Annotated in this window: 104 protein-coding genes, 2 tRNA genes, 1 other RNA gene, 1 riboswitch and 2 other annotated features (1 of these 110 running past the window's edge); of the genes, 93 read left to right on the plus strand and 14 right to left on the minus strand. The window is 29.5% G+C overall.

Going from position 1 to position 115,343, the window contains the following annotated elements:
* The first annotated feature begins 397 nt into the window (after positions 1 to 397).
* The 5 genes from CHL78_RS00010 to CHL78_RS00030 all read left to right on the plus strand — a co-directional run bounded on the left by CHL78_RS00010 (position 398) and on the right by CHL78_RS00030 (position 7,229).
* A complete protein-coding gene (locus CHL78_RS00010; RefSeq protein WP_094367177.1) occupies positions 398 to 1,411 on the plus strand; it encodes a LacI family DNA-binding transcriptional regulator in 1,014 nt (337 codons plus the stop codon).
* A 215-nt stretch (positions 1,412 to 1,626) separates the two neighbouring features.
* A complete protein-coding gene (gene hutH, locus CHL78_RS00015) occupies positions 1,627 to 3,195 on the plus strand; it encodes a histidine ammonia-lyase (protein ID WP_094367178.1) in 1,569 nt (522 codons plus the stop codon).
* An 18-nt stretch (positions 3,196 to 3,213) separates the two neighbouring features.
* Entirely contained in the window at positions 3,214 to 5,256 is a 2,043-nt protein-coding gene (locus CHL78_RS00020) for a urocanate hydratase (RefSeq protein ID WP_094367179.1), read from the plus strand.
* A gap of 27 nt (positions 5,257 to 5,283) precedes the next feature.
* On the plus strand, positions 5,284 to 6,558 hold the full coding sequence (gene hutI / locus CHL78_RS00025; RefSeq protein ID WP_094367180.1) for an imidazolonepropionase: 1,275 nt from the start codon (positions 5,284 to 5,286) through the stop codon (positions 6,556 to 6,558).
* Between the two features lie 26 nt (positions 6,559 to 6,584).
* Entirely contained in the window at positions 6,585 to 7,229 is a 645-nt protein-coding gene (locus tag CHL78_RS00030; RefSeq protein WP_094367181.1) for a cyclodeaminase/cyclohydrolase family protein, read from the plus strand.
* A gap of 40 nt (positions 7,230 to 7,269) precedes the next feature.
* Here the strand turns inward: CHL78_RS00030 and CHL78_RS00035 are convergent, their stop codons facing one another.
* Positions 7,270 to 7,767 carry a hypothetical protein gene (locus CHL78_RS00035; protein ID WP_094367182.1) on the minus strand — a complete coding sequence of 166 codons (498 nt, stop codon included), beginning with the start codon at positions 7,765 to 7,767 and terminating at the stop codon, positions 7,270 to 7,272.
* A gap of 214 nt (positions 7,768 to 7,981) precedes the next feature.
* On the opposite strand from CHL78_RS00035, the gene CHL78_RS00040 reads away from it, so the two are divergent.
* Together CHL78_RS00040 and ssrS are read left to right on the plus strand one after the other, a co-directional pair.
* Positions 7,982 to 8,836 carry a hypothetical protein gene (locus CHL78_RS00040; protein ID WP_243446338.1) on the plus strand — a complete coding sequence of 285 codons (855 nt, stop codon included), beginning with the start codon at positions 7,982 to 7,984 and terminating at the stop codon, positions 8,834 to 8,836.
* A gap of 124 nt (positions 8,837 to 8,960) precedes the next feature.
* A non-coding RNA gene (gene ssrS / locus CHL78_RS00045) (6S RNA) lies at positions 8,961 to 9,147 on the plus strand.
* 45 nt (positions 9,148 to 9,192) lie between these two features.
* Here the strand turns inward: ssrS and CHL78_RS00050 are convergent.
* A complete protein-coding gene (locus CHL78_RS00050; protein ID WP_094367183.1) occupies positions 9,193 to 10,209 on the minus strand; it encodes a hypothetical protein in 1,017 nt (338 codons plus the stop codon).
* A 178-nt stretch (positions 10,210 to 10,387) separates the two neighbouring features.
* Here CHL78_RS00050 and CHL78_RS00055 point away from each other — a divergent pair, with 178 nt between their 5' ends.
* Positions 10,388 to 11,623, plus strand: coding sequence for an exosporium morphogenetic protein CdeC (locus CHL78_RS00055; protein WP_243446339.1), 1,236 nt, complete (start codon positions 10,388 to 10,390; stop codon positions 11,621 to 11,623).
* Positions 11,624 to 11,698: 75 nt separating this feature from the next.
* Here the strand turns inward: CHL78_RS00055 and CHL78_RS00060 are convergent, their stop codons facing one another.
* From CHL78_RS00060 to CHL78_RS00070, 3 genes are read right to left on the minus strand one after another with little or no spacing between them, the layout of a single operon-like run.
* On the minus strand, positions 11,699 to 12,364 hold the full coding sequence (locus CHL78_RS00060; protein ID WP_094367158.1) for a hypothetical protein: 666 nt from the start codon (positions 12,362 to 12,364) through the stop codon (positions 11,699 to 11,701).
* A 10-nt stretch (positions 12,365 to 12,374) separates the two neighbouring features.
* Positions 12,375 to 13,700 (minus strand): polysaccharide biosynthesis protein, encoded by a 1,326-nt coding sequence (locus tag CHL78_RS00065; protein WP_094367157.1) that lies wholly within the window; start codon positions 13,698 to 13,700, stop codon positions 12,375 to 12,377.
* A gap of 50 nt (positions 13,701 to 13,750) precedes the next feature.
* Positions 13,751 to 14,545, minus strand: a complete 795-nt coding sequence (locus tag CHL78_RS00070; RefSeq protein WP_094367156.1) for a histidinol-phosphatase HisJ family protein — start codon at positions 14,543 to 14,545, stop codon at positions 13,751 to 13,753.
* Positions 14,546 to 14,656: 111 nt separating this feature from the next.
* Here CHL78_RS00070 and pdxR point away from each other — a divergent pair, with 111 nt between their 5' ends.
* The 3 genes from pdxR to CHL78_RS00085 are packed head-to-tail and all read left to right on the plus strand — an operon-like array spanning position 14,657 to position 17,744.
* A complete protein-coding gene (gene pdxR / locus CHL78_RS00075) occupies positions 14,657 to 16,078 on the plus strand; it encodes a MocR-like pyridoxine biosynthesis transcription factor PdxR (RefSeq protein ID WP_116041135.1) in 1,422 nt (473 codons plus the stop codon).
* A gap of 34 nt (positions 16,079 to 16,112) precedes the next feature.
* Positions 16,113 to 16,328, plus strand: a complete 216-nt coding sequence (locus CHL78_RS00080) for a DUF896 domain-containing protein (protein ID WP_116041136.1) — start codon at positions 16,113 to 16,115, stop codon at positions 16,326 to 16,328.
* A 21-nt stretch (positions 16,329 to 16,349) separates the two neighbouring features.
* Complete coding sequence (locus tag CHL78_RS00085) at positions 16,350 to 17,744, plus strand: aminopeptidase (RefSeq protein ID WP_116041138.1); 1,395 nt, start codon at positions 16,350 to 16,352, stop codon at positions 17,742 to 17,744.
* Between the two features lie 38 nt (positions 17,745 to 17,782).
* Here CHL78_RS00085 and CHL78_RS00090 read toward each other — a convergent pair whose 3' ends face one another.
* A complete protein-coding gene (locus CHL78_RS00090; RefSeq protein ID WP_094369372.1) occupies positions 17,783 to 18,688 on the minus strand; it encodes a selenium metabolism-associated LysR family transcriptional regulator in 906 nt (301 codons plus the stop codon).
* 278 nt (positions 18,689 to 18,966) lie between these two features.
* Here CHL78_RS00090 and CHL78_RS00095 point away from each other — a divergent pair, with 278 nt between their 5' ends.
* The 9 genes from CHL78_RS00095 (at position 18,967) to CHL78_RS00135 (ending at position 27,916) form a co-directional block, all read left to right on the plus strand.
* The gene (locus tag CHL78_RS00095) at positions 18,967 to 19,707 is read left to right on the plus strand and encodes a hypothetical protein (protein ID WP_094369371.1); all 741 of its coding nucleotides are present in this window, start codon (positions 18,967 to 18,969) and stop codon (positions 19,705 to 19,707) included.
* A 302-nt stretch (positions 19,708 to 20,009) separates the two neighbouring features.
* Positions 20,010 to 20,963 (plus strand): ABC transporter permease, encoded by a 954-nt coding sequence (locus tag CHL78_RS00100; RefSeq protein ID WP_094369370.1) that lies wholly within the window; start codon positions 20,010 to 20,012, stop codon positions 20,961 to 20,963.
* Positions 20,953 to 21,906 carry an iron chelate uptake ABC transporter family permease subunit gene (locus CHL78_RS00105; RefSeq protein WP_094369369.1) on the plus strand — a complete coding sequence of 318 codons (954 nt, stop codon included), beginning with the start codon at positions 20,953 to 20,955 and terminating at the stop codon, positions 21,904 to 21,906. Before CHL78_RS00100 ends, CHL78_RS00105 begins: the two co-directional genes overlap by 11 nt.
* Positions 21,907 to 22,662 (plus strand): iron ABC transporter ATP-binding protein, encoded by a 756-nt coding sequence (locus CHL78_RS00110; RefSeq protein ID WP_094369368.1) that lies wholly within the window; start codon positions 21,907 to 21,909, stop codon positions 22,660 to 22,662.
* Between the two features lie 95 nt (positions 22,663 to 22,757).
* Positions 22,758 to 23,726 (plus strand): siderophore ABC transporter substrate-binding protein, encoded by a 969-nt coding sequence (locus CHL78_RS00115; protein ID WP_094369367.1) that lies wholly within the window; start codon positions 22,758 to 22,760, stop codon positions 23,724 to 23,726.
* A gap of 182 nt (positions 23,727 to 23,908) precedes the next feature.
* Positions 23,909 to 25,609, plus strand: coding sequence for an ABC transporter ATP-binding protein (locus tag CHL78_RS00120; RefSeq protein ID WP_094369366.1), 1,701 nt, complete (start codon positions 23,909 to 23,911; stop codon positions 25,607 to 25,609).
* 135 nt (positions 25,610 to 25,744) lie between these two features.
* The gene (locus CHL78_RS00125; protein ID WP_094369365.1) at positions 25,745 to 25,927 is read left to right on the plus strand and encodes a hypothetical protein; all 183 of its coding nucleotides are present in this window, start codon (positions 25,745 to 25,747) and stop codon (positions 25,925 to 25,927) included.
* A gap of 96 nt (positions 25,928 to 26,023) precedes the next feature.
* A complete protein-coding gene (locus CHL78_RS00130; RefSeq protein WP_243446340.1) occupies positions 26,024 to 26,953 on the plus strand; it encodes a metallophosphoesterase in 930 nt (309 codons plus the stop codon).
* Positions 26,954 to 27,097: 144 nt separating this feature from the next.
* A complete protein-coding gene (locus CHL78_RS00135) occupies positions 27,098 to 27,916 on the plus strand; it encodes a hypothetical protein (protein WP_094369363.1) in 819 nt (272 codons plus the stop codon).
* A 99-nt stretch (positions 27,917 to 28,015) separates the two neighbouring features.
* Here CHL78_RS00135 and CHL78_RS00140 read toward each other — a convergent pair.
* A tRNA-Leu gene (locus CHL78_RS00140) sits at positions 28,016 to 28,101 on the minus strand.
* A 198-nt stretch (positions 28,102 to 28,299) separates the two neighbouring features.
* On the opposite strand from CHL78_RS00140, the gene polA reads away from it, so the two are divergent.
* The 27 genes from polA (at position 28,300) to CHL78_RS00270 (ending at position 53,070) form a co-directional block, all read left to right on the plus strand.
* The gene (gene polA, locus CHL78_RS00145) at positions 28,300 to 30,948 is read left to right on the plus strand and encodes a DNA polymerase I (RefSeq protein WP_116041140.1); all 2,649 of its coding nucleotides are present in this window, start codon (positions 28,300 to 28,302) and stop codon (positions 30,946 to 30,948) included.
* Positions 30,949 to 30,956: 8 nt separating this feature from the next.
* Positions 30,957 to 31,559: a dephospho-CoA kinase gene (coaE, locus tag CHL78_RS00150; protein ID WP_094367818.1), complete on the plus strand. Its 603-nt coding sequence runs from the start codon at positions 30,957 to 30,959 to the stop codon at positions 31,557 to 31,559.
* Positions 31,552 to 32,106, plus strand: a complete 555-nt coding sequence (locus CHL78_RS00155; RefSeq protein ID WP_094367817.1) for a lytic transglycosylase domain-containing protein — start codon at positions 31,552 to 31,554, stop codon at positions 32,104 to 32,106. Before coaE ends, CHL78_RS00155 begins: the two co-directional genes overlap by 8 nt.
* Positions 32,106 to 33,815 carry an ABC transporter substrate-binding protein gene (locus CHL78_RS00160; protein WP_094367816.1) on the plus strand — a complete coding sequence of 570 codons (1,710 nt, stop codon included), beginning with the start codon at positions 32,106 to 32,108 and terminating at the stop codon, positions 33,813 to 33,815. The genes CHL78_RS00155 and CHL78_RS00160 overlap by 1 nt, the downstream gene beginning before the upstream one ends.
* 66 nt (positions 33,816 to 33,881) lie before the next feature.
* Positions 33,882 to 34,094 (plus strand): heavy-metal-associated domain-containing protein, encoded by a 213-nt coding sequence (locus CHL78_RS00165; protein WP_094367815.1) that lies wholly within the window; start codon positions 33,882 to 33,884, stop codon positions 34,092 to 34,094.
* A 112-nt stretch (positions 34,095 to 34,206) separates the two neighbouring features.
* Entirely contained in the window at positions 34,207 to 34,329 is a 123-nt protein-coding gene (locus tag CHL78_RS21255) for a hypothetical protein (RefSeq protein WP_274541828.1), read from the plus strand.
* Between the two features lie 42 nt (positions 34,330 to 34,371).
* Positions 34,372 to 34,980, plus strand: coding sequence for a hypothetical protein (locus CHL78_RS00170; protein ID WP_094367814.1), 609 nt, complete (start codon positions 34,372 to 34,374; stop codon positions 34,978 to 34,980).
* 84 nt (positions 34,981 to 35,064) lie between these two features.
* On the plus strand, positions 35,065 to 35,829 hold the full coding sequence (locus tag CHL78_RS00175; RefSeq protein ID WP_094367813.1) for an endonuclease/exonuclease/phosphatase family protein: 765 nt from the start codon (positions 35,065 to 35,067) through the stop codon (positions 35,827 to 35,829).
* A 49-nt stretch (positions 35,830 to 35,878) separates the two neighbouring features.
* Complete coding sequence (locus tag CHL78_RS00180; protein ID WP_094367812.1) at positions 35,879 to 36,253, plus strand: VOC family protein; 375 nt, start codon at positions 35,879 to 35,881, stop codon at positions 36,251 to 36,253.
* Positions 36,254 to 36,324: 71 nt separating this feature from the next.
* Entirely contained in the window at positions 36,325 to 37,305 is a 981-nt protein-coding gene (locus tag CHL78_RS00185) for a hypothetical protein (protein ID WP_094367811.1), read from the plus strand.
* A 160-nt stretch (positions 37,306 to 37,465) separates the two neighbouring features.
* Complete coding sequence (gene rsxC / locus CHL78_RS00190; protein ID WP_094367810.1) at positions 37,466 to 38,803, plus strand: electron transport complex subunit RsxC; 1,338 nt, start codon at positions 37,466 to 37,468, stop codon at positions 38,801 to 38,803.
* Positions 38,804 to 38,820: 17 nt separating this feature from the next.
* Positions 38,821 to 39,801, plus strand: a complete 981-nt coding sequence (locus tag CHL78_RS00195) for an RnfABCDGE type electron transport complex subunit D (RefSeq protein WP_094367809.1) — start codon at positions 38,821 to 38,823, stop codon at positions 39,799 to 39,801.
* Positions 39,801 to 40,370: an RnfABCDGE type electron transport complex subunit G gene (locus CHL78_RS00200; protein ID WP_094367808.1), complete on the plus strand. Its 570-nt coding sequence runs from the start codon at positions 39,801 to 39,803 to the stop codon at positions 40,368 to 40,370. Before CHL78_RS00195 ends, CHL78_RS00200 begins: the two co-directional genes overlap by 1 nt.
* 11 nt (positions 40,371 to 40,381) lie before the next feature.
* A complete protein-coding gene (locus tag CHL78_RS00205; RefSeq protein ID WP_094367807.1) occupies positions 40,382 to 40,975 on the plus strand; it encodes an RnfABCDGE type electron transport complex subunit E in 594 nt (197 codons plus the stop codon).
* 17 nt (positions 40,976 to 40,992) lie between these two features.
* The gene (gene rsxA, locus CHL78_RS00210) at positions 40,993 to 41,568 is read left to right on the plus strand and encodes an electron transport complex subunit RsxA (protein WP_094367806.1); all 576 of its coding nucleotides are present in this window, start codon (positions 40,993 to 40,995) and stop codon (positions 41,566 to 41,568) included.
* A gap of 19 nt (positions 41,569 to 41,587) precedes the next feature.
* Positions 41,588 to 42,559: an RnfABCDGE type electron transport complex subunit B gene (locus tag CHL78_RS00215; RefSeq protein ID WP_094367805.1), complete on the plus strand. Its 972-nt coding sequence runs from the start codon at positions 41,588 to 41,590 to the stop codon at positions 42,557 to 42,559.
* Positions 42,560 to 42,722: 163 nt separating this feature from the next.
* Positions 42,723 to 43,319 (plus strand): Maf family protein, encoded by a 597-nt coding sequence (locus tag CHL78_RS00220; RefSeq protein WP_094367804.1) that lies wholly within the window; start codon positions 42,723 to 42,725, stop codon positions 43,317 to 43,319.
* Between the two features lie 31 nt (positions 43,320 to 43,350).
* A complete protein-coding gene (radC, locus tag CHL78_RS00225) occupies positions 43,351 to 44,010 on the plus strand; it encodes a RadC family protein (RefSeq protein WP_199533963.1) in 660 nt (219 codons plus the stop codon).
* Positions 44,011 to 44,037: 27 nt separating this feature from the next.
* Positions 44,038 to 45,105: a rod shape-determining protein gene (locus CHL78_RS00230; RefSeq protein WP_094367802.1), complete on the plus strand. Its 1,068-nt coding sequence runs from the start codon at positions 44,038 to 44,040 to the stop codon at positions 45,103 to 45,105.
* Between the two features lie 10 nt (positions 45,106 to 45,115).
* Positions 45,116 to 46,012, plus strand: coding sequence for a rod shape-determining protein MreC (mreC, locus tag CHL78_RS00235; protein ID WP_243446341.1), 897 nt, complete (start codon positions 45,116 to 45,118; stop codon positions 46,010 to 46,012).
* A gap of 15 nt (positions 46,013 to 46,027) precedes the next feature.
* Positions 46,028 to 46,516: a rod shape-determining protein MreD gene (mreD, locus tag CHL78_RS00240; RefSeq protein WP_094367800.1), complete on the plus strand. Its 489-nt coding sequence runs from the start codon at positions 46,028 to 46,030 to the stop codon at positions 46,514 to 46,516.
* Between the two features lie 11 nt (positions 46,517 to 46,527).
* Positions 46,528 to 49,569: a penicillin-binding transpeptidase domain-containing protein gene (locus CHL78_RS00245; RefSeq protein ID WP_094367799.1), complete on the plus strand. Its 3,042-nt coding sequence runs from the start codon at positions 46,528 to 46,530 to the stop codon at positions 49,567 to 49,569.
* 56 nt (positions 49,570 to 49,625) lie between these two features.
* Positions 49,626 to 50,312 carry a septum site-determining protein MinC gene (locus CHL78_RS00250; protein ID WP_094367798.1) on the plus strand — a complete coding sequence of 229 codons (687 nt, stop codon included), beginning with the start codon at positions 49,626 to 49,628 and terminating at the stop codon, positions 50,310 to 50,312.
* A gap of 26 nt (positions 50,313 to 50,338) precedes the next feature.
* Complete coding sequence (gene minD / locus CHL78_RS00255) at positions 50,339 to 51,136, plus strand: septum site-determining protein MinD (RefSeq protein WP_094367797.1); 798 nt, start codon at positions 50,339 to 50,341, stop codon at positions 51,134 to 51,136.
* Positions 51,137 to 51,153: 17 nt separating this feature from the next.
* Complete coding sequence (gene minE / locus CHL78_RS00260; protein ID WP_094367796.1) at positions 51,154 to 51,438, plus strand: cell division topological specificity factor MinE; 285 nt, start codon at positions 51,154 to 51,156, stop codon at positions 51,436 to 51,438.
* An 81-nt stretch (positions 51,439 to 51,519) separates the two neighbouring features.
* A complete protein-coding gene (gene rodA, locus CHL78_RS00265; protein ID WP_094367795.1) occupies positions 51,520 to 52,638 on the plus strand; it encodes a rod shape-determining protein RodA in 1,119 nt (372 codons plus the stop codon).
* Positions 52,639 to 52,656: 18 nt separating this feature from the next.
* Positions 52,657 to 53,070 (plus strand): methylglyoxal synthase, encoded by a 414-nt coding sequence (locus CHL78_RS00270; RefSeq protein WP_094367794.1) that lies wholly within the window; start codon positions 52,657 to 52,659, stop codon positions 53,068 to 53,070.
* A 64-nt stretch (positions 53,071 to 53,134) separates the two neighbouring features.
* On the opposite strand, the gene CHL78_RS00275 is transcribed toward CHL78_RS00270, so the two are convergent.
* Positions 53,135 to 54,328 carry an FprA family A-type flavoprotein gene (locus CHL78_RS00275; protein ID WP_094367793.1) on the minus strand — a complete coding sequence of 398 codons (1,194 nt, stop codon included), beginning with the start codon at positions 54,326 to 54,328 and terminating at the stop codon, positions 53,135 to 53,137.
* A 361-nt stretch (positions 54,329 to 54,689) separates the two neighbouring features.
* Between CHL78_RS00275 and CHL78_RS00280 the strand changes: the two genes are divergently transcribed.
* The 10 genes from CHL78_RS00280 (at position 54,690) to CHL78_RS00325 (ending at position 64,632) form a co-directional block, all read left to right on the plus strand.
* Positions 54,690 to 56,534 (plus strand): TIGR03960 family B12-binding radical SAM protein, encoded by a 1,845-nt coding sequence (locus tag CHL78_RS00280; RefSeq protein WP_094367792.1) that lies wholly within the window; start codon positions 54,690 to 54,692, stop codon positions 56,532 to 56,534.
* Positions 56,535 to 56,536: 2 nt separating this feature from the next.
* On the plus strand, positions 56,537 to 57,235 hold the full coding sequence (locus CHL78_RS00285) for a TIGR03936 family radical SAM-associated protein (RefSeq protein ID WP_094367791.1): 699 nt from the start codon (positions 56,537 to 56,539) through the stop codon (positions 57,233 to 57,235).
* A 146-nt stretch (positions 57,236 to 57,381) separates the two neighbouring features.
* Positions 57,382 to 58,800: an Rne/Rng family ribonuclease gene (locus CHL78_RS00290; RefSeq protein ID WP_094367790.1), complete on the plus strand. Its 1,419-nt coding sequence runs from the start codon at positions 57,382 to 57,384 to the stop codon at positions 58,798 to 58,800.
* Between the two features lie 101 nt (positions 58,801 to 58,901).
* The gene (gene rplU, locus CHL78_RS00295; RefSeq protein WP_094367789.1) at positions 58,902 to 59,213 is read left to right on the plus strand and encodes a 50S ribosomal protein L21; all 312 of its coding nucleotides are present in this window, start codon (positions 58,902 to 58,904) and stop codon (positions 59,211 to 59,213) included.
* A gap of 16 nt (positions 59,214 to 59,229) precedes the next feature.
* The gene (locus CHL78_RS00300) at positions 59,230 to 59,547 is read left to right on the plus strand and encodes a ribosomal-processing cysteine protease Prp (protein ID WP_094367788.1); all 318 of its coding nucleotides are present in this window, start codon (positions 59,230 to 59,232) and stop codon (positions 59,545 to 59,547) included.
* 13 nt (positions 59,548 to 59,560) lie between these two features.
* Positions 59,561 to 59,851 (plus strand): 50S ribosomal protein L27, encoded by a 291-nt coding sequence (gene rpmA / locus CHL78_RS00305; RefSeq protein ID WP_094367787.1) that lies wholly within the window; start codon positions 59,561 to 59,563, stop codon positions 59,849 to 59,851.
* Between the two features lie 119 nt (positions 59,852 to 59,970).
* Positions 59,971 to 61,251 (plus strand): GTPase ObgE, encoded by a 1,281-nt coding sequence (gene obgE, locus CHL78_RS00310; RefSeq protein WP_094367786.1) that lies wholly within the window; start codon positions 59,971 to 59,973, stop codon positions 61,249 to 61,251.
* Positions 61,252 to 61,272: 21 nt separating this feature from the next.
* Entirely contained in the window at positions 61,273 to 61,650 is a 378-nt protein-coding gene (locus CHL78_RS00315) for a YhbY family RNA-binding protein (RefSeq protein WP_094367785.1), read from the plus strand.
* Between the two features lie 58 nt (positions 61,651 to 61,708).
* A riboswitch (SAM riboswitch) is annotated at positions 61,709 to 61,816 on the plus strand.
* A gap of 119 nt (positions 61,817 to 61,935) precedes the next feature.
* Positions 61,936 to 63,141 carry a homoserine dehydrogenase gene (locus CHL78_RS00320; RefSeq protein WP_094367784.1) on the plus strand — a complete coding sequence of 402 codons (1,206 nt, stop codon included), beginning with the start codon at positions 61,936 to 61,938 and terminating at the stop codon, positions 63,139 to 63,141.
* Between the two features lie 156 nt (positions 63,142 to 63,297).
* Positions 63,298 to 64,632, plus strand: coding sequence for a CoA-disulfide reductase (locus CHL78_RS00325; RefSeq protein ID WP_094367783.1), 1,335 nt, complete (start codon positions 63,298 to 63,300; stop codon positions 64,630 to 64,632).
* 74 nt (positions 64,633 to 64,706) lie between these two features.
* Here the strand turns inward: CHL78_RS00325 and CHL78_RS00330 are convergent, their stop codons facing one another.
* On the minus strand, positions 64,707 to 65,630 hold the full coding sequence (locus CHL78_RS00330) for a ribonuclease Z (protein WP_094367782.1): 924 nt from the start codon (positions 65,628 to 65,630) through the stop codon (positions 64,707 to 64,709).
* A gap of 262 nt (positions 65,631 to 65,892) precedes the next feature.
* On the opposite strand from CHL78_RS00330, the gene CHL78_RS00335 reads away from it, so the two are divergent.
* The 6 genes from CHL78_RS00335 to CHL78_RS00360 all read left to right on the plus strand — a co-directional run bounded on the left by CHL78_RS00335 (position 65,893) and on the right by CHL78_RS00360 (position 73,290).
* Positions 65,893 to 66,618: a response regulator transcription factor gene (locus tag CHL78_RS00335; protein ID WP_094367781.1), complete on the plus strand. Its 726-nt coding sequence runs from the start codon at positions 65,893 to 65,895 to the stop codon at positions 66,616 to 66,618.
* On the plus strand, positions 66,612 to 67,886 hold the full coding sequence (locus CHL78_RS00340) for a sensor histidine kinase (RefSeq protein ID WP_243446342.1): 1,275 nt from the start codon (positions 66,612 to 66,614) through the stop codon (positions 67,884 to 67,886). The genes CHL78_RS00335 and CHL78_RS00340 overlap by 7 nt, the downstream gene beginning before the upstream one ends.
* A 91-nt stretch (positions 67,887 to 67,977) precedes the next feature.
* Positions 67,978 to 68,652 carry an ABC transporter ATP-binding protein gene (locus tag CHL78_RS00345; RefSeq protein WP_094367779.1) on the plus strand — a complete coding sequence of 225 codons (675 nt, stop codon included), beginning with the start codon at positions 67,978 to 67,980 and terminating at the stop codon, positions 68,650 to 68,652.
* Position 68,653: 1 nt separating this feature from the next.
* Positions 68,654 to 71,035, plus strand: a complete 2,382-nt coding sequence (locus tag CHL78_RS00350; protein WP_094367778.1) for an ABC transporter permease — start codon at positions 68,654 to 68,656, stop codon at positions 71,033 to 71,035.
* 541 nt (positions 71,036 to 71,576) lie between these two features.
* Entirely contained in the window at positions 71,577 to 72,785 is a 1,209-nt protein-coding gene (locus tag CHL78_RS00355; RefSeq protein WP_334294183.1) for a pyridoxal-phosphate-dependent aminotransferase family protein, read from the plus strand.
* Positions 72,751 to 73,290 carry an ECF transporter S component gene (locus CHL78_RS00360; RefSeq protein WP_094368580.1) on the plus strand — a complete coding sequence of 180 codons (540 nt, stop codon included), beginning with the start codon at positions 72,751 to 72,753 and terminating at the stop codon, positions 73,288 to 73,290. Before CHL78_RS00355 ends, CHL78_RS00360 begins: the two co-directional genes overlap by 35 nt.
* Before the next feature lie 208 nt (positions 73,291 to 73,498).
* On the opposite strand, the gene recX is transcribed toward CHL78_RS00360, so the two are convergent.
* On the minus strand, positions 73,499 to 74,137 hold the full coding sequence (recX, locus tag CHL78_RS00365; protein ID WP_094368581.1) for a recombination regulator RecX: 639 nt from the start codon (positions 74,135 to 74,137) through the stop codon (positions 73,499 to 73,501).
* A 154-nt stretch (positions 74,138 to 74,291) separates the two neighbouring features.
* Between recX and nadD the strand changes: the two genes are divergently transcribed.
* From nadD to CHL78_RS00415, 10 genes are all read left to right on the plus strand, one after another.
* On the plus strand, positions 74,292 to 74,978 hold the full coding sequence (gene nadD, locus CHL78_RS00370; RefSeq protein ID WP_094368582.1) for a nicotinate-nucleotide adenylyltransferase: 687 nt from the start codon (positions 74,292 to 74,294) through the stop codon (positions 74,976 to 74,978).
* A complete protein-coding gene (gene yqeK, locus CHL78_RS00375) occupies positions 74,979 to 75,545 on the plus strand; it encodes a bis(5'-nucleosyl)-tetraphosphatase (symmetrical) YqeK (protein WP_094368583.1) in 567 nt (188 codons plus the stop codon). It begins immediately after the preceding gene.
* 176 nt (positions 75,546 to 75,721) lie between these two features.
* Positions 75,722 to 76,072, plus strand: a complete 351-nt coding sequence (gene rsfS, locus CHL78_RS00380) for a ribosome silencing factor (RefSeq protein ID WP_094368598.1) — start codon at positions 75,722 to 75,724, stop codon at positions 76,070 to 76,072.
* 35 nt (positions 76,073 to 76,107) lie between these two features.
* Positions 76,108 to 76,307, plus strand: a binding site (T-box leader).
* 223 nt (positions 76,308 to 76,530) lie between these two features.
* Positions 76,531 to 78,951, plus strand: coding sequence for a leucine--tRNA ligase (leuS, locus tag CHL78_RS00385; protein ID WP_094368584.1), 2,421 nt, complete (start codon positions 76,531 to 76,533; stop codon positions 78,949 to 78,951).
* A 445-nt stretch (positions 78,952 to 79,396) separates the two neighbouring features.
* Positions 79,397 to 80,614 carry a threonine ammonia-lyase gene (gene ilvA, locus CHL78_RS00390; RefSeq protein WP_094368585.1) on the plus strand — a complete coding sequence of 406 codons (1,218 nt, stop codon included), beginning with the start codon at positions 79,397 to 79,399 and terminating at the stop codon, positions 80,612 to 80,614.
* Between the two features lie 194 nt (positions 80,615 to 80,808).
* Positions 80,809 to 81,189 (plus strand): RidA family protein, encoded by a 381-nt coding sequence (locus CHL78_RS00395; protein ID WP_094368586.1) that lies wholly within the window; start codon positions 80,809 to 80,811, stop codon positions 81,187 to 81,189.
* A 311-nt stretch (positions 81,190 to 81,500) separates the two neighbouring features.
* Entirely contained in the window at positions 81,501 to 82,175 is a 675-nt protein-coding gene (sdaAB, locus tag CHL78_RS00400) for an L-serine ammonia-lyase, iron-sulfur-dependent subunit beta (RefSeq protein ID WP_094368587.1), read from the plus strand.
* A gap of 21 nt (positions 82,176 to 82,196) precedes the next feature.
* Entirely contained in the window at positions 82,197 to 83,075 is an 879-nt protein-coding gene (gene sdaAA, locus CHL78_RS00405; protein WP_094368588.1) for an L-serine ammonia-lyase, iron-sulfur-dependent, subunit alpha, read from the plus strand.
* A gap of 326 nt (positions 83,076 to 83,401) precedes the next feature.
* On the plus strand, positions 83,402 to 86,014 hold the full coding sequence (locus tag CHL78_RS00410; protein ID WP_094368589.1) for a calcium-translocating P-type ATPase, PMCA-type: 2,613 nt from the start codon (positions 83,402 to 83,404) through the stop codon (positions 86,012 to 86,014).
* A gap of 76 nt (positions 86,015 to 86,090) precedes the next feature.
* Entirely contained in the window at positions 86,091 to 86,906 is an 816-nt protein-coding gene (locus CHL78_RS00415; protein WP_094368590.1) for a Cof-type HAD-IIB family hydrolase, read from the plus strand.
* Positions 86,907 to 87,019: 113 nt separating this feature from the next.
* Here CHL78_RS00415 and CHL78_RS00420 read toward each other — a convergent pair whose 3' ends face one another.
* On the minus strand, positions 87,020 to 87,265 hold the full coding sequence (locus tag CHL78_RS00420; protein WP_094368591.1) for a hypothetical protein: 246 nt from the start codon (positions 87,263 to 87,265) through the stop codon (positions 87,020 to 87,022).
* Between the two features lie 195 nt (positions 87,266 to 87,460).
* Positions 87,461 to 87,671, plus strand: a binding site (T-box leader).
* Positions 87,672 to 87,903: 232 nt separating this feature from the next.
* Here CHL78_RS00420 and CHL78_RS00425 point away from each other — a divergent pair.
* From CHL78_RS00425 to CHL78_RS00440, 4 genes are all read left to right on the plus strand, one after another.
* Complete coding sequence (locus CHL78_RS00425; protein WP_094368592.1) at positions 87,904 to 89,400, plus strand: Na+/H+ antiporter NhaC family protein; 1,497 nt, start codon at positions 87,904 to 87,906, stop codon at positions 89,398 to 89,400.
* 58 nt (positions 89,401 to 89,458) lie between these two features.
* On the plus strand, positions 89,459 to 90,775 hold the full coding sequence (argH, locus tag CHL78_RS00430; RefSeq protein ID WP_094368593.1) for an argininosuccinate lyase: 1,317 nt from the start codon (positions 89,459 to 89,461) through the stop codon (positions 90,773 to 90,775).
* A 163-nt stretch (positions 90,776 to 90,938) separates the two neighbouring features.
* The gene (locus CHL78_RS00435; RefSeq protein WP_158540599.1) at positions 90,939 to 91,460 is read left to right on the plus strand and encodes a sigma-70 family RNA polymerase sigma factor; all 522 of its coding nucleotides are present in this window, start codon (positions 90,939 to 90,941) and stop codon (positions 91,458 to 91,460) included.
* Between the two features lie 13 nt (positions 91,461 to 91,473).
* A complete protein-coding gene (locus CHL78_RS00440; RefSeq protein ID WP_094368595.1) occupies positions 91,474 to 92,274 on the plus strand; it encodes a hypothetical protein in 801 nt (266 codons plus the stop codon).
* Between the two features lie 53 nt (positions 92,275 to 92,327).
* On the opposite strand, the gene CHL78_RS00445 is transcribed toward CHL78_RS00440, so the two are convergent.
* Complete coding sequence (locus CHL78_RS00445) at positions 92,328 to 93,641, minus strand: D-alanyl-D-alanine carboxypeptidase family protein (protein ID WP_094368596.1); 1,314 nt, start codon at positions 93,639 to 93,641, stop codon at positions 92,328 to 92,330.
* Positions 93,642 to 93,721: 80 nt separating this feature from the next.
* Here CHL78_RS00445 and CHL78_RS00450 point away from each other — a divergent pair, with 80 nt between their 5' ends.
* The 10 genes from CHL78_RS00450 to CHL78_RS00490 all read left to right on the plus strand — a co-directional run bounded on the left by CHL78_RS00450 (position 93,722) and on the right by CHL78_RS00490 (position 107,569).
* On the plus strand, positions 93,722 to 94,408 hold the full coding sequence (locus CHL78_RS00450) for a helix-hairpin-helix domain-containing protein (protein WP_243446343.1): 687 nt from the start codon (positions 93,722 to 93,724) through the stop codon (positions 94,406 to 94,408).
* Between the two features lie 87 nt (positions 94,409 to 94,495).
* Positions 94,496 to 95,536, plus strand: coding sequence for a selenide, water dikinase SelD (gene selD, locus CHL78_RS00455; protein ID WP_116041142.1), 1,041 nt, complete (start codon positions 94,496 to 94,498; stop codon positions 95,534 to 95,536).
* 50 nt (positions 95,537 to 95,586) lie between these two features.
* Positions 95,587 to 96,966 carry an L-seryl-tRNA(Sec) selenium transferase gene (gene selA / locus CHL78_RS00460; protein WP_243446347.1) on the plus strand — a complete coding sequence of 460 codons (1,380 nt, stop codon included), beginning with the start codon at positions 95,587 to 95,589 and terminating at the stop codon, positions 96,964 to 96,966.
* A 20-nt stretch (positions 96,967 to 96,986) separates the two neighbouring features.
* Positions 96,987 to 98,867: a selenocysteine-specific translation elongation factor gene (gene selB / locus CHL78_RS00465; protein WP_116041144.1), complete on the plus strand. Its 1,881-nt coding sequence runs from the start codon at positions 96,987 to 96,989 to the stop codon at positions 98,865 to 98,867.
* Between the two features lie 139 nt (positions 98,868 to 99,006).
* Complete coding sequence (locus CHL78_RS00470; protein WP_243446344.1) at positions 99,007 to 101,730, plus strand: sensor histidine kinase; 2,724 nt, start codon at positions 99,007 to 99,009, stop codon at positions 101,728 to 101,730.
* A 16-nt stretch (positions 101,731 to 101,746) separates the two neighbouring features.
* Complete coding sequence (locus CHL78_RS00475; protein ID WP_094368754.1) at positions 101,747 to 104,578, plus strand: sensor histidine kinase; 2,832 nt, start codon at positions 101,747 to 101,749, stop codon at positions 104,576 to 104,578.
* Positions 104,579 to 104,688: 110 nt separating this feature from the next.
* Positions 104,689 to 105,363 (plus strand): uracil-DNA glycosylase, encoded by a 675-nt coding sequence (locus CHL78_RS00480; RefSeq protein ID WP_094368753.1) that lies wholly within the window; start codon positions 104,689 to 104,691, stop codon positions 105,361 to 105,363.
* Positions 105,364 to 105,638: 275 nt separating this feature from the next.
* Positions 105,639 to 106,502, plus strand: coding sequence for a 3D domain-containing protein (locus CHL78_RS00485; RefSeq protein ID WP_094368752.1), 864 nt, complete (start codon positions 105,639 to 105,641; stop codon positions 106,500 to 106,502).
* A 159-nt stretch (positions 106,503 to 106,661) separates the two neighbouring features.
* Positions 106,662 to 106,758, plus strand: a tRNA-Sec gene (locus tag CHL78_RS20600).
* A 103-nt stretch (positions 106,759 to 106,861) separates the two neighbouring features.
* Positions 106,862 to 107,569, plus strand: a complete 708-nt coding sequence (locus CHL78_RS00490; protein ID WP_094368751.1) for a tRNA threonylcarbamoyladenosine dehydratase — start codon at positions 106,862 to 106,864, stop codon at positions 107,567 to 107,569.
* 98 nt (positions 107,570 to 107,667) lie between these two features.
* Here the strand turns inward: CHL78_RS00490 and CHL78_RS00495 are convergent, their stop codons facing one another.
* Positions 107,668 to 108,510 carry a ComEC/Rec2 family competence protein gene (locus tag CHL78_RS00495; RefSeq protein ID WP_094368750.1) on the minus strand — a complete coding sequence of 281 codons (843 nt, stop codon included), beginning with the start codon at positions 108,508 to 108,510 and terminating at the stop codon, positions 107,668 to 107,670.
* A 199-nt stretch (positions 108,511 to 108,709) separates the two neighbouring features.
* Here CHL78_RS00495 and CHL78_RS00500 point away from each other — a divergent pair, with 199 nt between their 5' ends.
* The 4 genes from CHL78_RS00500 to holA all read left to right on the plus strand — a co-directional run bounded on the left by CHL78_RS00500 (position 108,710) and on the right by holA (position 113,175).
* The gene (locus CHL78_RS00500; protein ID WP_094368749.1) at positions 108,710 to 109,615 is read left to right on the plus strand and encodes a DUF2156 domain-containing protein; all 906 of its coding nucleotides are present in this window, start codon (positions 108,710 to 108,712) and stop codon (positions 109,613 to 109,615) included.
* Between the two features lies 1 nt (position 109,616).
* Positions 109,617 to 110,783: a GNAT family N-acetyltransferase gene (locus CHL78_RS00505; protein ID WP_094368748.1), complete on the plus strand. Its 1,167-nt coding sequence runs from the start codon at positions 109,617 to 109,619 to the stop codon at positions 110,781 to 110,783.
* A 114-nt stretch (positions 110,784 to 110,897) separates the two neighbouring features.
* The gene (locus tag CHL78_RS00510) at positions 110,898 to 112,169 is read left to right on the plus strand and encodes a ComEC/Rec2 family competence protein (RefSeq protein WP_094368747.1); all 1,272 of its coding nucleotides are present in this window, start codon (positions 110,898 to 110,900) and stop codon (positions 112,167 to 112,169) included.
* Entirely contained in the window at positions 112,132 to 113,175 is a 1,044-nt protein-coding gene (holA, locus tag CHL78_RS00515; protein ID WP_094368746.1) for a DNA polymerase III subunit delta, read from the plus strand. Before CHL78_RS00510 ends, holA begins: the two co-directional genes overlap by 38 nt.
* Before the next feature lie 170 nt (positions 113,176 to 113,345).
* Here the strand turns inward: holA and rpsT are convergent, their stop codons facing one another.
* Positions 113,346 to 113,612 carry a 30S ribosomal protein S20 gene (rpsT, locus tag CHL78_RS00520; protein ID WP_094368745.1) on the minus strand — a complete coding sequence of 89 codons (267 nt, stop codon included), beginning with the start codon at positions 113,610 to 113,612 and terminating at the stop codon, positions 113,346 to 113,348.
* 267 nt (positions 113,613 to 113,879) lie between these two features.
* Between rpsT and gpr the strand changes: the two genes are divergently transcribed.
* Positions 113,880 to 114,836 carry a GPR endopeptidase gene (gene gpr / locus CHL78_RS00525; protein ID WP_094368744.1) on the plus strand — a complete coding sequence of 319 codons (957 nt, stop codon included), beginning with the start codon at positions 113,880 to 113,882 and terminating at the stop codon, positions 114,834 to 114,836.
* 12 nt (positions 114,837 to 114,848) lie between these two features.
* Positions 114,849 to 115,343 carry the 5' portion of a stage II sporulation protein P gene (gene spoIIP / locus CHL78_RS00530; protein WP_094368743.1) on the plus strand. 450 nt of this gene lie beyond the right edge of the window, so the window shows 495 of its 945 coding nt (coding positions 1-495); the start codon lies at positions 114,849 to 114,851; the stop codon falls past the right edge of the window.

Consider the following 115,343-nt stretch of genomic DNA (forward strand, 5'->3'; position numbering starts at 1 on the left):
AATAGTATTATTCTTCTTGTTCTTAGCCTTTGGTGACTGCTGGGTAGATATAGATATAATGGCTTGGATACCTTTCTTAATCTTATTACTAATAACTTGTTCTTGTGCAGGATTCTTTGGTGACGATGATGGATGCGGTTGCTGCTAAGGGGATTAAATTAATTTAGAAATACTGGTGATTTATCACCAGTATTTTTTTTTATTTCTATTTTTAATTTCGAATAGCTAATATTGAATAAAAGTAATGGATAAACTACATACTGAAAATAATAGAATATTTCGAGAAAGAATAAGATATAGCTATTTATATAATACAAATTTTATGGTAAAATATAATTTTAATAAGACGAAGTTCGATTTTGAAATAAATAATAATGAGATGAGGAGGGACTTTGACATGAAAAAGAATATAACTATAAAAGATGTTGCAAAACAAGCAGGAGTTTCAATATCTACTGTATCTAGAGTTATAAATGATTCAAAGCCAGTAACGGATGAAGTTAAGCAAAAGGTTTTAGATGTAATAAAGGAAACAGGATATATTCCAAATCCTCTTGCAAGAAGTCTAGTAACTAAGAAGAGTCAATTAATAGGAGTAATAGTTCCTGAATTATCAGATTCTTTCGTAAATGAAATATTAAATGGTATAGAAGAAGTGGCAAAGATGTACGATTATGATATACTTTTAGCTAATACTTACTCAAGCAAAGAGCAAGAATTAAAAAGTATAAATCTATTAAGAGCAAAGCAAGTAGAAGGTATTGTTATGATATCTTGGTTAGTTGATGAAGATCAAATAAATTATATAGAGAATTGCGGAATACCTGCCACATACATTAGTAAGACGGCTAGAGATTATGATATATACTCAGTTAGTACAAGTAACGAAGAAGCTACTTATGATATGACTAAGTATCTTATAGATCAAGGACATGAAAAAATTGCATTTGTAATGACAAGTAAAGATGATACATGTCTAGAAAGAGAAAGATTCTCTGGATATTCAAATGCATTAAAAGAGCATAATATAGAAATAGATACAAATCTAGTTAAGCGTGGAGGTACAACTTACGAGACAGGGTATACTTGTATGAAAGAGCTTCTAGATGAAGGTGTAGTTCCACATGCAGCATTTGTTACAGGAGATGAGGCTGCAATAGGTGCTATAAATGCTATATGTGATGCTGGGTATAGAGTACCAGAAGATATTTCTGTAGCTGGATTTAATGATGTTAAACTAGCTAAAATATATAGACCTAAATTAACTACAGTATTCCAACCACTATATGATATGGGTGCAGTTGCAATGAGAATGGTAATAAAGATGATAAACAATGAACCACTAGAAAGTAAAAAGATAGAACTTCCATACCAAATAGTTGAAAGAGAAAGTGTAAAGTTAAGAAAATAAATATAAATTCTATTGAGATAAAGCATGTTATCAAGTTAATGATAGCATGCTTATTTTTATATTTAAAAATTTAATATCATTTGACAATATAAGAAGGAAAATTAAAGATATATGTAGAAATATAAATTGTTAAAACTTATAGGATCAAAATATTTATTATCTAGATACACCATATGTTTTTGCAAAGTATGCATAAAAATTGAGGGGGTCAGGTTATGAAAAGAATATTGATTGATGGAAGTAGTTTAACAATTGAGGATGTAATTAATATTACAAGACATAATTACAAGGTAGAATTAACAAAAGGAGCAATAGAAAAAGTTCAAAAGGCAAGAGACTTAGTTGATAAATTTGTAGAAGAAGAAAAAATTTCTTATGGTATAACTACGGGGTTTGGAAAATTTTCAGATGTAGCTATATCTAAAGAAGAAGCTCAAAAGCTACAAAAAAATTTGATAATAAGTCATGCTTGTGGTGTAGGAAATCCTTTTAGCGAAGACATAGTAAGAGGAATTATGGCTCTTAGAGTAAATGCATTATCAAAAGGGCATTCTGGAATAAGAATAAAAACATTACAAACTCTTGTAGATATGCTTAATGAAGGTGTTCATCCAATAATACCTGAAAAAGGTTCATTAGGAGCTTCAGGAGACCTAGCTCCATTATCTCACATGGTATTAACTATGTTAGGAGAAGGTGAGGCTATTTATAAAGGCGACAGATTAAGTTCTAAAGAGGCTATGGAGAGAGCAGGTATAGATATAATAGATGATTTATCATCTAAAGAAGGTCTTGCTTTGATAAATGGAACTCAAGCAATGACTTCTGTTGGATTATTAACTTTATACGATGCAATAAACTTAGTAAAAACTGCTGATATAGCATTTGGTCTTACTATGGAGGGTCTAAATGGAATAACTTGTGCTATGGACAAAAAAGTTCATGGAGTTAGACCTCATATGGGACAAATAAATACGGCTAAAAATATATTAGATATCCTAGAAGGTAGTGATATGACTACTAAACAAGGTGATCTTAGAGTTCAAGATGCTTACTCACTGAGATGTACACCTCAAATACATGGAGCAAGTAAAGATGCTTTAGGATATATAAAAGATAAAATTAATATAGAAATTAACTCAGTAACAGACAACCCAATTATATTCCCTGAACTAGAAGAAGTAATATCTGGAGGAAACTTCCATGGTCAACCAATGGCATTAAGTTTTGATTTCTTAGGAATAGCATTATCAGAGCTTGCTAATATATCAGAAAGAAGACTTGAAAAATTAGTAAATCCAGCTATAAGTCATGGATTACCTGCATTTTTAACTAATAAGGGAGGGCTTAATTCTGGATTTATGATAGTTCAATATAGTGCAGCATCTTTAGTTTCAGAAAATAAGGTGTTAGCACATCCGGCAAGTGTAGACTCAATACCATCATCAGCAAATCAAGAAGACCATGTTTCTATGGGAACAATAGCAGCTAGAAAAGCAAAAGAGATAATGGAAAATGTAAGAAAAGTATTAGCAATGGAGATATTAGGAGCAGTGCAGGCTATAGATTTAAGAGGAAAGAAAACTCTAGGCAAAGGTACAGAGGCTGCTTATAAAATAGTTAGAGAGCATACAAGTTTTATTGATAAAGATAGAGTAATGTACAAAGAGATTAATATTTGTGAAGAAATAGTAAAGAAAAACTTATTAGTTGAAGCAGTAGAAGAGGCATTGGGTAGTGAAATATTAGTTGATGAACAATTATTGGAAGAAAGCTTAATCTAAATTTTTAGGGGGATGCATATGAGTACTTTAGAGAGCACGATAGAAATTTCAAATGAAGATATAAAAGATGCAATGATTGTAAAATTAGATTTTATTCCTGAAAAGACTCCAGAATTTATAGAAGGAATTAGAAGGGCTCCAAAAAGAGAAGCACATCTATCACAATCAGATATTAAACTTGCACTAAAAAATGCATTAAGGTATATACCAGAGGAGTACCATGAAGAGTTAGCACCAGAGTTTTTTAATGAACTTATGACGATGGGGAGAATCTATGGATATAGATTTAGACCAGAAGGAAATCTTAAAGGTAGAAATATAGATACGTACAAAGGAAAATGCACTGAAGGTAAAGCGTTCCAAGTTATGATAGATAATAACTTAGATTTTGATATAGCACTATACCCTTATGAGCTTGTTACTTATGGAGAGACTGGGCAAGTATTCCAAAACTGGATGCAATACAGATTAGTAATGCAATACTTAGAAAGATTAACAATTGATCAAACTTTAGTACTTCAATCAGGTCACCCTGTAGGCGTATTTAAATCAAAGCCTGATTCACCAAGAGTAATATTAACTAATGGCCTAATGATTGGTATGTTTGATAATCAAGAAGAATGGAAAAGAGCAGCTGCAATAGGTGTGTCCAATTATGGTCAAATGACGGCAGGTGGATGGATGTATATAGGTCCACAAGGAATTGTACATGGAACTTACTCTACATTATTAAATGCAGGTAGACTTGTTTTAGGTGTAGATAAAGATTCAGATTTAAGAGGGAAGCTATTTGTAACTTCAGGCTTAGGTGGAATGAGTGGTGCTCAAGGTAAAGCTGTAGAGATAGCTGGAGGAGTCGGAATTATTGCAGAGGTAGACTACTCTAGAATTGAAACTAGATATACTCAAGGATGGGTAAGCGAAGTCGCTAAGTCTTGTAAGGAAGCTTTTGATAAGGCAAAAAAACATATAAATGAAGAGACACCTTGTGCGATTGCTTATCATGGTAATATAGTTGAACTTCTTCAATATGCAGTAGATAATGATATAAATATTGATTTACTATCAGACCAAACCTCTTGTCATGCTGTTTATGATGGAGGATATTGTCCATATGGAATAAGCTTTGAAGAGAGAACTAGATTGTTAGCAGAGGATAAAGATAAATTTACAGAGTTAGTTGATAAAACTTTATTAAAGCACTTTGAATTAATTAAAAAATTACATAACAAGGGAGTTTACTTCTTTGATTATGGAAATAGTTTTATGAAGGCTATTTATGATGCTGGAGGTAAAGACATATCTAAAAACGGAATAGACGAAAAGGATGGATTTATATTCCCATCATACGTTGAAGATATATTAGGACCTCAATTATTTGATTATGGATATGGTCCATTTAGATGGGTTTGTTTAAGTGGTGAAAAAGAAGATTTATTAAAAACTGATAAAGCAGCGATGGATTGTATAGATCCAAATAGAAGATATCAAGATAGGGATAACTGGGCATGGATAAGAGATGCAGATACAAATGGATTAGTTGTAGGAACGCAAGCTAGAATATTATATCAAGATGCTATGGGAAGAACTAATATAGCTCTTAAATTTAATGATATGGTTAGATGTGGAGAAATAGGACCAGTAATGTTAGGAAGAGATCACCATGACGTTTCTGGAACAGATTCTCCATTTAGAGAAACATCAAATATAAAAGATGGAAGTAATATAATGGCTGATATGGCTACTCATTGTTTTGCAGGAAACTGTGCAAGAGGAATGAGCTTAGTAGCTCTTCACAATGGTGGAGGTGTTGGTATAGGTAAGTCTATTAATGGTGGATTTGGAATGGTACTTGATGGATCAGTAAGAGTAGATGATATACTAAGAACTGCTATGCCATGGGATGTTATGAATGGAGTTGCTAGACGTGCTTGGGCAAGAAATGAAAACTCAATAACTACAGTAATGGAATATAACAAAATGTGTGAAGGAAAAGATCATATAACTCTTCCATACTTGGTAGATGAAGATTTAATAAATGAAGTTATAGAAAAGCTATAATATTAATCAGTTAAATGGAGTGAGAATATGGGAGTAGATTTAGTAGTAAAAAATATTGGAAAGCTTGTTACAATGAGAGGTAACTCTTCTCCTAGAGTTGGAGAGGAAATGAATAACTTAGAAATACTAGAAAATGCATATATAGCTATAGAAAATGGTAAGTTTGTTGCAATTGGAATAGGTGAAGGATATGAAGATATAGTAAGTAAATATACAAGAATCGAAAATGCAAATGGACTTTTGGTAACTCCTGGACTTATAGATGCACATACGCATCTAGTTCATGGAGGATCAAGGGAAAATGAATTTTCTAAAAAATTGTCAGGGGTACCTTACATAGAGGTGCTTAAACAAGGTGGTGGAATACTAAGTACTGTAAGAAGTACTAAAGAAGCTACTTTTGATAATTTGTACACAAAAGCTAAGAAAAGTTTAGATAGGATGTTAGAATTTGGGGTTACGACTATAGAATCTAAAAGTGGATATGGGCTTGAGCTAGATACAGAGCTAAAGCAACTTAAAGTTGCGAAGGAATTAGATAAGTATCATCCAGTAGACCTTGTTCATACGTTTTTAGGAGCTCATGCTATTCCAGTTGAGTATAAAGATAATCATAAGCAATTTATAGATATATTAGTCGAAGATATGATGCCTAAGATAAAAGACTTAGATCTTGCAGAGTTCTGTGATGTATTTTGTGAAGATGGAGTATTTACAATAGAAGAAAGTGAATACATACTTAATAAATCAAAAGAATTAGGTTATAAGTTGAAAATTCATGCAGATGAGATAGTATCTTTAGGAGGGGCTGAACTTTCAGCGAAACTAGGATGCACATCATCAGACCACTTGATGGCTGCAAGTGAAGAGGGTATGAAGCAAATGGCACAAAGCGGAGTAATAGCTAATATACTACCGGGGACATCATTTAATCTAAATAAATCTTATGCTGATGCTAGAAAAATGATAGAACTAAAAGTTCCTGTAAGTTTGTCTAGCGACTATAATCCAGGAAGCTGCCCAAGTGAAAATCTACAATTTATAATGCAGCTTGGGTGTTTAGGATTAAAAATGACACCAAATGAAGTGTTAAGTGCAGTAACTATAAATGCAGCTCATGCAATTGATAGACAAGATGAAATAGGTTCGATAGAAGTAGGTAAGAAGGCAGACTTAGCAATTTTTGATGCACCAAATGTAGAGTATTTAATGTATCACTTTGGAATAAATCATATAGATAGAGTTTATAAAGAAGGACAATTAGTAGTAGATAACAAGCAAGTTATCTATGATAATAAATAGATTTAAATAGCTTTGGAGGGGAATATATGAAACTAATAGATATGACTGTTGTAGAATTTGCTAATGAGGTAGATTCAAATTCGCCAGCACCTGGTGGGGGTTCGGTATCAGCTCTAGCAAGTAATATAGGGATAGGCCTTGCTAGAATGATGGCACACCTAAGTTTTGGTAAAAAGAAATACGAAAGCTTAGACGAAAGCATAAGACTTGAGTTTGTTGATAGATTTAACAAGCTAGGTGATATAAGAGAACAATTAATAAATCTTGTAGATGAAGATAGTGAATCATTTAATGAATTTATGAAAGCTATAAAAATGCCAAAGGATACACCTGAGCAAATAGAGGCTAGAAAATTAGAAATGCATAATGCAACGTTATTTTCTATAGAAGTCCCTTTTAAAACAGCTCAACTTTCTTTAGAAGCCTTACAATTAATACCTTACTTAATAGGATATGGAAATCAAAATGCTATAACTGATATTGGTGTAGGTACATTAATGCTTTATACTGGCTTAGAAGGTGCTATATTAAATGTAAAGGTTAATTTATCTGGCATTGAGGATAAGCAAATATGTGCTGTATACTCACAAAAAAGTAAAGAAATACTTTCAAAAGCAAAAGAAATAAAAGATGACATACTACAAAATATACATTCAAAAATAGATAATTAGTAATAAAAAAAGAAATCCAAAGGGATTTCTTTTTTTATTACTAATTATCAGAACTAGATTTATTAGAACTAGATTTTTTCACTTTTTTAACAACCTTCTTAGTTTTTTTATGTGTAGGTGTAGTAGCTTCAGTAGTAGATCCTACGGAAGAGTTTTTGCTAGATTTAGCTTTTTCAGGTCTAACTTTTTTAGAAGAATTTTCAGTTGAATGTGAGACCTTTGATGTATGAGTTTCTGAAGTAGGATGTGTTTTCTTACTTTTAGTTTTCTTGCCTTCGATCTTACTTTGAACTTCTGCATTTGATATTTTATTCATTATTACATCTAGTTTTTTTCTTTGATCTTCATCTAAGAAAGCTTTGAACTTTGAAACAACCTCTTCTTTACCTTCAAGGTTTTTCCCCAACTTAACAAGTTCATCCATTAATTCATTTTCAGACTTACCTTTATAACTATCAGCTATCTTTTCTATTTTGTCCTTATCGATATTTTTACTCTTAGCCATTTTTTCTAGAGAGTCTGTATCTATTTTTTTCATATAAAATGCCCCTTTCTATAATATATATTGGATTACGCTCATATTATTTATATATAGAAACAATCTGGTAATGGTGAAGGATATATGAGATATAAGATAAATAAATTTTCTTATAGATAATGTATATGCATTTAATTAATAAAAAAGTAACACTAACAACAAAGAAAACATACTTTATATATGAGGAGTAGTATATATTAAGGGGTGACTAAGATTGAATAATCTATTGCTGATACTCGGAATAATTGCGTTAAGTAATGGTGATATATCATTATTTGATACTAAAAATAAATCAAAGAAGACAATAGAAGGCAATTTAAATAGTAATCCAGAAAAAAAGAAGAGGTCTAAAAAAACTCAGAAATCTCAAAATACATCTGAAAACACAAGGAGTGTAAAAAAAGTGAAAAAGGTGAGAAAGAAAAGATCGTCTGAGAGAAGTAATGATATTTTTAACTTTAATATTAATGATATAAGCCAGGGCATGAAGCTGATGGAGTTAAGTGATGATGATTTAGAGCGTGGAATGGAAATTATCACTAGAACGAAAAAATATATGTCTAGAGAAGAGCGAAAAATTTTAATAAAAGTAGAAAGTTTATTAGACCTAGTTAGAGGAATAAAAAAGCTTACAGCTATTGATATGGTTGAAAGTGATGGTGAGACAGATTTCTTTAGAAGTATGGATGAAGAAGACAAAAAGAATATGATGATAAAAGAAATAATAGAAGTATTCCCAGAAAAAAGAAAAGAGTCGATTGAAAAAGCAATTGATATCAAGAAAAAAATAGATTTATTTGCAGAGTTATTTTTACCAGATGATTTTGGGGAAGGTGGATTTAGCTTAAGCTCTTTAGCAAATATTAATAATTTGGGAAGTGTTAGTAATCTTAAATTATTAGGAAGTCTATTAAGAGGAGATGAAAGCTCAAATAATAGTTATGAAGATGATGACTATGAGGATGACGATAATGAATACGAAGATGATGAGTATGAATACGAATATGAAGATTATGACGAAGAGGATATTTCATACGAGGAAGAAATTGATTATGATGAAGATGAATAAACTTACAAATAATCTAGATACATAAGTAAACTAAAGAAAAAAATAGAAAATTGTCAAAAATTTATAACAATTACTAAAGAAAACCACTTTTAAAATCTTAACATTTATTATATAATAAGAATATGAAATCCTGAAACATACGACAAGGCTTTTTTAAATTCAACCGACAAATGTTATATGGGAGATCGTGTCTAACAACTAATAACATGCCTGTACATTTTTTATAGGATTTTATGACGTTGGTAGTAGATCACCCACCTGGGAGTATCTCGGGTATGAATTTATTGGGCCACCGGTGTTTTGGGATATTAAAAAAGTGTTGCTATATTATTAGCAACACTTTTTTAATATAAATTTTAAAATTTACCTAAGATAGCAACATTGTCTCTGACTGTAAATATAGAACTTACATTGTAATCAATATCCTCTTTATAGTTTGAGAAAAATTTAGCTCTAACAAAATTATCTTCTACACTAAACTCATCTAAAATAGGTGAACTCCATTGCTTACCCAAATTATTAGATGTTGAAGTATACAACCTACCATATTCAACCCACATTAAATAAAGCACGGATTCTTTTTTTACAAAGCTTGGATACATACATGTGGATGGATCTGTTATATATGTGCAAATATCAACATTTAGCATATCATCATTTAGATATCCGTTCATGTATTTAATTCGATAACCATTGTTATCATACTCACAAAAAGCTATATGATAAAAATTCATACTATCCTTTAAGATAGATAAATATAATTTATGCTTATTAGAGTTAGTAATTTGAACAGGATTAGACCACGTTAAGGTACTTAAATTAAATTTTGAAAAGAATACTTCCTCAAATCCATCAATAGTATTAAAATAAAATACTATTGGGCAATTTTGACTCCATGTAACACAGAAATTATCTAATAGAGTATGGTTAATAAAATCTATTTTATTTTCTGTCCATATGCCATTATTTTTGTAATGATGAAATAGTGCACAAGTATTAGCGGAGCTATTATTATATACATAATATAGAATATGTATAGAATCATTCGCTACCTCTAGATATGGAAATGATATTCCAAATTTCTTATGATTGTATTTTAAGATATCACTTGAAGAAAAGTTATAGGAGTCTGCCTTACATTCAATCATTTTTAAGCCGGATTCATTATAAACCCCATAAATATTATCAGATTTATCTAAAGTAAAATAGCAACAGGTATGATCTAATGATTCGTCGTTAGTCAAAAAAGTAGAGTGAATAAGATTATTATTTTTATCAAAGTAATCGACAGCTATCTTATTATCTAAATGGATATAAAACATATCCTTGTTAGAACGTCTAATTATAGCAGAATTTTTATTTAGAAAACTCATAGATATCCTCCTTTTAAAAAATTTCATACTATATATATATTTATAAAAATAATATTTATTCTACTTTTAATTAAGTATCATGCAAGTAAGTCACAAATATAAATTTAAATGCATATTATTAATTAGGCGACAAAGCCAAGACACTTTCAATATTCATTTAAGGGGAGGACAATGAGTTATGCAAGATATTAAAAGAAATAAAAGAAAAATGATGCAACAAATGCCAATGGTGGCAGCTAAATCTAATAATAAGGACATCGAAGAAGAGGTATTTGTATCTGATGATATAAGTAGAGGATGTAAAAAAACATCAGATTTTTCATGTAAATCAAAACAAGATGATTGCGGATGTCATAACCATAAGAACGATTGTGACTGTGATTTCAACAAGCATCATGATTGTGATTGCGACTGTGACTGCGATTGCGATTGCGATAAAAATCATCATGACTGTAAATGTGAACCATGCGAGATAGAACATAAGAATTGTGTGAAAAATCCATGTGGTCCAAAATGTGTTGAACCTTTTACTCCAGCTAATTTCTCAACTGCAAACAGTGTACCATTTGCAATAGAAACTAATAGAATATTTGATACTATGGCTTTCCAAATATTTGCTGATGGTGTAGCTGAAAATGGATCTCCACTAGCATTCATAATTGATGTAGTTGAAGTATTTGGTCCAGTTCCAAGAGTAGGAGATGTAGAAGTAAAAATAGAAAAAGTTTGTATTAACTTTGATAAGATAAGAATAGATACAGGTGACGTAACATTAGAAGATTTTGATGTAGAACCAATAGGAGATACAGAAGGGGAAAACTGCCAAAGTAATTTTGAATCTGTTGTATGCGGACCAAGAGACGAAGAGTGCTGCAGACAATGCAAAAATAAGAGTGTGGCTTTTAAAGAAAGAGGATTAAGAGTAGAAGTAGATGGATTAGTTTTAGAGCTAAGAGGAAAATGTGGATGTACAGAATTTATAGCATTAGCATTCCCAGCAATCAAGAGAACAGGATGTAAAAAAGAACAAATATGTACAGTAGAATTCCCATTCAACACATTATCAGCACCAATAGGAGTACCAGCAGATGGAAGAAGCTTTATATTAAGACAAGATTTCCAAACTAGCTTAACTGTAGATTGTATAGGAAAAGCTATATTAAGTTACGAATGTTATGAAGGTGAAGGATACTTTGATCTTGATATACCAAATGGAATAGATATAATATGCTGTTTACAAGAAATTGTTAGCACATTAGTAAGTGAACAACTAGTTGTTTTAGGATCTCCAAATGCAGTAAGCCCAAGAGTAGTAGATACATTCTCTAAAGTTTGTGATTTCCCAGATTGTACAAAAAATTGTCCACCTAGAGACAATAAACACAAAGATAAAGGCTGTGGATGTGTTAGATAGATAAAAAAAGACTATAGAGATAGGAGATTCCTATTTCTATAGTCTTTTAATATTTAGATTAAGATTATTAAATATTTATATTTTATAGTCTATGCTATAGCAATACTCAAAAATATCATCTTGTATATTTGACTGTACATGTGAACAATATTCATTTGCTTCAGGTACATAGCTACTTCTAAGAAGAGTATTGTTTGTGGTCCAGATTCTAGAATTACTATTAAATATTAAAGCATTACTAGTGCTATCAAGCCTACTAGAAGTCGGCGACTTGTATTCAAATATAATATTTGATGAATCATCTATGTTTAGTTTATAAATGGATTCCTTGTCTTTTAGTATATTATTTATATGATACTTAGATACCTTGTAGTTACTAGGACTAAAATTAAAATGTGATACTCTATATAGATTATCTGATAGAGGATATTTTTCAACTACAAAAATATTTAAGTAGTTATTTAGTATATAGGTTCTTAGATTCTTAATATTTTTTATATTATTAAATGCTTTACCTATAACATTTTTCTTCCAGTATCCATTAGTATTGGATAAGTGTATTAATTTTCCGCTAGTATCTACACAACATATGTGAATTTTTTTAGAATTATCAATATTAGCAGAGTATGTATGTATATTATTACACAACTTCTCAGTGTGTTCATTAATATTTTTTATATATAGAGAGTTTTTGTCTGTGTAGATATAAAATGGTTTTATATCTTTATTATTAACATTCATTTAAAGCCTCCTAATGTTTAATATTTTTCAAAGCTCTTAAAAGAACTATTGTATGTAATAAACAAGTAAACATAGAAACTATAGTCATAGTATATATGTAGGCATAAATATTTATATTTGGTATAGGTAACAAGAAATATAAAGCAACTAATTGAATAACCATACCAAGTATAGTATTTACACTAGAAGCAAACTCTTTTCTGATTGCATGTAGTATTCCTGACAGTGTTTGATTCAAAGCCATAAATAGTGGAGCTAAGCACATGGATTTTAAGTAAGTTCCAGCTAATTCGTTTTTAAATACTATTAGACAAAGTTCTTGACCAAAGAAATAAAAAAATAAAGAAGATAAAATGCCTACTACTCCAGTAAGTAATATAGAGTACTTGATTTTTTTTATTACACTTGTAACTTTATTTAATGCCATTTCTTGAGAAATACTAGGTATTAGATTTACAACTAATGCAGAACCCACAGTGAATGGAAGAAAAACAAATGGCATAACCATTCCGCTAATTATTCCATACATGCTTAAAGATTTTGTATATGTAATCCCAGATAAGACTAATCTAGATGGAACCATCATAGAACTTACTGATTGAAGTATAACATTAGACATACGATTACACGTAATTGGTACTGACATTTTTAATGTTTCAGTGGATGCATTATAAAAATCCTTTATTGATACAGTATATTTCTTATAGAAACTATTTTCTTTACATAAGTTTATAGTCATGAAAATTATATTGGTTGCCTCACCAATTGATATACCCAATAGAGCTATATAGCAGCTCATCATCTCATTTTTAATATACATTGCCAAGAGAAAAACAAATAATATTTTGCTAAATTGTTCTATTATTTGACCTATTGCAGGTATAGTTACCTTTTTAATACCATAATAGTAGCTTCTGATAACATTTGAGATAGTTATTATTACAATAGCAGGACATATAGATAAAACAAATAAATTTAAATTTGCATTATTGAGAAACTTTAATGAAAAATATTTACTATTAAAAGCTACTAGTAAAGATATAAATAAAGAGATAAAAAATGTAACGTATAATGTAGATATAAAAAGCACATTTGTGTTATGTTTATCATCTAGAGCCTTTCTTTTAGCAACTAAGCAACTAAGGGCTGTAGGTATTCCGGTTGTAGTAAAAGCTAAACATATCATTAAAAAGTTAAAAATCATATGATAAACACCAAGCCCTGTTTCGCCAATAACTCGAGTTAGAAATATTTTGTATAAAAATCCGAATATCCTTACTATAAGATTAGATATAAACAAGATAATAGTTGATAGGACGAGATTAGGTATCCTCAATAAATCACCCCCTTATGCTTAAATATATTCATAAGGGGGTGAAAAAATAATTATATCTTTATAAATTCTGGATTCATATTATTAAAAGTAGTAACATACTTAAATCCAATTTCTCTTAAATAGTCATATATGTAATCAAATTGATAAGCTACTTGTGATGGATGGTGAGAATCTGAACCTGTAGTTATTATCTCTCCTCCAAGTTCTTTATACATTTTTAGTATGTATCTAGAAGGAGTTAAATCAGGCAGGTTATACCTAAAACAAGATGTATTTACTTCAATACCTTTTCCATCATGAATAGCTTGTTTTAATATCGATTCTATAATATCTGAGTATAGTCTATCATCTAATAATTTATCATAGTCTCCATATCTCTTAATTAGATCAAGATGACCTAATACTGAGTAGTGCTTATAGTTTTTGGCTATATTATAAAGCTCGTTATAATAGGTTTCATATGCTTGATGCTGAGAAATACCTTTAAAAAAGCCTCCATTATATAAATCTACTTTATTTATTGCATGAACAGAGCATATTATAAAGTCGAATGGGTATGTATTTGCATCTTTAGAGTAATCTTCTATTACATGACTTTGTAAGCCGAACTCAATACCTTTTTTTATATTTATTTGATTCCTATATTTATTTTTTAGAAAATCAATTTTTTCGAAGTATTTGTTATAATCTATATTAAAGCATATATCAGTGTCAATACCGTAATCAACATGATCTGTAAAACATATTTCATTTAACCCTAAGTCAATAGATTTTAACACCATATCTTCCATTTCGATCTTGCTATCAGCAGAAAAATTTGAGTGCATATGATAATCATAAAACATAAAAAAATCCCCTTTTTTGTACAAAATTTGGTATTATATATACATACTACATAATATCAAGTAGAGTTACAACTATCAAGGTATACTGTAAAATTTTTAAGTGGTGATGAAATGGATAAGTATAAATTTGAACTAAGTTTGGACAAAAATAAATATCTACAAATCTACAATCATATAAAATTACTAATATCAAAAAAAGATATAAAAGAGCAAGAAAAGTTACCTCCTATAAGAAAGCTAGCAAATTACTTAGAGGTAAATACAACTACAATAGTAAAAGCATATGAACTTTTAGAAAATGAAGGATATGTATACAAAGTTATTGGAAGTGGTACATTCGTATTGAGTATGAATAAATCCAAAAGAACGGATTTTGGTAAAAAATCAGGTATTATTCACTTTGATAGCGGTAATCCATCTATGGATATGTTTCCAATAGATAATTTTAAAAAAGCTGTAAACATGGCACTAACAGAAGATGGTGCATCAATATTTGAATATGATGAAGGTCTGGGATCTGAAGAACTTAGAAATAACATTGTAAGTTATTTAGAGGAGAGATGCATAAAGTCTGATAAAGATAACATACAGATAATATCAGGAGCTCAGCAGGGAATTGATATTGTATGTAAAGGACTTATAAACTATTCAGATGTAGTCTTTGTAGAAGAACCAACTTATAATGGTGCAATGGAGGTTTTTAGAAGTAGAGGGGCGAAAATAATAAGTATACCAATGTTAGATGATGGCATTGATATTGGTATATTAAAGCTAAAGCTCGAAAAGATAAAGCCAAAGTTATTATATGCTATGCCGAATTTTCAAAACCCAACAGGCATATCTTATTCAACCTACAAAAAGAAAAAACTCATAGAATTAGCAGAAAAATATGATTTCTACATATTAGAGGATGATTTTATCAGTGACTTTACTTTTAATTCTACAGATAATAAGCCTCTGAGAAGTTATGATGATAAAAATAGAGTTATTTACATAAAAAGTTTCTCAAAAATACTTATGCCAGGTCTTAGAATTGGTATTGTTGAGATGCCAAGCGAGTTACTAAAGAGAATACTGTGGGCAAAGTATTCATCAGATATATCTACACCAGGTCTTATACAAAAATCTATGTATTATTATATGAAAAATTTTGACTGGAATAATTACTTAAATTATATAGAAAAGATGTACACAGATAAATTCAACTTAGCTAAAGTCTTAATCAATGAAAAGTTGAGTGATAAATTAAAAGTAAGACCATCAGATGGAGGTATAAACTTTTTTTTAGAGTTAAAAAGAGGCTATTCATCTGTAGATTTTTCTAATTTTATGCTAGAAAAGGGAGTATCAGTTCTTCCGGGAACTTATTTTTTTGATAATATTTTAGATGATAGATTTTTTAGAATAAACATAGCAAATGTGAGTATACAAGATTTAGAAAAGGGAATATCTATAATAAGCGATAATTTGGATGAATTTTTTCAAATATATAAAGATAAAGTAAAAATAAACAGCAATAAACTATTTTACTAAAATAAAATTAGTAGTATTAATTTAGGAGGACATAATGTTTGATCAAAAAAAACTAGATAGAATAAATGAATTAGCTAAAAAGAATAAAGAGGGGGGACTTACAGAAGCAGAACTTCAAGAAAGAGATGTTTTAAGAAAAGAGTACTTAGAAAACTTTAGAGCTCATTTTAGATCAAGACTAGATAGCGTTAAAGTTGTTTCACCAGAAGAATATGATCAGTATATGAAAGAAAACAAGGATAAAAACTAATATTCATTAGGAGGGGTAAATATGAAATTAAAGCATGAATTCAAAAATGCATGGGGAGTAATTAGAGAAAACAATGCTATGGAACAAGTTAACAATTATTCTAAAGAGTATATGAACTTTTTAGATGTTGGAAAAACTGAAAGAACTTCAGCTAAAGAAATAATAAGATTAGCAAAAGAACATGGATACATATCAATCGAAGAAGCTATTAATAATAAGAGTGTAAAGCCTGGTGATAAGATATATGCTAATAATAAAGATAAAGGAGTAGCTTTATTTTTAATTGGTGAAAAAAACTTAGAATCGGGTATGAAAATTGTAGGTGGGCATATTGATGCACCTAGAATAGATTTAAAGGCAAATCCGCTATATGAAGATGCAAACTTAGGTTTCTTTAAGACTCACTATTATGGTGGAATAAAGAAATATCAATGGACAGCATTGCCACTTGCTATGCATGGAGTAGTAATTTTACAAGATGGTAAAAAAGTAGATATTAGTATTGGTGAAGATCATTCTGACCCAGTGTTCTGTATAACTGATTTACTTCCACATTTAGCTGCAGATCAAAGCCAGAAGAAACTTGCAGAAGGTATCACTGGTGAAGGGTTAAATATATTAATTGGAAGTCAACCATCAGAAGGGGTAGATAAAGATCCAGTAGCATACCATGTACTTAAAATATTAAATGAAAAGTATGGTATGGTAGAAGAAGATTTCTTAAGTGCAGAAATAGAAATAGTTCCGGCAGGATGTTCAAGAGAATTGGGTCTTGATAGATCTATGATTCTAGGATATGGGCAAGATGATAGATCATGTTCTTATGCAGCTGTAAAAGCAATCCTACAAACAGAAAGCCCAAAATACACAGCAGTTGCATTATGTGTGGATAAGGAAGAAATAGGTTCAAATGGTAATACAGGAATGAAGTCAAGATTCTTTGAAAATACTGTAGCTGAATTAATAGCTTTAGAAGGCAACTACAATGATTTAAAAGTAAGAAGAGCTATGGCGAATTCTAAAGTTTTATCAGCAGATGTAGCTGTGGGATATGATCCAAACTTCCCAGAGGTATATGATAAACGAAATTCTGCATTTATAGGCAATGGATTAGTTTTATGTAAATATACTGGTTCTAGAGGTAAAGGTGGATGTAATGATGCGAATGCTGAATTTAATGCAGAAGTAAGAAGAATATTCAATGAAGCAAATGTAGTATGGCAAACAGCCGAACTTGGCAAAGTAGACCAAGGAGGCGGTGGAACTATTGCCTACATATTAGCTGAGTTAGGAGCAGAGGTTATAGACTGTGGAGTTGCAGTACTTAGTATGCATGCACCATATGAAGTAGTTTCTAAAGCTGATGTATATGAGATGTATAAAGGATATAAAGCATTCTTTAATATAAACAAATAAAAAATACGGATTGTCTTATATAAGACAATCCGTATTTTTTATTTTTGTAAACAGAAGTAATCGCACAATTTATTTAAAAACTTATCCTCTAAGGGTGTGAATGTTTTTTTCTTAGAGTATATAAAGTAAAACTTCCTAGAAAAATCGACATTCTTAATTTTATAGTAGCTCAACTTATCTAAATTTAAGTAATCTATCGCAGAAATATATGATATAAAAGATACGCCTAAACCAATTCTAACCATTTCTTTTATAGCCTCATTAGACTCTACATGTGAAAGTATATCTAATTTATCAGTGTCAAAGTCATGTTTTTTTAAAGTATTGATTATTAAGTCTCTAGTACCAGATCCTTCTTTTCTCATAATAAATTTCATATTATATAAATCATTTATATCTATATATCCATCTTTGCTTTTTATCTTAAAATCCTTTGGTGTTATAAGTACTAGCTCATCATCAATTAAATCTATATATTCTATCTGAGGATGATAAAATTTGGAGCCAACTAGACCAAAGTTAATTCTTTCGTTTAAAATTTCTGATATAGCATATTGAGAATCATAATGACTAACACTAAACTTTACATCAGGATACTCTAAAGAGAAGTTTTTTAAAAAGTCGGGTAGTATGTACGTTTCAGGAATGGAACTACATGCCATATCTATTACACCCTCTATTTTCCCAGAATATTCTTTAATATCATAAATTGCTTTTTTACAATTGTTTAGTATATAGATTGCATGTTTATAGAGGATTTCCCCAGATCTGGTAAGAGTAATTATTTTGTTACTTCTATTTACAAGAACAGTATCAAGTTCTTTTTCTAAATTTTGAATATGAGAACTTACTGTAGGTTGAGTTAAAAAAAGTTCCCTGGCCGCCTTTGAAAAACTTTGATGCTTCATAACCGCAACAAAAACCTCAAGTTGTTTAAAATCCATTAATATATCCCCCTTAAATTATCTAGATATATTATAACATATTAAATATTTTAATAACAAAAAGTTTAAAACTAAGATGGGCTAGTAAATTTGACTATAAGGAATAATATGGTATAATTTTCTTGGAGATTTGATTAAGATTCAAAATTCTTCTGAAACAGATACACGTTACAAAAATATTACAGATTGTGCTTATTTATTATAAATTATTAACAAATACTATATAATTATTTTAAGATAAGTATAAGTTAAAAGATTTAAGGGAGGAGGATTAGCCTATGAATTTAAAGAAAAAAATAATATGGATAGTTATGTTAAGTATGCTTATTACTGGATGTAGCAATAAAGAGACACAAGAATCTACCACTGCAGATAGAGCTACTCAGCAAAGGACTATGACAAAAGTTCAAAATGATGTTAATGAAATTATGAACAAAGATTATAACTATGTTCTTGAAAATATGGGAACTCCTTACTGTACAACTTATTATATAGATACCCAAAAAGCTAAATTAGATTATATAAATAATTTAAGAGATCTTAATGAGCTAACAAATAATATGAGGTTAGTATACCCTAAAGAGGAAACAAATGATTCATTGGAAAGAAGTGCTCTGTATATAAGTATAAATAATAGTAAAGTAACAGAAGTGCAAACTTTTGAATTTACAGAGTATGATATAAAAAGAGACGATGTCAATAATAACTCCGATATTATTCTTGATACTTATGATGATAAAGCAATTTTATCAGTAGCTTCTGCTGAGTCTATAGATGTTACAAAATATATAGGAAAAGAATTAACCCAGTTAAGTGAAGTAATCGATTTGAATGAGGCAAACTTTGAAGCTTATGATAGGGATAGAAAAGAAATGATTATGGGATATTTTTTATCTGAAGATGGTAACGCATCAAATAAGATATTAAATATAATTGAATCAGAAGGTAGTATCAGTGAAATAAATATAATAGAACGCAATGATATTTTAAGAACAGTAAAAGACTATCTAATTAAATAATAGTAATAAATAGGCTATAGATAATAAGTAATTATCTATAGCCTATTTATTATTTGAAAGTTTAAGTATAAATTATATATGATAAAAATACCTAATAGAATATAAAAATTATTATTTATTGAATGTAATTTTCAATTAGATGCTTTGATTGTAAAATATGGGGTATAAAGAGTAGTATATCTAATTAACATATGAAAATAAAAATAGATATTGACAATGATAATTGTTATTGATACACTGATAACTATGATAATAATTATCATTTAAAAAATGAGTAGAAAAGTAGTTTTGTGGGAGGAATAATGAAAAAGAGGTATTTAATTTTAGCATTAATAGTTTTATCTTATATATCCTTATTTATAGGAGCTCAAGATATTACTTTAATAGATATATTTACTAATAACCAAGAAAAACTCATGATATTTGTTATGAGTAGAATACCAAGATTAATAAGTATATTAATTGCGGGTGTAGGTATGAGTATAGCAGGGATTATAATGCAACAGATAAGTAAAAATAAATTTGTATCTCCTACAACTGGAGCTACAATAGATGCGGCACAATTAGGTATAGTGATCTGTATGTTAACAATACCGGGAGCATCAATATTTACGAAAACGATAGTAGCGTTTATATTTTCTCTTATAGGAACATTTTTATTTATGAGAATAATAGGAAAACTACAATTTAAAAATATAATATTTGTACCTTTAGTAGGTATAATGTTTGGTAATATAATAGGGGCCATGACAGACTTTATAGCATATAAGTACGAGATGAGTCAAAATGTTACTGCTTGGATGCAAGGGGACTTCTCTATGATACTTAAAGGAAACTATGAAATATTATACATAACAATACCCCTTATAATATTAGCTTATGTTTATGCAAATAGATTTACAGTTGCTGGGATGGGTGAAGATTTTGCCACAAACTTAGGTTTGAATTATAAAAAAGTAGTTAATGTAGGATTGATAATAGTAGCACTTGTAACTGTATGTGTTGTTGTTACTGCTGGTAGTATACCTTTTATAGGTCTTATAGTTCCCAATATTGTATCACTATATATGGGTGATAATATAAGAGAAAGTATATGGCATACAGGATTATTTGGAGCAATATTCGTACTGATATGTGATATATTTGGAAGAATTATTATTTATCCATATGAAATATCTATAGGACTTACTGTTGGAGTTATAGGAAGTATAACATTCCTTTATTTAATAATGAGGAGGAATGCAAATGAAGCTTAATCTTAACAAGAAAATTTATATTATGGGGTTACTACTTTTAGTATTTACTATATTATTTTTAAGTTATGGAATAGACATGAGCAACTTAGAGTATGCTTTATCCCAAAGAATACCTAAAATTTTTGCTATGGCTTTAGGAGGAGGGTGTATAGCCTTTACTACTATAGTGTTTCAAACGATTACAAATAATCAAATACTAACACCAAGTGTGTTAGGGCTGGATTCTCTATATGTATTAATTCAGACTGTAATAGTATTTTTATTTGGAGCAACAAGTAAATTAATAATAAATGAAAATTACAACTTCGTTATTAATGTAGCTGTTATGGTTGTAGCGTCAATATTACTGTATAAGGTATTATTTGAAAAAGGTAAAAATGATATATTCTTTTTACTTCTAGTAGGTATGATATTTGGAACATTATTTAAAAGTGCTACAACTTTTATTCAAATAATGATAGACCCAAATGAGTTTTTAGCACTTCAAACTAGTACAATGGCTAGTTTAAATAATATAAACACAGAAGTTCTTCTAATCGCATTTATAATGATTATAGCAGTTATACCTTTTATATATGATGATATAAAGTATTTAGATGTATTATCACTAGGTAGAGAACAGGCAATCAACTTAGGTGTAAACTATGATAAAGTAGTAAAAAAAATGATAATAGTAATAGCAATTTTAGTTTCAATATCAACAGCACTTATTGGTCCTATGACGTTTTTGGGATTAATATTAGCGAATATTGCAAGAGAAGGACTTAAAACGTATAAACATACTTATCTAATATTAGGGGCAACTTTAATTGGTATGATTACATTAATAGGTGGCCAGTTCTTTGTACAACATATATTCAGATTTGATACAACATTAAGTGTAGTTATAAACTTTATAGGTGGAATCTACTTTATACAATTATTACTAAAGGGGAACAGATAAATGATAGAAATAAAAAATATATTTAAAAAATATAGAAATAAAAATGTTGTAGATGATGTTTCCTTTAATATAGAAAAAGGAAAAATAACATCTTTTATAGGACCAAATGGAGCAGGGAAAAGTACTGTATTATCAATAGTGACTAGGCTTATATCTGGAGATGGTGGAGAAGTTTTAATAGAGGGCAAGAGTTTAAATGGTTATGAGAGTAAAGAATTAGCTCAAAAAATTGCCATACTTAAGCAATCTAATAATATAACTTTAAAGCTTACAATAAGAGAGTTAGTTGGATTTGGAAGGTTTCCATATAGTGAAGGTAATTTAACTAAAGAAGATAAAAAATACATAGATGAAGCAATAGAATATATGAAATTAACTGATATACAAGATAAATACCTAGATGAACTAAGTGGTGGTCAAAGACAAAGGGCTTATATAGCAATGGTAATAGCTCAAAATACTGAATACATATTACTTGATGAGCCATTAAATAATTTAGATATGAGCCATTCAGTTCAAATGATGAAAGTACTTAGAAATCTTTGTGATGAATTAGGTAAAACAATAGTATTAGTAATGCATGATATAAACTTTGCATCATGCTATTCTGATAATATAGTAGCGCTTAAAAATGGAAAGATTGAAAAAGTAGGAAGTACAGAAGATATAGTTAATAAAGAAGTTCTAGAAGATATTTATGAAATGAACTTTGATATAAAGAATATAAATGGAAATAGAATATGTGTTTATTTCTAGAAATATAGAGAGATTACAAATTTTGTAATCTCTTATAAAAAAAGATTAATTGAGAATGATTATAAATACTAATATAAAATAGAGGAGAGATTGATATGAATAAAAAAGCGGCAATAATAGCGGGAGTAGCAATAGTAGGATTAGTAGGAGCATTTGCATTAGGACAAAATAAAAAAGATGCACCAGAAACAGCAGTAGATGCAGATGCTACTGTAAAAATAGCTCATAGCTTAGGGGAAACAGAGGTAGAATTAAACCCTAAGAAAGTCGTAGTATTTGACTATGCTGCATTAGATACAATGGATGTATTAGGTGTTTCTGATTCTTTAGTAGGCCTTCCAAAGTCAAGTATACCAAAATCTTTAGAAAAATTTAAAGATGAAAAATATGCAGATTTAGGTGGATTAAAAGAACCAGATTTAGAAGGTATAAAATCAGCAGACCCAGATTTAATAATAATAAACGGAAGACAAGCAGATTTCTATGATCAATTATCTGAAATAGCACCTACAATAAGTACAGATAAAGATGATAAAAATTATTTAGCATCTGTTAAAGAAAATATAAACAAAATAGCTAAAGTATTTGAAGCAGAAGAAAAAGCTAATGAAGAATTTACTAAAATTGAAAAGAAAATAGCAGACTTAAATAAAGTAGTTACAGAAAAAGATTTAAATTCTTTAACACTTATGGTAAATGAAGGTAAACTAAGTGTATTTGGAGAAGAATCGAGATTCAGTATATTAAATAAAGACTTTGGATTTAAGAATGTAGATCAAGATATAAAAGAATCAAGCCATGGTCAAAATATAACTTTTGAATACTTAGCTAAGCAAAATCCGGAAATTATGTTTGTAATAGACAGAGGAACAGCTACAGGTAGTGATGTTGAAGAAAGTTTAACTGCTAAATCAGTATTAAATAATGATGTAATAAAATCTATGGATGCATTTAAAAACAATAATATAGTATACTTAGACGGACCAACTTGGTACGTAAATGATGGTGGACTTAGCTCTTTAAATACAATGATAGATGATGCTACAAAAGCAGTTAATAAATAAGAATATAGGGTATAAATAAAAAGTACGGAAATACCGTACTTTTTATTTTGAATAAAATGATAATTTATATTATTAAACTATTACTTGAATGAATATATTTTAAGTTGAAATATGATACAATATTTATTGAGTATATTTCGAAATAGTGTGAATTTTTATTATTTTAAGGCGGGAGGATTTATATGCTTAAAGAATTTGTAAAGTATTACAAACCATACAAAAAATTATTTATATTAGATTTACTAGCAGCATTTTTATTTGCAACATGCAATTTAGTTTATCCTATGATAACTAGAAATATAATGGATGAGGTTATTCCAAACCAAAATTTACAGATGCTAGTAGTATTTGCAATAGTACTTATAGGGATATTTATTTTAAAAGCAGGGTTAAACTATTTTATGCAATACTGGGGTCACGTTGTTGGTGTTAGGATGCAGGCTGATATGAGAGAGTATGTATTCACTCATTTACAAAAGCTACCAAATAATTATTTTGATAATAATAAAGCTGGGATAACAATGTCCAGAATAATAAATGACTTAATGGAAATATCAGAATTAGCTCATCATGGGCCAGAAGATCTATTTATATCTATAATTATGTTAGGTGGATCATTCTTTATATTATTAGGTATAAATGTTGAACTTACGTTAATGATATTCTTGGTACTACCTTTTGTATTATGGTTTGCAATATCACAACGTAAAAAGATGAATAAAGCATTTATGGAAACTAGAGTAAAAACAGGAGATGTAAATGCAACTCTAGAAAACAGTATAGCAGGGATGAAGGTTACTAAATCTTTCTGTACAGAAAAAGAGGAGTTAGATAAGTTTACAGAAAGTAATAAGATATTCAAACATGCAAGAGAAGGTGCATACAAGGTAATGGCTGAGTATTTCTCAGGTATGAACTTATTTATGGATATACTAGAATTAATAGCGCTTGTTGCAGGTGGATATTTCACATACCTTGGTAGGATATCATTGGGAGATTTTGCAGCATATATATTATATGTAAAGATGTTTATTGAACCAATTAAGAAACTTATAAACTTTACAGAACAGTATCAAAGTGGAATGACTGGTTTTGAAAGATTTACAGAAATAATAAATCAAGAGACAGAAAAAGAACCAATAAACCCTGTTGAATTAGAAGATGTAAAGGGTGACATTGAAATAAACAATGTATCGTTTACTTACGAAGATGAGACGGAAGTATTAAGCAACCTAAGTTTATCAATAGAAGCAGGAAAGACAGTAGCTCTAGTTGGTCCATCTGGAGGTGGTAAGACTACATTATGTAGCTTAATACCAAGATTCTATGATTTTGAAGATGGAGATATAAAGATTGATGGGAAAAATATAAAAGATATAAGCTTAAGATCTCTTAGAAAAAATATTGGAGTAGTTCAACAAGATGTATTTTTATTTACGGGAACGATAAGAGATAATATTCTTTGTGGTAATCCTAATGCTAGTAATGAAGAAATTATAGAAGCAGCTAAAAAAGCTAGGATACATGACTTTATACAGACTTTACCAGATGGATACGACACTTATATAGGAGAAAGAGGAGTAAAGCTATCTGGTGGGCAGAAACAAAGAATATCTATATCTAGAATTTTCTTAAAAAATCCTCCGATAATAATTCTTGATGAGGCTACATCAGCACTTGATAATGTTACGGAAAGAGAAATACAATTATCACTTGAGGAATTAAGTAAAGATAGAACTAATTTAGTTGTAGCTCATAGACTATCTACTATAAAAAATGCTGATGAAATAATAGTATTAACTGGAAATGGTATAGAAGAAAGAGGCACTCATGAAGAGTTAATAAATAAAGAAGGAATATATAGTAGATTTCATAAAAAATAATAAGATATTATAGATTTACTTATTATAAATACTAAAACAAAGCATGATATAAAAATATACAAATTAAATTGGAATATTCAATATCTACTATGGGAAAAATTAATATATACTTAGACTTCCAAAGGAGATAAAAATATGGACAATAATAAAAATCGATTAAAAGACAGACCTAAATCAAAGGCAGAGATAAGAAAAATGTATAGTGAACATGCTTCAGAACTAGGTATAAAAGATGGACAAAAAATAGGTGCAAGAGATAGTGGAACTAACAAAACTAAAACTGAAAAATTATACCATAAAGTAAAGAGACAAGATTAATATCAGGTGCCATACATGTTGTATGGCACTTTTTTTATTTGTTATTAATGTATATAGATACTATAATAGTGTTAATAAATTTAGCATGATAAGTATATGATTTATTATTATGAAAATGAAATAGATAGATTAGAGAGGTATGAATTAATGATAGCAAAAGTAATTATAGGAGCATCCTTATTATCAATGGGATATTCAATATATAAATATGGAGTTGATTCTATAGAAACCACAAAATATATTATAGAAAATGAAAAAATACCATCTGAGTTTAATGATTTTAAGATAGTTCATATAAGTGATCTTCACAATAAAAGCTTTGGTATAGGTAATAAAAATTTAATTGAGAAGATAGATAATGAAAACCCAGATGCTATATTTATAACAGGTGACTTAATTGATGGAGACAGTAAAAACTTTGACACAGCTTTAAGTTTAATTGAAGACCTATCTAAAAGATATAATATTTATCATATAATAGGGAATCATGAGCAAAAGTCATTGGTAAAAAAGCATAGGGATTTATATATGAATTATTTCAAAAGATTATACCGTAAAAATATTGTTAATATTGAAGATAATATTGTAAAAATAAAAAAAGGCAATAGCACTATAAATTTATATGGCCTAATAATACCTTTAGAATTTTATACATATTTCTTTAGTAATAGTAAGAAAACGATAAAGTTAGAAGAAAGATTTGTAGAAACTAGATTAGGAAAAATAAATAAGAATGAGTACAATATATTACTTTCTCATAGCCCTTTTTATTTTAATGATTATGCAAATTGGGGTGCTGATTTAATCCTAGCAGGTCATGTTCATGGCGGTATAATAAGAATACCATTTAAAGGTGGTTTATTGTCTCCAAATAGAGAATTTTTCCCGGAGTATGATTTTGGGGAATACAATAAAAACAACTCAACAATGCTTTTAACAAAGGGGCTTGGTGGATCGAAGTTACTAATGAGAGTAAACTGTAGACCTGAAATAGTATCAATAACATTAAAATCGAAAATAAATTAATATATTCTAATTTTACATTAAAATAAATAGGAAATTTGTAGGAAAATAAAGAAAAATACTTATTGAGTAACTAAAATGTAGATAATTAATATAATATAATGAGGACAGTTATATAAATTGTTCTTTTAAAAGGAGGTGTATAATATGTTTGATATGCCTAGAAAGTATGGATATGGAAACTGTCAACAACCAGAATGTGAAGATGTGAAGGATAAATTTTGTGATATCTCTAGTACATGTTGTAATGGATTTGTTAGTGAGCAATTTAATTTAATTGCGTATGTTAATTCTACAGCTCAAGTAATCGTATATTCTGTAAATAATATTTCAATAAGAGGTACAGTAAAAATAAAAAATCTATCGCGAGCAGTTATCAGTTTTACTGTGGGTACTTCCACTATAAATGTAGGTTCGAATTCAGAGGCTCAGATAACTTCAAGTAATATACAAAATGTTATTATCTCAACAACATCACAAGATCTCGCTAAAGCATTATTGTGTTTTGATATAGCAATACCAACAAATGATCTGTGTTGTCCATTAAACTCTAATAGTAGATCAGAAAATACGTTATTAGTATTTAATAGTAACAGTGAATGTGATTCACAATCTGACTTTAAAAAGATAAAGAATAGTGCTTGTGATATAGATAGCACTTGCTGTAATGGATTTACTAAGGAACAATTTACTACAACTGTTTTATCCTCTACAAGCCCAGTAGTTGTTTATGAAACAGATGGTATTTCTGTACGAGGGACAGTCAGAATTAAAAACTTATCTCAAGCTAGTATAACTTTTAATGTTGGTACTAGTAGTATTGCGGTAGAACCAAGAGCTGATGCTGCAATTACATCAAATAATATATTAAATGTAAATATATCAACAGCGTCGTTAACTCCTTTAAAAGCAGTGTTCTGCTTTGATATGATATTACCTACTAATGATTTATGTTGCCTGTCATAATATTTTAAAAAGTAAAATCGTGTTTTATAGATACTTATATTTGTTGGAAAATAAAAGAGTTCTAACCAAAGTAGGATAGAACTCTTTTAAAATATTAAGTGGTGCCGGATGTGGGACTCGAACCCACACGATATTGCTACCAACGGATTTTGAGTCCGTCGCGTCTGCCATTCCGCCAATCCGGCTAATTGGTATTTGTTAAATATTAATCTAAAGTAATTATAGCACAAAAAATGGAAAAGTATACTACTTTTTTGTTTGAATAGACTAATTGAGAGGTATTTAATCTTAATATCCTATTAATATTGTGGTAATATTAAATAATAGAATATTTGTATATAATAGGTATGTAGTACAAAATAGAAAACTAGGAGTGATAGACTTTGGATAAAAGATTAATTATAATAGATGGAAATTCAATAATAAATAGGGCTTTTTATGCACTTCCGGAAATGAATAATAAGGAAGGATTAAAAACTAATGCAATATATGGATTTACAACAATGTTGTTTAAAATAATTGATATATATAAGCCAACTCATATAAGTGTAGCTTTTGATAGGAAGACACCAACATTTAGACATATTGAGTTTAAAGAGTATAAAGCAGGTAGAAAGAAAATGCCAGATGAATTAAGAGTTCAGTTTGAACCCTTAAAAGAACTTTTAGATAATTTTAAAATAAATAGATTAGAAATAGATGGCTTTGAGGCAGATGACATAATAGGAACTGTTTCTAAACGTGCTGAAGAAAATGGATATAAAGTATATATAGTTACAGGAGATAAGGATGCAATACAATTAGCATCAGATAATACAACAACTTTAATTACGAAAAAAGGTGTTGGAGAGGTAGAGGAATATGATTTTAATTCGGTAATGGAAAAGTATGAAATGACTCCTACTCAATTTATTGATTTAAAGGGTCTTATGGGAGATAAGTCTGATAATATACCAGGGGTACCAGGTATAGGTGAAAAAACAGGAATTAAGCTTATAAAAGAATACTCAAGCATAGAAAACTTAATAGAAAATACAGACAAGCTTAAAGGAAGTGTAAAAACTAAGATAGAAGAGAATAAAGAGCTTGCTGTCATGAGTAAAAGATTAGCTACAATAATAAGAGATGTTCCTATAGAGATAAATTTAGAGGATTTAGTTTTTGGAGATTATAATAAAGATGATATACTAGAAAATTTTAGACATCTAGGATTTACAAGTTTATTATCAAGAGTTTTAGAATTAGATGGTGGAGAAGATGTTATTGAAGAAAAAACTAATCTAAATATAAGTAAACTAGAAAATATAGATGAATTTATAAACACTGTTAATAGTAAAGGTAAGCTTATATTAAAATCTGTTAGAAAGCAAGGGAATATACTTAGTAAAAACATACTATACCTATTTGTAAGCGTAGATGGGGAAAATATATATTACATAAATGAAGAAGATATAGCTAGATTTGAAGGTGTTCTTAGTAGCGTTGAGATTAAAAAGTATGGTTACAACATGAAAGAAGACTATATTGCTTTAAGAGCGTACAACATAAAACTAGAGAATATGAACTTTGATATCACAATAGCTGAATACCTTATAGATTCAGCATCAGCTACATCTTATGAATGTAGCGCGTTGGCTATGAAGTATTTAACTAAGAAGATGAAATCAGAAGAGGAGCTACTTGGTAAGGGAGTTAAAGCTAAGAAATATCAAGATTTAGAGTTTGAAGAGCTTAGTGAGTATATTTCAGATATTGTATATACTGTTAAAAATGTATCTCCAAAGATGGAAAAAAGCTTAAATGAAACTAGTATGGATGGACTTTTCTATCATGTAGAAATGCCTTTAGTAGAAGTGCTAGGTAATATGGAATATGAAGGTATGAAGGTAGATAGAGATAAATTAAATGAACTAGGTATCGAATTTAAAGAAATAATAAATACTTTAGAGAAGGAAATTTATGAACTATCAGGAGAGCCATTTAATATAAACTCTCCGAAGCAATTAGGTGTTGTATTATTTGAAAAGCTAGAATTGCCAGTGATAAAGAAAACTAAAACTGGTTACTCAACAAATGCTGAAGTATTAGACAAACTAAGAGATAAGCATCCTATAATCGATAAGATAACTGAGTATAGACAAATTGTTAAGTTAAACTCAACTTATGTAGAGGGTCTACTTGCAATTATAAATCCAATAAGCAATAGAATACACTCATCATTTAACCAGACTATAACTACTACAGGAAGAATATCTTCTACAGAACCAAATCTTCAAAATATACCTGTAAGAATGGAGATGGGAAGAAAGATAAGAAAGGTGTTTATAGCAGATGAGGGACATGAGCTAGTAGATGCTGACTATTCTCAAGTAGAACTTAGAGTACTTGCTCATATGAGTGGTGATGAAAATATGATAGATGCATTTAATCACGATGAAGATATACATACAAAAACAGCATCGCAAGTATTTAATGTACCAATAGATGAAGTGACAAGTGATATAAGAAGTGCGGCAAAGGCTGTAAACTTCGGTATAGTATATGGAATAAGTGATTTTGCATTATCTGAAGATCTTCATATACCAGTAAAACAAGCCAAGGAATATATAGAAAATTACTTAGACAAATACCATAAGATAAAAGAGTTTATGGATAATACGATAGAAAGTGCAACTGAACATGGATATGTAACTACCTTACTAAATAGAAGAAGATATATACCAGAAATAAAATCAAGTAATTTTATGGAAAGAAATAGAGGAAAGAGATTTGCTATGAATGCACCTATACAAGGTAGTGCAGCAGATATTATAAAGATAGCTATGGTAAATGTATACAAGAAGATGGAAGAATGTGAATTAAAATCAAAATTAATACTTCAAGTACACGATGAACTTATTGTAGAAGCTATAGATGCAGAGATTGAGATAGTAAAAAGAATAGTAAAAGAAGAAATGGAAAATGCTGTAGCTATGGATGTACATTTAGATGTAGACCTAAATGTAGGTAGCTCGTGGTATGAAACAAAGTAGGTGATTTTTTGTTAGTATTAGGACTTACTGGAAATATAGGCTGTGGAAAAAGTAGTTTATCTAATATATTTATAAAAAATAATATCAGTATAATTGATGCTGATATTATTTCCAGGCAAATATTTGAAGACAAACTTATTCTGAAGCAGGTATTTGATACTTTTGGTGAAAGTATAAAAAATGATGATGGAACTTTAAATAGAAAATTACTTGGTGAGATAGTATTTAATGATGATGATAAACTAATAAAATTAAATAAGTTAACCCATCCAATAATAAGAGAAAAAATCTTATCAAAAATACATGAGGCAAGTATTAAAGGTGAAGAAATAGTTGTATTAGATGCAGCACTTTTAATAGAAGGAAACTTTCTAGAATTAGTAGATAAGATTTTAGTAATAACATGTGATGAAGCTGTTCAAATTGAAAGGATAAAAAATAGAGATAATTCTAGTAAAGAGCAAGCTCTAAGTAGAATAAAATCGCAAATGATCCAGGAAGAAAAATCCAAATATGGGGATTATATAATAGACAATTCGGGGACACTAATTGAGTTGGAAGAAAAAGCAAATAAATTTATAAAATATATGAAGGAGAATTGGTGTGGCTAAAAAAAGAATATTAATTCTATCTATTTTTATAATCTTACTTGGAGTATTGCTTGTAGAAAGTAACAATATTCAAAAGCTACTATATCCTAGAAAATATTCTATATATGTTGAAAGATATTCGAAAGAGTTCAACTTAGAAGAAAATTTAGTTTTTAGTGTCATGAAAGCTGAAAGTAAGTTTAGAAAAAATGCAACATCGCATAAGGGTGCAAAGGGCCTAATGCAAATAAGTGATATAACTAGAGACTGGGCATCAGAAGAATTGGGACTGGAAGAAGTGGATATATACGATCCAGAAGTAAATATAATGATCGGATGTTGGTACTTAAATAAGCTTTTTAGAGAGTTTGGAAGCTTGAATTTAGTAATAGCGGCATATAATGGAGGGTCTGGTAATGTAAGAAAGTGGCTTGGGAACGACTCATATAGCAAAGATGGGGAAAATCTGCATAAGATACCCTTTAAGGAAACTTCAACATATGTTGAGAAAGTAAATTCAAACTATAAGAAATATAATAAGATATATGGCAGGGAAGGAATAAACTAATGAAAAAGACAAAGGTTTTGAGTATGATTTTAGCTATTGTCATGATGACAGTAGGTTGTCAGGAAATAACTGAAAATAATACAGCTAAAGAGGATAGTAAAAGTGCCATAAGCTCAGAAAATATACAACTAACAATGGTAAAACCAGAAACTATAAACCCTATAATGAATCAAGATAAGTCAGTAGGATATATAATGAATCTGATATATGATGGGTTATTTACTATAGATGAAAACTACGATATAGTTCCTCAAATGGCAGAAGAATACGGCTTATCTGAGGATGGAATGAGTGTAAGTATTAAATTAAAAGATGCAAAGTGGCATGATGGGAGCGAAGTGACTGCTCAAGATGTTCAGTTTTCAGTTAATTTAATCCAAAATAATGCAAGTAGCCCATATAATCTTTTAGCACAGAAGATATCTTCGGTCTCAGTTATAAACAACAAAGAGTTGACTATAAGGTTCAAAGAAAAGTATGCATTCTCAGTAGATACATTGATTTTTCCGATAGTATCTAAAAGCCAGTTAAGTTCATCTGGAGATATTAACTCACAGCAGAAGAACTTGATAGGAAATGGACCGTATAAAATAGATCGTTATGAGCAAAGATCAGGTATGATTCTTTCGGTTAATGAAGAATACTATGAAGAGCTACCTAAAACAATAAGAAATATTGATGTAAGTATAGTACCAGATGAAGAAGCTCAAGTTTCGATGGTAATGGCTCTACAAAGTGATATTACTAATATATCATTAAAGGACCTAAGTAAATTCCAAGAGAAAGAGTTTAATATAACAACTTATGAAAGTAGAGACTATGAATCTATAATATTTAATTATGATAATGAGTTTTTAAAGGATATAAATTTTAGGAAAGCTATATTACATAGTATAAATAGAGAGTTTATACTTGAAGAGGGATATATGGAAGATGCTACATTAGTTAACTTCCCGCTTAATTCTAAGTCAAAATACTATGATTCAGATTTAAAACCATTTGCTTATAATATAGAAAAAGCAAAATCTTATTTAGAAAAGGCTAAGCCTGTCAAGTCAGAAGGAAATGAGCAATCAGAAAACACAGGGGCTGAAAACACAGAAAATAAGGATATACAATCTAATAATGCAGACAATAAAAGTGAATCAGAAAATACAAATAATGAAGATTCAACAAAATCTAATGAAGAGTCTAATAAAAAACCTAATAGTGGATTAGATAAAGCAGAAGTTAAAAAGATGATTTCTGAGTTGGACTTAAAAATAATAGTCAATAAAGAAAATAGTGAAAGGCTAAAAACAGCATATTTAGTAAGCAATAACCTAAAAGCAATAGGAATAAAATCTACTATAGTTGAAATGAGTTCTAAAGAAATAGATGCTGCTATTTCTGAGAAACAATATGATTTAGCTATAGTTGGATGGGAATTATCTAGTGTTCCAGATGTTAGAGATATAATAGCAAGTAGTGGTTACACAGATGAAAAGCTAACTAACTATATGACGTCTTTAGTAAATGCTACTTCAGAAAATCAAATAAAAGATATCTATAAATCAATACAAAAGCATATAAGAGATAATGTAGCATTTATAAGTCTTGTAATAAGAGATGATTATATAGTTACCAATAAAAGATTAGATGGTAAGATTTTACCTAATGATTTTGATGTATATGAAGGAATATCTAATTTAAAAATAAAAAATAAATAAAAGTATTAAAATATTATAATAAATATGCTAAAATACCCATATAGGGTATGTGAGGAGGTGATACATATGAAGAAAAAACTATTAATTGATGGAATGAGCTGTGGACACTGCGTAAATCATCTTACTACAGCCTTAACTGAAGATATTGAAGGTGTAGAAGTTATAGAAGTAAATCTAGAAGGAAAATACGCTTTAGTGAACATGAGTGAAAATGTATCTGAATCTAAGTTACAAGAAGTAATAGAAGACCTAGGATTTGAATTAAAAGGAATAGAGTAAAAGAAACTGGCTTCATAGCCAGTTTTTTTATTGCATTTATATATGATGATTTGAACAAAAAAAGACTTCTATTGGGGGAATTAATAGAAGTCTAAAATGGGGGAGATTGAGTATGTTTGATTTTACATTAATAGTATGTCCACACTCAACAGATATATACATCAAATATAAGTTTTTATTTAATGTATATAGATTATATTATGAAAAATGGCCAAGAATGGAACTCACATTTTAGAAAAAAAATGAATATAATACTAGTAAGCAAGGGGGGGATATCATGGAGCCTAGAGGATATAAGGAAGATTTAAGAAAAATGATACTTGATATGGCCCACAAAGAGCTCGAAAACTATGTATCCCAAAAGGGAGCACATAAATACTTTGAGGGAAATATTGATAAGGTTATCAATGAGAATATAAAAAGAACAAACAAAGGAATAGGAGTAAATAGTGTGTACTCAAGGATACTAAAATCAAGTTCATATCAAGAGAATATATCATCAATAGCCAAGACAATTAGACAAGAGGAAATATTTAAATCAAAAAATGAATTAGTTAAATTTGCAAGACATTTAGGGATTAATGCAAATATGAAGAGTTCATACAATCAAATCCTAAGAAAAGTATCAAGCCATATATATTCAAACCGAAATAATTATTCAAGAAAATATGTATCTTATAAGAGAGGTAAAGATGAATATATTTTAGAGCCGGATAAAATAAAAGATGAATTAATAGAAAGTTACAGATCTAAAACTAGAGAAGACATGAGGTCTATAGCTAGATTACTAGATATTAGTGTAGATGATGAAGATAGAGCAGAGGATATAAGAAAGAAAGTAATAAATTATATAATTAAGGAAAAAATAGCTAAGAAAGATAATTAATTAGATATTAAGTTAGAGGCGCTAATATAGCGTCTTTAATTTTTGTATTAGCATATACTATAAAAGAATACATAAGAGGAGATGATGAACATAAGTAAAAAGAAAAAAGCTATAGTTATAATAATATTAATTTTAATCATCATAACTTCAAAAGAAATTGAGACACGTTACTTTGCTCCAAGAAAAGAAATAAAAATAGTAAGTTATAATATACATAGTGGACTTAACAAAGATATGTTTCCTACGCTATTTGATATAATAGATTTTCTGAGAATATCTAATGCGGATATAATATGCCTACAAGAAGTTAACGAATCAGCAAAAGTAGGATTTCAAGTTAGTAGCTTGAAAGAAGAATTAAAGATGAATTCACATTTTGGTGCTAATGTTGTAAACCTGGGTCTAAACTACGGGTTAGTAACGTACTCAAAATATCCTATAAAGAGTGAAAATCATATATATTTAAGTAGTGACAGAGAACAAAGAGGAATGCTTCATACGGTTGTAGATGTTGGAGGTAAAAATTTGAATATCATAAATATACATCTAGGATTAGGTAAGGAAGAAAGAGAGATACAGCTTAAAGAGTTAAACTCATTTATAAGTGAGCTTGGAAGTGATCATTATATTGTAGTTGGTGATTTTAATGAAGGAAGTATAGAGTTTAAAGAAGAGATTTTAAAAGATGCAGCAAAAGAATTAAAAAAGTCTAATGTTCTTACTTTTGCTACGGGACTAGATAGAATTGACTACATATTTACATCTCCAGAAATTGAGATACTAGAATATAATGTTTTAATAAAAACTATGTCTGATCACTATCCAATAGTTGCAAAAATAAAGATATAAATATAATATAGAAATAGAAAAATATTACAAAAGTATAAGGAGAATTAAAATGAAATTTACATTTTGTCACAATAATTTTAATGTTACTAACTTAGAAAAGAGCTTAGAATTTTATAACAAAGCTTTAGGTTTAAAAGAAACAAGTCGTATAGAATCAGAGGATGGTAGTTTTATAATCGTATATTTAGGTGATGGAGTAACTACTCATAATTTAGAACTAACATGGCTTAGAGATTGGGATAGAGAATATAACCTAGGGGATAATGAATTCCATTTAGCATTAAGAGTTGATAATTTTGAAGAGGCTCATAAATTACATAAAGAATTAGAATGTATATGCTTTGAAAATGAAGCTATGGGAATATACTTTATAGCAGATCCAGATAATTACTGGATAGAAATATTACCTCCAAAAAATAAATAAAACTTTTTTATCATAAAGTTGAGCATCCTAAAATATATATTACTAATAATATTATTAGGGGGGACAAACTAATGATTAGAAGAAGAAAGATTTACAGAGGTTTTAATAAAAGAAGAAACAACAATGCTCCAAAGATTGTGCTAGTAATAGTATGTGTTAGCATAGTTGGTGGATATACATTTGTTAAGGTGAAAAATAGTGAAATTTTTAGTACAGGTATCTTTAGTAAAAATATAATAAAAGGTGAAATGTTTGCTGGTATTGGTGATACATTTGGTAGCATGATGGACAAAATAACTTTTTGGGACAAATCAAAGGGAGTAGAAACTATGACAAATAATGATTTAACCTCAGAGTTAGAAGCTATTCAAAAGGAAAAAGGAGCATCGGATGAAGCGAAAACTATAGAACAAAGTGATGAGGTTAAGTTGGCAAAGATAAATGGATGGAATGTTTACACAATTCAAGTAGCATCTGTAGATAATGAAAATGATAGGATTAATGTTGAAAATACTTTAAGTCAAAATAAAATACCATTTTCTACTGTTGAAGTGGATGGTGTAAGCAAAGTACAGACTTACTCATTTTTTGATAAGGAGACAACGAGAACTCATCTTGATAGTGTAAAAGCAATATTTCCGGATGCATTTTTAGCAACTGTAGAAATACCTATGTTATCATTTAAATATACAGACAAGTACTCCTATGCTAATAGTATGTCTGAAGGGTTAAATAAATTAATAACAAACTTTGAAGAAGAATCAAAATTTTGGACATCTAATACAGAAAACATTGATACAAAATCATACAATGAAATTTTAACAAAGAGAAAAGAAATATTAAAAGATATACAAGAGCAAGTTGATAAAATTGATTATAAGGAAATGGAAACTTTTAAATCTAAATTGAATACATACATACAAAATACAGATGAAAAGGTGGACGAAGCATCCAAAGCTGCAAATGAAGATAAATATAATGTAAGTGAAAGCTTATTTTTATCTTCAATGCATGGATACTTTTCTTTCATAAAATCTATTAATGAAGCATAAAAAGGCTGTAATTTAACAGCCTTTTTTTCGTTGACAAAAACCTTAAAAACGTTGAAAAATACAGATATATTTTTAACAATTGTTAAGATTTGGAATAAGTTATAGTATACTTAGAATATAAGAAAAAATTGTTTAAATTTTTATTTAAGGGGGTAAGACAATGAAACTCTTAACTTTTAGAGGAGGGATACATCCTTCATATAAAAAAGAGTACTCTAGTAAAAAAGTTCTTGAAAGAGCAGAGGGACCTGAAATAGTTTATATACCTCTACAACAGCATATTGGAGCACCAGCAATACCTATTGTTGAGGTTGGAGATGAAGTTAAACTAGGACAGAAAATAGGTGAGCAGCAGGGATTTGTATCATGTAATGTACATTCATCTGTGTCAGGCACAGTTATTGCGATAGAAACACGTGAAGTTCCAGGGGGAAGTTCTCAATGTATAGCAATAAAAAACGATTTCAAAGAAGAATTACACGAAAGTGTCAAACCAAAGGGAAATGTAGAAGATTTAAGTAAAGAAGATATTATATCTATAATAAAAGAGGCTGGGATAGTTGGTATGGGAGGAGCAACATTCCCAAATCATGTTAAAATATCACCTCCGCCGGATAAAAACATTGAAGTCGTTATATTAAATGGAGCTGAATGTGAGCCATACTTAACAGCTGACCATAGATTAATGGTAGAGTATCCAGAAGATGTAGTATTTGGACTTAGAGCATTAATGAAGGCTTTGGATGTTAGTAAAGGATTTATAGGAATTGAGATAAATAAGCCAGATGCTATAGAGGCCATAGAAAATGTAGCTAAAGAATATAGTGATATAGAAGTAGTAAGCTTAGAGGTAAAGTATCCACAAGGAGCAGAAAAACAACTTATATATGCATGTACTGGAAAAGAAGTACCTTCAGGAGGCCTTCCGATGGATGCAGGTGCTGTAGTTGATAATGTTGGTACAGCAGCACAGATAGCAAAGTCTATTAAGACAGGGTTACCATTGGTAGAAAGAATAACTACTGTAACTGGTAGCTGCATAAAAGAGCCAAAAAATTTAATAACTAAGGTTGGTACAATAGTTTCAGAGATAATAGATCAGTGTGGTGGATTTAAGGAAGATAAAAAAGTTGGTAAAGTTATCATGGGAGGACCTATGATGGGTATAGCTCAATATACAACTGACATACCTACGAATAAAGGATCATCAGGAATACTATGTTTAGACGAAAAAGAGTCAAGAACTCCTAAGCCACAAAACTGTATAAGATGTGGAAAATGTAGCGAGGTATGTCCAGCATTTTTACAACCACTGTATATTAGTGCATACTCTCTAAGAGATGAGTTTGCAGGTGCTGAAGAGTATAGGGCACTAGATTGTATAGAATGTGGTTCATGTTCATATATATGTCCAGCTAGAAGACCACTACTTCAATCAATAAGAAATGCAAAAAAAGAAATATTGACGCTTAGAAGAAAGCAAACATCTAATAAATAGGGTTAGGGGGATATATGATGGAAAATAAATTTATAGTATCATCTTCACCTCATGTGAGAAGTAATGAAGATACTTCATATATAATGAAGCAAGTTGTAATTGCACTTCTTCCAGCTGCATTAGCGGGAGTATACTTTTTTAGATTAAGTGCACTAAATGCAATGCTTTTCTGTATACTTGGGTCAGTTGGTTCGGAATTTTTATATCAAAAAATATCTAAAACTGAAAGCACAATAGGTGATTTTTCAGCAGTTGTAACAGGGCTGTTGTTAGCATTTAATGTACCTGCATCACTTCCTTGGTGGATGTGCTTAATTGGTGGAGCATTTGCAATAATAGTAGTAAAAATGGTATTTGGTGGTATTGGTAATAACTTTATAAACCCTGCACTTGGAGCCAGAGCATTTTTATTAGCATCTTTCCCGGTAGCTATGACGGCATGGACTAAAACGGGAATAAACTGGGTAAGTTCAGGAAGTTTAGATGCAGTAACTACAGCTACGCCATTAGCATTTCTAAAGGCAGGGTCTGAAGGAATAGAAGCATTAACAAGCAGTGGGATAAGTTTGACTGACATGATTATAGGTAATATTGGAGGAAGTATAGGTGAGACTTCTGCTATTCTAATAATATTAGGTGGAGTATACCTAATGTATAAAGGAATAATAAACTATGTCATACCAGTATTTTACATAATTACAGTGTTTATATTAACATTTATACTATCAGGATTTAATTTTAACTTTGCAATATATGAATTATTTGCAGGTGGACTTATGTTAGGAGCATTCTTTATGCTTACAGATTATACTACATCACCTATGACTAAGAAAGGTCAGATAATATATGCAGTATTAGCAGGTATATTAACATCAGTAATTAGAATGTACGGAGGATATCCAGAAGGAGTATCATACTCAATCTTATTAGTAAATGTTATAACACCTCTTATAGATAAATATGTGTCAAATAGAGTGTTTGGGGAGGTGGCAAAATAATGAATAGCATAGTAAAGCTAGGATTAAATTTATTCGTTATATGTGCAGTTGCAGCTTTAGCACTAGGAGCTACAAATCAAATCACAGCTCCTGTAATAGAAGAGAGAAATATACAAGCAAATAATGAATCAAGACAGATTGTACTACCAGATGCGAAAGAGTTTAAATTAGTTTCTAATAGTGAATATGAAAATATAAATGGAGTAGTAGCTGAAGTATATGAAGGTACAGATGCATCTGATATTATTGGATATACTGTAAAAGTATTACCTAAAGGTTATGGAGGAGAAATAGAACTGATAGTAGGTATATCATCAGAGGGAAAAGTAACCGGTATAAACATTGGTAGCATGAAAGAAACTCCTGGTTTAGGTGCTAAGGCATCGGAAGAAGGCTTCAAAGGTCAGTTTACAGGGAAACCAGTAGAAGAACTTTCATTAGTGAAGGGAAGCGCTTCATCAGATAAAGAAATACAGGCAATATCAGGAGCGACTATTACCTCAAATGCAGTCACTAAAGGCGTAAATACTGCAATTGAATTATATAATAGTTCTCTTAACAATAGATAGGGGGAGAATATATGAATGTAGGGAAAGTGTTAAAAAATGGTATTATAGATGAAAATCCTATATTTATACAGGTTATAGGAATGTGCCCAACATTAGCAGTTACTACATCAGCTATAAATGGGCTTGGAATGGGTCTTTCTACAGCAGTAGTTCTTATTTGTTCCAATATAGTTATATCTTTAATGAGAAAGGTTATACCAGATAAAATAAGAATACCATCATTTATAGTTGTAATAGCTACATTTGTTACAATAGTAGGTATGTTATTAAAAGCTTATATTCCTGCACTAGATAGTGCACTTGGGTTATATATTCCATTAATAGTTGTTAACTGTTTAATATTAGCAAGAGCAGAGAGTTTTGCTTCTAAAAATGGTGCATTAAGTGCAGCTGTTGATGGTATAGGTATGGGACTTGGATTTACAGTTGCACTTGTGGTATTAGGATCAGTGAGAGAGATACTTGGTGGAGGTAGCTTATTTGGATTAAGTTTATTTGGGTCATCTTTCCAACCTGCGCTACTATTTATATTGCCTCCAGGAGCATTCTTGACATTAGGATTCTTAATGGCAGGATTTAACAAATTGAGAAAAAAGAAAGCTTAGTGGAGGGGGAAGTGTAGATGAATTTAGTACTTTTATTTTTAAGTGTCGTACTTGTTAACAATGTTATAACATCTCAATTCCTAGGTATATGTCCATTCTTAGGAGTTTCAAAAAAGGTTGATACAGCGGTAGGTATGGGAGCTGCAGTTACATTTGTTTTAACTTTAGCTTCTTTTATAACATATTTTATTCAAAAATTACTTGTAAGTGCAAATGTTGAATTCTTACAAACTATTGCTTTTATATTAGTAATAGCTTCAATAGTTCAATTTGTTGAGATGGTAATACAAAAAATGAGTCCATCATTATATCAAGCACTAGGGGTTTTCTTACCTCTTATAACTACAAACTGTGCAGTGCTTGGTATAGCGTTGGTTAATATTGATAGTGGATATAATCTAATTGAAACTATGGTAAATGGATTTGGAGCAGGAATAGGATTTACATTAGCAATAGTACTATTTGCGGGAATAAGAGAAAGATTAGAGTTAGCAGACATACCAGAATCTTTTAGAGGGTTCCCTATAACATTGATATCAGCAGGATTAATGTCCATAGCTTTTTTAGGCTTTACAGGACTTATACAGTTATAAATATAGGGGGTGAGACTAAGTGGGTATAGTAAATGCAATTGTAGTTTTAGGAGCTATGGGTTTAATATTTGGAGCAGTACTTGCTTATGCTTCTAAGAAGTTTGCAGTAGAGGTAGATGAAAGAGTTGAGGCTATACTTTCTGTACTTCCAGGTGCTAACTGTGGTGGATGTGGATATCCAGGATGTGGAGGTCTTGCAAATGCCATAGTCGAAGGTAAGGCGCCTGTAAATGGATGTCCAGTAGGTGGAACATCAGTGGCAGAAAAGATAGGAGATGTAATGGGATTACGTGCTGAGTCAGGAGAAAAGCAAGTAGCAAAAGTTATTTGCAAAGGAAACTGTCAAAGTGCTAAAGATAAATACGAATATGAGGGAATCTCTGACTGTAGAGCAGCTAACGTATTAAATGCAGGTGCTAAAGCATGTAAATTTGGATGCTTAGGATTAGGAACATGTGTAAGCGTATGTAAGTTTGATGCATTATCTATAGTAGATGGAGTGGCCATAGTAGACGAAGAAAAATGTGTAATGTGTGGGAAATGTATAGATATTTGTCCAAAAGGATTAATAAATAAAAAGCCTGCTAAAAATGAAGTTGTAGTAGAGTGTAATAGTAAAGATTTTGGAAAAGTAGTTAAAGAAAAATGTAGTGCAGGGTGTATAGGCTGTGGTATATGTGCCAAGGTATGTAAATTTGATGCTATTGTATTTGAAAATAAAATTGCAAAAATAGACTATGATAAATGTGTTGGATGTATGGTATGTGTGCAAAAATGTCCAACTAAAGTAATATCAGGAGATCTAAGCAAAAGACAAAAGGTAACTATTGATGAAGACCTTTGTGTTGGATGTACAATTTGTAAAAAGGAGTGTAAGTTTGATGCTATAAAAGGAGAACTTAAGCAAAAACATAACATTGATAATGAAAAATGTGTAGGATGTCACCTATGTATGCAAAAATGTCCTAAAAAGGCTATTAAAACTATATAATCTGGTTATGATAAAGGTATGTATTTTCATACCTTTATTTTTTTGTAAAATAAACAAATATAACAATTATGTAAGTAAAACGTTCGACATTTACGTTGAAATTTTTACAATATAGTGATAAACTAAATAAGTACAAAATCTAAGTACAAAATGAGGTGGATAAATGGATATAATCTTAGCATCAGCATCACCTAGGAGAAAAGAGATTCTAGGAAACACGAAGTTGAAATTCTCTATAATAAAGAGTGATATAGATGAGGTTATATATGAAGGAGAGTCACCTACACAAGCTGTTATGAGGTTAGCTTTTGAAAAATGTATGGATATAGCATCTAAGCATGAACAAGATTTAGTTATTGGTGCAGATACTATAGTAGTACTAGATGATAAAATACTTGGAAAGCCTAAAGATGAAAAAGAAGCATACGATATGATTAAAAGCCTATCTAATAATACTCATCAAGTTATAACAGGGATTAGTCTTATTAACTTAGGTAACAATAAGAAAGTAATTGATTATGTAGTTAGTAATGTTAAGTTCAAGGATTTATCAGAGGAAGACATAATAGATTATATAAATACTAAGGAATCACTAGATAAAGCAGGAGCTTATGGTATACAAGGCTATGGAGCAATGCTGGTAGAAGAGATAAGAGGAGATTACTTTAACATAGTAGGCCTTCCAATTTCTAGACTTAGCGATTTACTAAAAAAATATTTTTGTATAAATCTATTTATGGAGGGTGATTTATCTGAGTAAGTCTTTTAATACTACAATGACTATGAGAGACATGGCAGTAGAAGAAAGACCTAGAGAAAAGATGCTTAAATCTGGAGAAGATAGCTTATCTAATTCAGAATTATTGGCAATACTTCTTAGAACAGGCACTAAACATAAAAATGCTATTGAATTAGCAAACTATATAATAAACAAAGATTTGCAAGGGATACGATATCTACAAGATATGACTATAGAGGAGTTGTGTAAGATAGATGGAATCGGTCTGTCTAAAGCAACTCAAATAAAAGCAGCTTTAGAATTAGGGAAAAGAGTTGCTAGCTTTAAACCAATTAAGTATAAGGTAAAAAATCCTTGGGATATATACAAATACTACATGGATAGTTTAAGATATCAGCAAAAAGAAGTTTTTAAGGTAGTACTTTTGAACACTAAAAATGAGATAATATCTGATGTAGAGATATCAGTCGGAACGTTGAATTCGTCTCTTGTTCATCCAAGAGAAGTTTTCAGAGAAGCAATAAAGAGAAGTACAAACAAAATGATTCTAATGCATAATCACCCTTCTGGAAGTGTGGAGCCTTCAAATGAAGATAAAAACATTACTACAAGACTTATGAAATGTGGAGAATTAATAGGGATTGAAGTGATTGATCACATAATAATAGGAGATGGATTATACTTTAGTTTCAAAGAAAATATGATAATTTGATTTTGCAAAGTAGGAAGGAGCATTAAAATGAGTAAAGAGAAAAAAGAGAAAAAAGGATTCATGTCTTTCTTAGGATTCAATAAAATGACAAAAGACATGGGGATAGATTTAGGTACAGCAAATACATTAGTTTATATAAAAGGACAAGGTATAGTAGTAAGAGAACCATCTGTTGTTGCTATAAGAGATGATAGCAAGGAAGTCTTAGCAGTTGGAGAAGAAGCTAAGAGAATGATAGGTAGAACACCTGGAAATATAGTAGCTATAAGACCTATGAAGGATGGAGTTATAGCTGATTTTGATGTAACTCAATCAATGTTAAGTTATTTTATACAAAAGGCAGCAGCTAAAAAAGGTGTTGTTAGTCCAAGAATAGCAATATGTGTACCTTTTGGTGTAACTGAAGTAGAAAAGAGAGCTATAGAAGAAGCTGCAAGACAAGCTGGAGCTAAAGATGCATACCTTATAGAAGAGCCAATGGCAGCAGCTATAGGTGCAGGCTTAAAGGTTGAAGAGCCAGAAGGAAATATGGTAGTTGATATCGGTGGAGGTACTACAGAAATAGCTGTAATATCTTTAGGTGGTATAGTTACTGCTAAATCTATAAGAATAGGTGGAGACGAGTTTGATGAGTCTATAGTAAGTTATGTTAAGAAAGAATATAACTTAATGATAGGTGAGAGAACTGCAGAGGACGTTAAAATAAGTATAGGATCTACTTTCAAAGATGATCAAGAAACAAATATGCAAATAAGAGGTAGAGATTTAATATCTGGACTTCCAAAAACTGTAGAAATATGTTCAACAGAAGTTAGAGATGCATTAAAAGAACCAATAAGTTCAATAGTAGATGCAATAAAATCAACTTTAGAAAAAACACCACCAGAGTTAGCATCAGATATAATGGAAAACGGAATAATGTTAACTGGAGGGGGAGCATTACTTAGAGGTTTAGACAAATTAGTAAGACAAGAAACTGGAATGCCTGTTCAAATAGCTGAAGACCCACTAGATTGTGTTGCATTAGGAACAGGAAAATCAGTTGAAGATCAAGAGATATTTGAAAAAGTTTTAATGATGAATACTAGAAAGTAATTAAAAGTTGGTGATAAACTTGAAATTCGATAACAGTAAAAAAGATAAAAAAAAGATTAATGTTAAAGTGGTAGCAACGTCAATTGTTGCTATCACTTTAATTGGAATTGTGGGAATATCTATAGGAAGATTTTCTGGAGTAAATAAGCTAAAAACAGGCCCAATTTTAGATACAGTTACATCAGTACAGAAGACATTTAATACTGGATTTGTGTTTTTAAAGGACAATTTAGAAGAGTTAATTAATTACAAGAAAAATGCGAAGACAATAGATAGTTTAAAGAAAGAAAAAGAAGAGTTACAAAAAGAAGTGGCTGAATTAAACAACAAGTTAGATGAAGTAGAATCGTTAGAGAGTTTGAAAAAGTCTACAAGCTTTATAGAAGAAGAATATAAAGCGAAGAGTATTTCGGCTAAAGTGGTTGGAAAAAACGATGGAAATTGGTATAAAACTTTTGTAATAGGTGCTGGTAGTAGTGATGGTGTTAAAAAAGATAGTTTAGCTGTTAATGGAAGTGGATTAGTTGGAATCGTATATGAAGTTTCTGAACATTATTCTAAAGCTATATCTTTACTTGATACTAAATCATCAGTAAGCTTTAAATTACTAAAAGACGCAAATGCAAAGGGTGTAATTACTCAAAGTACAAATATTGAGAGTCAAGAAGATTACAAGAAAAACGGTTATTTACAAGGTTATATGTTTGATGCATCTTACGATGTATTACCAGGAGATGTAGTTGTTACGTCTGGGCTTGGATTATATCCAGAGGGTATACCTGTAGGTGAAGTAGATAAGGTAATCGATGATAAAAATAAATCTTTAAAATACGTAGTTGTAAAGCCTTATGTTGATTTCAAGAATATAGACAATGTTACAGTCGTTGAACCGAGAAATATAGGATAAAGGGGTTAATCAGCAATGAAAAGAGTTTTACTTTGTCTTTTAGGTGTTTTGTTGGTAATGGTAGAAGGTAGCATTACCAATTACATAAACTTATTTGATGTAAGCTTCAATATAGTGCTTATATATATAACTATTATATCGCTATACCTAGATGAATTAGAAGTAGGTATAATAGGTGCAGTAGTAGGTATTGTAAAAGATATAACGATAGGTGGGATTTTTGGAGTTAATGCACTAGTTTTATTTGCTATATCTTACTCTATAAGTCATTTGAAAGATAAGATTTATAAAGAGAGTTATATGACTATATTTACATTAGTTCTTATAACGAGTCTATTTGATTCTTTAGTAAATATAGCGGCATTAACATTGGTATATAGTAGTTATAAAATATCAATGCTAGCTTTAAGAGGGATAGTTATAATTCCGCTTATGAATGGTTTACTGAGCATTGTAATATATCGCTTATTTAAAAAATCCATATTAAAACTTAAAGAAGATTAGTTGGTGATTTCGTGGAAGATAATAAAAAAGATGATAGGCTTTCTATCTTAAAAAATATTATATTAATAATATTAGTAGTTATTGTAGTGAAAATAGTGTATATGGCCGTAATCAAGTACGATCACTATAGTCAGCTAGCAGAAAATAAAACTTATAAAGAACTTCCTATTAAAGCCTCAAGAGGGGAAATACGAGATAGGTATGGAAGATTACTAGCAGGAAATACAAATTCATTTACTGTTCAAGTTTCAGGAGATGGAATTAATAGAAAAGGTCCTGATGGAAAATCTATGGCCAATGATATAAGTCTAAAGATTATAAATTTATTAGATGACAACAAAGAAGAGTACATAGACGAATTTCCTATATATATAAAAAATGGAAAATTCTATTATAGATTTGAAGAAGAAATAGCTGAATATAAAAAAGAAGCGGGAATACCAAGTGAATTAACTGCTAAAGAGAGTTTTTACTATTTAGTTGATAAGTTAATAGAAGAGGGTAAATTGTCTCCAGAGGATAGAAGGTTAGAAGCATCTAAGCTTCAAAAAAAGCTTAATGAAAATGGATATTATCCTCCTATACTTGTAAGTAAATGGATGTTTACCGCAGAAAAAAATAAAAAAGATTGGCTGGAAAGTTATAGAATAAAGAATGACAATAAAAATGAAAAATCTACTAATGTAAGTGCAAAATCTGCATTTAAAGAAATTAGAGATTGGTATGAGATAGATAAAAGTATGAGCGATGAAGAGGCTAGGAAAATATTTGTTGTTAGAGACCTTATTAAATCTCAAGGATACTCTCAATATAATCCAGTTACTATCGCAAAAGATATAAGTGAATCTACTATATCTCAAATCGAAGAATCTGCAATGGAGATACCAGGAGTAGCTGTTGCTACAGAACCAGTAAGATACTATCCGAATCAATCACTGGCATCTCATACATTAGGCTATATGGGTAAAATGTCATCTGCAGAAGAAGAGAAATATTTAAATTCTGAAGAAGACAGTGATAAAAAATACAATAAAGGTGATATGGTAGGAAAAGATGGTTTAGAGTACTATTTTGAATCACAATTACGTGGTACAGATGGATATAAGAAAGTACAAGTAGATGCATTAGGTAAAGTTACTAAAGACCTTGAAGTATCAAAACCAAAATCAGGCGATACTATATATCTTACGATAGATAAAGAGTTACAATCAACAAGTGAATCAGCTTTAAAAAGGGCTGTAGAAGTAGTAAGTAAAGGTGGTACATTTAAGAGTGTATATGGAGATAGATCATTTCCAGGGACTGAGCGTAATGCTAAATCGGGTGCTTTAATAGCTATAGATGTAAAGACTGGAGAAGTCTTGTCTTCTGCAAGTTATCCAGATTTTGATCCTAACCTGTTCACTAAAGCTATATCAAGTGAAGATTATAAAAAATTACAATCGCAAAATGAAAATGACCCACTAGCTGCTAACAGCCTTTCAAATTTAGTTACTTCTGGTGCATTCCAGCCTGGATCAGCATTTAAAATGGTAACTGGAATGGCAGCGTTAGAAAATGGTATGAGTCCGAAATATGGTATAAATGACCCAGGAGTTATTTATCTAGGACAAAGACCTTTTGCCGATTTTATATGGCATAAATCTAGAGGAAGAAATCATGGATATACAGACTTATATAAAGCAATACAAGAGTCTTGTAATATATACTTCTATACTATAGCTAGTGGAAAAAATTGGACAGGTGGTCCAAGTCCCGGTGCAGATGTAGGTCCAGATGAATTACTAAAGTATGCTAAGCTGTTTGGATTAGATGACAATACTGGTCTTCAAAATCAAATTGGAGAGAGAAAAGGTACAGTACCGAATAAAGAACAAAAATTAAAAAATACTCAATCATTATTAAAAGATGATATTATTAAAAGAATGGCAAATGACTTTAATGATATCACTAGAGCTGAAAATCCAGAAGAGTATGAATCTAGAATAGATGAAATAGTTGGATGGGCAGCAGAGGAGAATACACCAGGAAGAGTAGAAGCTATAAATAGACTTAAAGAGATGAATGTAAAAGAAGATAGAGTAGAACCTTTAGCAGATATAATAGTATTTAACTATCTTAATTTTGCTAAATGGAGTACTGCAGATACCTTCAACCTTGCAATAGGTCAAGGGGAAAATCAATATACACCAGCACAGATGGCAAGAGCTATTGCAGCTATTGCTAATGGTGGTGACTTAGTAGATTTATCTGTAGTTGGTAGAACTGTATCAAGTGATTACTCATCTTTAGATATAAATGAAACGAAAAAAGAAAAAATAGACTTTAAAGATCCTGAAAACCTAAAACCTTTGACAGAAGGAATGAAGCGAGTTTCAAGTCAGGGAACTGCTAAAAGTGTATTTGGAAATTTCCCTGTAAGTGTAGCTACTAAAACTGGTACAGCTGAAAAAAGTGGTAAAATACCTGAAAAAGATGAATATGATTACCTAATAAGAAATATGGGATCTTATGGAGTATCAAGTGAAGAAGCTATAGCTCTTTCTGAAAAGTTGATGAAAGATAGAGATAAAGAGCTTACTAAAAATAGAATAGAGGAGATAAAAACTTCTCTTAAAGATAAAGGATTAGATGAAAAAGAAAAAGCTCAATTAGAAGCTGAATTAGAAGAAGGTGTAAATGTTAAATTAGATAGATCTTCAAATAAAATAATGGCAGCTTATTTAAGAAGAGCGATAAAAGAACTTAATCCTCAAATAACTGATGAAAAAATAGATTTTAGGAAAGAGAATTATGCTGCTTTCTCGTGGGCTGTAGGATTTGCTCCAGCAGACGATCCTGAAATAGCAGTTGTAGTAGTAATACCACAAGGAACTGAAGGTGCTAGTACTTTATTACCAATGAGGGAGGTAATAGGTAAATATCTTGGCATTACTGATGAGTTAGAAGCTAAAAACAATGAACAAAAAAATGCAGCTAAAACAGAAGATGATGAAAATTCAAACACTGTGGAAAATGATAGTATAAATTTTGGACAACGTATGAAAAAATAAGAGGAATTGATATTTCTTTGAAGAATATATAATGATATATCACTCTGGAGGTTGTTATGTCTTTAAAAGATTTTGAGACCCAAGAGCTTGTAGAGTTCAAAGGGAATAAGAGAGGGATAATAGTAAACATTAAAAAGAGAGTACCTTTTGATGTATTAAAGCAAAATATTATAGATAAAATTGAATCATCAGTAGGTTTTTTTAATGGAGCTAAGATTTACTCGATTAACTGTGACTATTTAAGCGATATACAAATCATGGAGATAAAACATGATATTACGACTAGATTTGATGTGGAGTTTATTGAGGAACAGGTAGAAAGCAATACAATAATTGACTTTCGAACTAAGTATGTAAATAACTTACGATCTGGAGAATGCATTGAGTTTGAGGGGGATGTAGTTGTTATGGCTGATATGAAGCCTGGATCTCAAATAACCTCAAGTTTAAATACAGTAATTATGGGAGATATCAATTCTGGAGCTAGAGTTATGGCTGGAGGCAATGTTATTGTTATGGGTGTAGTCAAAGGATTTATCCATGCAGGAGCTAATGGCAATAATCAAGCTTATGTAGTTGCGAGGAATCTAAACTCTAAAGTATTACAAATAGCAGATAACATAGCGGAAGCACCAGATGATGATAATAATTATGAGAAAGAGAAAGACACTATACCAGAAATCGCATTCGTAAGTAATGGAAGGATAGTAATAGAAAGTTACTTACCAAAAGTAATAAAATAATGATTAACCATATGGGGGGTAGTATTATGAGCGAAGTTATAGTTATAACATCTGGTAAAGGTGGCGTAGGAAAAACTACTACCGCAGCAAATTTAGGAACTGCACTAAGCTTAGAAAATAAGAAAACTGTAATAATAGATGCAGATATAGGGCTTAGAAATTTAGATGTAGTTATGGGTCTTGAAAATAGAATAGTGTATGACATTGTCGATGTAGTAGAAGGAACGTGTAGAATAAAGCAAGCTTTAATAAAAGATAAGAGATTTGAAAACTTATATTTATTACCAGCTGCACAAACAAGAGACAAAAATGCGGTATCAGTTGATCAAATGAAGGATCTATGTACAAAGTTAAGAGAATCATTTGATTATATAATAATAGACTGTCCTGCAGGTATTGAGCAAGGATTTAAAAATGCTATAGCAGGAGCAGACAGAGCTATAGTTGTAACAAATCCTGAAGTATCGGCAGTAAGAGATGCTGATAGAATAATAGGTTTATTAGAAGCTAATGAAATAAAGGATATACAACTTGTCATAAACAGAATTAGACAAGACATGGTAAAACGTGGTGATATGATGGACAAGCAAGATATTATTGAAATACTTGCTATAAAATTATTAGGATTAGTTCCAGATGATGAAAGTATTATAGTATCAACTAACAGAGGAGAGCCTGCTGTACTTGATGCAAAATCTGGTGCAGGTAATGCATATAAGAACATATCAAAAAGAATATTAGGTGAAGAAGTTCCAATCCTAGAAATAGAAAATGACACTAACTTCTTTAGCAAAATAAAGAAAATATTTGGTATGGCCAAGTAGTAAAGGGGGATGTGTCCATGTTTGATTTTTTAAAAGCTTTCTCTAATGAATCTAAAACTAGCAAAAATGTAGCGAAAGAACGTTTAAAATTAGTTTTAGTGCATGATAGAGTGGATTGTTCTCCACAACTTTTAGATATGATAAAAAATGACATTTTAAAAGTAATAGCTAACTATGCGGAAATAGAAGAAGATGGTTTAGAAATTAAGATGTCTAAAACTAGAGGAGAGCAAGAGGATATGCCAGTATCGGCATTGGTTGCTAATATACCACTAAGACATATAAAAGACAGAAGCATGTAATATTATAAAAAAGAGGGGGATGCTTGTTGGTATCCCCTTTTGTCTGTATAGATAAGCAAAAGTCAGAAAGACGGTGATGATTTGGTAGACTATAAGTCAAAATTCAAATTAATAAAAGAGTTAGATTGGAAGCTTATAATAACTGTTATTATTATATTTGCTTTTGGAATTCTAATGTTAAGTAGTGCTACACATTCAAATGAAACAGGTAACTATACAAAGCTTTATAAACAAGGTTTAGCATTTGTCTTAGGATTAGGTATGATAATATTCATGCTTATGTTTGATTATAATTTCCTGGGTAAATATTATAAAGGTCTATACTTAATAAGTTTAATTTTATTAGTACTAGTTTTAGTGCCTGGAATAGGAAATGAGCAAATGGGTGCTAGATCATGGGTAAAAATAGGTCCGCTTAACCTACAAACATCAGAGATTGTTAAATTAACATTTATATTAAGTTATGCAAAAATTGTAGAATCAAAAAGAGGAAAACTTAATACATTAAAAGATTTAATACCAGTTGTAGTTTATGCAATACCTTTTATAGGGTTATTATTTTCACAGCCAGATTTAGGTACAGCTATAGTATTTATGTGTATAATAGGTGGGATGCTATTTACTGCAGGTCTAGATACAAAGATAATTAAAAGAGGTATAATAATTATATTAGTATCTATGCCTTTGATGTATATGATGATGGCAAGTCATCAAAAAGATAGAATTGAAGCATTTTTAAATCCTGAAGATGTAACATTAAAGGGAAACTACCAAGTTATGCAATCTTTAATTGCTATAGGTTCTGGAGGATTTACAGGTAAGGGATTATACAACGGTACACAAAACCAAGAAGGTTTTTTACCTGTACAAGAAAGTGATTTTATATTTGCTGTTATAGGTGAAGAACTTGGTGTTTGGGGAATGGTATTTATAGTAGTACTATTTGCAGTATTTTTAATGAGAATGCTTGCTATAGCACGAGAAGCAAAAGATTTTTATGGAACTCTTATTGTAGTTGGAGTTATGAGTATGTTTGCATATCAAATTATACAAAATATTGGTATGACAGTTGCTCTTATTCCTGTAACGGGGGTTACATTACCTTTTGTAAGTTATGGAGGAAGTTCTTTATTAACATCAATGGCAAACTTAGGTTTAGTACTTAATGTATGTATGAGAAAGAAAAAAATTAACTTTTAAAGTATAGCGGAGGGGAATATGAATATAGCTTTAGTTGCACACGATCAGATGAAAAATACAATGGTAGGATTTTGTATAGGATATGAAGAAATATTAAAGAAATATGGTCTTTATGCTACAGGAACTACTGGTAAAAGAATTATGGATGAAACAAAGTTAAATATCAATAGACTTGCATCTGGGCCACTAGGTGGAGATCAACAAATTGGATCATTAATAGTATCTCAAGATATAGACTTAGTTATATTTTTAAGAGATCCGCTTACATCTCAAGCTCATGAAACGGATATACAAGCTTTAATAAGATTATGTGATGTTTACTATGTACCAATAGCTACAAACTTAGCATCCGCAGAAATATTTATAAAAGCTTTAGATAGGGGAGAACTTGCTTGGAGAGAAGTTAGAAAGACTACAAGCCAGAGAGTATAATAAAAAAGAGTTATTTGCAATTTAGCAAATAACTCTTTTTTTCATGTATTTATATATAATTACATTATTTAACTAATTTACCAAATTCAGCACCAAAGTTGAAACATTCTTGTAATGTATCTTCGCTTGGAGAGAATTTCTTTTTAAGAGATTCTACTGGCATTTTGAAAGTCATCGATTTTAGTATACTTTCTGCCATAGATACACCTTCTCCACTCCAACCAAATGAACCAAACACTCCAGCTATTTTACCTTGGTTAGCCATTGGATCTACTACTGAGAAGAAGTCCCACATAGGTTTAACCATAGTTTTGTTTATAGTTGGAGATCCTAATATTACAACTTTAGAGTGAACTAAAGCATCGTGCATTTCTTTTAAGCTTAAGCTTTCTAAGTCGTATAGATTTACCTTAGCTCCTTCAGAAAGAGCACCTTCTTCTATTTTTTTAGCCATAGTTAAAGTATTAGTATATGCTGATAGATAGAAAATAGATATTTGATTTTGATTAGTAGTATCTAATACTTCTGTAGACCAATCTAAGTATCTTTTAACTGCAGCCATAGGATCTTTAGTAAGCATAGGTCCATGAGAAGTAAGTATTGTATCGAAATCAAGGTTTAATTCCACTACTTTATTTATAGCACTTACAACATGCTTAGCAAAAGGCTTAACTATACAATCATAGTAATGTCTAGCAGATTTTAAGTAGTCTTCGCTTTCTACTATATTAGCGTCAACACTTGCAAAGTGACAACCAAATGCATCACAAGTAAATAGTGTTTTATCTTCTTCAACATAAGTAAACATTGTATCTGCCCAATGTAAGAAAGGTGCAGTTATGAATTTAATATTTCTTTTACCAATGTTTAAAACTTCGCCATCTTTTATTATGTGACATTTAAATGGCTTGTTTATTTGCCCATCTAAATAAAGCTTAGCTGCTTTAGTACAGAAAACTTCAATATTAGGGTTTAAATCTAATAAGTATCTTAAGCTACCAGCGTGGTCAGGCTCAGTGTGATGAACTACAACGTAGTCTATATCAGCTATATTAGTTATTTCTGATAAATTATTGAAAAATTCCTCTTTAAAGTTTGCCTTTACCGTATCGAATAAAACTGTTTTTTCATCCTTTATTAAATAAGAATTATAAGTAGTACCGAACTCCGTTTCCATTATTATATCAAATACCTCTAAGTCTTTATCGACAACTCCGGTAAAGTAAATATCCTTTTTTACCTCAAATACTTTACTCATTACAAATCCTCCTAAATTATATGGTATAAACTATACCTATGAATTAAATATGATATAAAAATTATACCCATGATGATAGTAATTAAAACAAAATAATATTGTTAGACATAATTACAATGTAACAATTAGTTACAAATAATAATATATCATACTTTTTGTAGAAGAAAAATCTATCAGTATTTATTCTTTAATTAATAAAAAAATCTATTCAAATAAATATTAATTAAGAAGTTTAATATAAATGCAAAGAATTGGAAAAACTAAAGAATATGTGCAATAAAATTTTGATACATATTATCATATCGTGTATAATAAGATTTATGCTTATAAATAATAAACTTATTGGAGGTTTCAATAATCAATGAATAAGGTAGACTTAAAGAGAATTTTAAAGAAGGTTGAGAAGCCTGCTAGGTATCTTGGAAACGAAATAAATTCTATACATAAAGATACAAAAAATGAAAGCTTAGTAAGATATGCTCACTGTTTCCCTGACCTTTATGAGGTAGGAATGAGTCACTTAGGAAGTCATATACTTTACCATGTAATAAATAAAGATGAAGATGTATTCTGTGAAAGAGTATATTCTCCTGCTATAGATATGGAGAATATAATGAGAGAAAAAAATATTCCGCTATTTGCTCTAGAATCAAGAGAGCCAATAACTAACTTTGATTTTGTAACTTTTACACTTCAGTATGAAATGTCTTATACTAATATATTAAATATATTAGATTTAGCTAATATACCAGTGCTTAAAGAAGAAAGAAAATTAGATGATCCGTTTATATTAGTCGGTGGTCCTTGTGCTTATAATCCAGAGCCGTTAGCAGACTTTGTAGATATAGTTATTCTAGGTGAAGGTGAAGAAGTAAACCTAGAAGTAGTAAATGCATATAAAGAGTGGAAGAAAAATAAAACTACAAGAGAAGATTTCTTATTTGAAATATCTAAAATACAAGGTGTTTACATACCAAGTTTCTATGATGTTTCTTACAATGAAGATGGTACTGTAAAAGAAGTAGTACCGAATAGAGAAGGTGTACCTCAAAAACCTCATAAAAGAATAATAAGAGATGTAGAAACTGTAGAATATCCAGATAAATTAATAGTCCCTTATATAGAGACTGTTCACGATAGAATAGTATTAGAATTATTTAGAGGATGTACAAGAGGATGTAGATTCTGCCAAGCTGGTATGATTTATAGACCAATAAGAGAAAAAAGTGTAGATAGACTTAAAGAGATATTATCTAATTTAGTTAAAAATACTGGGTATGATGAAATATCTTTATCATCTTTAAGTACAAGTGATTATAGTCAATTATCAGAGCTTACTGATTGTTTAGTAGAAGAATATGCTTCTCAAAATATAGGCATATCACTACCATCACTTAGACTAGATAACTTCTCTATGGAAATAGCAGAAAAAATACAACAAGTAAGAAAGTCAGGTCTTACTTTTGCGCCAGAAGCCGGAACTCAAAGAATGAGAGACGTTATAAATAAAGGTGTAAGTGAAGAAGATTTAACAAATGCTACTAGAAAAGCATTTGAAATGGGATGGAATAGTGTTAAGTTATACTTCATGATAGGTCTACCAACTGAGACTTATGATGATTTAGATGGTATAGCAAAGCTTGCACATGAAGTTATAGATACTTATAGGGACGTTCACAATGGAAAGCTAAAAAGAGCATTTGGTGTTACAGTAAGTACATCTACATTTGTTCCCAAGCCTTTTACTCCATTCCAATGGCATGGACAAGATACAACTGAGCAAGTTAGAGAAAAACAAAGACACTTAGTTAAGAAATTAAAAAATGGAAACATAAAATATAACTACCATGATTCTAAGACTAGCTTAATGGAAGCTGTTATAGCTAGAGGAGATAGAAGAATAGGTAAAGTAATATATGATGCATTTAAAGCTGGTGCAAAGTTTGATGGATGGTCTGAATACTTTAACCTAGACACATGGCTAGAAGCTATGGATAACAATGGCCTTGATGTAGCATTCTATGCAAATAGAGAAAGAGAATATGAAGAAGTATTCCCATGGGATCATATAGATGTAGGAGTTACTAAGAAATTCTTAGTAAGAGAAAATGAAAAAGCAAGACAAGATGCAGTTTCTCCTGATTGTAGACACCAGTGTCATGGATGTGGAATAAATGCAAGTGACATCACAAGGGGGTTATGCTAATTATGAGTAAGATAATAAGAAATAAGTTCAAAAAAGAAGGGGATATGATATACATATCACACCTAGATGTACAAAGATTATTACAAAGAGCTTGTAGAAGAGCTGAAATACATGTATCACATTCACAAGGTTTTAATCCTCACCCTAAGATGAGTTATGGTAATGCATTAGCTTTAGGTACGGAAAGTCAAGGAGAGTATGTAGACATTGAGATAGAAGACGATTTTACTGCAGAAGAATTTTTACAAAGAATAAATCCTCAACTACCTGAAGGTATGGAGTTTATAGATGCAAGAGAAATAGATAGTAAGACTGCGTCTTTAGCTTCTACTATAGAGTATGGCGAGTATATATTCACTGTAGAATTAGAAAGAGCTTTGAGCAAAGAGTTTGTAAAATCTAAAATAGTAGACTTTATGAATCAAGAAGAGATAATGATAACTAAGAAAAATAAAAAAGGTAAGATGGTAGAATCTGATATAAGACCTATGATTAAGCACTTTGATGTGTTAAGTTTAGATGAAAATGTTATTGTTTTAGAAGCTACTATAGCTACAGGATCAAAATCAAACTTAAACACTAATATATTCATACCTAAGATATTAGGAATGTTAGAAGTTGAAATGGATCCTTTAGATGTTGATATATTAAGAAGAGACTTATACGTAGTAGAAGATGGACAATTAGTTTCTCCTATGTAATTAAATATAAAATTATTAAAAAGGATGGGTGCTCAGCCCATCCTTTTAAGTATAAACTGATAAAAATAATGCGACATTTAAATATATTAGCACTATTATTTGTTATAATTATAATAAATCAAAGTTACAATTAAGGACGTGAAAAGATGGATAAAATAATAATAGAATCCCTAATATCATCTCAAAAAACAGCAGTACTTGAAGATGATAAAATAAAAGAGATTCTTATAGAAGATAAATTAAATACTAAAATAGTATCTAATATATATAGAGGAATAGTAAAAAAAGTACTCCCAGGAATTGATGCATGTTTTGTAGATATAGGTTTTGAAAAGTTGGCATACCTTCAATTGCATAAAGATTCTGTTATAAAGTCAGGACAAGAAATATTAGTACAAATAAACAAAGAAGCAATAGGCACTAAAGGAGCTAAATTAAACTTAGAAGTAAGTCTAGCAGGAAGATATGTAGTCTATATACCTTCCAATGAAAGAGTTACTATGTCAAACAAGATAACTGAGGAAAAAGAAAGATTTAGACTAAAGAAAATTGTTAACTCAATAAACAAAGATAAGTTAGGGTTAATAATAAGAACAGAAGCCCAAGGCGTATCAAAAGAAGAATTAGAAGCGGATATAGAGGAACTAAAAGCAAAATATAATATTATAGAAAAAGAGTTTAAGTTGGGGATTGGACCTAAGCTTTTATACAAAGAACTAGACTTTGCGAGTAAATATGTAAAAGATAATGTGAATGAAAATGTAGAAAAGATAATCACTAATAGTACTGAAAAATATGATGAGCTTAAAGTTATACTAAAGTCGGTAAATAAGGACTATGTAAATAAATTAATATTAAAAGAAAACGAAGATATATTTGATATCTATAGGGTAGAGGGGCAAATAGAAAAGTGCTTAAATAAAAAGGTATGGCTAAAGAGTGGTGGATATTTAATTATAGAAAAGACAGAAGCTCTTACAGTTGTAGATGTGAATACTGGTAAATTTACTGGTAGTGCTAAATTATCAGAGACAGTGTATAAAACTAATCTAGAAGCAGCAATAGAAATTGCTAGACAGCTAAAGCTTAGAGACATAGGTGGAATAATAATAATAGACTTTATAGATATGAGTAAAAAAGAATATAAGGATAATATTATAAATACACTAGATAATGAACTTAAAAAAGATAAAAGAAAATCAGAAGTATTAGGTATGACTAGACTTGGACTTGTAGAGGTAGCGAGAAGAAGAGAAAAGGATTCTATAGATAAATACTATCTAAATGAGTGTAGTTATTGTGATGGTAATGCTCATACCAAATCAGCTAACTATATGATAGATAAGATAGAAAAAGAGATTATTAGAGTTAGCCAGCATACATCATATAAAAAAATAAAAATTCAGTTAAATAGTAGAATTCTTCAGGTAATAAAAACTGATTTTATGGAGATAATTAAAAAAATAGGCAAAAAGTACGATATAATTATAGAGTTAGAAGGTATTAGCACATTAAATTACGAAGAAATAAACATAATTTATAATACTTTGTTGACAAATAATTAAAAACATAGTATTATTAATAACTGTAATGCCGCACAAAAAAGGTTATAAACTTCTTAGGGAGTACCTTGATGGCGAGTTTTAGACCGAGGAGGTGTATTTTAATGTACGCTATAGTAAAAACAGGTGGAAAGCAATATAAAGTTGCTGAAGGTGATGTATTATTCGTTGAAAAGTTAGAAGCTAACGCTGGTGATGTTGTAACTTTAAACGAAGTATTAGCTTGTACTAAAGACGGTGAGTTAGTAGTTGGAGCTCCAGTTGTTGAAGGTGCTTCTGTTCAAGCTAAAGTAGTTGAACAAGGTAAAGGAAAGAAAATAGTTGTTTTCAAGTACAAAGCTAAGAAAGACTACAGAAGAAAGCAAGGACATCGTCAACCTTACACTAAGATAGTTATCGAAAAGATAAACGCTTAGTAATTAGGATGAACTAATGATAAAAGTTAAATATTATTATAATGATGACTTTTTGCTTAAAGGATTTTGTTTAAAGGGACATGCAGATTATGCCGAAATAGGATATGATATTGTATGTGCAGCAGTTACATCTAATAGTGTTGCTGTGATAAATTCTTTAGACAAATTACTAAAAGTTGAATTTGAAAAGGTAATAGGAAAAGAAGGACATATAGAATGTGTTGTTAAAGATACATCTCTAGAAAAGTCACAGCTTTTACTAAATCATTTTCAATTGGCTGTTGAAGAAATTAAACGGGAATACCCAAAAAATATAAAAATCTTAAAAAAGTAGGGGGTGACTCCAAATGTTAAACATGAACTTACAATTACTTGCATCTAAGAAAGGGGTAGGATCTTCTAAAAACGGTAGAGATTCTATAGCTAAGAGATTAGGTGTTAAGAGATATGATGGACAAGTTGTTACTGCAGGAAGTATAATAGTAAGACAAAGAGGTACTAAGATACATCCAGGAACTAATGTAGGTAGAGGTGGAGATGACACTTTATTCGCATTAATAGACGGTACTGTTAAATTCGAAAGAAAAGACAAGAAAAGAAAGAAAGTAAGTATATATCCAGTACAAGTTGCTGAATAATACATGCAAAAAAGGAGTGTTTATACACTCCTTTTTCTTGTAAGAAGGTATTTATAAGAATGTATAGATATCTTTTTGGAGACAATAAATAAAAAGTTTTAATCAAGTAGGTGATTAATGTGTTTATAGATAAAGCAAGGATATTTATAAAGGCTGGAAACGGTGGTAATGGTTCTGTAGCCTTTAGAAAAGAAAAGTACGTTCCAGCTGGTGGTCCAGACGGTGGAGACGGCGGACGTGGAGCAAGTGTTATATTTGAAGTGGATTTAGGTCTTAGAACATTAATGGACTTTAAATATCAAAGAAAGTACCTAGCTGAAGCTGGAGGAGACGGATCTAAGAAAAAGCAGGCAGGTAAAAACGGAGAAGACTTACTTCTTAAGGTTCCTGCAGGTACAATAATAAGAGATGAAGCTACAGGTCTTATATTAGCTGACTTAAAAGAAGAAGGCGATAGAGCTGTAGTAGCAAAAGGTGGTAGAGGTGGTAAAGGAAATCAACACTTCGCTAACGCAGTAAGACAAGCTCCAGCTTTCGCTAAATCAGGAACTGATGGAGAAGAAAGATGGGTAACATTAGAGCTTAAGATGATAGCGGATGTTGGTTTACTTGGATTCCCTAATGTTGGGAAATCTACTTTCTTATCAGTTGTAACTAAGGCAAAGCCAAAGATAGCAAACTATCACTTTACAACTTTAACTCCGAACTTAGGTGTTGTTCAGACTAAATTTGGTGATAGCTTTGTGTTAGCTGATATACCTGGACTTATTGAAGGGGCGGCAGAAGGTGTTGGACTTGGACATAATTTCTTAAGACATGTTGAAAGAACAAAGGTATTAATTCATATAGTTGATATATCAGGATTAGAAGGTAGAAATGCTTTAGAAGATTTTGATAAGATAAATGATGAATTAAGACTGTATAATGAAAAATTAGCTACAAGACCACAAGTAGTAGTAGCTAATAAGATGGATATATTAGAAGATGAAACTGTATTTGAAGAATTTAAATCAGAGTTAGAAGGCAGAGGATACAAGGTATTCAAAATGTCTGCAGCTACTCGTGAAGGAATAGATGATGTAATAGCTTACGTATCACCTCTTCTTAAAGAAGTAGAAGATATAGAGTTAGTTACAGAAGAAGAAATGTATAGACCAGAATTAGATGATAGTACAGAAGATGAAGCACTAGCTATAGAAATCGAAGATGAAGTATACGTTGTTACAGGTAAGAAGCTTAGAAGAATTATGTACTCTGTTAACTTTGATGATATGGAATCACTTCAATACTTCCAAAAAGCTATGGAAAGCGAAGGCGTATTCGATAGACTTAGAGAGATGGGAATTGAAGATGGAGACACAGTTAGAATCTACGAGATAGAATTCGAATTCTACAACTAGGATAAATTAAGAGGTGAAGATATGTTAAAAGGAAAGCAAAGAGCATACCTAAGATCTTTAGCGAACACTTTAAAGCCTACTACTCAAATAGGTAAAGAAGGTGTTACAGAAGGATTCTTAGAACAATTAGATAATATGCTAAAATCTAGAGAATTAGTTAAAGTTACTATACTTGAAAATGCAGGACTTGATGCTAAAGAAACTGCAAATGCAGTATGTGAAGCATTAAGAGCAGAGTTCGTTCAAGCTATAGGATTTAAATTTACTGTATATAAGAGAAATATGGAAGAGCCAAAGATTCTTTTCCCAGGACAAGAACAAGCTAAAGCTAAGGCTAAAAATGAAAAAGTAACTGTAACTAAGAGTGGTAAAGTAACAAAAAGAACAGCTAGAAGATAGATAAATTTTATAGTGACTTTTTGAGAAAGATATACTATACTCTACTTATAATTAAATAAACTTATCCAGAGAGGTGGAGGGACTGGCCCTGTGAAACCCGGCAACCAGTATATTTTAAATATACAATGGTGCTAAATCCTGCAGTATTATTACTGAGAGATGAGTATGAATCGGCTAAAAAGCTTAGGTTTATACCTAAGCTTTTTATTTTGTCTAAAATCTCAAACTTTAGAAATAATACAAAATAATATTTTTGTCTGGATAAAATATTAGGGGGAATAAATTATGAGAATAGGGATTTTAGGATATGGAACAGTAGGTAGTGGACTTGTAGATTTAATAGATAATAATAAGGGTAAAAGAGAAATAGAGATATGTTCAATTTTAATAAGAGATATAGAAAAATATAAAGGTAAAAAACATTTTGAAAAAATAACTACCAATATTGACGATATTTTTGAGCAGGATATAGATATACTAGTTGAGCTAATTGGAGGCCTAAATCCTTCACTTGATTATATTAAAAGAGCCTTAAATAATAAGATTCATGTAGTAACGGCTAATAAAGATTTATTAGCAGAATATGGTGATGAGTTAATAAATATTGCAAATGATAATGAAGTAAGCATTAAGTTTGAGGCATCAGTGGCAGGTGGAATACCAGTTTTGAAGCCATTAATAGAATCACTAGAAGGTAATAATGTAGATAGCATTAATGCTATTTTAAATGGAACAACAAATTTCATACTTTCAAAAATGTATGATGAAAACTTATCATATAATGAAGCATTAAAGCAAGCTCAAGACCTTGGATTTGCAGAGGCTAATCCAGATGCAGATGTTTTAGGATATGATGCGGCAAGAAAGTTATCGATACTATCAACACTAGCTTACGATAACCGAGTATATTGGAAGGATGTATACTTAGAGGGAATTACAGATATTGATGAAAAAGATATTGAATATGCTAAAAAACTTAATTGTAAAATAAAGTTAATTGGACAAAGTAAATATAGAAATGAAAAAGTTAGTGCATTTGTGAGACCTGTGTTGGTTGGAAATGAGAGTATACTTTCGAAAGTAGACAATGAATTTAATGCTGTTATATTAAACGGGGACTCTGTAGGAGAATTATCTTTTATAGGAAAAGGTGCAGGTAAATTAGCTACGGGAAGTGCTGTTTATTCTGATATTATTGATATATTAGATAATAGATTATCTTGTGTAGATTCATTTACTAGGGATATAATAAAAGTTAACCAGGTAATTGATAGTAAATGTAGCGCATTATTAAGATTTACTGATTATAAAAAAGATGAAATCTTGTCTATTATAAATGAATGTATAAATAAGTATGATATATTGAATGAAAGTGATGAATTAGCTATTTTAGTTGATGCTGATTCTGAATATGAAATAAATAATAGTATTTGCGTTATTAAAGATAAAGGGTACTGTGACCAAATAAACAAATTATTAAAGATAGGCTAAGCTAATAAATTATCGTAGAAAATTGTAAAAAAGAATTTAATGATATATAGATTTTTATAATTAAAAATGTTAATATAATAACATAAGATAATAAAATATATTAGGCATTATAGGGTTATTACCTTAAAATATATGACTATCTGAGGAGGACATAAAATGAGAGTTGTTATAGTGGGAGCGGTTGCGGCAGGTATGAGTGCAGCAGCAAAACTAAAAAGAATGAAGCCAGACTACGATGTAGTAGTATATGAAAAGACGGATGTAGTATCATTTGGAGCGTGTGGACTTCCATACTTTGTTGGAGGATTCTTCGATGATCCTAATAATATGATAGCTAGAAGCCCAGAGAAATTCAGAGAAACAGGAATCGATTTAAATATATTCCATGAAGTTGTAGCAGTTGATGTAGAAGCTAAGAAAATATCAGTTAAGAAGACTGAAACAGGGGAAGTATTTGAAGATTCTTATGATCAAATGATGATAGCAACAGGAGCTAGCAGTATAATACCTCCAATAAAAAACGTTAAGCTTGAAAATGTTACAACATTAAAGAGCATGGAAGATGGTATAAAATTAAAAGAGTTATTAAATAAAGAAGAAAATAAGAATGTAGTTATAATCGGTGCTGGATTTATAGGATTAGAAGCTGTTGAAGCTGCTAAGAAATTAGGTAAGAATGTAACTGTATTCCAATTAGAAGATAGAATATTACCTCAAGTATTTGATAAAGAAGTGACTGATGTACTTGAAGAAGAAATAAGAAATCATGATGTTGATTTACGTTTAAGCGAAATCGTATCAGAATTAGTTGGAGAGACTAAGGTAGAAAAGGTTATAACAAACAAAGGTGAAGTAGAAGCTGATGTTGTTGTAATAGCTACTGGTGTTAGACCAAACACAGCATTCTTAAAAGATACGGGAATGAACATGTTACCAAATGGAGCTATAATAGTTGATGCATATGGTAAGACTTCTATAGAAGATATATTTGCAGCAGGAGACTGTGCAACTATACAAAATATAGTAAGTGGTCAAGATATGTATGTACCATTAGCTACAGGGGCAAATAAGCTTGGAAGAATAGTTGGAGAAAACTTAGCAGGAGCTAACAATACTTTCCAAGGTTCTCTAGGATCAAGTTGTATAAAAGTTATGGATATGGAAGCTGCAGCAACTGGACTTACAGAAGCTGGTGCTGAGAAATTAGGATTAGACTTCAAAGTTAAGTTTATATCTGATTTTAACCAAACTAACTACTACCCAGGTAGAAACAAGATATACGTAAAACTTGTTTACGATGCAAAAACTAAGGTTATCTTAGGTGGTCAAGTAGCTGGATTTAAAGATTCAGTACAAAGATGTAACGTTATAGCGGCTGCTATAATGGGTAAATTAACTACTAGCCAATTAGGTATGTTAGATTTATGTTATGCACCACCATTTGCAAGAACTTGGGATGTATTAAATGTTGCAGGTAATGTTTGTAAATAATTAATTAAAATATAAGAGGAATAATACTCAAATGACACATAAGATGTGTAATTATCTGAGTATTATTCCTTTTTTTAATCTAAATTCTCAAAGTTTAAATTCAGTTCTAATCTATCTTCACCGATTATAGTATTTTCAAATACTTCAGTTGCATTTTCTAAATACCTTTCTAGACAATCTAGGGAAGGGCTAAAATGAGTAAGTAAAAGTTTTTTTGCGTTACCTAATCTTGCAAGGTTAGCAGCTTCTCTAAAGGTCATATGTTTATTTTTTACAGCCTTGGATATATCTAAATCATCTCCATACATTGCCTCGCAAATAAACAAATCACTATCTCGAATAAACTCTGGTATAGTAAACAAAGGTCTAGTATCTGTAATAAAACTCACTTTAATTCCTTTTCTTTCATCTCCAAGGACTTGTTCAGGTGTATAAGTAATGCCTTCATAATTTACTTCTTTACCTTCTTGAAGTTTTTGCCAAAGTACCTTAGGAATATTGTTACTAATAGCTTTTTGAACATTAAACTTTGGTTTTCTTTTAAAATATAAACTATATCCTAGACATTCAGTTGAATGTTCTAAATCCATAGTTGATATCTCAATATTTTTTAAGCTACCACTAGATAAGGTAAATGTACCTTTAGGATTTTCTAGTACAACTAATTTGTATGGTAAGTATTCTACTAAAACTCTTATAGCATTTACCGCTTCGACTATACCATTAGGCCCAACTATTGTTAAATCATCAGTACGACCACTATTACCAATGGTAGATAGAAGTCCAATAAGCCCTATTATATGGTCACCATGTAAGTGAGTAATACATATTAAGTCTATATTTTTAAATCCGCAATTTTTCATTTTCATAGAAACTTGAGTACCTTCACCACAGTCAATAAGTATCTTCCTACCTTCATAATTAATAAATAATGAGGATAAGAATCTATTAGGCATAGGCATGTTACCTCCACATCCAAGCAAAACTAAATCTATCATAAATATTTCTCCTTATATACTTTAATATTTAAATAGTATTTCTTTTTTTAGTATCAATTATTACTGTCTATTAAGTTATGAAAACTTTAATTCCTAAAATAAAATGAGATTTGTATAATCAAATTATATCATTAGGAATGAGCTTATAATATTACATACTAAAAAATGCTTTTAAATATAAAAAAGTATATTTTTACAATTAGAAATAATGTAGAATTAATTGTATTAGGTAAAAAAGGAAAATAAATTGAGGAGAATATAAATGAACAATATATTATTACTAGAGGATGATAAATCTCTTAATAGGGGAATAAGCTTTAAGCTTAAAAAAGAGGGATACAATATTTTTTCAGCATTTACAGTAGAAGAAGCTAAAGATATTTTTGAAAAAAATGAATTAAGTTTAATAATTTCAGATGTAGGATTACCTGATGGAAGTGGATTTGATTTTTGTGAAGATGTTAGAAAAATAAGTGATGTATTTATAATAATGCTTACTGCCCTTGATGAAGAGGTAGACATAGTTACAGGATATGAGCTTGGAGCCGATGATTATATAACTAAGCCATTTAGCTTAATGGTATTAATGTCAAAGGTTAATGCTTTTATGAGAAGGGTAAAAACTGTAAGCAGTTACAGCAAGTTAGTATGTGATGATATGACATTTGATTATATGGAAAATAAATTGATAAAGAATATTACAAATATAGATAGTAATAGCTTGAGTAATGAAGAAATTGTGTTAAGTAAAACAGAAAGTAAATTACTAAAACACCTAATGGAAAATGCACAAAAGACTATAACAAAAGAAGGATTGTTAGAAGCGCTTTGGGATATTGATGGAAACTTTGTTGATGATAATACAGTAGCTGTAAATATAAGAAGACTAAGACAGAAGGTAGAAAAAGATCCTTCAAAGCCTATATATATTAAAAATATCAGAGGGTTAGGGTACACATGGACAGTGAGGTGTCTGAAAAAATGTTAATAAAAATTCTAAGGAATATTAAAAATGATTCTGTTATAAAAAAAATAGTAGCAATGTCATGTGCTCTTATGATATTGACGAGTTTACTATTTGTATTCTTTGAGTATGGCAGAGTAAAAAAGATGTATGTAAATCAAGTAGAAATAATGCAAACAATTGTGGGGAATTTAGCAGAGAAATACCCACAAGATGAATCAGATATTGTAAAAAGTATATATACTCTAGATGTAGCTAATAAAGAAAAAGGGGAGAAGATACTAAATAAATATGGTTATAGCATAAAAAATAGTATGGAAAATGATGAAAGCTTCATAGAGACATTAAAACAATCTATTAATAGTGGACTGATAGTATTGATAACGCTAATAGTATCTATTTCTATTATAATTTATAACTTTATTAAGTACATAATCAGGCAAGTAAGTATATTAGAACTAAAAATTGAAGAAATGGTAAAAGAAGATTATTTAAAAGAATCTGAATTAGGAAAAGAATATAATTTTGAAGAAGGTATTTTTAGCAGGATTGATAATAGTATCAATGAACTTAAAAAAAGTCTTAAGATAAAGTTTGTAAAATCAGAAAAAGAAAAAGAAAGTATAAAATCTCTAGTCACAGATATATCTCATCAGCTAAAAACACCTTTAGCATCATTAAGGTTATACAACACCTTATTAATAGAAGAAGATTTAGATAAAGAAGAAAAAATGGAGTTTTTAATTACTAATAAACATTCCATAGACAAATTACATTCGTTGATAGATGCTTTAGTAAATCTGTCTAGGTTAGAAGTAAGTATGATAAGTATAAAAAGAGAAGATAACAATATTAAAGATACTATACTTAGAGCAATTGAAGGTATAAAACATAAGGCGAGAGATAAGAAGATAAAGATAACTGTTGATAATATTAAGGACAAGAATATATCATATGATAAAAAGTGGACAGAGGAAAGTATATTCAATATTTTAGATAACGCTGTTAAGTACACTGAGGAATGTGGAGAAATAAAAATAAATACAGAAGAAGCAATAAGCTATTATAAAATAAATATAGAAGATAATGGAATTGGAATAGATAAAAAAGATTACAACAATATATTTAAGAGATTTTACAGAGCATCTAATAGTTATGTAGAAAATACAGAAGGTTCTGGTGTAGGTCTATATTTAAGTAGGAGGATATTAGAGGAACAGGGTGGAAATATAGTTGTGTCATCACAGCCTAAAAAAGGAACTAAGTTTTGCTTATTACTTACAACATTGTAAGATAACTTGAAAGAGATGTGTAAGTCGAATTGATTATTATATAAATATAAAGGGAAATGAAGTTTATATAATATAAATCGAGGAGAGAATTATGAAAATATTAGAAACTAAGAATTTAAAGAAATATTATGGGAAAAATGATAGCTTAGTAAAAGCTATTGATGATACAAATGTACAAATAAGTGAAGGTGAATTTGTAGCAATAGTAGGTAAATCTGGAAGTGGAAAAAGTACTCTTCTTCATATGTTAGGTGGTCTAGATAATCCTACTAGTGGTAAGGTATACATAGATAATAAAGATGTATTCAGTTTAAAAGAAGAAGAAATAGCAGTATTTAGAAGAAGAAAAATAGGGTTTATATTCCAATATTATAACTTAATACCATCTTTAAATGTTTGGGAAAATATTGTTTTGCCGGTAGGACTAGATGGAAAAGATGTAGATAAGAACTTTGTTAATGATATTTTAAAATCATTGGGATTAGAAGATAAAAAAGAATCACTACCAAATACTTTATCAGGAGGGCAACAGCAAAGAGTAGCAATAGCAAGAGCATTAGCATCAAGACCAGCTATAATACTTGCAGATGAGCCAACTGGAAATTTAGACTCAAAAACTTCAGATGAAGTAATGAGCATGCTTAAGGCTATGGTAAAAAAATATAGCCAAACCCTTGTTATGATAACTCATGATGATACAATAGCTCAGATGGCAGATAGAGTTATTCATATCGCAGATGGTAAAGTAATAAGGGATGGTGAGTAATATGATTAACACTAGTAAGATAGCAAAACATAATTTAAAATATAATAAATCAAAGAGTATATTGATTATGGTTACAATACTTCTTTCAACTACATTACTTGCATCTGTAGCCATGGTATGTGTTAATTGGGCTGATTCTAATAAAGAACGTACAATAGAGTACTCTGGAAGTTATCATGGTGCTATAGCTAAGATGAAAGAAGATGATATTAACATTATAAAAAATCATGCAGATATAGAAAGTAGTGGAGTTGTTAATACTGTTGGTATAAAGGAGTTTGATAATGAAGCTAAGATTGCATTAGCATTTACAGATGAAGTTGCAGCTGAGTTTAGTAGTGTTAAGTTAGTGGAAGGTAATCTTCCGATTAAGGAAAATGAAATAGTTCTTGATGATGGAGCTTTAAAACTATTAGGATATGATAAGAAACTAGGTCAAAAGATAAAGTTATCTTATGAAGATTTTGCTAATGAAGAGACAAGTAAAGAGTTTATATTAACTGGGATAACTAAGGCAAATGATATGTCTAATGCAAGAAAGATGTTCTCAGGTATAGTATCTGAAGAATATATGAAAAATACTAGAGATATGTCAAAGGAAAATTTTAATATATTCTTTAAGGTAGAGGGTGAAGAAAAATTATCAGGTGAAGAAATAAAAAGCAAGGTAGAAAAAATAGCATCTGATGTTGGTGTAGTAGATAAGAGGACGATTAAGGTTAATGAAGACTATATAAATGCTCTAAAGCCTGATAGTGAGATTATGATGTGGGCACTTGTAATAGGTGCTGTAGTTGTACTTTCAAGTATGCTAGTAATATATAATATATTCTATATATCTATAGTAACTAAGGTACAAGAATTTGGTAAACTAAGAGCTATTGGTGCTACTAAAAAACAAATAAAATCTATAATTTTAAAAGAAGGTTTATTTTTATCTTTAATATCAATACCACTTGGAGTTATTTTAGGATATATTATATCCGATGTAATACTTGCTAATGTACTTGGAAAAGCTGAAGCATCAAAGTTACCTATATCAATAGGTGTAATGATAGTGAGCTTTGCCACTGTATTTATATCTTTAATAAAACCGATGAAATTAGCTTCAAGAGTTTCTATAATAGATGCAATAAAATATAATGGTGTTGAAAATAGCAAAAACAAAACTAGAAAAGGATATAATTCTGTAAATATTAAAAAACTTGCTTATGCAAATTTAAATAGAAATAAAAAGCGTACTTATATTACATTAATATCTCTTATACTAAGTGGAGTACTATTTGTTACAGTATCGACAGTACTTACTAGTATGAATGCTGAGAAAATGGCTAAAGATCATTTCCCATATGATATAAGAATAGACTTAGACAATTATACACTTGGAGATGAGGAGAGCCCTGATACAGAAATAAATATGCTACAGATGAAAAATCCTATAGGAGAGGATTTTGTTAACAAGTTAAAAGAATTAGATGGAGTAGAAAAAATACAAGAAAATAAAGATATAAAAGCTGAGATTAAGGGATATGATACGGAATATAAATATCACACTCTAATGAATATTAATGAAATAGACTTGGAAGATTTGCAATATTATTTAATAGATGGAAACATAGACATGAATAAATTGAAATCAGGAAATGAAGTGTTAATCGGAGATTCTTATTTACATACAGATAATAACATAAATGCAGGAGATAAAATCACTCTTATATTATATGATGGAGATCAAAAGATAGAAAAAGAAGTTACAGTTCAAGGTATAACTAGTGCACCTGGAACATTTTTAATGCACGATGATGCTTTTGAAAATCTAACAAGTACTAATACAAATACATCATTAGGAATATATACATCTAAAGCGAAATATGGTGATGTTAAAAATTATATAGAGTCATTAGTTAAGTCAAATGATTACTTAGATAGCTCTAATATAGATGAACAAATAGAATCTTCTAAATTTGCTATCCAATTTACAAGTATGATAGGTTATTGTTTAGTTGTGATAATAGGTGTAATAGGTTTTGTTAATCTTATAAATTCTATGATAACTAGTATAATAACTAGAAGAAAAGAGTTAGGAATGCTTCAAGCTATAGGATTAACTAATAAGCAATTAGTAAAGATGCTTGATATAGAAGCTTTATTCTATACGGGTACTATGATGATAGGATCTCTAACTTTAGGAAGTGTACTTGGCTATATTGCAGTTATAATGTGTAAAAAGACAGGCATGTCTTATGTATCATATACATTCCCAATTATACAGATAGCTATGATGGTAGTATGTATATTATTAGCACAATTAGCATTAACATATTTTATTAGTAAAAACTTTAATAAACAGTCTTTAGTAGATAGAGTAAGATATAGCGAATAATTGACTATACAAAAATTTGATTAAAATAACTAAGAAACATAAAAAGGTGAACTTACATAAGTTCATCTTTTTTTAGTACTAGTTTATTACCAATTTTAAAAATTATGGTAACAGATAAAAGCGTTGGAATTTAAATGGTTTTAAACCTAGAAAACTATTAAAAACTATTACTAATATATATAAATTCTTTATATATATATTAAATTTATTTTATTTTATTTTTATTTTAGACTATATTAAATTGAAGATTTTAGTATTTTAGTAACAAGAACATCTTAACTCTTGATATTACAGTTGTTGAGAAGTTACTGAAATTAAAAATTCTAGTAAATTCTAGTGACTTCTAGTATAAAAATATATGCTTTAACTTGATTACACACTTAATGCTTTCTATAAATCTCTTTATTTATAAATAAGGTACAAGATTTATATTTTATATAAATTGTACTGGTACAATTATCAAATTGTTTTAATATATATATTTTTGAAAAAAAGATATATATAATTTTTATATAAATATATAAGAAAAAATAAAAGGGAGATGATTAGAGTGAATAATAAAATAGTTTACACACCAGGTCCAACAAATGTAAGAGAAAATGTAAGGCTTGCACGAGGTATGAAGACTACAAACCCTGATGTAGATAATGACTTTGTAGAATTTTACAAAAAAACATGTGAAAAGATAGGGGATATAATAGGAACTCAAAACGATGTATACATATTAAGCGGGGAAGGTATATTAGGTCTTGAGGCTGCATGTGCAACATTAACAGAAAGTGGAGATAGAGTACTTGTAATAGATAATGGAATATTTGGTAGAGGCTTTGAAGATTTTGTATCCATGTATGGGGGAGAGGCAATACTATTTTCAGAAGACTATACAAAGGATATAGATATAGAAAGCTTGGAAACATTTTTAGAAAATGATAGCGATTTTAAATATGCAACTATTGTACACTGTGATACTCCTACAGGTGTTTTAAATGATTTAAGTAAAATATGTCCTTTATTAAAAAAATATAATATTTTAACTGTAGTAGATTCTGTAGCAGCTATGGTAGGAGAAAAATTAGAAGTTGATAAGTGGCAAGTTGACATTGCTTTAGGAGGATCTCAAAAGGCAATATCAGCACCTGCTGGACTAACAATAGTAAGTATAAGTGAAGATGCACAATTAGCTTTTAAAAACAGAAAAACTAAAGTTACAGGGTTTTATTGTAATCTAGGTATATGGGAAAATTATTATCAAGACAAATGGTTCCCATATACTATGCCAATAAGTGATATTATGGGACTTAATAGGGCGATTGACAACATAATAGAAGAAGGAATTGAAAATGCAATTAATAGACACAAAAGAATAGCTACAGCTACTAGAAATGCATTTGTTGATTATGGATTAGAGTTATTTTTAGAAAATGGATACTCATCTACAGTTACAGCAGTAAAGATACCTGAGAGTATAGGTGCTTTAAACTTAATTAAGTATGCTTATGATGTTTATAACACTGTACTTTCTACATCACTAGGAGAATACTCAAATAGTATATTGAGAGTTGGACATATGGGTGAAAATGCTAGAGTAAAAGATTTAGTAGGAATATTAAATACAATTGACATGAGTATGGTAAATTTAGGGTTTAATAGAGATAAAAGTTTAGTAGATTTATTTAACAAATACTATAGTCTATATTGTAAGGAGGATGTTGAAAATGAACATTACAACAGAATCCAATTCCAAGTCTAAATTTAATACTAGAGATTTAGTAGAGAGTGCACTATTAATTGCACTTGTATATATAGCAACTAGATTTATAAATATTAGGTTGCCACTTGCTTCAACTGGTGGATTAGTTCATTTAGGAAATACTATGTTATTTATATCAGCTATAGTATTTGGTAAGAAAAAAGGAGCAATTTCTGGTGCATTTGGTATGGGATTATTTGATTTACTATCTGAATGGGCAATATGGGCACCGTTTACCTTTGTAGTAAGAGGAGTTATGGGATATATTATAGGAAGAATTGCTTGGTCAGGTGACAAAAAAGGCAATAGTGTAATAACTAATGTTATTGCAATAGTAACATCAGGTGTATGGATGATTTTTGGATATTACATAACAGAAATGATACTATATGGAAATCATGCAAAAGCAATTTTATCTATTCCAGGCAATATTACTCAAATAGTAATTGGGCTTATAATTGGAGTGCCAGTAGCTATGATTTTAAAAAAATATATTAAAAAATAAGAAAAAAATAAGGAGTATAGTTTATCTATACTCCTTAATAATATCCTAAATTAAATTTAAAAAGTTTTTTATTTAACACTATCTTGTTTATATAGTTGAACCACGTTGTATAGACCTAATAAAAAGCTTAAAATACCAACAGCAATTTTCACAAAACTTCCTCCATATTATCCTTCGATTATATTTAGTAGTATTATAGCATAATAACCTACATATCATACTCATCATAATTTAAAAGCTTATTTAAAACTCTTTTAATAATATCATAATCAAACCCTTTGTAAGCTAAATGCTGAGAGATTTTTTGATATATTTTTCTTTTTTCATCTTTTTTTACTAATTCATATCTCTTTTTTGCTAAGTACATTGCATTTTCAAATTCAATATCACTATCGATTTCAGAAACTGCTTCACTTATAGCTTCCTTAGATATACCTTTGTTATAAAGATTTTGTTTTATTCTGTTTTTTCCACACCTATTTAAATTAATATTTGTGCTTACAATTCTTTGTGCCAAAATATCATCGTTGATAAAATTATATTTTTTTAAAAAATCAATAACATCATCAATTACCTCATCTTCATAATCGGTTGCAAGTTTTTCTCTGATTTTTTTTTCAGACTGATCCGCTCTAGATAAAATATTTAAGGATTTATTTTTAGCCTTTATAAACATTTCATTTCTAAGTATAGATTTTAAATCTTTCTCATCTATTTCATTCCCTTTTTTTAAGTTAAAGGTAAATACAAGTTCTTTAAAAATAGCCATAAAAAATTTATCATCTACATAAATATTTACTCTATCTTCATTTTTTTTCTGTACTTCTATTTTAGTAATTATAGCCATGTCTAATCTCCTTTTATATATGTAAATATATTAATAATATATTTTTTATAAATCAATATAAATATGATTATATACCAAAAAAATTATTTATTGCCTTTTATAAATAAAAAAAAATGATACAATAATAATATGATTGGAACAAAGGAGACAAATTATGAGGATTAGTGATTTAGTTAGCAAAGTATCTGTAAATAACTTTAGTAAACTAGAGACATTTAGACAAAATACAGACAAAATAAAAATAGGTATAATGGGAGGGACATTTGACCCTATACATTATGCACATTTAGCAACTGCTGAGTTTATTAGAGATAAGTACCAGTTAGATAAAATTTTATTTATACCATCGGGGAATCCTCCTCATAAAGGAAACGTAACGGATAAATATGACAGGTATAATATGGTAATGTTAGCCACAAGAAATAATGATGATTTTTTAGTTTCTGACCTAGAAATTAAAAAAAGTAAAAGAAGCTATACTGTAGATACATTAAAAGAACTTAGAGAGATATACCCAAATGCAACTGTATATTTTATAACAGGGGCAGATGCAATTTGCGATATTGAGAATTGGAAGGATGTTGAAGGGAATTTTAAGTTGGCTACTTTTATAGCAGCAACTAGACCGGGAATAAGTTTACTTAGAGCACAAGAAAAAATAGAGAAGCTTAAAAGAAAATATAGTGCAAATATAATAAGCGTATATGTTCCTTCTCTTGATATATCATCTACATATATAAGAGATCAGTTAAGAGAGGGTAAATCTATAAGATACTTAGTTCCTGAGAGTGTAGGAAAATATATAGACGAAAACAAATTATATCAATATGGAGATGAATAAATGAACCTAGATTGTATCAATGAAAAGTTAAGTCAGATGCTACCAGAGGGAAGAATAAAACACTCTATTGGTGTAGCAGATTGTGCAGTAAAGTTAAGTGAAATTTATAATTATGATAAAGAAAAAGCATATATTGCTGGAATAATTCATGATTGTGCAAAGTACTTAAACGAAGATGAAGTAGACGAATATGTAAATAAATATGAAATTTACTTAGATGAATTAGAGAGAGGCAATATAGCTTTATCTCACAGTGTGATAGGTGCATCTATAGCAAGACATGAATTTTTAGTAGAAGATAAAGAGATAATAAATGCTGTAAAATATCATACTACAGGAAGGGAAGATATGACCCTTATAGAGAAGATAATTTATATGGCTGATTTAATAGAGGAAGGACGAAACTTCCCTACAGTTGATAAATTAAGAGAACTTACTTATTCTGGGAAACTAGATGAGGCTTTAATAATGTCATTTAATAACACTATAAAACTTATTATAGATAGAGGGCAATTAATACATCCGAGAACTGTAAAAGCTAGGAACTACTTAATAAATAAAAAATAATTATAATTTTATATGTATAAATAATAAAAATTAGTAAAAACTGGACATAATAAAAATAAAAACATAGATTATTAGTAAAATAAAAAATACATTAGTGTATAGATTATCATTTATGGTATAATAATTAAATGTGCTTAAAATTAGGAAAGTGAGGAATGAATATGACATTTGAACAAATGACAGTAGAACAAATGACGAAAGTTATATACGATGCAATAGATGATAAATTAGGACAAGATATATCTATAATAAATATAGGAGCAGTTTCTACTTTATGTGATTATTTTGTAATAGCTACAGCTGGATCTCAAAGACAAGTTAAAGCTATAACTGATAACGTAGAAGATGAAATGACTAAGCTTGGTTTAGAGCCAAGAGGAAAAGAAGGTCATGGAGCTCAAAACTGGATACTTCTTGATTATGGAGATGTTATGGTTCATGTATTTGACGAAGAAAGTAGAGCTTACTATAATTTAGAAAAATTATGGAAAGATGCTCCAGTAGTAGATATTGACACATTAGCATAATAGTGATATTATAAATTATTATATTTAGAAAATTAAAAACTTTATCGAATAGACTAGAGTAGTAAAAGAATATATTTTTTTCAGAGAGTTAGCGGTAGGTGAGAGCTAGCAAAAGATATCTTTGAACTTGCTAGATAAATACTGTTTGGCCGTAGTTGGCATAAAGACTATCTAAGAGAGTCTAGTAATAGGCTAATTAGGGTGGTACCGCGAAGATATAATCCTCGTCCCTAAACGTAATGTTTAGTGGATGAGGATTTTTTTATTATAAGGAAATTATAATTTCCAACTACTAACATTGAGCAACGGGCATGTTCTTTATGCCGTTGGCGATATGAGCAAAGCGAATTTTTTATTAAGTAAATTTTTGATATTGAGAAGTTAAATTATCAGTTTATGGATAAAATAACTCTTATATTCAATTAGTAAAATATAGAAAAAATCAAGGAGGACGTAACATGAACGTTTATAAACCGAATGAAGTTGAAGCTAAGTGGCAAAACACTTGGGAAGAAAATAACCAATACAAAACAGATACTACAGATTCATCAAAGCCAAAATACTATGCACTTGAAATGTTCCCGTATCCATCAGGGAAATTACATATGGGTCACGTTAGAAACTATTCTATAGGTGATGTAGTTGCTAGATTTAAGAAGATGCAAGGATTTAATGTTCTTCATCCGATGGGATGGGATTCATTTGGACTTCCAGCTGAAAATGCAGCTATAAAGCATGGAATACATCCAGATAAGTGGACTATGGAAAACATAGAAGACATGAGAACTCAATTTAAGACATTAGGTCTTAGCTTTGACTGGGATAGAGAAATAGCAACATCTACACCTGAATACTACAAGTTTACTCAAGAAATATTCTTAAAGTTCTTAGAAAATGGTCTTGCATATAAGAAGAAATCTTTCGTAAACTGGTGTCCATCTTGTGAAACAGTTCTTGCAAATGAACAAGTTGTTCAAGGAGAATGTGAAAGATGTGATTCTTTAGTTATAAAGAAAGACTTAGAACAATGGTACTTTAAAACTACTCACTTTGCAGAAGAATTACTTCAAGATTTAGATACTTTAACTGGATGGCCAGAAAAAGTTAAAACAATGCAAAGAAACTGGATTGGAAAAAGTACAGGAGCAGAAATAACATTTGATATAGATGGTACTGATAAGTCAGTAACTGTATTTACTACTAGACCAGATACAGTTTATGGGGTTTCTTATATGGTTCTTGCTCCAGAGCATGAATTAGTAAAAGAGTTAGTTGCAGGAACAGAATATGAAGCTGATGTAGATACTTTTGTAGCTAAGATGCACAAGATGACTGAAATAGAAAGAACTTCTAGTGATGTAGAAAAAGAAGGAATGTTCATAGGACAGCATGTTATAAATCCAGTAAACGGAAAAAAAGTACAATTATGGATAGCAAACTATGTACTTGCTGATTATGGAACAGGTGCAGTTATGGCAGTTCCAGCTCATGATGAAAGAGATGCTGAGTTTGCAGCTAAGTATGATTTAGAAGTGATTGAAGTTATAAATGAAGATAATGTAATGGTAAACTCAGCTGAGTTTGACGGTATGGATGCTTCAAAAGCGTTTGATACTATAATAGAAAAAATAGAAGAAATGAAAATAGGAAAGAAAACAGTTAACTATAGATTAAGAGACTGGTTACTTTCTAGACAAAGATACTGGGGATGTCCAATACCTGTAGTATATTGTGATACTTGTGGTATAGTACCTGAAAAGAAAGAAAACCTACCAGTATTATTACCTACAGATGTTGAATTTACAGGAAAAGGTGAATCTCCGCTTACAACTTCAAAGACATTTATGAATGCAACTTGTCCTACTTGTGGTAAGCCTGCTAGAAGAGAAGCTGACACAATGGATACTTTTGTTGATTCTTCTTGGTATTTCTTAAGATATATAGATCCTAAAAATACTGAAGAACCATTTAGCAAAGAAGCAGTTAACAATTGGATGCCAGTTGATCAATATATAGGTGGAGTAGAACATGCTATATTACATCTTCTTTACTCAAGATTCTTTGTAAAAGCATTTAATGAAATGGGGATGCTAGACTTTAAAGAACCATTTAAGAACTTATTAACTCAAGGAATGGTTTTAAAAGATGGAGCTAAGATGAGTAAATCTAAAGGAAATGTTGTAGCACCAGTAGAGATAATAGAAGAATATGGGGTTGATACTGCTAGATTATTCGTATTATTTGCTGCACCACCAGAAAGAGATTTAGAATGGTCAGACCAAGGTGTTGAAGGATGCTTTAGATTCTTAAACAGAGTATATAGATTAGTGGATGAATTAGCAGAAGTTGCTAAGAGTGATGTTTCTATAGGTGAATTAACTAAAGAAGATAAGGCTATGAGATATACTATAAATGCTACATTAAAGAAAGTAACTGAAGATCTAAATGAAAAGTTTGGATTTAATACTGCAATATCAGCTCTTATGGAGTTAATAAATGAAATGTACAAGTACAAAGAGTTAGATAACAGAAATAATGGTGTTATAAAAGAAGGTATAGACACTATAGTAACTATACTTGCACCATTTGCTCCTCATATTGGTGAAGAATTATGGGCTATGATAGGAAAAGAAGGAAGCGTATTTGATATAAGCTGGCCAAGATACGATGAGAGTGCATTAGTTAAAGATGAAGTTGAAATAGTAGTTCAAATAAATGGAAAAGTAAGAGGAAAGTTAAGTGTAGCTGCAAATATTTCAAGAGAAGAAATGCAAGAAGTAGCTATGGGTGATGAAAAAATAAAAGAATTAGTTGAAGGAAAAACTATTGTTAAAGTAGTTGCAGTTCCTAAGAAATTAGTTAATATAGTTGTTAAATAATAACATACTTATAAAAGTAACCTTTGTACAAAGGTTACTTTTTTTATTAAATATAACTCATAATCTAATAAATTAAAGAAAAGTAAGACAAAATATTAAAATTAATAAATATGATATAATTAAAATAATAATTTAAGATGATAGGGGATATTACTTTTGAAGTAATAAAAGAATTAGTTGATGAGATAACAGTTGTGAAGAAGAAATATAGAAAAATATTAATTTATAAACTGGGTATAATAAAAAATATATTTGGCTTATAAAAAATATTTTAGAAAAGGTCGGTCATACTGTTAAATGAAGAGAAATGTAGAAAATTGTTGGTATATTTCGATAAGTTTAAAAATTATGAAAAACCGTTTTCATATTGATTTTTGTAGAAAGAAGGTATAAAATAAACATTGTTAAGTAGAAAACAAAACTAATCTCACAGGGGTGAATTAATATGGCAAAAGTTACATTAAAAGATATTCAAAATGCTAAAAATACTATAAAAGATATAGTAAAAAAGACAGACATGTTAGAAAGTACAAAGCTTAGTCAAATGACTGGAGCAAATGTTTATTATAAATGTGAGAATCTTCAAAAGACGGGTTCATTTAAGGTTAGAGGTGCATGCAATAAGATAGCAAATCTTACTGAGCAAGAAAAGGCAAACGGTGTTATAGCATCAAGTGCAGGAAATCATGCTCAAGGGGTTGCATTAGGTGCTAAGATGAGTGGAATAAATGCAACTATAGTAATGCCAGCAACAGCTCCTCTTGCAAAGGTAACAGCAACTAAGGGATATGGGGCAGAAGTAGTTTTAGAAGGATTAGTATATGATGATGCATATGCTAAGGCAGTAGAAGTACAAAAGGAAACTGGAGCAACATTCTTACATCCATTCAATGATGAGTATGTTATAGCAGGTCAAGGTACTATAGGTCTTGAAATATTTGAACAATTAGACTATAAAGTAGACACTATATTATGTCCAATCGGTGGAGGGGGAATAATAGCAGGTATAGCTGTAGCTGCTAAAGCTCTAAACCCAAATGTTAAAATAGTTGGTGTTCAAACTGCAAATATACCTTCAATGCATGAGTCTATGAAGCATGGAAAAGTAACATCAGCATTCAATGATACAACAATAGCTGATGGTATAGCAGTAAAAACTCCTGGAGATTTAACTTTTGAAATAATAAAAGAATTAGTTGATGAAGTTATAGTAGTAGAAGAGTCTGAAATAGCTCAAGGTATGTTATTCTTAATGGAGCACCAAAAGGTTGTTGCTGAAGGATCAGGTGCAGTAACTACAGCTGCACTGTTAAGCGGTAAATACGCACCTCAAAAAGACGAAAATGTAGTGTGTGTAATATCTGGAGGAAATGTGGACGTTAACACAGTATATAGAGTAATTGGAACGGCATTAGCTAAAGAAGGAAGAAGATATTCATTTAACACAGTTATTCAAGATAAGCCAGGCGGACTTGCAGAGTTAACTAGAGTAATAAGTGCAAATGATGGTAATATATTAAGTGCAAATATATCTAGATTAACAACTGGTGGAGTTCTAGGTAAGCAAAGTGCTGAATTAGTTTTAGAAACATTTAACCATGAGCATATAGCTAAAATACAAAAAGCTATAAAAGATTCTGGTTTTGATATAATAGAAATGTAAACTATATTTTGTGATTTACAAAATATTATTTAAGGTAATAACATATAGTCTAAATAATATAAAATAAAATATTATTTAGACTATATAAAAAAATGTATACATTATACTATTTAAAATAGTATAATAGTAGTTGCAAATCTGCACTACTATATATAGTGAAGATAAGAATTTAACAATTTAAGGAGGAAATAAAAATGAAAAATCAAGTAATACATACTGATAATGCACCAAAAGCTATAGGACCATACTCTCAAGCTGTTAAAGCTGGTAACTTATTATTCGTATCAGGACAAGTTCCTTTTGTACCAGAAACTATGGAAATAGTTGAAGGTGATGTAAAGGCTCAAACTGCTCAATCATTAAAAAATGTTGAAGCGATATTAAAAGAAGCTGGAGTAGATTTCTCTCACGTGGTTAAGTCTACAGTATTCATAAAAGATATGAATGAATTCGCAGCTATAAACGAAGTTTATGCTGAATTCTTCGGAGAAAACAAGCCAGCTAGAGCTTGTGTAGAAGTTGCAAGATTACCAAAAGATGTTAAGGTTGAGATAGAAGTAATAGCTACAATATAATTTGAAGTGTTACTCTGTAATAGATTTTGGGTACTTATTAAAATGGCCAGTATAAATGCTGGTCATTTTAAATCAGGATGATTTATTTGTAATAAAAGCATATTTCTGTAATTAAATAGTTAGATTAAGTATAGTAAGAAAGTATATAATTAGATAATTGACAAACAATGTATAATTATATATAATGCATAAAATATTTATGCATATATGTCAGCTTAGGATAAATACTATTTATATGTAGAAAGAGATTTAAAAATTTTTTAAACAGATTATTAGATAGTCGACATTTAAGACAAGAAAGAGGTAATATAATGGCTAAAGATTATAGTGTATTTGATGTTGTTGGACCTAACATGATAGGACCATCAAGCTCTCACACAGCTGGAGCAGCTAGATTAGGAAAGACTGCATCTAAGATAGCAGGAAAACCAGTAAAAGAAGTAAAATTCTTACTTCACGGATCATTTGCTGAAACTTACAAAGGTCATGGTACAGATAAGGCATTAGTAGGTGGTATATTAGGATTTAATCCTGATGATGCTAGAATAAGAAACTCTTTTGATATAGCAAAAGAACAAGGTGTAAAATTTGAATTTGAAAAAGTAGATCTTGGAGATTTCGAACATCCAAATACTGTTAAAATTGAAATGATATTAGAAGATGGATCAACATCAACTGTAAAAGGTGCTTCTATAGGTGGAGGTAACATAATACTTACAGAGATGGATGGACTTTCATTAAACTTCAATGGGTCAAGACCAGCTGTAATATTAGAAGTAAAAGATATACCAGGAGCAGTATCGTTTGTAACGGGTCTTCTTGCTCATAACAATAAAAATATAGAAATGATGTCAACAAATAGGCCAGCTGGTTCTAAGTATACATTTGTTACAATAGAAACAGACAATGCTTTAGAAACAGACATATTAGAACAATTAAAGAAATTCGAAGTTGTAGCTAAGGCTGTAGTTTTAGACAAATTTTAATGAGTAAGGAGATAAATGACAATGAAATATAACTTCACAAGCGGAGCAGAATTAATAGAAAAATGTAAAGAATTAAACATGACTATAAGCGAGTTATGTATAGAAAGAGAAATAGAACTTTCAGGATTATCTAAAGAGGAAATAAGAGAGAAAATGAAAGTTAGTTTAGATATAATGAAATCAGCTACTGAAAAAGCTGTTGAAGAAGATATAAAATCAGTTGGTGGACTTATAGGTGGAGAAGCTAAGAAATTAACAATATTCAGAAATAACCATAGATCAGTATGTGGAGACTTAATGAATAAAGCTTTAGTTGCTGCAATGGGAACAATGGAAGTAAATGCTTCTATGGGTCTTATAGTTGCTGCTCCTACAGCAGGTTCTTGTGGAATACTTCCAGGTGCTGTAGTTACTATAGGTAAAGAATTTGAATTAACTGATGAACAAATGGTAGATGCATTATTTACAGCTTCTGCAATAGGAGCGATAATAACAAGAAATGCAACTGTTGCTGGTGCTGAAGGTGGATGCCAAGCTGAAACTGGAGCTGCTGCTGCAATGGCTGCTGCAGGTGTAGTAGAAATGATGGGTGGAACTCCTGAACAAGCAATACACTCTGCATCTCACTGTTTACAAAATGTTATGGGACTTGTATGTGACCCAATAGCAGGACTTGTTGAGGCTCCTTGCCAAGGAAGAAATGCTATAGGTGTTGCAAATGCTTTAATATCAGCAGAATTATGTCTTGCTGGAATATTAAATATAATACCTTTCGATGAAACTGTAGCTGCTATGTATAAAGTAGGAAAGACTCTTCCTCCAGAATTAAGAGAAACTGCTTTAGGTGGAATAGCTGCAACTTGTACAGGTTGTTCTTTAACTACTAAAATATTTGGATAATAATTAAATTAATATATTAGGAAGCATAGATTTATCTATGCTTCTTTTTTATGTTTTTATATAGTAAATAATTTAAGCTACTTTGCATATAATGTATAAATGGAAATTACTCGAAGGGGAGTAGCTTACACGAAAGTGGTAATTAGCCGTCATTTACAGTAGAGATACTCGGTTAATTAACAAGGTAAACCTTGATAGCAAGACCTTCACAATAGACATTGCTTATATTGTCTATATGAAGGTCTTTTTATATTGAATAAAACAATAAATATCACTCAAAATGACCTCACAATATAAGTATTTAAATTTATTATAGGAGGATGGATATGTTTTATAAAGAAAATTATCAAGAGGTTATTGAAAAATTAGGAACAAATATTCATGGATTAAGTGATGAACAAAGTAGAGGAAGATTATCTCAAAATGGATACAATGAACTTAAAGAAGGTGATAAAGTTCCAATATATAAATTGTTTTGGGAGTCATTAAAGTCTCCATTAGTGATAATATTATTAGTTGCCGTCATAGTACAATTGTTTTTGGGTGAAGTCTTAGAATCAACAATAATATTGGTAGTAGTAATTTTAAATTCAATATTAGAGGTGGTTCAAACTAAGAAAGCAGAAGGTTCGCTAAATAGCCTAAAGGTGCTATCTGCTCCAAATGCAAAAGTAATAAGAGATGGAATAAGGCTAACAATACCGGCGCGAGAATTAGTAATAGGTGACATCGTAAGTTTAGATGCTGGAGATTATATTCCAGCAGATGGAAGAATGCTTGAATCACAGACTCTAAAAGTTGTAGAAGGTGCACTGACAGGAGAATCAGAACCAGTACTGAAGCACATTGAAAAAATAGATGATGAATGTAGTATAGGTGATCAAAAGAATATGGTATTTAGTGGTTCGATGGTTGTTTATGGTAGAGGTGTATTTGTAGTAACTGGAACAGGTATGAATACAGAAGTTGGAAAGATCGCATCTCTTTTGGAAAATGCAGAAGATAAGTTAACTCCGCTACAAATAAAATTAGAAGATTTTAGCAAAAAATTAGGGATAGGAATTTTAGCTCTAGCGATTTTAATTTTTATAATTCAAGTGAGTAGAGGTTATATATCAGGCCTTAATTATAACATGAATCAAATAGTTCTGGATTCATTTATGTTTTCTATTGCACTTGCGGTTGCAGCAATACCAGAGGCATTGTCATCAATAGTTACTATTGTATTAGCTGTAGGAACTAATAATATGGCTAAGAAACAAGTAATAATCAGAAAGCTTCCAGCAGTAGAGACGTTGGGTTCTGCAAGTGTAATATGTACAGATAAAACAGGTACATTAACTCAGAATAAGATGACAGTAGTAGATTTTTATATGAATGGAAATAGCGAAGAAAATTCATATCAATCACAAGTACTTACTATGATATCTTCATTGTGTAATGATTCAGAAATAAGTGAGGATGGCAAAGAAATAGGTGATCCGACAGAAGTTGCTTTAATCAATTATTCTAATAATACTACACAAAACTATAATAATCTAAGAAAAAAATATATTAGGTTAGATGAAATTCCATTTGATTCAGATAGAAAGCTTATGTCAACTATAAATGATATATCAGGAGATTCAATTATGTTTACTAAAGGAGCTCCAGATGTTGTATTTAGCAGATGTAAGTACGCACTCAATAACGATGAAACTGTAGAATTAACAGAAGAAATTCTAAACTCATATAAAATCAAAAATGAAGAATTCTCAAATAAAGAGCTTAGAGTTTTAGCATTTGCAATAAAAGATGTTCCAGATTCAGATTTTGTACCGTGCTTAGAAGATGAGGTAGATATGACATTAGTTGGTATTATGGCTATGATAGATCCACCTAGAGAAGAAGTATATGATGCGGTAAAACAAGCTAAAAGTGCAGGTATAAAGACAATCATGATAACTGGAGATCATAAGACAACGGCATCAGCAATTGCTAAAGAAATAGGTATAATGGAAGAAGGTAATATATCTATTTCAGGTCAAGAGTTAGATGCTATGACAGAAGAAGAATTAGATTCAAAACTAAGTAACATAAGTGTGTATGCTAGGGTGTCGCCAGAAAATAAAATTCGAATTGTTAAAGCATGGCAGAGAAAAAATAAAGTTACAGCTATGACTGGTGATGGTGTTAATGATGCTCCTGCATTAAAGCAATCTAATATAGGAATCGGTATGGGAAGTGGAACTGATGTTGCAAAAGATGCTTCGGATATGATATTAGTAGATGATAATTTTGTTAGTATAGTAAATGCAGTTGAGGTAGGTAGAACAATTTATAGCAATATCAAAAAATCAATAACATATTTGTTTGCAGGAAACTTCGGAGCTATTATTGCAATATTATTTGCAGTATTTGCTGGTTGGTCAAATCCATTTACGGCAATACAACTATTATTTATTAATTTAGTCAATGACTCTTTACCAGCTATAGCGCTAGGTCTTGAGGGTCCAGAAAAAAATGTAATGAATAAGAAACCAAGAAATCCTAATGAAAGTATACTATCAAGAGATACTTTAGAATCTGTAGTACTAAGAGGTATAACAATAGGGATTGTTGTTATTATAGGACAATTTATAGGTATGAAAACTTCAATGCAACTTGGTGTAGCTATGGCATTTTCTACATTAATACTTTCTAGGATTATGCAGACGCTACCAGCAAGATCTAACGAACAAACTGTATTTGAACTTGGTTTATTAACTAATAAATATACTATAGGAGCAGTTATAATATGCTTTACCTTATATCTTATAACTTTATTACCAGTGCTAAGAAATATTTTTGCTATACCTAGTATATTTGGTATAAGTGAATTTATAATATGTTTGGTTTTAGCGCTTACATCTTCTATAGTTATGGAAATTACAAAGGTGTTAAAAAGATCGCAAAATTAATTTGAATAAATAAAAATATGATATAATCTAATAAGGGTATATAAGAAATAAATTTATGAAAAGATGGGGTTGAAGCATGAGTTATAAATTAATAGTTACAGATATGGATGGAACCTTATTAGGAAGTAATCATCAAGTTACTGATGAAAATAAATTAGCTCTTAAAAAGGCATTAGAAAAAGGAATCAATGTTGCAGTAGCTACAGGAAGAATGTTTGATTCAGCTAAGTCACACACAAGTTTTTTAGGGAATAAGATGCCAATAATATCTTGTAATGGGGCATTAATACAAGAAGCAGAAACTGGAGAAGTAATATATTCAAACAAAATGGATTCAAATGTTTGTTTGGATATAATTAATATATTAGAAAAACATAATGTGTTTTATCAGTGTTGCACTAGTGATACATTAATGTGTAAGTACAACAAGGAGTATTTAGAAAAGTATAAAGATATTCATGATTCTATGGCTAAGGAAATTAATATAGTTATAAAAGATGATTTCACGAAAGATGTATTAGAAAATGATATATTAAAACTTATTGTATCAGAAGAAAATAATAGTGAACTATTAGAAAAATTAAAAAAAGATATATCAAAAATAGCTGATTTAGAGATAACATCATCTTGGTTTAATAATATTGAGATAATGAACAAAGATGTTAATAAAGGAAATGCAGTAAGTCATATAGCTAAATATTTAGGAATAGACAAAAAAGACATAATTGCATTTGGTGATAACTATAACGATGTAAGTATGCTAGAATATGTTGGTATGGGTGTTGCTATGGGAAATGCGGATGATTTTATAAAAGAAAAAGCAAATTATGTTACTTCGATTAATGACGAAAGTGGTGTAGCTAAAGCTTTATACAATCTTGCTGGAATTTAATATTATATAAAAAGTCTTCTATGAAATTAGAAGACTTTTTATATATACAAATTTATTTACCACTATATAAAACTTGGAGTGAATATAGTGGTATTTGAAAAATGATATAAAAACTAGTAGTTAATCTCAGCAGCTTTTATATTTGATTTATCATGAGAACTACAAGGTGTAACTCCGTATACCATATTGCAATTTGGGCATTTGTCAACATGAGTACTCATAACAAAAGTGTTATCGCAGTTATGGCAAATTATATCATGAGGGGTTCTTAACGTAAAATTATCTTTTCCTTTACTTCTGATTAAATCCACTACGCTCTTACCGTTATTTTTATCTGTATTAGCACATCCACAGCTCATATTTATATTCCTCCTAAAACTTGTGTATTATAATAATTATACATACCCAGAAATAAAAAGTCTGTAACATAAGATACAATAAAGTAAAAAATAAAATTATAACTTTATACTAAATAGATTATTTGAAATAAAATTAATATAAAAAATATATTGACTATTTAAAAAAATGTATTTATAATCGTAATATATTAAAATATAAATCCGTAGAAAAAGAGAGTAAATATAAATTAAGTTTCAGCGAATTAGGGTTGGTGTGAGCCTAATAACAATATTTATATTGAAGAGAGCTTTAGAGGAGATTATCTGAACTTAAGTAGGATAATAGGTGTTTCTCGCCTTAAGGGAGTAGAGTGGATAAGTTTTACTTATTAATTAGAGTGGTAACGCGGAATATTTCGTCTCTTGGTTTTATAGCCAAGGGACTTTTTTAATATTTGTAGATATTATATTTTGTATTACGATAAATGCTAAGTATTTTTTTAGTTCTAATTATAAAATTTAAAACTATCAATTAGAGTGGTAACACGGATTAGAAATTCGTCTCTTGGTTTTATAACCAGGAGACTTTTTTATTTTACATACAAATTCTAGCTAGAGTAAGTAAATAAATTTTTAATTATAAAACAAGGAGGATTAATATGGAACATTTTGGAATATTAAGTTTATTACCGCCATTAGTAGCAATAATAATGGCAGTATTTACAAAGAACGTTATAATATCATTATTTACAGGGACGTTAGTAGGAGTGACTATATTATCAGGTTATAACCCAATAGTATCTGTCAAATCATTAATAGGCGATTATTTTTTCGAACAATTAACAGATGGTTATAATGCAGGTGTATTAGTATTATTAGTATTTATAGGTGGATTTATTGCACTTATGGAAACGTCAGGTGGAGCTCATGCATTTGCCCAGAAAGTTACAAAGTTTATTAATACAAAGACTAAAGCTCAAATTAGTGCATGGTTTGGAGGAATAATAATATTCTTCTCAGATCTTGGAACACCACTAATAATAGGTCCGATATTTGAGCCAATATTTGATAAATTAAAAATATCCAGAGAAAAATTAGCATGGATAATTGACTCAACAGCTTCACCAGTAGCAGTACTGGTTCCATTTATAGGATGGGGAGTATACGTTATGGGATTGATTCAAAAAGAATTTGAGGCATTAAGCATTACACAATCTGATTTTACAGCATTTATTAAAGCAATACCATTTCAAATATATCCAATACTAGCGCTTGTTATGATTCCACTAATAGCATTTACAAAACTTGATTTTGCAGCAATGCTACGTGCAGAAAGAAGAGTTGAAACAACAGGAAAGCTTCATTGGGATACCTCTAATCCACAAAGAAAATCCGAGAAACTTTCAGATATAGAGGTTAAAAATGCTAAGGCATCTTTAGTTATAGTACCGCTTATAGTTTTATTTGTAACACTATTTGGTATGCTTATACCTCTAGGTTTTCCATTTAAAAAAATAGATGGAAGTGAGTTTAGAATAGCTTTAACTACTGGCTATCTTTTTGCAGCTATAGTTCTTATGGTTTTAATGGTTTATTACAAAACAAAGAAATTCTCAGAGATTTTTAGTATATATATAAGCGGTATGCAAAAGATGATGTATGTATCTATAACATTAATTTTAGCATGGTCTCTAGGTTCAGTAATAAAAAATTTAGGAACAGCAAATTATATTATTCAGGTACTGCAAGGTAATATACCAGGATTTTTAATACCAGCTATATTATTTATATTAGGAGCTTGTGTATCGTTTTCAACTGGTAGCTCATGGGGAACATTTGCAATAATGATGCCTCTGGCTATACCTATGGCAGTATCTTTAGATGCTTCAATTTATGTATGTATAGGAGCAGTACTTTCTGGTGGATTATTTGGAGATCACTGTTCACCGATATCAGATACTACAATATTGTCTTCAACTGGAGCTGGATGTGACCTTATAGACCATGTAAAGACTCAGTTGCCATATGCTATATTAAATGGAATTATTGCTTTTGTAACGTACTTAATAGCAGGATTTATAGATAGTGAAGTAAGCTTGGTTGTTGCGATAATAATGTTAGTAATAACTGTGCTTACAATTAGTAAATTAAAATAGAAGAATCTAGTGAAAGTGCTATAAATGAATATTAAACTATTATAAAGAGGTGGAAAAAATGAAATTATGGGGCGGACGTTTTAGAAAAGAAGAAAATAAACTTATGGAAGAATTCAATAAATCTTTTGAGTATGATAAAGTTTTATATAAAAAGGATATAGAGGGAAGTTTAGCACATGTATATATGCAAGTGAAATGTGGCTTGTTGACAGAAGAAGAAGGCTTACAAATTACTAATGGATTAGTTAAAATACTTGAAGATATAGAATATGGCAAGTTAGAATTAGAAGGGAATTATGAAGATATACACAGCTTTGTAGAATTAAATCTAATAAATAGAATAGGGGAAGTAGGTAAAAAGCTACATACTGCAAGAAGTAGAAATGACCAAGTTGCAACAGATATGAGATTGTATGCAAAGGAGAAAACTATATATTTAATAGATTTAGTGAGTAATCTTAAATTAACATTAAAAGATGTAGCAAGCAAAAACTCTACAATAATGCCTGGTTATACTCATTTGCAAAGAGCACAGGTAGTAACTTTCAAACATCATCTAATGGCATACTATAGCATGTTTGATAGAGATGAAAAGAGATTAAAAAACGCTTTAGAAATCTTAGATGAAAATCCCTTAGGATGCGGTGCTTTGGCTGGGACAACACATAACATAGATAGAAGTATAACTACTGAAAGACTAGGATTTAAAAGAGTAGTTGAAAATTATATGGATGGAGTTAGTGATAGAGATTATTTATTAGAGCTCATGGGAGACTTTTCAATAATAATGATGCACTTGAGTAGATTAAGTGAAGAATTAGTTCTTTGGAGTAGTCAAGAATTTAGCTTTGTAGAAATTGATGATTTATACACTACAGGAAGTAGCATAATGCCTCAAAAGAAAAATCCAGATGGAGCAGAATTAATAAGAGGGAAAACAGGCAGAGTATATGGTAACTTAATGGGGCTTCTAACTGTTATGAAAGGATTACCGTTGGCATATAACAAAGATATGCAAGAAGATAAAGAGGGATTCTTTGATAGTGTAAATACATTAGAGATGTGTATAAAGATAATGAATCTTATGATATCTACATTAAAGATTAAAGAAGAGAATATGAAAAAGGCAGTAAAAGCTGGATTTTTAAATGCAACAGAAGTTGCTGATTACTTGGTGAAAAATAATGTGGCATTTAGAGACGCTCATGGAATAGTTGGAAGTATTGTTATTCATTGTGAAGATAATAATAAAGCCATAGAGGATTTATCTATAGAAGAGCTTCTTAAGTTTTCGGATAAATTTAAAGACGACATTTATGAATTTATTAATTATGAAAGTATCTTAAATAAAGGAAGTAAGAACAATTTAAAGTAAAATTGCAAAAAGTGCGTACTTTTCTAAAATACATGATATTAAATATTATGTCTTAAGAAGAAATGTATGTGCTTTTTTATTTGCAAAAATTATTGAAAATTTATGAAGTATTGTATTAATTTATACGATAAAATTAATGAATAGGAAAATATGGAGGGAATATATGAATGATTTAGAACTGATTAATAGGCTTAAAGATAGAGATGAATCAGCTTTGATAGATTTAATTGATATATATGGGGACTTGATATATAGAGCATCTAATAAAGTTTTAAATAATAAAGAACTAAGCGAGGAATGTTTAAATATTGTATTACTTAAAGTTTGGGATGGTATAGATTATTATAACGATGATAAGGGGTTATTTAAAAATTGGATATTTACACTATCAAAATATAGTGCAATAGATATTCTTCGAAAAGAGAATAAACACATATCCAATAAATTAGAACTTAAAGAATATATAAAAGATAGAAATAAGGTTGAAGATATTGTTCTTGTAAAAGAAGAAATAAGAGAACTTAACAATAATCTTAGGAATTTAAATCAAACTGAAAAAGAAATATTTATTGAGCGTTATCAAAAGGGCAGAAAGATTAAAGATATAGCTAAAAGTTTTGGTATTAATCAAAGGGCACTAAGTCTTAGAATTATGAGAATTAAGAAAAAACTAAAAAAGAGTTAAGGAGGAGTATACGATGACTTATAAAGATGAAAATAAATATAATTTTGAAATCGAAGAATTTACTGAAGATGACTTATTTGAAGAAGGATTAGATGATAAGAAAAAAGAAAATATAAAAAAAAGAATGAATACCTTATTAAAAGAATTAAAGGAAGCTAATGATGAATTTAATATAGATATATCTTTAAATGATATGCTGAGAATAAAAAATGCTATGGGTAAACAAGGTGATGAGTACGAACACGGAATAAGAAATGCTAATGTTTTAAAATATATAATTTTGAAGGTTATAGACAAGGATATAGGATATTTAAAAGATGAATTAATTGATGAACTATTTGTACCTAGTTTTATATCTTTACCAGGTGTAAATACTTCATATATTAATTATGGTGCTATATACTTCTTCAAAATATATTTAATAAAAGATAAACTTATATACTATGGAATATCTGAAAGATTTAAAATTGTTAAGATAAAAGTTATAGATATAAAAAATATAAAAACTATTGGAAAATGTGTTAAAAATAAAAAATGGTCTAATGGATTATCTTATGGTATAGATACATGTAGTGGATATATTTCTTTTATTGAAATGGACAATGGTGATATAATTTACTTAAATCACTTGAAGAATAAATATAAAGATAGTACAGTTAGATTTTTAGAAAACTTAGAAGAGATAACGGGTATAAAAGCGATAGATGAGGCATCATTAACTAAGTCAGATATATTTGTGCTAGGTGCACAGAAAACTATTGTTGTTCTACTTTTAGTATGGTGCGTATATAAGCTAATTCAGCTGTGTTTATAAGAAGAATAAAAAAGCTGTATGTAAATTTATTAAAGTTTACATACAGCTTTTATTTATCTTCTTCTTTTTTTCTTGTTACTATATATACTATTCTTTCTACGTCTATTTTTTCTTCTTACTTTTTTTCTTATAATAAGAGCTATGACTAGTACAACAATTACTAAAACTATAATCAATGCTATTTTTAAGATATTAAGTAAAGATTTATTTTCAGTTATAAAACTAAAAATACTATTTAGTTCACTTGTAGCAACTAAATCTATTTTAGCTTCTAGTTCTTTTTTATTATAGATTTCTAAGGTACCAACCTTATCTCCTTTTTTTACAGGCAGGTCAATTTTATCTAACTTAGGTTTTACAGTATAGTCACTGACACTGACATTCTTAGGTAGTACTAGCTTATAACCATGTTTAGGTTCATAGATTAGTTCCTTTTGTTTTGTAAAGCTAACTTTTTCACGTCCAACATGGTCAGCCTTATCAATTATAGTATTAGACTGGTAATTATCAAACCCATAGTCTATTAAAGTTCTTGAATCCAAGTATAAATCATCTCCGACACTTTTAAACACTGCGGAAATGACTCTCATATTATTTTTTACAGCACTAGATACTAGACATTTTCCTGCATCATCAGTAAACCCAGTCTTTATACCGTCAACGATATCATATTTAATATCTATTTGTTGCCCTTTGTAATTTATCTTATCACTAGATTGTAAGAACTTGTTAGTATTTACAAAATGTCTTTCATAAGGATAAGCCTCTGTACCTGGATACTGAATACGTTCAGTTTTAACAATCTCTCTAAAGACATTATTACTCATAGCCTCTCTTGACATAAGTGCCATATCATAAGCTGTTGTAAAATGATTTTCATCTGGTAAACCATGAGGATTATTAAAGTGCGTATTCTTTGCACCAATTGCTTTAGCTTCCTCGTTCATTAATTTAGCAAATTCTTCGATTGAACCACTAACGTAGTTTGCTAGCACTTCTGCTACATCATTAGAAGAATGAACCATTAAAGAATAAAGTAAATCTTTAACTGTAAAAGACTCTCCATCTTTTAAGTACATACTAGAACCTTCCACTGCAGGCAGGTTTTCCATAGTAATAACAGTATTCAAATCAGGTACTTTTTTCAATACTATGTATGCTGTCCACAATTTAGTAGTAGACGCTGGATAAAGCTTTTTATGGCCGTTTTTATCATATAGAACCTTACCAGTCTCGTAGTCTAATAATACTGCATACTGTGCAACCAATGAGGGCTCATTATTATCTGCAAAAGACAATTTTGATGAACCTAAAAATGTGGTAAAGGTAATAAGAAATGCCATTAAAAGGGATAAAATTCTTTTCATTGCAATCCTCCAAATTTTTAAACTTATATTTTAGTATAACATATTTTGGTCAATAATCAAAAGAAAGGAGTGATTATTATTTGAAAAAGTTAGCCAAATTAGGCGTGTTTGGAACTATATTATTGGTATTAATTGGGATAATTATACTAAAGAGTGATTTTTCATTAGGTGAAAAAGTTTATATTGTAAGCGAAGAAGAAAATAAAAATGAAGATAAGGAAGAGATGCTTAATATTAATAATAATGATATTGATAAAAATAATAGTGATATTGTAAAAAAAGAAGACAATGTAGATGAACAAGAAATTGAAAGTCCAAAAGGAATAACTATATACATAAGTGGTGCTATAAAAAACCCAGGCATATTAACTATAGATAAAGAAAAAAGATTATACGATGCAATAGAGGAGCTAGGTGGGGTTACTGAAGAAGCTGATTTAAATAGAGTAAATTTAGCATTGAAGCTTAGCGATGAACAACACTACATAATACCTAAAATAGGGGAAGAAATCCAGGTAGCTGATAATAGTGTTCAAGGGTCAACTACACAAGAAAGTAAAAACAATCAAAGTAAGATTGTTAATATTAATTTAGCAACATTAGAAGAACTTGATAGTCTACCTGGAGTAGGTGAAGCCACTGCAAATAAAATTATCAATTATAGAGAAGAAAACAGTTCTTTTAAATCAATAGAAGAGATAAAAAATGTAAATGGAATAGGTGATAAAAAGTATGAAGATTTGAAAGATTTAATTTGTACAAACTAACAACTTATAACTATAATATATATTTAATAAAATATGAGAAATATGTTATTATAAATATGTATATGTCATAAATAAGGAGAAAAAATTATGAGCACTTTTAAGAGACTTACTGAATTGACAACTTCAGGTGGATGAGCGGCTAAAATAGGTCCAGAGGTTCTGGCTTCGGTTTTATCTCAACTTCCAAAGAATGAGAATACAGATAAGTTATTAGTAGGATTAGATACAGCAGATGATGCTGCTGTTTATGAGTTAAATGATGAAATGGCATTAATACAAACTTTAGACTTTTTCACACCGATGATAGATGATCCGTTTGTATTTGGTCAGATTGCTGCCTCAAACTCTCTGTCAGACGTTTATGCTATGGGAGGAAAACCATTGGTAGCAATGAATATAGTATGTTTTCCATCGTGCCATGATATGGATGTATTGGCAGAGATATTAAAAGGTGGATTTGATAAAGTAAAAGAAAGTGGAGCGCTTTTAGTAGGTGGACATACTGTAGACGATAAAGAGCCTAAGTACGGTCTTTCGGTATCTGGGATAGCGCATCCAAAGAAAATACTTTCAAATGCCACAGCAAGACCAGGGGATAAGCTAATACTTACAAAGCCGATAGGAGTAGGCATACTTAATACTGCTATGAAAGAAGGTTTAGTAAGTGAGGAAATAGGTAAAGTTGTAATAGAAGTAATGATTCATTTAAACAAATATGCGGCAATGAGCTTTGATAAGATAGAAGTAAATTCAGTTACAGATATAACTGGATTTGGGTTACTTGGACATGCTATGGAGATGGCTAAGGCATCTGACGTAAGTATAGAAATAGATTCAAAAGAAGTTCCTATTTTAGAAGGAGCAATAGACATGGCAAATATGGGAATTATACCAGCGGGAATGTATAGAAATAAACAATATATTTGTGATGATGTAGAGATTAACTCTGTAGAAACTGCAATTGAAGATATATTATATGACCCTCAAACATCAGGAGGTCTATTAGTTTCTGTTAAAGAAGAGTTTGCAGAAGAGCTTATTAAAGATATGAAAAAGAACGGCTCTTTAGAAGCTAAAATAATAGGGCAAGTAATAGAAAAAAAAGAAAAATACATAAGCGTTATATAATAATAGTAGAGGGAAGAGTGATTGTTTTGAATAAAAGAGAATTATTTGCAATGTTACCCTCAGTTGATGAGGTATTGGGGGATAAAAGAATAATAGAGTTGCAACATGAATATCCAAGGTCGTTAGTACTAGATTCTATTAGAGAGATAATAGATTTAAAAAGGAAAAATATTGTTTCATTAAAAGAAGATGATATGAGTGGGTTTTCAGTAAAACTTGATGAAATAATAGAAGGTGCTATAGAAAGAGTAAGAATAAATTACTCTTTATCTTTAAAAAAAGTTATTAATGGTACAGGAATAGTAATACATACTAACCTAGGTAGATCTTTGCTTAGTGAAAGTATTAAAGACGAATTATGGGATGCTGCTTCTAGATACTCAAATTTAGAATATGACATTGAAAATGGAGAAAGAGGATCTAGATACTCGCATTTAACGAAGATAATAAAAAAACTTACAGGAGCAGAGGATGTTTTAGTTGTTAACAACAATGCTGCAGCTGTACTTCTTGTACTTAGCACTATGGCTAAAGACAAAGAAGCAATTGTTTCACGAGGAGAATTAGTTGAGGTTGGAGGATCTTTTAGAATACCAAGTATTATGGCTTTAAGTGGAGCTAACTTAGTAGAAATAGGAGCGACTAACAAAACCCATCTAAAGGATTATGAAGAAGCGATAAGTGAAGAAACAGGAGTTTTAATGAAGGTACACACTAGTAACTATAGAATATTAGGCTTTACTAAGAGTGTAGAAATTGAAGAGCTTGTACAACTTGGTAAAAAATATAATCTACCCGTTATTGAAGATTTAGGTAGTGGAGTATTCGTAGACGTTTCTAAATATGGATTATCTTATGAACCTACAGTTTTAGACTCTATAAAACAGGGGGCAGATATTGTTACCTTTAGTGGAGATAAAATGCTTGGTGGTCCACAAGCAGGGATAATTGTAGGTAAAAAAGAGTATATACAAAAAATGAAAAAAAATCAGCTTACAAGAGCTTTAAGAGTTGATAAGCTTACTATATGTGCCCTTGAAGCAACATTAAGATTGTACTTAGATGAAAATAAAGCAATAGAAAATATCCCTACACTTAGAATGTTAACTTACACTGAAGAACAATTAAATCAAAAAGCTAATACTTTATATGAAAAAATTAGAGAATTAAACTTAGAGGCCTCTTTAAGTATAGAAGATGGTATATCTCAAGTAGGAGGAGGGTCTATGCCGCTTGAAACAATAAGCTCAAAGGTAATAGCCATAACTCCAGATAATATGAATGTATCTTTACTTGAAAAGAAGCTAAGACTTAGTGATTCACATATAATTGCAAGAATATATGATAATAAATATGTATTAGATGTAAGGACAATATTTGAAGATGAATTTGATATAATTGTTAAAGAGCTTAAGTCAGCTTTTAATTAAGGATTAAGTGAGGGGACAAAATGAAAAACATAATAATAGGAACAGCAGGACATATTGATCATGGAAAAACTACACTAATAAAAGCTCTTACAGGTAGGGAAACAGATACTTTAGATGAAGAGAAAAAAAGAGGTATATCTATAAATCTAGGATTTACATATTTTGATTTACCAAGCGGTAAAAGAGCTGGAATAGTTGATGTTCCAGGCCATGAGAAGTTTATAAAAAATATGTTAGCAGGTGCATCTGGACTTGATATAGTAATGTTTGTAGTCGCAGCTGATGAAGGTGTAATGCCTCAAACAGTTGAACATTTGGACATACTTACATTTTTAAATATAAAAAATGGAATTATAGTACTTACTAAATCGGATACTGTAGATGATGAATTTAAAGAATTAGTAAAAGAGGATATTATAGAGAGAGTGCAAGGAACTTTCTTAGAAAACTCTGAAATAATTGAAGTAGATTCTATATCAAGAAATGGTATAAATGATCTAATGAATAAAATAGATATTATGAGTAAAGATCTTGAGGATAAGGATGAAAGTTCTCCTGCTAGACTTAATATAGATAGAGTATTTTCTATAAAGGGATTTGGTACAGTAGTAACAGGCACTTTAATAGAAGGAAAAATAAGCGTTGATGATGATTTAAGTATCTATCCTAAGGATTTAAAAACTAAAATAAGAAGTATTCAGGTTCATGGAGAAAGTGTAAATACAGCATATGCAGGCCAAAGAACAGCTATAAATATTTCAAACGCAAAGGTTGAAGATATTAATAGAGGTGATGTATTAGCATCTTTTAACTCTGTAGAAGAGGCCATGATGTTAGATGTAAAGATTTCATTAGTTAATCATAATAACAAAAACCTAAAGCACTGGGATAGATTAAGATTATACCATGGTACTAGAGAAATACTTTGTAGGGTTGTGCCTCTGGATAAAGAAGAAATTAAATGTGGTGAAAGTGGATATGCGCAGTTAAGATTAGAAGAAACTATTGTATCTAAAAAAGGAGACAAGTTTGTACTTAGAAATTACTCACCAATGGAAACTATAGGTGGTGGTGTCATTATAGATACTTCGCCAAAAAAACATAAGCGTTTTGATGATAAAGTTATACAAGCGCTACAAGTTAAAGAAAAAGGTGAGTTAAAGGATATACTAGAAGAATATCTAAAACATAATCTAAAATCTTATCCAACTATGAAAGAGATAATGAGTTATAGTGGGGATAACGAAGAAAATGTAAAACTAGCTATATCTAAACTTTTAGATGAAAATAAAATAATAGTAATAAACAATATGTATTCACATATAAACCAATATGAAAAATTAAAAGAAAGTACCTTAAATCTTTTAAATGACTACCATAAAAAATTTAGACTTAGAACGGGGATATTAAAAGAGGAAGTAAGGTCTAAGATAGAAAGTAAATTTAAGACTAAAGATATGGATATACTATTAGCTAAATTATCAGATGAGAGTTTAATAAAGGTTGTTGAAAATAAAGTCTCACTATATAATTTTGAGGTTAAATTTAATCCTAAACAAATAGAGATAAAAGATGATATACATAAGAAGTTAAAGTCATGTGGTCTAGATACATTACTAACTATTGATGAAGTTTGTTTGAATAATAATTATAAAGAAGTACTAGAAGCTATGATAGGTAATAGTGTGGAAAAACTTGATGATACATATGTTATGGATAAGAAAACGTATGAATCATCAAAAGAGATTCTTGTAAAATATCTGAATGATAATAAAGAAATAACTTTAGGTGAATATAGAGATTTGGTAGGATCTAGTAGAAAAAATTGTATGATTATATTAGAAAACTTTGATAGAAATAAAGTAACAAAAAGAATAGATAATAAAAGGATATTATTCTAGAAAAAAATAAGCTATTTCAAAAATTATATTTTGGAATAGCTTATTTTGTTGAAAAAAGTACAAATTTTCAAGAAATAGTGAGTAAATCATCTAATTATAGTATAATTAATTTAGAATTGTCTAAGGAGAGTGTAGTATATTGATATGTACAAAAGAAGGGGTAAATATAAAAGCTCAATATAAAGAGATTTTTGCTATTTTAAGTATGTTTTTTATACTAATGATAGTTATGTTTATAAGTGAAGATATACTAAGATATGGAGTACATATTCATATTTTATATGCTGTATTTCTTATATCTATGGGAGTTATTGCTATAAATACTATAAGATTTAATAAGAATAGCGTTTCTATTTTTTTAGGTATGATATTTGCTGTAACAGGAGTATTTGATATTATATACTTATTTATTATTATAAACTCAATAAATAGCATAAATACTATTAAATGGATGAGTATAATATCTACTAATATTATTTCGATACTACCTGCTATAGGTATTTTTTTTAGTTTTAACTATATAGAAAGAAATAGAGTTTCATATGTTACAACAGTATTAGTAACTATTACATCCATTGGAATTTTATTGCTTGAGTTTGTAACTGGGTATGATATTAGCAAGGTAGAAGTAAAATGGGTTGAAGTTATAGCTAGTTTAAGCGTTGTTATTCTTACATATCTCTCATTAAAAAAGTCTAAAGCTATAGAAAATGAGGAACAAAAGTATTTAAATCGAATATTAATTATTTTAGTTCTCTCTAGGATACCAATAGTACTTGGTTTTATGTTTGCAGATAGTAATGCTAAGTTTGTTGTGGCTCGAATTATAGTAAGTCTATCCATTATATATATATATAAGTACATGGTATATACAAATATTAGGAAGCCGTATGAAGAACTGAATATTATTAATGAAGAGCTGGTATACAAAAGTAAAGTACTAAAAGAAAATAATGAAAAATTGATTGAAAATTCTAAAAAAATGAGAGCATTAAAAGCACTAATATTTGAGAAAGAATCTAAATTAAGGGCGAGACTAGATGCATCATCAAACTCTGTAATAGTGTTTAGTGAGGAGAAAGAGATAATATATACAAACAAAACTTTTAATTTAGTATTTCAGGGTGGGTGCAAGGAAAATACACCTGAATATTATTTAAAAACTAATATATATGACTATGATAATCTAATTAATAATATAGAAAATGTACTTAGCACTGAGGAAAATATGAAAAGTTTTATATACTCGACAAACGATAAAGTATATCAGGCGACTTTTGCACCACTGTTAATAAAAGATGAAATAAAAGGTGCCTTATGCATCTTGATAGATAAAACTACTGAAAAAGCATTTGAAAAAGAGATTACAGAAACTAATTTAAGATATGAAAGTTTTTTAGAGAGTATCGGTGATGGAATTATAGTGCTTCAGGACAATAAGAAAATTTATATAAACAAAGCTTGCAAAAAAATATTTAAAGATAGAGTAGAAGAGATTGAGTTTTATCTAAATAGAAAAAAAGATAATAAAGAAGAGTTGTATGTAATAGATGGTGAAGCTATATATGTAGAAATGAGCTACTCAGAATATTCCAAGTATGGAAAGCACAAAACTATAATAGTAGTTAGAGATATAACTCGAAGAAAGATAGCTCAAATGAAGCTTAGAGAAAGTCAAAATTCTTATTCTAGGCTTATTGATATACTTCCGGATGGAATTTGTCTACTTAATAGGAATCTAGAAATTGAATATGCAAACCAGTCTCTTCTAAAAATAATAGGAATAAGTGATATTAATGAAATTTTAAATACTAATATAAAGAAGATATTAGATATTAACATCAGAGAAGAATATGACTTTGACAAAAAAATGAGAAAAATTTTAGATAAGAGTAAACATCTATTGTTGCTAGAAAATGAGATTATAAACAAAGACAAAAAAAGTATACAAGTAGAAATAAATGCACTTCCATTTGAGTATTCAGAAAGCAAAAATATAATGCTTATAATTAAGGATATTACTCATAAGAAAGATTCAGAAAAAGTTGAGAGAGAGCTGTTAGATAGATTGAATACGGATAAAGTGAAGACGGAATTCTTCGCTAATATGTCTCATGAACTGAAAACACCACTAAATGTTATCTCAAGTGCTAATCAGTTAATAGATTCATTTTATCAAAATGGAAAAGTAAAAGACTACAACGATAATATAAAATCTCATATAGATTTAGTGAGGCAAAACTCTTATAGGCTTCAAAGGCTAATAAATAATATTATTGATTTAACCAAAATGGAATCGGGATATTATAAACTAATGCCAGGTAAGTATAATATAGTGTCTATCATTGAAGATTTATTTATGAAGGTAGAAAACTATGCTAGCAAAAAAGATATAAGCATAATATTTGATACAGAACTAGAAGAAATATATCTACAAGTAGATAAGTATCAAATAGAAAGAGCAATGCTTAATTTACTTTCAAATTGTATAAAATTTACACCTAATGGAGGTAAAATATATTTAAATATATATGATAGAAAAGAAAATATTGTAGTTAGTGTAAAGGATACAGGCGTTGGGATTCCAAGGGGAAAATTAGATATTATATTTGAGGAATTTACTCAAGTTGACACTACACTTTCTAGAAATACAGAAGGTAGTGGTATAGGTCTTGCAATAGTTAAAAATCTGGTTAAGTTACACGGTGGAAAAATAAAGGTTATAAGTGAAGAAAATAGAGGAACCGAATTTTTGATAAGTCTTCCTGTAGAAAGTATAAACGGTGGACATAGTCAAGAAGACCGAAGTATATATAATATTGATGAAGAAATAAAAGTAGAGTTTTCAGATATATACTATTAAAGTTAGGAGATAAGGTATGGATAGTTTAAACTTAAGAGAAAATAAATCTAGAAAATACTTAGATTTATTTTATGTAGTTGTGCTTTTATTATTGCTTACAGTAAACTATATAGATTCAAAATCCTACAGCTTTATAATTATAATCACTAGGAGTTCTTTAATAACTCTCATATTTATTTTAGTCAATAATAGAAGAGAAGATAGGTATAGCTATATATATTTTATTGGAATAGGATATATACTATCTAATATATTTGATATCTTGGTAATTATAGCTTTTACAAAACCAATAATTATTACTGATGCAAACATAATAATGAATTTACTAGAGATATTTTCCTTATTGTTTGCTATAAAATATCGACTAAATAAGATTGAATCTAATGATACATATAATAGTATACAAGTTAAAGGTTTTGTGTTATTTACATCATTGATATTATTTTTACTAGCTGACATAGAAATCTTTAACTTTGATAGTATCTCGATATCTACTTCTGATATAGTGATTGTAATTAGTATATTGATTGTAGTGTATACAATAAAGCAATGTAAGTATTATGTTAATAGTAATAAATATGGAATCGATAGGATTAAAGATATAAATAAAATTTTAATATTAAAGATAGTTTATCTTATATATATTCTGTTTACATCAAAGATAGAGCTTAGCAGTAATATACAAAGAACTGGTATGGAGATGCTAGGAATTACTCAAATTTATTTAGTATATAAAATAATAATTCATACAAGCATAATAGATCCATATGTAAAGATAATAGATGTAAATAAAGAAATAGATAGACAATCTAAGTTGTATGAGGGAACAAATTCTATATTGGAAAAAATGGATAATGTACAGTTAGAAATTAATAAAAAAATTATTTATAAAGATGATTTTCTTGATTCTATTTTAAAATCCACACCAAATGGATGGGGTATATTTGATGAAAGTCTAAACTTGATTTATTCTAATCCGGTCTTCAAAAATATATTAAACTATGAGGATGATATTATTTATTCTATAGATAAGAATGTAATAAATAGTAAAGATTTTAAACAAAATATAGCAAAAGTATGTCGAGAAAAGATAAACATAGAAAATGAAATAGAAATTAACAATGGAAAAGTATACAAGTGTTCATACCGATACTATAAAGAGTATGGAGGATGTATTTGTATATTACTAGATATAACTTATGAAAAATCTATATTAAATTACTTGATGGACTTAAAGGAAGAATATGAAGATTTAATAGTAAATATAAAAAGGCCTGTCTTTATATGTGATGAAAATGATAATTTGATTAAGTCTAGTAAATTCTATGAGGATATATTTGATTCAGATATACTATACATAAGTAGAGAATTTGAAAAAAATAATGAAAATAAGTCTATAAAATATAAGATTCATCCTGAAGATATTGAAATGTGCAAATTTGTAAAGCGTATTAATAAAAAAGCAAAAGATGAAGATGAAATTTACAATAATGGTTTCTTTAGGTATAGGGTAATAAATAAATATGGAGAAGTGCGTTGGCTAGAATCTAATACAACAATAGATTATGAAGATGATAAAAGATACACTATAATAAGTTATAGTGATATAACCAAATACATAAAAACTAGAGACTATTTAGAAAAAACACAGAATATGTATAAAGACCTTTTAGATAGTATACCAGAAGGAATATATTTAGAAGACTTAGATACAGGTAGATATATGTTTGTAAATGAAAAGTTTATGAATATATTTAGTGTTGACAAGGATATAAATAAAGATGACTTAGGAATATGTAGACAAGATTTGATGAGTATACATTCAGAATATGAGCACGTAGTAGATGAAAGTATAAGTACTATAAAAGAAAATAAAGTTTTTAACTATGTTAACCTTAAATACTTAGATGTTAACGGTAAAACTATAGATGCTAATGTTGCGAGTATTCCTTTTAAAGTAGGTAATAAAACACTAAAGCTTACAATAATCAAAGATATGATGGATATAAAATATTTAGAAAGCTTAAAAAGTCAAATACTAGAGAGTAAAAAATATGATCGTCTAAAAATGGAATTCTTTATAAATATGTCTCATGAGTTAAAGACACCTTTAAATCTAATCTTTACAAGTACTCAGCTTTTAGAAAATCTATATAATAAAGAAAAAATATCATCTTCAGGTAGCCACTTGAAAAATCATATAGAGTTAACTAAGCAAAATAGTTTTAGATTACTTAAGATAATAAATGACCTTATTGACTTTACTAAGATGGAATCTGGATTCTATAAGATTCGTATGGAAAGCAAAGATATAATTCTGGCTGTAGAGGATATTGTTATGTCTGTTGTAAGTTATGCACAAAGCAAAGACATAAGTCTTATTTTTGATACTGATATAGAAGAATTAATTATGAATGTTGATGTAAATGCTATTGAAAGAATACTTCTTAATATATTATCCAATGCAATCAAATTTACAGATTTAGGAGGTAGTATATACGTAAATATATACTATAAAGGTGATAAAATTGATGTTGCCATTGAAGATACTGGTATAGGAATTCCTGAGGATAAAATAGACTTTATATTTGAAAGATTTAATGATGTAAACAAAGGGTTTATAGGCAATGTATATGGAAGTGGTATAGGTCTATCTATGGTAAAATCAATAGGAAATCTAATAGGTGCGGATGTAAAAGTAGAGAGCGAATATGGAAAAGGAACTAAATTTACAATAAGCTTAAGTATTAATAATGATGGGATAGTAGAATCTATAGAAGAATACAAATATGAGAAGACATCAAATGTAGAAAGATTGACTGTAGATATGGCTGATATATATAAATAAAAAAGGTGATATGCCTCTTTTATTTTTATAATGAACTATTAGGATAAAATAGAAAGAACTAAGTATGGATATAATATCTTACTAATTAATAAATGAAAAGTAGGTGCATCATGGTTAATTTAAATAATGATTGGGATAAATTATTAGAAGCGGAATTTAAAAAAGAATATTATTTAAATTTAAGAAGTTTTCTTATTGGAGAGTATGAAAATAATATTGTTTACCCGAGTATGAATAATATATTTGAAGCGTTGAAATGTACGTCTTATAAGAATACAAAAGTACTTATATTGGGTCAAGATCCATATCATGGAGAAGGACAGGCTCATGGTATGGCATTTTCAGTGCAACCTAGTATCAAGACTCCCCCTTCTTTATTAAATATCTACAAAGAGTTAAGGGATGAGCTAGGATGTTTTATACCTAACAATGGATACTTAATGCCTTGGGCAAAACAAGGGGTATTACTCTTAAATACGGCCTTGACAGTAAGAGCTAATGAGGCAAACTCTCATAGTAAAAAAGGATGGGAGACATTTACAGATAGGGTGATTGAGATTTTAAATCAGCGAGAAGATCCTGTTATCTTTGTGCTATGGGGAGCAAATGCACGTAAGAAAAAAGAACTAATAGATACTAAGAGACACTATGTATTAGAGGCTCCTCACCCAAGCCCGTTGTCTGCAAGTAGAGGTTTTTTTGGGTGTGGTCACTTTTCAAAGATTAATAGTATTCTTGAAGATCTAGGAAAAAATCCTATTGACTGGCAGATACAAAATATATAATTAGGTGTTATAACTTTTAATACTTAATGGATTTACAAAAATATATATTATGAAGTAGTATTAATGATTATGAATATGAACTGAAAAATGAATAAAAAGTAACAAAAATATTACAGAATAAAAATGTGCTTAAATAGTTGGAATGACTAATTAGGCACATTTTTTATTTTTTGTCAAGTTGACAATGTCTATAAAAATAGTTACAATTTAGTTACAGGAAGTGCGAATTATTCAAAATTATTATAGATTATACAAAATATATAGGAGGAAATATTATGAACTTGAAAAATAATAAAAAAATAGTAGTCTCGGCCCTGGCCACAATAGTATCTATAGGTATCATAGCAGTAAGTTATTCTGTACTTAATAAAAAAGTGACTTTAGTGGTAGAGGGTAAGGAACAGAATCTATCTACATTTAAGTCAAATGTTAAAGATCTTTTAGAAGAACAAAATGTATCATATGACGGAAATGATATAGTAAGTATTGCATTAAACTCAAAATTATCAGATGGAATGAAAATAGAAGTTATTGATGTAAAAGAAGAAACGGTAAAAGAATATCAAGAAATTCCATATGAAATAGAAGTTGTAGAAGATAAGGAATTATTAAAAGGAAATACTAAAGTGGCTCAAGAAGGACAATCGGGTAAAAATGAGCTAGCTTACAAGATAACATATCATAACGGAAAACAAGTAGAAAAGAAATTTATCAATGAGGTTGTAGCAGTTAAGCCTGAGAATAAAATAGTTAAAAAAGGTACTAAGGTTGAAGTTGTTGAAGTTAAAGTTGCATCATCTAGAGGTGAGAGTACAAGACAAAATGCTACGACGACTAGTGCATCTACAAATAACTCAAGTAGTGATTCAAAAGGTAAACATATGAAAGTTGTTGCTACTGCTTATACAGGGGATGGAATAACATCAACTGGAACAAAACCTAAATGGGGAACTATAGCAGTAGACCCTAGTATTATACCTTACGGAACGAAGGTTTATATACCACAATTTGATATGACATTTATAGCAGAAGATACGGGTGGTGCTATAAAAGGAAATAAAATAGATATATTTATGAATGATGAAACTACAGTTTATAACTGGGGAAGAAAGACTATAGATATATATATAGTTGGATAAGTCAATCTAGTGTAAAAATAAGTAGCTATAATATTAGCTACTTATTTTTATATATAGATTTTTTTTATAATGATTACAATAAATATAAAAAAAATCTATAAAAATATTGTAAAAAGTAGATAAAAGTGGTAATATAAGTATGTAAATAAATTATATCACGGGGGTGGATGGGTGCTGGTGTGCCCTCTAGTCTTCAAAACTAGTATGAGGGGTTAAGAGCCTCTTAGGTGGGTTCAATTCCCACGCATTCCCGCCAATATTAAAAAGAACTCAATAGGGTTCTTTTTTTAATTATAATAAAAGAACTTAATTAGGGTAATTATAAAATAAAATAAATAACATGAGGAGCATGAATATAGATGGAAAAGAATTTTACAACTAGAACAAGTCTTATTATAGGTAAAGATGGAGTTGAAAAGTTAAAAGAAGCAAACGTAATAGTATTTGGAGTTGGAGGCGTAGGTAGTTTTGCAGCGGAAGCTATTGCTAGGGCTGGAGTAGGAAGTATGACAATTGTAGACTTTGATGACGTTGATATTACTAATATAAATAGACAATTACCGGCACTTCATTCTACTGTTGGAAAATATAAAGTAGAAGTTATGAAGGAAAGGATATTAGATATCAATCCTGATATAAACATTAAAGCGATAAAGGATGTATATAATAAAGAAACTAGTGAAAAAATACTTATCGAAGATTATGATTATGTTGTAGATGCAATAGATATGGTAACATCAAAAATACACTTGATAGAAACTTGTAAAGCTAAAAATTTAAATATAATAAGTTCTATGGGTATGGGTAATAAATTAGACCCGACTAAAATAGTAGTTACAGATATAAATAAAACTCATACATGTCCTTTAGCAAAAGTAATTAGAAAAGAACTTAGAGATAGAAAAATAAAAAAACTAAAAGTAGTATACTCTACTGAGCAACCTGTGGAATTAAAGGAAAAAATAATGAATGGGAAAAAAATTACCCCAGGAAGTATATCATTTGTTCCGTCTGTTGGTGGATTAACTATAGCATCAGTAGTGATTAATGAATTATTAAATAACTAATATATTACATAATAAAAAGTCTCAAATTGATTGCTTACCATTGAGAATAATATAAAAGAGCTATTATATAAAATAACAGTTCTTTTATATTATTTGTACTAACCCGTATTATCAATCTTATATTTTTTCTTTGTGAAAATTCTAGACCCATCGCTATAAAATACTATATCTCCAAGTGAATCGGTTCTATAAATTAATATATCTTCATTTCTTAAATTATCGAGTGTCTTTTTATGAGGATGTCCATATTGATTTTTATATCCACAAGATATGGCAGCTAGATCAGGGCTGATACTTTCAAGAAACTCTACGCTAGTAGAAGAACTACTCCCATGGTGACCAACTTTCAAAAAATCTACATCGTTTAAATTATAAGCGCAAATAATATCTTTCTCATTTGGAATCTCAGAGTCTCCAGTAAATAAAAAAGTTTTATCATTGTATATTAAGTTGAACACTATTGAATTTAAATTATTATCAGTTTGTATATAAGATGGATTTAAAACATATAAAGAAATATCATCTTCAATTTTTATTGAATCATCCTTGTAAAGATACTCAATATTTAAATTCTTATTATTGCACGAAGTAATTAGGTTTGAATAAGATGTGGTATCGGTACTTTGCTCAGGCATATAAAACTTTTTTATATCATAGTTATCTACAATATAGTCAAGGCTGCCTATGTGATCACTATCAGGATGTGTAGAAATTACCATATCAAATGATTTTATTTTTTGCTTTTTTAAATAAGATTTAATGATATGTTCACTGTCTTCAGTTCCTCCATCTACTAATATATTTTTTTTATTAGGTGTTTGAATTAGAATACTATCTCCCTGACCTACATCAATTATGTGTATAGCGAGTAATTGTTTTTTGTCACAGCCGGAAAAAAGTGGTATTATAATTAGTATTAATATAACTAATTTATTTTTCAACTAGAAAATACCTCCATTTCAATATGTGTTTATATAAAATACAATATGGGTAATATAAATATGTGAATCATGATATTTTATATTTTTAACAAAAATTTACAATGTAATTCAAACGTAGGAATTATTTAGTTTAAATTAATGGAATATATAGATTTGAAGAATATAATAAAATACAGTATAAATAATACAGGAGGACCTTATGTTTTTTAAGAATATTGACGAGAATTCCAAAAAGGAATTAGATCCATATTTTAATTTAGTAAATTATGAAGCTTGTGAGTACTGCTTTAGTACTTTATATATGTGGCAACATGCCTATAAGACTGGATATTATATAGGAGATGATTTTGCTGTCTTAGTAGGAGAATATGAAGGAGATAGTTTCTCTATACTTCCATTAGCAACAGAAGAAAATTTACCTAAAGTTATAGACTTTGTGTTAGATTACTTTGGAAAAGAAAATAAAAAGATATACTTTAGAGGTGTAACAAAAGAAGTAGTTGAATTTTTACAAGAAAATTATCCAGGAAAATTTAGCTATACAGAAGAAAGAGATTTATTCGATTATGTATATGACGCGGAAAGTTTAAGAACTTTAGCAGGAAGAAAAAATCAAAAGAAAAGAAATCATGTAAACTACTTCTTAAAAGAGTATGATGGAAGATATGAGTATAAATTATTAAGCAAAGATGCATTTGAAGATTGTCTAGAGCTAATTAATACATGGACTAGTAATAAAGAAGAGAATGATGATTTCGATGAAGGTATGGATGATGAACTTCTTGGAATTAAAAAAGTATTTAAAAACTATGACATTATGAAAGATAAAATTAAAATAGCTGGTATATATATAGATGGAAAACTTGAAGCATTTACAATTGGAGAGCTTTTAAATGATAACATGGCTGTTGTTCATATAGAAAAAGCAAATCCTAATATAAGAGGCTTATATCCATTTATTAATCAACAGTTTATAACCAATGAATTCAAGGATGTTGAGTTTGTAAATAGAGAAGAAGATTTAGGAATAGAAGGACTTAGAAAAGCTAAACTATCTTATCACCCAGTTCGTTTTGTAGAAAAATATACTGTTAGGGAGGCATAAGATGAATATTAGATATGCCAAAGATAATGAGATAAATAGTATAAAAGAAATATGGAGCTATTGTTTTAATGATGGTCCAAGATTTATGGATTATTACTTTAATAATAAATATAGCAGAGGTAATACTGTTGTAGTTGATGAACAACAAGAAATAGTTTCATCTCTACAATTAAATCAATATCAAATAATGTTAAATAATAAAGTGTATGATACATCTTATGTGGTTGGTGTATCAACTTTTCCTCAAGTAAGAGGGAGAGGATATATGAAAAATATAATGAAATTTACGCTAAGTGAGTTATATAGTAAGGGTCAGTTAGTATCAATACTAATGCCTATAGACTATAGGCTATATAGAAAATATGGCTATGAACATTGCTATGATCAAATAGAATATAATATTGATATAGAAGACTTGAAAAGATTTAGTGTGAGTGGAAAGATGCATAAAGTAGATGAATCTCATATAAAAGATATGATTGATATAAATGATTACTTCTTAAGTGATATAAATGGAAATACAGTTAGAGATGAATCTTATTATAAGGTTTTATTTGAAGAGATAAAAAGTGAAGATGGTCATATTTATATACACGAGGATAATGGGTATGAAGGGTATATTATATATTTCTTAAATAACGATACAATGTTTGTAAGAGAAATTTTTTATAAGAATATAGATTCATTAAAGACTATGCTAAAGTTTATATATAATCATAATACTCAATGTAGAAAAGTTACTATATCAGCTCCTATAAATGATAAACTAAGGTTTATATTAGATAATCCAAAGACTTGTGAAATTAAAATTAAGCCATTTATGATGGGAAGAATTATAAACATAAAAGGTTACTTAGAGAGTTTAGAACTAGCAAGTGATATAAATTTATCTTGCAATATATTTATAGAGGATGAATTTATAGAAGAAAATAATGGAGTCTTTAAAATTGAAATTGAAAACGGAAAAGTAAGTGTAGAAAAAGTTGATGAAAAGTATCATTTATTCTTTAACATAAATACTATTACTCAATTATGTTTTTCATATATAGATATAAATGAAGCTATTGTCATAAATAATATGAATAAGGATTATAGAGATAGCGAGATAATAAAAATATTTGAAAAGATATTTACAAAGAAAAATAATTACATAAATGAATATGTATAAAAATATATAAACTAAAAGCTATGAAAGTAGAAGATGATTTCTACATTCATAGCTTTTTTAGTTTAAAAAATAAAATTTTGAAGATAATGTAAATAAAAAATATTAGGAGATAAGATGAGAAGACCGTTACTAATAATATTTATTATTGTCTTATTTGTGGGATTTATATACACCAACAAGGCTGACTATGATAATTTGCAAGATGATAAAATGATAGCTATAGAGGGCTTGGTGAAAGAAAAAAATGAAAAAGGAAAATATAATCAGTATAAAGTAGGACAATATTTAGTTAATGACTATAGCAAAAAACATAATTTAAAAGTAGGTCAGATTGTTTTTATAAAAGGTAAAGCAAAGAGTTTAGATAGTATGAATTTTAAAGACTTTGACTATGGGAAGTACGTAAGAAGTATAGGATGTAAGGGAATTTTGTATTTAGAAGAATATAAGATTTTAGGTAATAATATCTTATATACATATATCGAAAAAATTAAGACTTACTTAATAGAAACATCGAGATACTTATATAAATACAATTCTGATTTCATGAATTCCTTGTTATTAGGTGAGAAATCAAGTTTAAGTGATGAGCAAAAAGAAGTATTTAATAGAACTGGTACAAGCCATATTATAGCCATCTCTGGACTGCATACAGGAATATTATGTACACTTGTAGTATTAATAATAAGAGGAATGAATAAATTTTATAAGTTAATATTGCTATTAACTATAATGACTTTCTATTCAATAATGGTTGGAAATTCACCATCTATTATAAGATCTATAGCTTTTGTAATAACATTATATATTGCAGTTTTTCTAGATAAAAAGAAAGATAAAATATCTATATTATCATTAATTGGAATCTTTTTAGTAATAAATAACCCATATATTTTATATAATGTGAGTTTTCAATTGTCTTTTATGGCTACATTGTCTATAATATATTTCTATGGTTATATTAATAAGATTATTAAGATCAAGTTAATATCTTTAACAATAAGTGCAAATATACTAACTTTACCCATAATATATTATAATTTTAAAGCAGTAGCAATGTTATCTATAATTGGAAATATTATTATAGTTCCTTTTATTGCTATTATAATGTACTTAAGTATATTAAGTTTAATTATTTTTAAGGTAAATATAATATTAGCAAAATTAATAGCCTATGTTAATACAACTATATTTAATAGTATATACTTTTTACTAGAGGTTGTTAGCAATTTAGAGTTTGCTTATATAGAAGTAAAAGACCCTAGTATACATTGTGTTGCAATTTATTATACAGTAATGTTTTTATATATGAGCTACAAAGAATTAAAAGTTATGAAGGAGCAAGAGAATGGACTACAAGGATATTATAAAGAAAATGAAGGATAGAAATTTTGAACAGATGTATCTTTTTTATGGAAGAGAGTATTATCTTATAGAAAATGCGCTTAAGGTATTTAAAGAGAGTTTGAACGAAGGTATGATAGACTTTAACTTAGATACTATAGATGGAAAAGAGACTGTTTTAGATACCATAATAAGCTCTATAGAGACACTTCCTTTTATGGATGATAGAAAGATAGTGATAATAAAAGATTTTGAATTATTAAAAGGAAAAAAGAAGAACTTTAATGATAGCGATGAAAAATACTTTATAGATCATTTAGATAATATCCCAGAAACTACAGTGTTAGTATTTGCTGTTTATGGAGAAATTGATAAGAGGAAATCTTTAGTAAAAAAGATAAGCAAAAATGGAGTAGTATATAATTGTGACAAATTATCTGACATGGATTTATTTAAGTGGGTTAAGAAAAAGTTTGATTCTAACAATGCAATAATAGATAACTCACAGGTTATGTATTTCATAGACCAAGAAGGTTACAGAGATAAGACTAGTGAAAAAACTTTATCTGACCTAGAGAATGAAATAAAGAAAATTAGTTCATTTGTAGGAAGAGAAAACACTGTAACTAAAGAAGTAATAGATAAATTATCTCAAAAAAAAGTAGAAAATGATATCTTTAAGTTAATAGATTATATAGGAGAAAAGAATTCGTCTAATGCTATTAGAATCTTAAATGATATGATACATGAAGGAGAATCTGTACTTGGAATATTTGCTATGATAGTAAAACAATTTAAAGTTGTTATGCAGGTTAGGCAATTACAAGTAGAAGGATATACTACAAAGGTAATATCAGAAAAAATAAAGGTACATCCATTTGTAGCTGGTAAAGCTTTAAAACAAGCTAATAATTTCTCAGATGATATAATAGTAGATATGTTAAATTATATACTAGAGAGTGATTATAAAATAAAAAATGGATTAGTTAGAGATACGCTAGCTATAGAAATGCTGGTGACTAAATACTGTCAAAGAAAGATTGGTTAAAATGAATAGAAATAAAAGAGGATACCTTGAAGTGTATGTATTGTAGGTGATCTAGACATAAATGTTTAGGTTACTTACAATGTTCATTTTAAGGTGTTTTTTATTATGTATAATAAAAAACCCTTGAATTAATTCAAGGGTTATTATCTATTAAGAAATATAAACGATAATTAAGCGTTCATACCGTTTAATTTTTGAGCTAACTTAGCTACTTTTCTAGCTGCAGCATTCTTGTGTATAGTTCCTTTAGAAGCAACTTGGCTTATTCTCTTTTGAGCGTACTCAAACTTAGCAACAGCTTCTTCTCTGTTTCCAGCAGCAACTGCATCTTCGAATCTTTTTATAGCAGTCTTAACTTGAGATTTTCTAGCTCTATTTAAAGCAGTTTTCTTTTCGATAACTTTTATTCTTTTCTTAGCTGATTTTATGTTTGCCAACGTGTTCACCCCCTCGTGTGTTTTTTTATTATATTCATCGTCAACATATTAAATTTTAACAGAAATAAATCTAAAAATCAAGGATAATTATTTATTACTTTATATAATATCTATTTTTTTGACTTTATAGATTATAACTCATATAAAAATAATTTACAACATGGAAATAAAATATTCAAACATTTGAAAAATTATATATTTTTGTTATAAAATACTAAAAAATGTTAACACTTATAAGTACCATTTAAATTGGACTTGGAGGTTAATATGGTTAGTATAAGAACAGACTTAGCTTTAGAAGCTAGAGAAATATATGAAGAAAAAGAAAAAAGTAGTGAGATACCTGGAGTAAAAATAGAAAACAAAGAGCTAGATAATTGTACCGTAACTAAGGTAGAAATCCTAGACGAGCAAGGCTCACAAATAATGAATAAGGGAGTAGGCACTTATATAACTTTAGAGAGTAATCTTATGAAGTTTGACGATGATGAATCGAGAGAAGAGATAATATCTTACTTAAAAGACGAATTAGTAGGAATATTAGGAACTGATAAAACTAAAAAAACATTAGTTATAGGATTAGGTAACTGGAATATAACTTCTGATGCATTGGGGCCTAAATCAGTATCTAAAACATTGGTTACTAGGCATATATTTAAAAATTATAATAAAGATTATGATGATGACTTTACTGAAGTCTCAGGGTTAAGCCCAGGGGTTATGGGGATTACAGGATTAGAAACTAGTGAGGTAGTTAAGTCTATTGTAGATATGATTAAACCTGATAGAGTAATAGCAATTGATGCTTTAGCATCGAGAAAAATGGAAAGAGTAAATTCAACTATACAGATTTCAACAGCTGGAATATCTCCTGGAGGCGGAGTTGGAAATAAAAGAAAAGCACTTAATAAGGAATATTTAGGTGTAGATGTTATAGCTATAGGAGTACCAACTGTAGTTGATGCAGCAACACTAACAAGTGATGTGCTAGATTTGGCTATAGACAATCTTATGTCACAATCAGTAGAATCAGAAAACTTCTATAATATGCTAAACAAGCTTAAAGAAGAAGAAAAGTATCAACTTATAAAAGATTCTCTAGATCCGTATGATAAAAATCTAATAGTAACACCTAAGGATATAGATGAGACAATAGAAAACTTATCAATAATAATAAGTGAAGGTTTGAATAGGTCTTTACACCCCGGTAGGATCACCAAATAAGGAGGAGCAAAAATGTTGAAAAAACGCATCAAGGCAATAGTAATGGCCTGTGTGTTAGTTTGTATTTTACCAACGATATCTTTGGCTATAGATAAAGAGGAATTTTTGAAGTTTTTAATTGATTCATCTTATCCAGAGACAAAGGTTGAAGAAGATAAAAAGGCTAGTGAAAAAAATGATAAAGAGGGTAGTAAAAAAGAATCAAGTGAAGTTAAGAAAGACTACTTAGAAGTATATGTTGGGGAAGAAAATGTACCAGATATAAGTAATACAAATAAAACTACAGAAGTATTTAATAGTAGTGATTATGTAAATGACTTAAGAGTTACTAAGTCGCAGCCTAGAATGCTTATATATCATACTCATGGATGTGAAACCTATGTTGAATCACCAGAAGGAAATTACCACTCTCAAGATAAAGCAAACTCTGTAATGTCTGTGGGAAGCTTATTGACTAGTGAGTTAACTAATAAAGGTTGGGGAGTAGTTCATTCTACTAACTATAGT

Origin of the sequence: Romboutsia weinsteinii (genome assembly GCF_002250835.2) — a bacterium.
GTDB lineage: Bacteria > Bacillota > Clostridia > Peptostreptococcales > Peptostreptococcaceae > Romboutsia_A > Romboutsia_A weinsteinii.

Bases quoted from the DNA above. Each gene is read 5' to 3' on its own strand.
- CHL78_RS00090 (WP_094369372.1), bottom strand. From the start codon at position 18,688: ATGGATTTTAAACAACTTGAGGTTTTTGTTGCGGTTATGAAGCATCAA.
- sdaAA (WP_094368588.1), top strand. From the start codon at position 82,197: ATGAAATATAACTTCACAAGCGGAGCAGAATTAATAGAAAAATGTAAA.
- CHL78_RS00510 (WP_094368747.1), top strand. From the start codon at position 110,898: ATGAGAAGACCGTTACTAATAATATTTATTATTGTCTTATTTGTGGGA.
- selA (WP_243446347.1), top strand. From the start codon at position 95,587: ATGTTACCCTCAGTTGATGAGGTATTGGGGGATAAAAGAATAATAGAG.
- CHL78_RS00435 (WP_158540599.1), top strand. From the start codon at position 90,939: ATGAATGATTTAGAACTGATTAATAGGCTTAAAGATAGAGATGAATCA.
- CHL78_RS00200 (WP_094367808.1), top strand. From the start codon at position 39,801: ATGAATAGCATAGTAAAGCTAGGATTAAATTTATTCGTTATATGTGCA.
- CHL78_RS00115 (WP_094369367.1), top strand. From the start codon at position 22,758: ATGAATAAAAAAGCGGCAATAATAGCGGGAGTAGCAATAGTAGGATTA.
- CHL78_RS00395 (WP_094368586.1), top strand. From the start codon at position 80,809: ATGAAAAATCAAGTAATACATACTGATAATGCACCAAAAGCTATAGGA.
- CHL78_RS00270 (WP_094367794.1), top strand. From the start codon at position 52,657: ATGAATATAGCTTTAGTTGCACACGATCAGATGAAAAATACAATGGTA.
- rsxC (WP_094367810.1), top strand. From the start codon at position 37,466: ATGAAACTCTTAACTTTTAGAGGAGGGATACATCCTTCATATAAAAAA.
- minE (WP_094367796.1), top strand. From the start codon at position 51,154: ATGTTTGATTTTTTAAAAGCTTTCTCTAATGAATCTAAAACTAGCAAA.
- CHL78_RS00300 (WP_094367788.1), top strand. From the start codon at position 59,230: ATGATAAAAGTTAAATATTATTATAATGATGACTTTTTGCTTAAAGGA.
- ilvA (WP_094368585.1), top strand. From the start codon at position 79,397: ATGGCAAAAGTTACATTAAAAGATATTCAAAATGCTAAAAATACTATA.
- CHL78_RS00475 (WP_094368754.1), top strand. From the start codon at position 101,747: ATGGATAGTTTAAACTTAAGAGAAAATAAATCTAGAAAATACTTAGAT.
- CHL78_RS00160 (WP_094367816.1), top strand. From the start codon at position 32,106: ATGAAAAAGACAAAGGTTTTGAGTATGATTTTAGCTATTGTCATGATG.
- CHL78_RS00105 (WP_094369369.1), top strand. From the start codon at position 20,953: ATGAAGCTTAATCTTAACAAGAAAATTTATATTATGGGGTTACTACTT.
- CHL78_RS00100 (WP_094369370.1), top strand. From the start codon at position 20,010: ATGAAAAAGAGGTATTTAATTTTAGCATTAATAGTTTTATCTTATATA.
- CHL78_RS00020 (WP_094367179.1), top strand. From the start codon at position 3,214: ATGAGTACTTTAGAGAGCACGATAGAAATTTCAAATGAAGATATAAAA.
- nadD (WP_094368582.1), top strand. From the start codon at position 74,292: ATGAGGATTAGTGATTTAGTTAGCAAAGTATCTGTAAATAACTTTAGT.
- CHL78_RS00485 (WP_094368752.1), top strand. From the start codon at position 105,639: ATGAACTTGAAAAATAATAAAAAAATAGTAGTCTCGGCCCTGGCCACA.
- CHL78_RS00285 (WP_094367791.1), top strand. From the start codon at position 56,537: ATGAGTAAGATAATAAGAAATAAGTTCAAAAAAGAAGGGGATATGATA.
- minD (WP_094367797.1), top strand. From the start codon at position 50,339: ATGAGCGAAGTTATAGTTATAACATCTGGTAAAGGTGGCGTAGGAAAA.
- holA (WP_094368746.1), top strand. From the start codon at position 112,132: ATGGACTACAAGGATATTATAAAGAAAATGAAGGATAGAAATTTTGAA.
- CHL78_RS00125 (WP_094369365.1), top strand. From the start codon at position 25,745: ATGGACAATAATAAAAATCGATTAAAAGACAGACCTAAATCAAAGGCA.
- CHL78_RS00120 (WP_094369366.1), top strand. From the start codon at position 23,909: ATGCTTAAAGAATTTGTAAAGTATTACAAACCATACAAAAAATTATTT.
- CHL78_RS00490 (WP_094368751.1), top strand. From the start codon at position 106,862: ATGGAAAAGAATTTTACAACTAGAACAAGTCTTATTATAGGTAAAGAT.
- CHL78_RS00180 (WP_094367812.1), top strand. From the start codon at position 35,879: ATGAAATTTACATTTTGTCACAATAATTTTAATGTTACTAACTTAGAA.
- CHL78_RS00320 (WP_094367784.1), top strand. From the start codon at position 61,936: ATGAGAATAGGGATTTTAGGATATGGAACAGTAGGTAGTGGACTTGTA.
- CHL78_RS00445 (WP_094368596.1), bottom strand. From the start codon at position 93,641: ATGAAAAGAATTTTATCCCTTTTAATGGCATTTCTTATTACCTTTACC.
- CHL78_RS00355 (WP_334294183.1), top strand. From the start codon at position 71,577: ATGATTAGAGTGAATAATAAAATAGTTTACACACCAGGTCCAACAAAT.
- CHL78_RS00095 (WP_094369371.1), top strand. From the start codon at position 18,967: ATGAATTTAAAGAAAAAAATAATATGGATAGTTATGTTAAGTATGCTT.
- CHL78_RS00335 (WP_094367781.1), top strand. From the start codon at position 65,893: ATGAACAATATATTATTACTAGAGGATGATAAATCTCTTAATAGGGGA.
- CHL78_RS00080 (WP_116041136.1), top strand. From the start codon at position 16,113: ATGTTTGATCAAAAAAAACTAGATAGAATAAATGAATTAGCTAAAAAG.
- CHL78_RS00440 (WP_094368595.1), top strand. From the start codon at position 91,474: ATGACTTATAAAGATGAAAATAAATATAATTTTGAAATCGAAGAATTT.
- gpr (WP_094368744.1), top strand. From the start codon at position 113,880: ATGGTTAGTATAAGAACAGACTTAGCTTTAGAAGCTAGAGAAATATAT.
- CHL78_RS00085 (WP_116041138.1), top strand. From the start codon at position 16,350: ATGAAATTAAAGCATGAATTCAAAAATGCATGGGGAGTAATTAGAGAA.
- CHL78_RS00360 (WP_094368580.1), top strand. From the start codon at position 72,751: ATGAACATTACAACAGAATCCAATTCCAAGTCTAAATTTAATACTAGA.
- CHL78_RS00345 (WP_094367779.1), top strand. From the start codon at position 67,978: ATGAAAATATTAGAAACTAAGAATTTAAAGAAATATTATGGGAAAAAT.
- CHL78_RS21255 (WP_274541828.1), top strand. From the start codon at position 34,207: ATGTTTGATTTTACATTAATAGTATGTCCACACTCAACAGATATATAC.
- hutH (WP_094367178.1), top strand. From the start codon at position 1,627: ATGAAAAGAATATTGATTGATGGAAGTAGTTTAACAATTGAGGATGTA.
- hutI (WP_094367180.1), top strand. From the start codon at position 5,284: ATGGGAGTAGATTTAGTAGTAAAAAATATTGGAAAGCTTGTTACAATG.
- rplU (WP_094367789.1), top strand. From the start codon at position 58,902: ATGTACGCTATAGTAAAAACAGGTGGAAAGCAATATAAAGTTGCTGAA.
- CHL78_RS00170 (WP_094367814.1), top strand. From the start codon at position 34,372: ATGGAGCCTAGAGGATATAAGGAAGATTTAAGAAAAATGATACTTGAT.
- CHL78_RS00110 (WP_094369368.1), top strand. From the start codon at position 21,907: ATGATAGAAATAAAAAATATATTTAAAAAATATAGAAATAAAAATGTT.
- yqeK (WP_094368583.1), top strand. From the start codon at position 74,979: ATGAACCTAGATTGTATCAATGAAAAGTTAAGTCAGATGCTACCAGAG.
- CHL78_RS00165 (WP_094367815.1), top strand. From the start codon at position 33,882: ATGAAGAAAAAACTATTAATTGATGGAATGAGCTGTGGACACTGCGTA.
- CHL78_RS00205 (WP_094367807.1), top strand. From the start codon at position 40,382: ATGAATGTAGGGAAAGTGTTAAAAAATGGTATTATAGATGAAAATCCT.
- mreD (WP_094367800.1), top strand. From the start codon at position 46,028: ATGAAAAGAGTTTTACTTTGTCTTTTAGGTGTTTTGTTGGTAATGGTA.
- CHL78_RS00050 (WP_094367183.1), bottom strand. From the start codon at position 10,209: ATGAGTTTTCTAAATAAAAATTCTGCTATAATTAGACGTTCTAACAAG.
- CHL78_RS00315 (WP_094367785.1), top strand. From the start codon at position 61,273: ATGTTAAAAGGAAAGCAAAGAGCATACCTAAGATCTTTAGCGAACACT.
- CHL78_RS00330 (WP_094367782.1), bottom strand. From the start codon at position 65,630: ATGATAGATTTAGTTTTGCTTGGATGTGGAGGTAACATGCCTATGCCT.
- CHL78_RS00220 (WP_094367804.1), top strand. From the start codon at position 42,723: ATGGATATAATCTTAGCATCAGCATCACCTAGGAGAAAAGAGATTCTA.
- selB (WP_116041144.1), top strand. From the start codon at position 96,987: ATGAAAAACATAATAATAGGAACAGCAGGACATATTGATCATGGAAAA.
- CHL78_RS00350 (WP_094367778.1), top strand. From the start codon at position 68,654: ATGATTAACACTAGTAAGATAGCAAAACATAATTTAAAATATAATAAA.
- CHL78_RS00035 (WP_094367182.1), bottom strand. From the start codon at position 7,767: ATGAAAAAAATAGATACAGACTCTCTAGAAAAAATGGCTAAGAGTAAA.
- CHL78_RS00290 (WP_094367790.1), top strand. From the start codon at position 57,382: ATGGATAAAATAATAATAGAATCCCTAATATCATCTCAAAAAACAGCA.
- CHL78_RS00340 (WP_243446342.1), top strand. From the start codon at position 66,612: ATGTTAATAAAAATTCTAAGGAATATTAAAAATGATTCTGTTATAAAA.
- CHL78_RS00130 (WP_243446340.1), top strand. From the start codon at position 26,024: ATGATTTATTATTATGAAAATGAAATAGATAGATTAGAGAGGTATGAA.
- rsxA (WP_094367806.1), top strand. From the start codon at position 40,993: ATGAATTTAGTACTTTTATTTTTAAGTGTCGTACTTGTTAACAATGTT.
- CHL78_RS00175 (WP_094367813.1), top strand. From the start codon at position 35,065: ATGAACATAAGTAAAAAGAAAAAAGCTATAGTTATAATAATATTAATT.
- CHL78_RS00325 (WP_094367783.1), top strand. From the start codon at position 63,298: ATGAGAGTTGTTATAGTGGGAGCGGTTGCGGCAGGTATGAGTGCAGCA.
- rpmA (WP_094367787.1), top strand. From the start codon at position 59,561: ATGTTAAACATGAACTTACAATTACTTGCATCTAAGAAAGGGGTAGGA.
- CHL78_RS00505 (WP_094368748.1), top strand. From the start codon at position 109,617: ATGAATATTAGATATGCCAAAGATAATGAGATAAATAGTATAAAAGAA.
- CHL78_RS00500 (WP_094368749.1), top strand. From the start codon at position 108,710: ATGTTTTTTAAGAATATTGACGAGAATTCCAAAAAGGAATTAGATCCA.
- CHL78_RS00420 (WP_094368591.1), bottom strand. From the start codon at position 87,265: ATGAGCTGTGGATGTGCTAATACAGATAAAAATAACGGTAAGAGCGTA.
- CHL78_RS00185 (WP_094367811.1), top strand. From the start codon at position 36,325: ATGATTAGAAGAAGAAAGATTTACAGAGGTTTTAATAAAAGAAGAAAC.
- CHL78_RS00060 (WP_094367158.1), bottom strand. From the start codon at position 12,364: ATGAATGTTAATAATAAAGATATAAAACCATTTTATATCTACACAGAC.
- CHL78_RS00425 (WP_094368592.1), top strand. From the start codon at position 87,904: ATGGAACATTTTGGAATATTAAGTTTATTACCGCCATTAGTAGCAATA.
- CHL78_RS00055 (WP_243446339.1), top strand. From the start codon at position 10,388: ATGCAAGATATTAAAAGAAATAAAAGAAAAATGATGCAACAAATGCCA.
- CHL78_RS00415 (WP_094368590.1), top strand. From the start codon at position 86,091: ATGAGTTATAAATTAATAGTTACAGATATGGATGGAACCTTATTAGGA.
- CHL78_RS00135 (WP_094369363.1), top strand. From the start codon at position 27,098: ATGTTTGATATGCCTAGAAAGTATGGATATGGAAACTGTCAACAACCA.
- recX (WP_094368581.1), bottom strand. From the start codon at position 74,137: ATGGCTATAATTACTAAAATAGAAGTACAGAAAAAAAATGAAGATAGA.
- CHL78_RS00280 (WP_094367792.1), top strand. From the start codon at position 54,690: ATGAATAAGGTAGACTTAAAGAGAATTTTAAAGAAGGTTGAGAAGCCT.
- leuS (WP_094368584.1), top strand. From the start codon at position 76,531: ATGAACGTTTATAAACCGAATGAAGTTGAAGCTAAGTGGCAAAACACT.
- rsfS (WP_094368598.1), top strand. From the start codon at position 75,722: ATGACAGTAGAACAAATGACGAAAGTTATATACGATGCAATAGATGAT.
- CHL78_RS00250 (WP_094367798.1), top strand. From the start codon at position 49,626: ATGTCTTTAAAAGATTTTGAGACCCAAGAGCTTGTAGAGTTCAAAGGG.
- argH (WP_094368593.1), top strand. From the start codon at position 89,459: ATGAAATTATGGGGCGGACGTTTTAGAAAAGAAGAAAATAAACTTATG.
- CHL78_RS00230 (WP_094367802.1), top strand. From the start codon at position 44,038: ATGAGTAAAGAGAAAAAAGAGAAAAAAGGATTCATGTCTTTCTTAGGA.
- sdaAB (WP_094368587.1), top strand. From the start codon at position 81,501: ATGGCTAAAGATTATAGTGTATTTGATGTTGTTGGACCTAACATGATA.
- CHL78_RS00010 (WP_094367177.1), top strand. From the start codon at position 398: ATGAAAAAGAATATAACTATAAAAGATGTTGCAAAACAAGCAGGAGTT.
- CHL78_RS00030 (WP_094367181.1), top strand. From the start codon at position 6,585: ATGAAACTAATAGATATGACTGTTGTAGAATTTGCTAATGAGGTAGAT.
- CHL78_RS00070 (WP_094367156.1), bottom strand. From the start codon at position 14,545: ATGTTTTATGATTATCATATGCACTCAAATTTTTCTGCTGATAGCAAG.
- CHL78_RS00195 (WP_094367809.1), top strand. From the start codon at position 38,821: ATGGAAAATAAATTTATAGTATCATCTTCACCTCATGTGAGAAGTAAT.
- CHL78_RS00275 (WP_094367793.1), bottom strand. From the start codon at position 54,328: ATGAGTAAAGTATTTGAGGTAAAAAAGGATATTTACTTTACCGGAGTT.
- pdxR (WP_116041135.1), top strand. From the start codon at position 14,657: ATGGATAAGTATAAATTTGAACTAAGTTTGGACAAAAATAAATATCTA.
- radC (WP_199533963.1), top strand. From the start codon at position 43,351: ATGGCAGTAGAAGAAAGACCTAGAGAAAAGATGCTTAAATCTGGAGAA.
- CHL78_RS00480 (WP_094368753.1), top strand. From the start codon at position 104,689: ATGGTTAATTTAAATAATGATTGGGATAAATTATTAGAAGCGGAATTT.
- CHL78_RS00410 (WP_094368589.1), top strand. From the start codon at position 83,402: ATGTTTTATAAAGAAAATTATCAAGAGGTTATTGAAAAATTAGGAACA.